This window comes from Citrobacter sp. Cy070 (assembly GCF_030332245.1).
Lineage (GTDB): Bacteria > Pseudomonadota > Gammaproteobacteria > Enterobacterales > Enterobacteriaceae > Citrobacter > Citrobacter youngae.
On sequence record NZ_JAOWIG010000090.1, the window covers coordinates 4,990 to 118,492 of the forward strand.

The 113,503-nt window shown below is 50.9% G+C and carries 119 protein-coding genes, 6 tRNA genes and 4 pseudogenes (1 of these 129 cut by a window edge); 72 read left to right on the forward strand and 57 right to left on the reverse strand.

Features of this window, described 5'->3' with window-relative positions; all coding sequences use genetic code 11:
* Positions 1-63 precede the first annotated feature (63 nt).
* Positions 64-219 (reverse strand): annotated as a pseudogene (locus tag OGY19_RS21190) (biofilm master transcriptional regulator CsgD); the annotation flags it as partial.
* Positions 220-979: 760 nt separating this feature from the next.
* Here OGY19_RS21190 and csgB point away from each other — a divergent pair.
* The 6 genes from csgB (at position 980) to OGY19_RS21220 (ending at position 4,796) form a co-directional block, all read left to right on the forward strand.
* Positions 980-1,435 (forward strand): curli minor subunit CsgB, encoded by a 456-nt coding sequence (gene csgB / locus OGY19_RS21195; RefSeq protein ID WP_048211206.1) that lies wholly within the window; start codon positions 980-982, stop codon positions 1,433-1,435.
* 40 nt (positions 1,436-1,475) lie between these two features.
* On the forward strand, positions 1,476-1,925 hold the full coding sequence (csgA, locus tag OGY19_RS21200) for a curli major subunit CsgA (protein WP_048211207.1): 450 nt from the start codon (positions 1,476-1,478) through the stop codon (positions 1,923-1,925).
* 60 nt (positions 1,926-1,985) lie between these two features.
* On the forward strand, positions 1,986-2,318 hold the full coding sequence (csgC, locus tag OGY19_RS21205; RefSeq protein ID WP_048211208.1) for a curli assembly chaperone CsgC: 333 nt from the start codon (positions 1,986-1,988) through the stop codon (positions 2,316-2,318).
* Positions 2,319-2,469: 151 nt separating this feature from the next.
* Positions 2,470-2,790: a YmdA family protein gene (locus OGY19_RS21210; RefSeq protein WP_048211209.1), complete on the forward strand. Its 321-nt coding sequence runs from the start codon at positions 2,470-2,472 to the stop codon at positions 2,788-2,790.
* Positions 2,791-2,890: 100 nt separating this feature from the next.
* Positions 2,891-3,433, forward strand: coding sequence for an O-acetyl-ADP-ribose deacetylase (gene ymdB, locus OGY19_RS21215; protein WP_101742051.1), 543 nt, complete (start codon positions 2,891-2,893; stop codon positions 3,431-3,433).
* On the forward strand, positions 3,369-4,796 hold the full coding sequence (locus tag OGY19_RS21220; RefSeq protein ID WP_147293147.1) for a phospholipase D family protein: 1,428 nt from the start codon (positions 3,369-3,371) through the stop codon (positions 4,794-4,796). The genes ymdB and OGY19_RS21220 overlap by 65 nt, the downstream gene beginning before the upstream one ends.
* A gap of 80 nt (positions 4,797-4,876) precedes the next feature.
* Here OGY19_RS21220 and mdoC read toward each other — a convergent pair whose 3' ends face one another.
* A complete protein-coding gene (mdoC, locus tag OGY19_RS21225) occupies positions 4,877-6,037 on the reverse strand; it encodes a glucans biosynthesis protein MdoC (RefSeq protein ID WP_115601799.1) in 1,161 nt (386 codons plus the stop codon).
* Positions 6,038-6,308: 271 nt separating this feature from the next.
* Between mdoC and mdoG the strand changes: the two genes are divergently transcribed.
* The 3 genes from mdoG (at position 6,309) to OGY19_RS21240 (ending at position 10,667) form a co-directional block, all read left to right on the forward strand.
* Positions 6,309-7,844, forward strand: coding sequence for a glucans biosynthesis protein MdoG (gene mdoG / locus OGY19_RS21230; protein ID WP_086523802.1), 1,536 nt, complete (start codon positions 6,309-6,311; stop codon positions 7,842-7,844).
* Positions 7,837-10,365: a glucans biosynthesis glucosyltransferase MdoH gene (mdoH, locus tag OGY19_RS21235; RefSeq protein WP_040230656.1), complete on the forward strand. Its 2,529-nt coding sequence runs from the start codon at positions 7,837-7,839 to the stop codon at positions 10,363-10,365. The genes mdoG and mdoH overlap by 8 nt, the downstream gene beginning before the upstream one ends.
* Positions 10,366-10,427: 62 nt before the next feature.
* On the forward strand, positions 10,428-10,667 hold the full coding sequence (locus OGY19_RS21240; protein WP_202927478.1) for a YceK/YidQ family lipoprotein: 240 nt from the start codon (positions 10,428-10,430) through the stop codon (positions 10,665-10,667).
* On the opposite strand, the gene OGY19_RS21245 is transcribed toward OGY19_RS21240, so the two are convergent.
* Entirely contained in the window at positions 10,668-11,048 is a 381-nt protein-coding gene (locus OGY19_RS21245; RefSeq protein ID WP_061068133.1) for a MysB family protein, read from the reverse strand.
* A gap of 662 nt (positions 11,049-11,710) precedes the next feature.
* Here OGY19_RS21245 and OGY19_RS21250 point away from each other — a divergent pair.
* Positions 11,711-13,042: a sensor domain-containing diguanylate cyclase gene (locus OGY19_RS21250; RefSeq protein WP_286597171.1), complete on the forward strand. Its 1,332-nt coding sequence runs from the start codon at positions 11,711-11,713 to the stop codon at positions 13,040-13,042.
* Between the two features lie 93 nt (positions 13,043-13,135).
* Here the strand turns inward: OGY19_RS21250 and mdtG are convergent.
* Both mdtG and OGY19_RS21260 read right to left on the reverse strand, forming a co-directional pair.
* Positions 13,136-14,355, reverse strand: a pseudogene (gene mdtG / locus OGY19_RS21255) (multidrug efflux MFS transporter MdtG).
* A gap of 154 nt (positions 14,356-14,509) precedes the next feature.
* On the reverse strand, positions 14,510-15,430 hold the full coding sequence (locus tag OGY19_RS21260; protein WP_286597172.1) for a Kdo(2)-lipid IV(A) acyltransferase: 921 nt from the start codon (positions 15,428-15,430) through the stop codon (positions 14,510-14,512).
* Positions 15,431-15,649: 219 nt separating this feature from the next.
* Between OGY19_RS21260 and trhO the strand changes: the two genes are divergently transcribed.
* The gene (gene trhO, locus OGY19_RS21265) at positions 15,650-16,702 is read left to right on the forward strand and encodes an oxygen-dependent tRNA uridine(34) hydroxylase TrhO (RefSeq protein ID WP_040230660.1); all 1,053 of its coding nucleotides are present in this window, start codon (positions 15,650-15,652) and stop codon (positions 16,700-16,702) included.
* A 47-nt stretch (positions 16,703-16,749) separates the two neighbouring features.
* Here the strand turns inward: trhO and OGY19_RS21270 are convergent, their stop codons facing one another.
* The 9 genes from OGY19_RS21270 to mdtH all read right to left on the reverse strand — a co-directional run bounded on the left by OGY19_RS21270 (position 16,750) and on the right by mdtH (position 23,655).
* A complete protein-coding gene (locus tag OGY19_RS21270) occupies positions 16,750-17,325 on the reverse strand; it encodes a YceI family protein (RefSeq protein ID WP_061068131.1) in 576 nt (191 codons plus the stop codon).
* Between the two features lies 1 nt (position 17,326).
* The gene (locus OGY19_RS21275; RefSeq protein ID WP_005129081.1) at positions 17,327-17,893 is read right to left on the reverse strand and encodes a cytochrome b; all 567 of its coding nucleotides are present in this window, start codon (positions 17,891-17,893) and stop codon (positions 17,327-17,329) included.
* A gap of 261 nt (positions 17,894-18,154) precedes the next feature.
* Positions 18,155-18,268, reverse strand: coding sequence for a YceO family protein (locus tag OGY19_RS21280; RefSeq protein ID WP_071887361.1), 114 nt, complete (start codon positions 18,266-18,268; stop codon positions 18,155-18,157).
* Positions 18,269-18,323: 55 nt separating this feature from the next.
* On the reverse strand, positions 18,324-19,439 hold the full coding sequence (gene solA / locus OGY19_RS21285) for an N-methyl-L-tryptophan oxidase (RefSeq protein WP_115601800.1): 1,116 nt from the start codon (positions 19,437-19,439) through the stop codon (positions 18,324-18,326).
* A 279-nt stretch (positions 19,440-19,718) separates the two neighbouring features.
* Positions 19,719-19,973: a biofilm formation regulator BssS gene (gene bssS, locus OGY19_RS21290; protein WP_003036154.1), complete on the reverse strand. Its 255-nt coding sequence runs from the start codon at positions 19,971-19,973 to the stop codon at positions 19,719-19,721.
* 339 nt (positions 19,974-20,312) lie between these two features.
* Positions 20,313-20,558 carry a DNA damage-inducible protein I gene (dinI, locus tag OGY19_RS21295; RefSeq protein WP_048211218.1) on the reverse strand — a complete coding sequence of 82 codons (246 nt, stop codon included), beginning with the start codon at positions 20,556-20,558 and terminating at the stop codon, positions 20,313-20,315.
* Positions 20,559-20,632: 74 nt separating this feature from the next.
* Complete coding sequence (pyrC, locus tag OGY19_RS21300) at positions 20,633-21,679, reverse strand: dihydroorotase (protein WP_101742055.1); 1,047 nt, start codon at positions 21,677-21,679, stop codon at positions 20,633-20,635.
* Between the two features lie 105 nt (positions 21,680-21,784).
* Positions 21,785-22,345 carry a lipoprotein gene (locus tag OGY19_RS21305; protein WP_061068127.1) on the reverse strand — a complete coding sequence of 187 codons (561 nt, stop codon included), beginning with the start codon at positions 22,343-22,345 and terminating at the stop codon, positions 21,785-21,787.
* A 116-nt stretch (positions 22,346-22,461) separates the two neighbouring features.
* Entirely contained in the window at positions 22,462-23,655 is a 1,194-nt protein-coding gene (mdtH, locus tag OGY19_RS21310; protein WP_115601801.1) for a multidrug efflux MFS transporter MdtH, read from the reverse strand.
* A 260-nt stretch (positions 23,656-23,915) separates the two neighbouring features.
* Between mdtH and rimJ the strand changes: the two genes are divergently transcribed.
* The 4 genes from rimJ (at position 23,916) to murJ (ending at position 27,867) form a co-directional block, all read left to right on the forward strand.
* Positions 23,916-24,500, forward strand: coding sequence for a ribosomal protein S5-alanine N-acetyltransferase (gene rimJ / locus OGY19_RS21315; protein WP_005129064.1), 585 nt, complete (start codon positions 23,916-23,918; stop codon positions 24,498-24,500).
* A gap of 35 nt (positions 24,501-24,535) precedes the next feature.
* On the forward strand, positions 24,536-25,183 hold the full coding sequence (locus tag OGY19_RS21320) for a YceH family protein (protein ID WP_048211222.1): 648 nt from the start codon (positions 24,536-24,538) through the stop codon (positions 25,181-25,183).
* Position 25,184: 1 nt separating this feature from the next.
* The gene (locus tag OGY19_RS21325) at positions 25,185-26,108 is read left to right on the forward strand and encodes a Gfo/Idh/MocA family protein (RefSeq protein ID WP_061068125.1); all 924 of its coding nucleotides are present in this window, start codon (positions 25,185-25,187) and stop codon (positions 26,106-26,108) included.
* Between the two features lie 223 nt (positions 26,109-26,331).
* Complete coding sequence (gene murJ / locus OGY19_RS21330; protein WP_048211224.1) at positions 26,332-27,867, forward strand: murein biosynthesis integral membrane protein MurJ; 1,536 nt, start codon at positions 26,332-26,334, stop codon at positions 27,865-27,867.
* 88 nt (positions 27,868-27,955) lie between these two features.
* On the opposite strand, the gene flgN is transcribed toward murJ, so the two are convergent.
* The 3 genes from flgN to flgA all read right to left on the reverse strand — a co-directional run bounded on the left by flgN (position 27,956) and on the right by flgA (position 29,428).
* On the reverse strand, positions 27,956-28,378 hold the full coding sequence (gene flgN, locus OGY19_RS21335; protein WP_048211225.1) for a flagella biosynthesis chaperone FlgN: 423 nt from the start codon (positions 28,376-28,378) through the stop codon (positions 27,956-27,958).
* 3 nt (positions 28,379-28,381) lie between these two features.
* Positions 28,382-28,675 (reverse strand): flagellar biosynthesis anti-sigma factor FlgM, encoded by a 294-nt coding sequence (gene flgM, locus OGY19_RS21340; RefSeq protein ID WP_286597173.1) that lies wholly within the window; start codon positions 28,673-28,675, stop codon positions 28,382-28,384.
* A 93-nt stretch (positions 28,676-28,768) separates the two neighbouring features.
* Positions 28,769-29,428: a flagellar basal body P-ring formation chaperone FlgA gene (gene flgA / locus OGY19_RS21345; protein WP_286597175.1), complete on the reverse strand. Its 660-nt coding sequence runs from the start codon at positions 29,426-29,428 to the stop codon at positions 28,769-28,771.
* 157 nt (positions 29,429-29,585) lie between these two features.
* Between flgA and flgB the strand changes: the two genes are divergently transcribed.
* The 11 genes from flgB to flgL all read left to right on the forward strand — a co-directional run bounded on the left by flgB (position 29,586) and on the right by flgL (position 39,437).
* A complete protein-coding gene (gene flgB / locus OGY19_RS21350; RefSeq protein ID WP_003036189.1) occupies positions 29,586-30,002 on the forward strand; it encodes a flagellar basal body rod protein FlgB in 417 nt (138 codons plus the stop codon).
* 3 nt (positions 30,003-30,005) lie between these two features.
* On the forward strand, positions 30,006-30,410 hold the full coding sequence (gene flgC, locus OGY19_RS21355) for a flagellar basal body rod protein FlgC (RefSeq protein WP_045441655.1): 405 nt from the start codon (positions 30,006-30,008) through the stop codon (positions 30,408-30,410).
* Positions 30,411-30,421: 11 nt separating this feature from the next.
* Positions 30,422-31,120, forward strand: a complete 699-nt coding sequence (gene flgD, locus OGY19_RS21360; RefSeq protein ID WP_040230672.1) for a flagellar hook assembly protein FlgD — start codon at positions 30,422-30,424, stop codon at positions 31,118-31,120.
* A 26-nt stretch (positions 31,121-31,146) separates the two neighbouring features.
* Positions 31,147-32,358, forward strand: coding sequence for a flagellar hook protein FlgE (gene flgE / locus OGY19_RS21365; RefSeq protein ID WP_048211226.1), 1,212 nt, complete (start codon positions 31,147-31,149; stop codon positions 32,356-32,358).
* Between the two features lie 20 nt (positions 32,359-32,378).
* On the forward strand, positions 32,379-33,134 hold the full coding sequence (locus OGY19_RS21370) for a flagellar basal body rod protein FlgF (RefSeq protein WP_048211227.1): 756 nt from the start codon (positions 32,379-32,381) through the stop codon (positions 33,132-33,134).
* A gap of 13 nt (positions 33,135-33,147) precedes the next feature.
* Positions 33,148-33,930, forward strand: coding sequence for a flagellar basal-body rod protein FlgG (gene flgG, locus OGY19_RS21375; protein WP_005129045.1), 783 nt, complete (start codon positions 33,148-33,150; stop codon positions 33,928-33,930).
* 57 nt (positions 33,931-33,987) lie between these two features.
* Positions 33,988-34,686 carry a flagellar basal body L-ring protein FlgH gene (gene flgH, locus OGY19_RS21380; RefSeq protein ID WP_003836756.1) on the forward strand — a complete coding sequence of 233 codons (699 nt, stop codon included), beginning with the start codon at positions 33,988-33,990 and terminating at the stop codon, positions 34,684-34,686.
* A gap of 33 nt (positions 34,687-34,719) precedes the next feature.
* Complete coding sequence (locus OGY19_RS21385; RefSeq protein ID WP_086523801.1) at positions 34,720-35,796, forward strand: flagellar basal body P-ring protein FlgI; 1,077 nt, start codon at positions 34,720-34,722, stop codon at positions 35,794-35,796.
* Positions 35,796-36,746 carry a flagellar assembly peptidoglycan hydrolase FlgJ gene (gene flgJ, locus OGY19_RS21390; protein WP_061068124.1) on the forward strand — a complete coding sequence of 317 codons (951 nt, stop codon included), beginning with the start codon at positions 35,796-35,798 and terminating at the stop codon, positions 36,744-36,746. The genes OGY19_RS21385 and flgJ overlap by 1 nt, the downstream gene beginning before the upstream one ends.
* A gap of 64 nt (positions 36,747-36,810) precedes the next feature.
* Positions 36,811-38,469 carry a flagellar hook-associated protein FlgK gene (flgK, locus tag OGY19_RS21395; protein WP_048211230.1) on the forward strand — a complete coding sequence of 553 codons (1,659 nt, stop codon included), beginning with the start codon at positions 36,811-36,813 and terminating at the stop codon, positions 38,467-38,469.
* 14 nt (positions 38,470-38,483) lie between these two features.
* Positions 38,484-39,437, forward strand: a complete 954-nt coding sequence (gene flgL / locus OGY19_RS21400) for a flagellar hook-associated protein FlgL (RefSeq protein ID WP_115601803.1) — start codon at positions 38,484-38,486, stop codon at positions 39,435-39,437.
* Between the two features lie 78 nt (positions 39,438-39,515).
* On the opposite strand, the gene OGY19_RS21405 is transcribed toward flgL, so the two are convergent.
* Positions 39,516-40,715 (reverse strand): MFS transporter, encoded by a 1,200-nt coding sequence (locus OGY19_RS21405; RefSeq protein WP_286597176.1) that lies wholly within the window; start codon positions 40,713-40,715, stop codon positions 39,516-39,518.
* A gap of 111 nt (positions 40,716-40,826) precedes the next feature.
* Here OGY19_RS21405 and OGY19_RS21410 point away from each other — a divergent pair, with 111 nt between their 5' ends.
* Entirely contained in the window at positions 40,827-41,762 is a 936-nt protein-coding gene (locus OGY19_RS21410) for a LysR family transcriptional regulator (protein WP_048211232.1), read from the forward strand.
* 41 nt (positions 41,763-41,803) lie between these two features.
* Here the strand turns inward: OGY19_RS21410 and rne are convergent, their stop codons facing one another.
* Entirely contained in the window at positions 41,804-45,052 is a 3,249-nt protein-coding gene (gene rne, locus OGY19_RS21415; RefSeq protein ID WP_115601804.1) for a ribonuclease E, read from the reverse strand.
* Between the two features lie 699 nt (positions 45,053-45,751).
* On the opposite strand from rne, the gene rluC reads away from it, so the two are divergent.
* Positions 45,752-46,705 (forward strand): 23S rRNA pseudouridine(955/2504/2580) synthase RluC, encoded by a 954-nt coding sequence (rluC, locus tag OGY19_RS21420; RefSeq protein ID WP_286597178.1) that lies wholly within the window; start codon positions 45,752-45,754, stop codon positions 46,703-46,705.
* A 116-nt stretch (positions 46,706-46,821) separates the two neighbouring features.
* Here rluC and OGY19_RS21425 read toward each other — a convergent pair whose 3' ends face one another.
* A complete protein-coding gene (locus OGY19_RS21425) occupies positions 46,822-47,406 on the reverse strand; it encodes a Maf family protein (protein WP_048211235.1) in 585 nt (194 codons plus the stop codon).
* Positions 47,407-47,603: 197 nt separating this feature from the next.
* On the opposite strand from OGY19_RS21425, the gene yceD reads away from it, so the two are divergent.
* The 14 genes from yceD to ptsG all read left to right on the forward strand — a co-directional run bounded on the left by yceD (position 47,604) and on the right by ptsG (position 60,093).
* On the forward strand, positions 47,604-48,125 hold the full coding sequence (gene yceD / locus OGY19_RS21430; RefSeq protein WP_003036239.1) for a 23S rRNA accumulation protein YceD: 522 nt from the start codon (positions 47,604-47,606) through the stop codon (positions 48,123-48,125).
* 16 nt (positions 48,126-48,141) lie between these two features.
* Complete coding sequence (gene rpmF / locus OGY19_RS21435) at positions 48,142-48,315, forward strand: 50S ribosomal protein L32 (RefSeq protein WP_003036242.1); 174 nt, start codon at positions 48,142-48,144, stop codon at positions 48,313-48,315.
* Between the two features lie 122 nt (positions 48,316-48,437).
* Complete coding sequence (plsX, locus tag OGY19_RS21440) at positions 48,438-49,517, forward strand: phosphate acyltransferase PlsX (protein WP_071887359.1); 1,080 nt, start codon at positions 48,438-48,440, stop codon at positions 49,515-49,517.
* Positions 49,518-49,595: 78 nt separating this feature from the next.
* Positions 49,596-50,549, forward strand: a complete 954-nt coding sequence (fabH, locus tag OGY19_RS21445) for a beta-ketoacyl-ACP synthase III (protein ID WP_005129019.1) — start codon at positions 49,596-49,598, stop codon at positions 50,547-50,549.
* Positions 50,550-50,564: 15 nt separating this feature from the next.
* On the forward strand, positions 50,565-51,494 hold the full coding sequence (fabD, locus tag OGY19_RS21450; protein WP_061068121.1) for an ACP S-malonyltransferase: 930 nt from the start codon (positions 50,565-50,567) through the stop codon (positions 51,492-51,494).
* 12 nt (positions 51,495-51,506) lie between these two features.
* Positions 51,507-52,241, forward strand: a complete 735-nt coding sequence (gene fabG / locus OGY19_RS21455) for a 3-oxoacyl-ACP reductase FabG (protein WP_003036255.1) — start codon at positions 51,507-51,509, stop codon at positions 52,239-52,241.
* 155 nt (positions 52,242-52,396) lie between these two features.
* Complete coding sequence (gene acpP / locus OGY19_RS21460) at positions 52,397-52,633, forward strand: acyl carrier protein (RefSeq protein WP_000103754.1); 237 nt, start codon at positions 52,397-52,399, stop codon at positions 52,631-52,633.
* 86 nt (positions 52,634-52,719) lie between these two features.
* On the forward strand, positions 52,720-53,961 hold the full coding sequence (fabF, locus tag OGY19_RS21465; RefSeq protein ID WP_005129014.1) for a beta-ketoacyl-ACP synthase II: 1,242 nt from the start codon (positions 52,720-52,722) through the stop codon (positions 53,959-53,961).
* 130 nt (positions 53,962-54,091) lie between these two features.
* A complete protein-coding gene (gene pabC, locus OGY19_RS21470) occupies positions 54,092-54,901 on the forward strand; it encodes an aminodeoxychorismate lyase (RefSeq protein ID WP_115601806.1) in 810 nt (269 codons plus the stop codon).
* 2 nt (positions 54,902-54,903) lie between these two features.
* Complete coding sequence (gene yceG, locus OGY19_RS21475; RefSeq protein ID WP_061068119.1) at positions 54,904-55,926, forward strand: cell division protein YceG; 1,023 nt, start codon at positions 54,904-54,906, stop codon at positions 55,924-55,926.
* On the forward strand, positions 55,916-56,557 hold the full coding sequence (gene tmk / locus OGY19_RS21480) for a dTMP kinase (protein ID WP_048211240.1): 642 nt from the start codon (positions 55,916-55,918) through the stop codon (positions 56,555-56,557). The genes yceG and tmk overlap by 11 nt, the downstream gene beginning before the upstream one ends.
* Positions 56,554-57,558, forward strand: coding sequence for a DNA polymerase III subunit delta' (holB, locus tag OGY19_RS21485; protein ID WP_048211241.1), 1,005 nt, complete (start codon positions 56,554-56,556; stop codon positions 57,556-57,558). The genes tmk and holB overlap by 4 nt, the downstream gene beginning before the upstream one ends.
* A 10-nt stretch (positions 57,559-57,568) precedes the next feature.
* Complete coding sequence (locus OGY19_RS21490) at positions 57,569-58,366, forward strand: metal-dependent hydrolase (RefSeq protein ID WP_101742067.1); 798 nt, start codon at positions 57,569-57,571, stop codon at positions 58,364-58,366.
* Between the two features lie 293 nt (positions 58,367-58,659).
* On the forward strand, positions 58,660-60,093 hold the full coding sequence (ptsG, locus tag OGY19_RS21495) for a PTS glucose transporter subunit IIBC (RefSeq protein WP_005128998.1): 1,434 nt from the start codon (positions 58,660-58,662) through the stop codon (positions 60,091-60,093).
* Between the two features lie 55 nt (positions 60,094-60,148).
* On the opposite strand, the gene OGY19_RS21500 is transcribed toward ptsG, so the two are convergent.
* The 4 genes from OGY19_RS21500 to OGY19_RS21515 form a co-directional block, all read right to left on the reverse strand.
* The gene (locus OGY19_RS21500) at positions 60,149-61,927 is read right to left on the reverse strand and encodes an aminopeptidase P family protein (RefSeq protein WP_061068118.1); all 1,779 of its coding nucleotides are present in this window, start codon (positions 61,925-61,927) and stop codon (positions 60,149-60,151) included.
* Positions 61,928-61,942: 15 nt separating this feature from the next.
* Complete coding sequence (locus OGY19_RS21505) at positions 61,943-63,397, reverse strand: AMP nucleosidase (protein WP_005128994.1); 1,455 nt, start codon at positions 63,395-63,397, stop codon at positions 61,943-61,945.
* 118 nt (positions 63,398-63,515) lie between these two features.
* Positions 63,516-64,832 carry a shikimate transporter gene (gene shiA / locus OGY19_RS21510; RefSeq protein WP_115601807.1) on the reverse strand — a complete coding sequence of 439 codons (1,317 nt, stop codon included), beginning with the start codon at positions 64,830-64,832 and terminating at the stop codon, positions 63,516-63,518.
* A gap of 216 nt (positions 64,833-65,048) precedes the next feature.
* Positions 65,049-65,124 (reverse strand) — tRNA-Asn (locus OGY19_RS21515).
* A gap of 326 nt (positions 65,125-65,450) precedes the next feature.
* Between OGY19_RS21515 and nac the strand changes: the two genes are divergently transcribed.
* Positions 65,451-66,368 (forward strand): nitrogen assimilation transcriptional regulator NAC, encoded by a 918-nt coding sequence (gene nac, locus OGY19_RS21520; RefSeq protein WP_101742071.1) that lies wholly within the window; start codon positions 65,451-65,453, stop codon positions 66,366-66,368.
* A 101-nt stretch (positions 66,369-66,469) separates the two neighbouring features.
* A complete protein-coding gene (gene cbl, locus OGY19_RS21525; protein ID WP_048211294.1) occupies positions 66,470-67,420 on the forward strand; it encodes an HTH-type transcriptional regulator Cbl in 951 nt (316 codons plus the stop codon).
* Positions 67,421-67,462: 42 nt separating this feature from the next.
* On the opposite strand, the gene OGY19_RS21530 is transcribed toward cbl, so the two are convergent.
* Positions 67,463-67,538 (reverse strand) — tRNA-Asn (locus tag OGY19_RS21530).
* Between the two features lie 99 nt (positions 67,539-67,637).
* A complete protein-coding gene (gene mtfA, locus OGY19_RS21535) occupies positions 67,638-68,435 on the reverse strand; it encodes a DgsA anti-repressor MtfA (RefSeq protein ID WP_286597183.1) in 798 nt (265 codons plus the stop codon).
* Between the two features lie 93 nt (positions 68,436-68,528).
* Here mtfA and OGY19_RS21540 point away from each other — a divergent pair.
* A tRNA-Ser gene (locus OGY19_RS21540) sits at positions 68,529-68,618 on the forward strand.
* Between the two features lie 170 nt (positions 68,619-68,788).
* On the opposite strand, the gene ompC is transcribed toward OGY19_RS21540, so the two are convergent.
* Positions 68,789-69,970 carry a porin OmpC gene (gene ompC / locus OGY19_RS21545; RefSeq protein ID WP_115601809.1) on the reverse strand — a complete coding sequence of 394 codons (1,182 nt, stop codon included), beginning with the start codon at positions 69,968-69,970 and terminating at the stop codon, positions 68,789-68,791.
* Between the two features lie 439 nt (positions 69,971-70,409).
* On the opposite strand from ompC, the gene OGY19_RS21550 reads away from it, so the two are divergent.
* From OGY19_RS21550 to OGY19_RS21560, 3 genes are all read left to right on the forward strand, one after another.
* Positions 70,410-71,105, forward strand: a complete 696-nt coding sequence (locus OGY19_RS21550) for a phosphohydrolase (protein WP_115601808.1) — start codon at positions 70,410-70,412, stop codon at positions 71,103-71,105.
* 73 nt (positions 71,106-71,178) lie between these two features.
* Positions 71,179-72,609, forward strand: a complete 1,431-nt coding sequence (locus tag OGY19_RS21555; RefSeq protein ID WP_420897089.1) for a DNA cytosine methyltransferase — start codon at positions 71,179-71,181, stop codon at positions 72,607-72,609.
* Positions 72,590-73,057: a very short patch repair endonuclease gene (locus tag OGY19_RS21560; protein WP_048211299.1), complete on the forward strand. Its 468-nt coding sequence runs from the start codon at positions 72,590-72,592 to the stop codon at positions 73,055-73,057. Before OGY19_RS21555 ends, OGY19_RS21560 begins: the two co-directional genes overlap by 20 nt.
* Here OGY19_RS21560 and yedA read toward each other — a convergent pair.
* A complete protein-coding gene (gene yedA / locus OGY19_RS21565) occupies positions 73,049-73,969 on the reverse strand; it encodes a drug/metabolite exporter YedA (protein ID WP_061068110.1) in 921 nt (306 codons plus the stop codon). The genes OGY19_RS21560 and yedA overlap by 9 nt on opposite strands.
* Positions 73,970-74,147: 178 nt before the next feature.
* On the opposite strand from yedA, the gene OGY19_RS21570 reads away from it, so the two are divergent.
* On the forward strand, positions 74,148-75,059 hold the full coding sequence (locus tag OGY19_RS21570) for a DUF808 domain-containing protein (RefSeq protein WP_115601810.1): 912 nt from the start codon (positions 74,148-74,150) through the stop codon (positions 75,057-75,059).
* A gap of 77 nt (positions 75,060-75,136) precedes the next feature.
* Positions 75,137-75,319 (forward strand): YodC family protein, encoded by a 183-nt coding sequence (locus OGY19_RS21575; protein ID WP_061068109.1) that lies wholly within the window; start codon positions 75,137-75,139, stop codon positions 75,317-75,319.
* Positions 75,320-75,525: 206 nt separating this feature from the next.
* Here OGY19_RS21575 and yodD read toward each other — a convergent pair whose 3' ends face one another.
* Positions 75,526-75,753 (reverse strand): YodD family peroxide/acid resistance protein, encoded by a 228-nt coding sequence (yodD, locus tag OGY19_RS21580; RefSeq protein ID WP_048211303.1) that lies wholly within the window; start codon positions 75,751-75,753, stop codon positions 75,526-75,528.
* Positions 75,754-75,915: 162 nt separating this feature from the next.
* Between yodD and dsrB the strand changes: the two genes are divergently transcribed.
* Entirely contained in the window at positions 75,916-76,104 is a 189-nt protein-coding gene (gene dsrB, locus OGY19_RS21585; protein WP_005127768.1) for a protein DsrB, read from the forward strand.
* 47 nt (positions 76,105-76,151) lie between these two features.
* On the opposite strand, the gene rcsA is transcribed toward dsrB, so the two are convergent.
* From rcsA to fliF, 14 genes and pseudogenes are all read right to left on the reverse strand, one after another.
* A complete protein-coding gene (rcsA, locus tag OGY19_RS21590; RefSeq protein WP_048211304.1) occupies positions 76,152-76,775 on the reverse strand; it encodes a transcriptional regulator RcsA in 624 nt (207 codons plus the stop codon).
* Between the two features lie 280 nt (positions 76,776-77,055).
* Positions 77,056-77,848: pseudogene (gene fliR / locus OGY19_RS21595) on the reverse strand (flagellar biosynthetic protein FliR); the annotation flags it as partial.
* Between the two features lie 8 nt (positions 77,849-77,856).
* Complete coding sequence (gene fliQ / locus OGY19_RS21600; RefSeq protein ID WP_003030425.1) at positions 77,857-78,126, reverse strand: flagellar biosynthesis protein FliQ; 270 nt, start codon at positions 78,124-78,126, stop codon at positions 77,857-77,859.
* A 9-nt stretch (positions 78,127-78,135) separates the two neighbouring features.
* Positions 78,136-78,873, reverse strand: coding sequence for a flagellar type III secretion system pore protein FliP (gene fliP, locus OGY19_RS21605; RefSeq protein WP_048211306.1), 738 nt, complete (start codon positions 78,871-78,873; stop codon positions 78,136-78,138).
* The gene (gene fliO, locus OGY19_RS21610) at positions 78,873-79,247 is read right to left on the reverse strand and encodes a flagellar biosynthetic protein FliO (RefSeq protein WP_115601811.1); all 375 of its coding nucleotides are present in this window, start codon (positions 79,245-79,247) and stop codon (positions 78,873-78,875) included. The genes fliP and fliO overlap by 1 nt, the downstream gene beginning before the upstream one ends.
* Positions 79,248-79,249: 2 nt before the next feature.
* Complete coding sequence (fliN, locus tag OGY19_RS21615) at positions 79,250-79,663, reverse strand: flagellar motor switch protein FliN (protein ID WP_005127761.1); 414 nt, start codon at positions 79,661-79,663, stop codon at positions 79,250-79,252.
* A complete protein-coding gene (fliM, locus tag OGY19_RS21620; protein ID WP_005127760.1) occupies positions 79,660-80,664 on the reverse strand; it encodes a flagellar motor switch protein FliM in 1,005 nt (334 codons plus the stop codon). The genes fliN and fliM overlap by 4 nt, the downstream gene beginning before the upstream one ends.
* 4 nt (positions 80,665-80,668) lie before the next feature.
* On the reverse strand, positions 80,669-81,136 hold the full coding sequence (gene fliL / locus OGY19_RS21625; protein ID WP_048211308.1) for a flagellar basal body-associated protein FliL: 468 nt from the start codon (positions 81,134-81,136) through the stop codon (positions 80,669-80,671).
* Between the two features lie 104 nt (positions 81,137-81,240).
* Positions 81,241-82,458: a flagellar hook length control protein FliK gene (gene fliK, locus OGY19_RS21630; RefSeq protein ID WP_115601812.1), complete on the reverse strand. Its 1,218-nt coding sequence runs from the start codon at positions 82,456-82,458 to the stop codon at positions 81,241-81,243.
* Positions 82,455-82,898, reverse strand: coding sequence for a flagellar export protein FliJ (fliJ, locus tag OGY19_RS21635; protein ID WP_005127756.1), 444 nt, complete (start codon positions 82,896-82,898; stop codon positions 82,455-82,457). The genes fliK and fliJ overlap by 4 nt, the downstream gene beginning before the upstream one ends.
* Before the next feature lie 21 nt (positions 82,899-82,919).
* The gene (fliI, locus tag OGY19_RS21640; protein ID WP_005127755.1) at positions 82,920-84,290 is read right to left on the reverse strand and encodes a flagellar protein export ATPase FliI; all 1,371 of its coding nucleotides are present in this window, start codon (positions 84,288-84,290) and stop codon (positions 82,920-82,922) included.
* Positions 84,290-84,997, reverse strand: coding sequence for a flagellar assembly protein FliH (gene fliH, locus OGY19_RS21645; RefSeq protein WP_048211310.1), 708 nt, complete (start codon positions 84,995-84,997; stop codon positions 84,290-84,292). The genes fliI and fliH overlap by 1 nt, the downstream gene beginning before the upstream one ends.
* Positions 84,990-85,985: a flagellar motor switch protein FliG gene (gene fliG / locus OGY19_RS21650; RefSeq protein WP_048211311.1), complete on the reverse strand. Its 996-nt coding sequence runs from the start codon at positions 85,983-85,985 to the stop codon at positions 84,990-84,992. The genes fliH and fliG overlap by 8 nt, the downstream gene beginning before the upstream one ends.
* A complete protein-coding gene (fliF, locus tag OGY19_RS21655; protein ID WP_048211312.1) occupies positions 85,978-87,657 on the reverse strand; it encodes a flagellar basal-body MS-ring/collar protein FliF in 1,680 nt (559 codons plus the stop codon). The genes fliG and fliF overlap by 8 nt, the downstream gene beginning before the upstream one ends.
* A 216-nt stretch (positions 87,658-87,873) precedes the next feature.
* Between fliF and fliE the strand changes: the two genes are divergently transcribed.
* A complete protein-coding gene (gene fliE / locus OGY19_RS21660; RefSeq protein WP_005127749.1) occupies positions 87,874-88,188 on the forward strand; it encodes a flagellar hook-basal body complex protein FliE in 315 nt (104 codons plus the stop codon).
* A gap of 54 nt (positions 88,189-88,242) precedes the next feature.
* On the opposite strand, the gene yedF is transcribed toward fliE, so the two are convergent.
* Both yedF and yedE read right to left on the reverse strand, forming a co-directional pair.
* A complete protein-coding gene (yedF, locus tag OGY19_RS21665) occupies positions 88,243-88,476 on the reverse strand; it encodes a sulfurtransferase-like selenium metabolism protein YedF (protein ID WP_000790504.1) in 234 nt (77 codons plus the stop codon).
* Complete coding sequence (yedE, locus tag OGY19_RS21670) at positions 88,473-89,726, reverse strand: selenium metabolism membrane protein YedE/FdhT (protein WP_338121848.1); 1,254 nt, start codon at positions 89,724-89,726, stop codon at positions 88,473-88,475. The genes yedF and yedE overlap by 4 nt, the downstream gene beginning before the upstream one ends.
* A 137-nt stretch (positions 89,727-89,863) precedes the next feature.
* On the opposite strand from yedE, the gene yedD reads away from it, so the two are divergent.
* Positions 89,864-90,277, forward strand: coding sequence for a lipoprotein YedD (gene yedD, locus OGY19_RS21675; RefSeq protein WP_115601813.1), 414 nt, complete (start codon positions 89,864-89,866; stop codon positions 90,275-90,277).
* Between the two features lie 40 nt (positions 90,278-90,317).
* Here yedD and amyA read toward each other — a convergent pair whose 3' ends face one another.
* The 4 genes from amyA to fliD form a co-directional block, all read right to left on the reverse strand.
* Positions 90,318-91,805 carry an alpha-amylase gene (gene amyA, locus OGY19_RS21680; protein ID WP_115601814.1) on the reverse strand — a complete coding sequence of 496 codons (1,488 nt, stop codon included), beginning with the start codon at positions 91,803-91,805 and terminating at the stop codon, positions 90,318-90,320.
* A 68-nt stretch (positions 91,806-91,873) separates the two neighbouring features.
* Positions 91,874-92,245, reverse strand: a complete 372-nt coding sequence (fliT, locus tag OGY19_RS21685; RefSeq protein ID WP_048211316.1) for a flagella biosynthesis regulatory protein FliT — start codon at positions 92,243-92,245, stop codon at positions 91,874-91,876.
* Positions 92,245-92,652: a flagellar export chaperone FliS gene (gene fliS, locus OGY19_RS21690; protein WP_005127744.1), complete on the reverse strand. Its 408-nt coding sequence runs from the start codon at positions 92,650-92,652 to the stop codon at positions 92,245-92,247. The genes fliT and fliS overlap by 1 nt, the downstream gene beginning before the upstream one ends.
* Before the next feature lie 15 nt (positions 92,653-92,667).
* Complete coding sequence (gene fliD / locus OGY19_RS21695; protein WP_115601815.1) at positions 92,668-94,071, reverse strand: flagellar filament capping protein FliD; 1,404 nt, start codon at positions 94,069-94,071, stop codon at positions 92,668-92,670.
* A 255-nt stretch (positions 94,072-94,326) separates the two neighbouring features.
* Here fliD and OGY19_RS21700 point away from each other — a divergent pair, with 255 nt between their 5' ends.
* The 8 genes from OGY19_RS21700 (at position 94,327) to sdiA (ending at position 101,759) form a co-directional block, all read left to right on the forward strand.
* On the forward strand, positions 94,327-95,832 hold the full coding sequence (locus OGY19_RS21700; protein ID WP_115601816.1) for a FliC/FljB family flagellin: 1,506 nt from the start codon (positions 94,327-94,329) through the stop codon (positions 95,830-95,832).
* Between the two features lie 162 nt (positions 95,833-95,994).
* Positions 95,995-96,714 (forward strand): RNA polymerase sigma factor FliA, encoded by a 720-nt coding sequence (gene fliA, locus OGY19_RS21705; protein WP_005127740.1) that lies wholly within the window; start codon positions 95,995-95,997, stop codon positions 96,712-96,714.
* A gap of 57 nt (positions 96,715-96,771) precedes the next feature.
* Positions 96,772-97,323: a flagella biosynthesis regulatory protein FliZ gene (fliZ, locus tag OGY19_RS21710; RefSeq protein WP_040232441.1), complete on the forward strand. Its 552-nt coding sequence runs from the start codon at positions 96,772-96,774 to the stop codon at positions 97,321-97,323.
* A gap of 100 nt (positions 97,324-97,423) precedes the next feature.
* The gene (gene tcyJ, locus OGY19_RS21715; RefSeq protein ID WP_005127738.1) at positions 97,424-98,224 is read left to right on the forward strand and encodes a cystine ABC transporter substrate-binding protein; all 801 of its coding nucleotides are present in this window, start codon (positions 97,424-97,426) and stop codon (positions 98,222-98,224) included.
* 155 nt (positions 98,225-98,379) lie between these two features.
* Positions 98,380-99,366 carry a D-cysteine desulfhydrase gene (gene dcyD, locus OGY19_RS21720; RefSeq protein ID WP_115643231.1) on the forward strand — a complete coding sequence of 329 codons (987 nt, stop codon included), beginning with the start codon at positions 98,380-98,382 and terminating at the stop codon, positions 99,364-99,366.
* A gap of 21 nt (positions 99,367-99,387) precedes the next feature.
* Positions 99,388-100,056 carry a cystine ABC transporter permease gene (gene tcyL, locus OGY19_RS21725; protein WP_115601818.1) on the forward strand — a complete coding sequence of 223 codons (669 nt, stop codon included), beginning with the start codon at positions 99,388-99,390 and terminating at the stop codon, positions 100,054-100,056.
* Positions 100,053-100,805, forward strand: a complete 753-nt coding sequence (gene tcyN / locus OGY19_RS21730) for an L-cystine ABC transporter ATP-binding protein TcyN (RefSeq protein WP_005127735.1) — start codon at positions 100,053-100,055, stop codon at positions 100,803-100,805. The genes tcyL and tcyN overlap by 4 nt, the downstream gene beginning before the upstream one ends.
* Positions 100,806-101,036: 231 nt before the next feature.
* Positions 101,037-101,759 carry a quorum-sensing transcriptional regulator SdiA gene (sdiA, locus tag OGY19_RS21735; RefSeq protein WP_048211322.1) on the forward strand — a complete coding sequence of 241 codons (723 nt, stop codon included), beginning with the start codon at positions 101,037-101,039 and terminating at the stop codon, positions 101,757-101,759.
* Between the two features lie 66 nt (positions 101,760-101,825).
* Here the strand turns inward: sdiA and OGY19_RS21740 are convergent, their stop codons facing one another.
* From OGY19_RS21740 to OGY19_RS24640, 3 genes and pseudogenes are all read right to left on the reverse strand, one after another.
* Entirely contained in the window at positions 101,826-102,050 is a 225-nt protein-coding gene (locus OGY19_RS21740; RefSeq protein WP_005127733.1) for a DUF2594 family protein, read from the reverse strand.
* Positions 102,047-102,160, reverse strand: coding sequence for a hypothetical protein (locus OGY19_RS21745; RefSeq protein WP_101743137.1), 114 nt, complete (start codon positions 102,158-102,160; stop codon positions 102,047-102,049). The genes OGY19_RS21740 and OGY19_RS21745 overlap by 4 nt, the downstream gene beginning before the upstream one ends.
* Positions 102,133-102,213 (reverse strand): annotated as a pseudogene (locus OGY19_RS24640) (hypothetical protein); the annotation flags it as partial. The gene OGY19_RS21745 and the pseudogene OGY19_RS24640, both read right to left, overlap by 28 nt.
* A gap of 297 nt (positions 102,214-102,510) precedes the next feature.
* Here OGY19_RS24640 and uvrY point away from each other — a divergent pair.
* From uvrY to OGY19_RS21775, 6 genes are all read left to right on the forward strand, one after another.
* Positions 102,511-103,167 (forward strand): UvrY/SirA/GacA family response regulator transcription factor, encoded by a 657-nt coding sequence (uvrY, locus tag OGY19_RS21750; RefSeq protein ID WP_048211324.1) that lies wholly within the window; start codon positions 102,511-102,513, stop codon positions 103,165-103,167.
* Positions 103,164-104,996, forward strand: a complete 1,833-nt coding sequence (gene uvrC / locus OGY19_RS21755) for an excinuclease ABC subunit UvrC (RefSeq protein WP_061068101.1) — start codon at positions 103,164-103,166, stop codon at positions 104,994-104,996. Before uvrY ends, uvrC begins: the two co-directional genes overlap by 4 nt.
* Positions 104,997-105,051: 55 nt before the next feature.
* Positions 105,052-105,600, forward strand: a complete 549-nt coding sequence (gene pgsA / locus OGY19_RS21760) for a CDP-diacylglycerol--glycerol-3-phosphate 3-phosphatidyltransferase (protein WP_003030490.1) — start codon at positions 105,052-105,054, stop codon at positions 105,598-105,600.
* 151 nt (positions 105,601-105,751) lie between these two features.
* Positions 105,752-105,827 (forward strand) — tRNA-Gly (locus OGY19_RS21765).
* A 52-nt stretch (positions 105,828-105,879) separates the two neighbouring features.
* Positions 105,880-105,953 (forward strand) — tRNA-Cys (locus OGY19_RS21770).
* Positions 105,954-105,965: 12 nt separating this feature from the next.
* Positions 105,966-106,052, forward strand: a tRNA-Leu gene (locus OGY19_RS21775).
* Positions 106,053-106,293: 241 nt separating this feature from the next.
* Here the strand turns inward: OGY19_RS21775 and OGY19_RS21780 are convergent.
* Positions 106,294-107,034: a hypothetical protein gene (locus OGY19_RS21780; RefSeq protein WP_286597191.1), complete on the reverse strand. Its 741-nt coding sequence runs from the start codon at positions 107,032-107,034 to the stop codon at positions 106,294-106,296.
* Positions 107,035-107,114: 80 nt separating this feature from the next.
* On the opposite strand from OGY19_RS21780, the gene OGY19_RS21785 reads away from it, so the two are divergent.
* The 5 genes from OGY19_RS21785 to OGY19_RS21805 all read left to right on the forward strand — a co-directional run bounded on the left by OGY19_RS21785 (position 107,115) and on the right by OGY19_RS21805 (position 111,221).
* A complete protein-coding gene (locus OGY19_RS21785) occupies positions 107,115-108,317 on the forward strand; it encodes a site-specific integrase (protein ID WP_047601065.1) in 1,203 nt (400 codons plus the stop codon).
* A 377-nt stretch (positions 108,318-108,694) separates the two neighbouring features.
* Positions 108,695-109,066 (forward strand): hypothetical protein, encoded by a 372-nt coding sequence (locus OGY19_RS21790; RefSeq protein ID WP_023314390.1) that lies wholly within the window; start codon positions 108,695-108,697, stop codon positions 109,064-109,066.
* Positions 109,067-109,091: 25 nt separating this feature from the next.
* Positions 109,092-109,601: a hypothetical protein gene (locus OGY19_RS21795; protein WP_286597195.1), complete on the forward strand. Its 510-nt coding sequence runs from the start codon at positions 109,092-109,094 to the stop codon at positions 109,599-109,601.
* A gap of 93 nt (positions 109,602-109,694) precedes the next feature.
* Complete coding sequence (locus tag OGY19_RS21800) at positions 109,695-110,129, forward strand: DUF2787 family protein (RefSeq protein WP_047741667.1); 435 nt, start codon at positions 109,695-109,697, stop codon at positions 110,127-110,129.
* A 699-nt stretch (positions 110,130-110,828) separates the two neighbouring features.
* Entirely contained in the window at positions 110,829-111,221 is a 393-nt protein-coding gene (locus tag OGY19_RS21805) for a hypothetical protein (protein WP_286597196.1), read from the forward strand.
* A gap of 62 nt (positions 111,222-111,283) precedes the next feature.
* Here the strand turns inward: OGY19_RS21805 and OGY19_RS21810 are convergent, their stop codons facing one another.
* From OGY19_RS21810 to OGY19_RS21825, 4 genes are all read right to left on the reverse strand, one after another.
* Positions 111,284-111,745, reverse strand: coding sequence for a hypothetical protein (locus OGY19_RS21810; RefSeq protein ID WP_021536924.1), 462 nt, complete (start codon positions 111,743-111,745; stop codon positions 111,284-111,286).
* Positions 111,746-111,915: 170 nt separating this feature from the next.
* Positions 111,916-112,803, reverse strand: a complete 888-nt coding sequence (locus OGY19_RS21815; protein WP_286597198.1) for a GTPase family protein — start codon at positions 112,801-112,803, stop codon at positions 111,916-111,918.
* Positions 112,796-113,203 carry a hypothetical protein gene (locus tag OGY19_RS21820; RefSeq protein ID WP_021536926.1) on the reverse strand — a complete coding sequence of 136 codons (408 nt, stop codon included), beginning with the start codon at positions 113,201-113,203 and terminating at the stop codon, positions 112,796-112,798. The genes OGY19_RS21815 and OGY19_RS21820 overlap by 8 nt, the downstream gene beginning before the upstream one ends.
* A protein-coding gene (locus OGY19_RS21825) for a helix-turn-helix transcriptional regulator (protein WP_286597199.1) crosses the window boundary here: on the reverse strand, positions 113,196-113,503 show its 3' portion. The gene runs 619 nt beyond the window's last position; the window shows 308 of its 927 coding nt (coding positions 620-927); its start codon lies beyond the right edge, outside the window; the stop codon is at positions 113,196-113,198. The genes OGY19_RS21820 and OGY19_RS21825 overlap by 8 nt, the downstream gene beginning before the upstream one ends.

The window sequence follows — 113,503 nt, forward strand, 5'->3', positions numbered from 1 at the left end:
CAGCTGATAGAAACAGAAGCCACTGGAGCACCTCAAAAACACCATCATACACTAAATCAGTAAGTTGGCAGCATCACCCAGAGAACGTTGAATATTATGTAGTTTTCCGGTTAGCGCCAGTGATTGTTTTAAATGTTGTAATAATGCAGTTGCCTGCAAAGAAGGTTTCGTGATCAACAATAATGTATGACCATGAATGCTATGGACTTCATTAAACATGATGAAACTCCACTTTTTAGTCGCACACCTGACAGCTGTCTCTACTAAAATAGAGGCACCAGAAGTACTGACAGATGTTGCACTGCTGTGTAGAAATAAAATATCGACCCAAAGGGGTGAAAATATTAAAACAAATGGACTTCAACTGATTTCAATCTAGCTATTACAAATCTTAAAGCAAGTGTTAAGCATGTAACAGGATGTAAAATTATATATTAAAATGTGATTTTTAGGTTTTATTGGAGTTTAGATTTGATAGGAAAGTTGTACATTTTACCGTTACTGCATAGATTTAAAAAATCATACAAATTATAATAATTTATTGATTTATAAGGTTTTAATTAATGATTGGCGAGTTTTAGATTTCTAATGAATTCTAAATTCTTTGTCCCACTTTACGTTGGACAATTTTAAGAGGAAAAAACTGACCTTTGTCACGACTTGCATCGATGACTATCGCGACACGGTGCTGCGAAGCCCTGAAATCGCGGAAAATGCACTTTTTCAGTGACTGCATAGAAATTCATTTCTGATTGAGAAATAAAAATAAAACCTATACCTGTAGCGGTGTTATTCACTGTTAATTAGTACTTTGGGGTGAATCTGGATATCAAAATACCACTCGCGGGTGAGTTATTTAAAATGTTTCAACGGACATACTCTTCATCGTAACGTGGCGTTAACAAATGTAAGTCATGTTAACAACAATTTGAGTGGTAATTAATTTAACTTCATGTACGACCAGGTCCAGGGTGACAGCATGAAAAACAAGTTGTTATTTATGATGTTTACAATACTGGGTGTGCCTGGGATTGCATCCGCAACCAGTTATGATTTAGCTAATTCAGAATATAACTTTGCGGTAAATGAATTAAGTAAGTCTTCATTTAATCAGGCAGCCATTATTGGTCAGGTTGGCACTGCTAACAGTGCAAATACTCGCCAGGAGGGCAGCAAGTTATTGTCGGTCATTTCGCAAGAAGGTTCAGGTAACCGGGCGAGAACAGATCAGACAGGATCATATAATTTTGCATATATTGATCAAACGGGCAGCTCCAATGATGCGAGTATTAAACAAAGTTCTTACGGTAATACAGCGATGATTATCCAGAAAGGTTCTGGTAATAAAGCAAATATTACCCAGTACGGTACACAAAAAACAGCAGTTGTGGTGCAGAGACAGTCGCAAATGGCAATTCGCGTTACTCAACGCTAATCCGTAAACGACGTTTAAATCAATCCGATGGGGGTTTACCATGAAACTTTTAAAAGTGGCAGCATTCGCAGCAATCGTAGTTTCTGGCAGTGCTCTGGCTGGTGTTGTTCCGCAATGGGGCGGCAATCATCATGGTGGCGGTAGTAATTATGGCCCGGACTCTTCATTGAGTATTTACCAATATGGGTCAAGTAACGTTGCGAATGCGCTGCAAAGTGATGCACGTAAATCAGACGTGACCATCACACAACACGGACATGGTAACGGTGCTACCGTCGGGCAAGGTGCTGATGACAGTACCATTAGCCTGAAACAGACTGGCTTCCAGAACAGCGCTGATATCAATCAGTGGAATGCAAAAAATGCTGACATCAGTGTAACTCAGTTCGGTGGTCGTAATGGTGCGGTGGTTAATCAGACTGCATCTGACTCGAATGTTCTGATTCAGCAGGTTGGTTATGGCAACAATGCGACAGCTAACCAGCACTAATTCAGTTTTATAACTGATAATAAACAGGGCGAAAGCCCTGTTTTTTTTCGGGAGCATATTATGCATACGCTATTACTCATTGCCGCGCTTTCAAATCAAATAACCTTTAATACAACCCAGCAAGGTGAGATGTATACCATTATTCCGCAGGTGACATTATCGCAACCCTGCGTGTGCGAGGTACAAGTTCTTGCCATACGTAAAGGGTCGGGGGGGCAAAGCCAAACGCAACAGAAAACAAGCCTGTCGATCCCTGCTAATCGGCCGATTGAATTAACAAAACTGAGCTTTAATATTTCACCTGAAGATACGGTCAACATTGTCGTTACCGTTTCGGATGGGCAGTCATTGCATCTGTCCCAGCAGTGGCCTGATTCAAGCAATCGCTCATGATTTTTTGCTGTATTTGCTTTAAAGGTGTGGCTGGGAAAGCGGTGCTGTTCTATGAATATAGAGACGTGAAAACGTTTTTATTTGGTCGTTAATCGCAGCGGTGAAGGATCACTTCGATCCCTCAAGGATGGTTTATCATTGAGGAACCCTTATGAGCACCTTATTAAAACGTATTTTAAGTACCAGTTTATGTGTTACTTCTTTTTTTATCTTCCCCGCAACGGCGCAGCAAATCACATCTGGCGGGATTATCCATTTTCGTGGCGCAATAGTTGAATCGCCTTGTGATGTGAGCTCGCAACAACAGCAGATTGAAGTGTCATGTATACGTGATGGCAAGTTACGGAGTAGTCGCTATAACACACAACAGATAACGATGGCCCCTGAAAGCCTCCAGCAAATTGCCAGTATGAGAATGCAGTACCTTAATGAACAGAAAAATCTGGCAATTCTTAATATTGAATATAAATGAATCGTTCTGGCGTAGATATGCACCTGTATAGTTAAAAAGTGAGATTTCATAGAAAACCCTGCTGTACACTTAACGGAGAGTGTTTTGTCAGGGGGAACTTATGCAATCGCGTGTTCATGTTTTACAGGGCGACATTACGACAATCGCCGTTGATGTGATTGTCAATGCGGCCAACTCCTCGTTGCTGGGCGGCGGTGGCGTTGATGGAGCGATTCATCGCGTCGCTGGACCTGCACTGTTGGAGGCCTGCAAACAGGTATTACAGCAACAGGGCGAATGCCCAACCGGCCATGCGGTTATCACCCTGGCGGGAAATCTTCCCGCTAAAGCGGTGATCCACACTGTTGGGCCCGTCTGGCAGGGCGGCGATCATCATGAAGCAGAACGCCTTGAAGAGGCCTATCGCAATTCATTACAACTGGCACTGGCCAATGGCTATCAATCTATTGCGTTCCCGGCTATCAGCACCGGAGCCTACGGATATCCACGTGCAGCGGCGGCGGAGATTGCGGTGAATACGGTGCAAAAATTTATCACCCGCCGTGCGCTACCTGATCAAATCTACTTCGTGTGTTTTGATGAGGAAAATGCCAGGTTATACAAGAGATTACTCACCCAACAAGGCGATGATAACACGGCCTGATATGACGCGACTTGAGCGTGCCATTACCCCATTGTGCGCAAGCCATCCGGACCAGTGCGGCATTCTGGCACTGGATGACAGTCTGGATGCTTTCGCAGCCCGTTATCGGCTGACAGAAATGGCGGAACGAACGCTGGATGTGCAGTATTACATCTGGGAGAACGACATGTCCGGGCTGCTGCTGTTTTCTGTTCTGCTGGCCGCGGCGAAACGCGGGGTACGGGTTCGTTTGCTGTTGGATGATAACAACACTCCGGGCCTTGATGACACGCTGCGTCTGTTGGATAACCATCCAAATATTGAAGTCCGCCTGTTTAATCCCTTTTCATTTCGCATCCTTCGCGCATTGGGGTATTTAACCGATTTCGCCCGGCTCAATCGCCGCATGCACAATAAAAGTTATACCGCGGACGGTGTAGTGACGCTGGTCGGCGGGCGTAATATCGGAGATGCCTATTTCGGTGCGGGTGAAGAACCGTTGTTTTCCGATCTTGACGTGATGGCCATCGGTCCAGTGGTGAAAGAGGTCGCGGATGATTTTGAGCGATACTGGCAATGTCAGTCAGTTTCAACGTTACAAAGAGTCCTGGAGTTGTCTGAACCAGAAACGACTCAACGCATTGAACTGCCTGAATCCTGGTATAACGACGATATTACCCGACGCTATTTGCACAAACTGGAGACCAGCCAGTTTATGACGCATCTTGACCAGGGTTCACTGTCGCTGATTTGGGCCAAAACGCGCCTGCTCAGTGACGATCCGGCAAAAGGAGAGGGGAAAGCGCCGCGTCACTCGCTATTACCGCAGCGTTTGTTTGACGTCATGGGCTCACCCACTGAGCGTATTGATATTATTTCCGCTTACTTTGTGCCGACACGTGCCGGAGTCGCACAACTCCTGCGCCTGGTCCGAAAAGGGGTAAAGATTGCTATTTTAACTAACTCGCTGGCCGCGAATGATGTGGCAATTGTGCATGCAGGATATGCGCGCTGGCGGAAAAAATTGCTGCGCTATGGTGTAGAACTGTATGAGCTAAAACCAACCCGCGATCGCGGTACGGTGGTACACGATCGCGGGTTGACCGGCAATTCAGGCTCTAGTCTGCATGCGAAAACCTTCAGCATTGATGGCCGCAAAGTCTTCATCGGCTCGCTTAATTTTGATCCGCGCTCAACGTTGCTCAATACGGAAATGGGATTTGTGATTGAGAGTGAAGTGCTGGCGTCATTGATTCATAAACGCTTTATGCAAAGCCAGCGTGATGTGGCCTGGCAATTGCGCCTGGACCGCTGGGGTCGGATAAACTGGGTAGATTGTCCTGGCGGCAGTGAGCGGGTAGTGAAAAAAGAACCCGCCACATGATTCTGGAAGCGGGTTCTGGTGAGGCTGGCCTCTGTATTACCGATTGAATGGTTGCTCTGAACCATGCAATGACAGGCCTGCTATCCGGCAATGGCCTTGCTTTTATCCTGCTTAACGATGGGTTTCCCTGAAAAGAGGAACTTCAGCACCGGTATCCGCAAGTGGATTTCGTACAATATTACCGCAATCCCGACAACAAACAGCAGCCCACAGAGAAAACCCAGCAGGTTTGATGTAATGTGCGGTGTGATATAGGCGCCGAAAAACAGCGTTAACGGATGATGCACCAGATAGATAAACAGTGATGCATTGACAAAATAGGTGACACGGGCTGACTGGAAATTCAATAAACGGTGGCCGAGCGAGAAAACGACGTTAACCATCCACAGTCCCATCACCATTGTTATCACGTATTCGGTTTCATACATCCAGGCATCGCCGTTTCCATAGCGTTGATTGAGCAGATAAGCCATAAAAGCGCATGCCGCGCCTAACGTGCAGCTGCGAGAGGGCGTTGTGAACAGTGCTTTCAACTGCGGATTGATAAACGCCAGCGCGCCGAGCATAAAGAACGGCACATAGAACAGCGTTTGCATGACGATAAAATTAAACATGCCATCGCTGAGAATAGACGGGTAGACGATAAAAATTGTTCTTCTGACGGCGGCGTATCCGACGCCAAGCAACAAAAAGATCAACGTCAGCTTTGTCATCGATATCGTGGACGTGCTGACGCCATCGGGGCTCGTCAACCGGTGTTTCATTTGGCTAAACACCCACATACTCACGGTTGTTAAAACGACAAGGACGAGTAAAAACCACAGATGAGAAATCAGCTCCCATGCCAGTGCGTTGTATTTATCGTACCCACTGAGAGTATGCCAACTGTCGGCTTTGCCTTTCACATATTGCAGCATGATAAATTGCGGCAGTGTGAGTAGCGGGATGGCGGTCAGCATAGGGATCCCCACGCGTTCAACACGCACTTTCCACCACCGCTTTAAGGGATAGCGCAAAAACAGCATGTATGAAAAGTAACCCGAAATAACAAAAAAGACCTGCATGCGAAATGCATGTATGAAATCGTTAAAGAGGGTCAATATCCATGACGGTTCTGCGCTGTTCACATGCCAGGTATGTGTGGAGTAGATCAGCGAGATATGGAAGGGAATCCCCAACAACATCAGCCAGGCACGGATGGAATCCAGAAAATATTCACGTGGTGGAGATACAGAGCTCATAGACAGTTACGTATTCTCAGACTTTTCGTCTTATCCCTAAGACGAATTATGGTTACATTCGAAGGCAACCCTACACGAAGTCCAACAACCTGTCTCCAGGATAAGCACTCAAAGTGAAAACAGGCAGGCGAACCTGCTTAAACCATGAGCCAGCACGCGAACAATACAGGGATTCAGTTGTCGGAATACCCGATTATCCATTAAAATGGATCGGATCAATATAAGCACACAAAGGGGGAAGTGCTTACTAATTATGAAACATAAACTACAAATGATGAAAATGCGTTGGTTGGGTGCAGCAGTAATGTTAACGCTGTATACATCATCGAGCTGGGCGTTCAGTATTGATGATGTTGCAAAGCAAGCTCAATCCTTAGCCGATAAAGGCTACGAGGCGCCAAAAAGTAACTTGCCCTCCGTTTTCCGCGACATGAAATATGCGGATTATCAGCAGATCCAGTTTAATCGCGACAAAGCATACTGGAGCAATCTTAAGACCCCATTTAAGCTCGAATTCTACCACCAGGGTATGTACTTCGACACGCCGGTCAAGATCAACGAAGTTACCGCAACTGCGGTGAAAAAAATCAAATACAGCCCGGATTATTTTAATTTTGGCGATGTGCAGCACGATAAAGACACGGTAAAAGATCTCGGTTTCGCCGGGTTTAAGGTACTGTATCCGCTCAACAGCAAAGACAAAAACGATGAAATCGTCAGCATGCTCGGCGCCAGCTATTTCCGCGTACTTGGTGCAGGCCAGGTCTATGGGCTGTCTGCGCGCGGTCTCGCGATAGATACCGCACTGCCTTCTGGTGAAGAGTTTCCCCGCTTCCGTGAGTTTTGGATCGAACGTCCAAAACCGACTGACAAACGTTTAACCATTTATGCCCTGCTGGACTCCCCGCGTGCAACCGGGGCGTATCGCTTTGTGATTATTCCAGGCCGTGACACGGTTGTGGATGTTCAGTCCAAAGTCTATCTGCGCGATAAAGTGGGCAAGCTGGGCGTAGCTCCGTTAACCAGTATGTTCCTGTTCGGACCGAACCAGCCATCTCCGACGACAAATTATCGTCCGGAACTGCACGACTCAAACGGATTGTCTATCCATGCTGGTAACGGCGAGTGGATTTGGCGTCCGCTGAATAACCCGAAACATCTCGCGGTGAGCAGCTTTGCGATGGAAAACCCGCAAGGATTCGGCCTGTTGCAACGTGGACGTCAGTTCTCCCGTTTCGAAGATATCGACGACCGTTATGACCTGCGCCCAAGTGCCTGGATCACGCCAAAAGGCGACTGGGGTAAAGGCAAAATTGAATTAGTTGAGATCCCCACTAACGACGAAACAAACGATAACATCGTTGCCTACTGGACTCCGGATCAACTGCCGGAAGCAGGTAAAGAGATGAACTTTAAGTACACCCTGACGTTTACGCGCGATGAAGATAAGCTTCATGCGCCAGAAAATGCCTGGGTGCAGCAGACTCGCCGTTCCACAGGGGATGTCAAACAATCTAATCTTATTCGTCAGCCTGACGGCACTATCGCGTTTGTGGTGGATTTCACCGGCACCGAAATGAAAAAGCTGCCGCAGGACACCCCGATTACCGCGCAAACCAGCATTGGCGACAACGGTGAAATCGTGGAAAGCACCGTGCGTTACAACCCGGTTACGAAAGGGTGGCGCTTGATGCTGCGCGTGAAAGTGAAAGATGCGAAGAAAACCACTGAAATGCGTGCTGCGTTGGCCAATGCCGATCAGCCGTTGAGTGAAACCTGGAGCTACCAGTTACCTGCCAATGAATAAGACAACTGAGTATATTGACGCAATGCCGCTTTCGGATATCGAAAAAGCGGCACTGCCGAAAACTGACATCCGCGCTGTTCATCAGGCGCTGGATGCCGAGCACCGTACTTACTCGCGCGAAGATGATTCACCGCAGGGTTCTGTAAAAGCTCGCCTTGAGCAAGCCTGGCCAGACTCTCTGGCCAAAGATCAGTTGATAAAGGATGATGAAGGGCGTGACCAGCTGCAGGCAATGCCGAAAGCGACACGTACTTCAATGTTTCCCGATCCCTGGCGTACTAACCCGGTTGGCCGTTTTTGGGATCGCCTGCGTGGGCGCGATGTCACACCGCGTTACCTTTCTCGTTTGACGAAAGAAGAACAAGAAAGTGAGCAGAAATGGCGTACCGTCGGCACGATCCGCCGTTATACGCTGTTGATCTTAACGCTGGCGCAAACGGTCGTAGCGACCTGGTATATGAAGACGATCCTTCCTTATCAGGGATGGGCGTTCATTAATCCAGCAGATATGATGGGGCAGAACCTGTGGGTTTCCTTTATGCAGTTGCTGCCTTATGTGCTACAGACCGGTATCCTCATTCTGTTTGCCGTGCTTTTTTGTTGGGTATCAGCCGGTTTCTGGACCGCGCTGATGGGCTTCCTGCAGTTGCTGATTGGGCGTGACAAGTACAGTATCTCTGCCTCAACGGTAGGGGATGAGCCGCTGAATCCTGAGCACCGCACTGCGCTAATCATGCCTATCTGTAACGAGGACGTTGACCGCGTATTCGCGGGCTTGCGCGCTACGTGGGAGTCGGTTAAAGCCACGGGGAATGCGGAGCATTTCGATGTTTACATTTTGAGTGACAGCTACAATCCTGATATCTGCGTTGCGGAACAAAAGGCGTGGATGGAGCTGATTGCCGAAGTGCAGGGCGAAGGACAGATTTTCTACCGTCGTCGTCGTCGTCGTGTGAAGCGTAAAAGCGGTAACATTGATGACTTCTGCCGTCGCTGGGGCAACCAGTACAGCTATATGGTGGTGCTGGACGCTGATTCCGTGATGAGCGGAGACTGTCTGACCGGTCTGGTACGCCTGATGGAAGCGAACCCGAATGCCGGGATTATCCAGTCTTCGCCGAAAGCGTCTGGTATGGACACCCTGTACGCGCGCTGCCAGCAGTTTGCTACCCGCGTTTATGGCCCGCTGTTTACCGCCGGACTTCACTTCTGGCAGTTGGGTGAGTCGCACTACTGGGGTCATAACGCGATTATTCGTGTGAAACCGTTCATTGAACACTGTGCGCTTGCACCGCTGCCGGGCGAAGGCTCATTTGCGGGATCGATCCTCTCCCATGACTTCGTGGAAGCGGCATTGATGCGTCGTGCGGGCTGGGGCGTGTGGATTGCCTACGATCTGCCGGGTTCATATGAAGAGCTGCCACCGAACCTGCTGGATGAGCTCAAGCGTGACCGTCGCTGGTGCCACGGTAACCTGATGAACTTCCGTCTGTTCCTGGTTAAAGGGATGCACCCGGTTCATCGCGCGGTGTTCCTGACCGGTGTGATGTCCTATCTGTCAGCACCGTTGTGGTTCATGTTCCTCGCGTTGTCGACCGCATTACAGGTGGTCCATGCGTTGACGGAACCGCAGTACTTCCTGCAACCACGTCAGCTGTTCCCGGTCTGGCCGCAGTGGCGCCCTGAGCTGGCTATCGCGTTGTTTGCCTCAACGATGGTGCTGTTGTTCCTGCCGAAGCTGCTGAGTATTTTGCTTATCTGGTGCAAAGGCACGAAAGAGTACGGTGGATTTATTCGCGTCACGTTGTCGCTGCTGCTGGAGGTTCTGTTCTCCGTGCTGCTGGCGCCGGTGCGTATGCTGTTCCATACCGTTTTCGTGGTGAGTGCCTTCCTCGGATGGGAAGTGGTGTGGAATTCGCCGCAACGCGATGACGACTCCACTCCGTGGGGCGAGGCGTTTATGCGCCACGGATCTCAGCTGTTGTTGGGCCTGGTGTGGGCAGTAGGGATGGCCTGGCTGGATCTGCGTTTCCTGTTCTGGCTGGCTCCGATTGTCTTTTCACTAATCCTGTCGCCGTTTGTTTCCGTCATTTCCAGTCGTTCAACGGTTGGGTTACGTACCAAACGCTGGAAACTGTTCCTGATCCCGGAAGAGTATTCTCCGCCGAAGGTGCTGGTGGACACGGATAACTATCTGGAGTTGAACCGTAATCGTTCGCTGGATGACGGTTTCATGCACGCTGTGTTTAACCCGTCGTTTAACGCGCTGGCAACGGCAATGGCTACCGCGCGCCATCGTGCGAGTAACGTGCTTGAAATCGCACGTGATCGCCATGTCGAGCAGGCGCTGAATGAGACGCCGGAGAAACTGAATCGCGATCGTCGCCTGGTTCTGTTGAGCGATCCGGTGACCATGGCGCGTTTACATTATCGCGTCTGGAATTCACCAGATAAGTATTCTTCATGGGTTAATTATTATCAGGGGATCTCCCTGAACCCACTGGCACTCAGGAAAAAATAAGCGTGTGAAACGTAAAAATACCGGCCTGGAGCCGGTATTTTTTTATACTGAATATAAAAGTCATGAGGTATCCAGTGCGAATACTGGCTGTGGGAATGATGGTCTTTCTTCTGAGCGGATGCGGCAGCATTATTAGCCGGACGATCCCCGGACAAGGACACGGAAATCAATACTATCCAGGCGTGCAATGGGATGTCCGGGACTCTGCGTGGCGTTACGTCACCATCCTGGATCTGCCGTTTTCGCTGGTGTTTGATACGTTGCTATTACCGCTCGATATACACCATGGGCCTTACGAGTAACTATCGTTCATCCCACTCATCGGCTGCGGTCTGGCCTTCCTCTGTGTCAAGGGGAGGCTCCAGTTGAAATTCACCCTCATCCCATTCGTGGAGCGTATTTTCCTCCTGCCACTCCTGGCGAATATCAATCTCATCATAGTCACCATCAAAAACGCTTTGTGCCGCTTCACCGCTCAGCATGGGTAAACATTCGCCTTCGCCATCATCTTCGTCGGCAAAAAACTCAGCTTGCCACATGATATCGCCATCCTGTAGCACGTACTTTTGTACGTTCAGCTGCTGGACGCTGGCTTCGTCAGATTCAAGACCTGGATTATCAGCCAGAAACTCTTCACGTGCTGCATCAATGGCTTCTTCAAGGGTGGGGTACAAGGCATTCATATTCGCATCCTGATCGCATGGGTGATTGGCTTAATAAAAAGATATAGGTGGTGTGGTGAGAACTGTCAAAGCATTCGTTTATCGCGAAGTTTCAGGTATGCAACGGCTTGAAGCATCGAGTGTTTCTTACCATAACCACACGGTTGTGGTGCTTCCTGGAACAACAAAAACACGGGGGAACCCTACCGCCAATACGTTTCATGAACAGCAAACCTTAAGTTTTTAAGAATCGGTTGGAGTGTATTAAACTCAAGCGGTTATGCAGGAGCACCATGAGTGAGAATGTCATAGTTTAAAGGGGGTGATTGAATAGACTGCAAGCCATACTTTATAGCGGATGAAACAATATAATTTATATAATTTTTTTATTATAACTAATTGAAATTAAAGAGTAAGGCAAAAAGTGATGCGCGTGAGTATTACGTCTTAAAGTATCGATATTTGTTTAAGTTAGATATCCATAAATGATATTGTTAATCATTATATATGTGATAAATATGTTAATGTATAACAAAGTATAAGAAAACATCCATAACATTCAATGAATAATAACATGCGTTATAAATAAGATTGTCATTATTGAAAGAATGATAAATTATTAATTTGCAAAAGGTAATGGCTTAATATATAAAATGCAAAATAGGATTCTTGCCAGGGCTGTTATGGATAATAGTAATTCAAACAATAGCAGGTTGATGAACTTTTACATTACTTGCTTAGTCAGCTATTTTATTGCTGGTGTGTGTCTTTCTCAGTATCAGTTAGAAGTGCAGAGTGTACCTCAAACAACATATTTAATAATCATCGTTGGGTTATTTTTTCTGTACGGCATTGTTTTTCTTTTTATGCTTTTTCAATACCTTTGCAGGAAAGATCTAACATACCTGATGATATTAGGAATGGCATTCCTTAGTAATAATATCTATCTTATAGAAACTATATATATCGTTCAGGATTTAATTAATGATAGCGTTTTGATAGAAAAACGCACAAATGATATCGCTATCTTCTATTATTTTAGGCAAGTTAGTTTTATCGCATTACTTTTTGTATCATTGAAAGCTTATAAAGCGGCTTCTACAGTTATTGAGACTAAAGAAAGAGAACCATGCTACATAATTATAGCATTGTTGATTATGCTGGCAATTGCATTCCTTTCGCATAACTTATCAAGTTATAACGCTGATGTTACGATTGAAATTACCAGTCACAAAACTGACAATAAAACGGTGCACTGGCATATTGGCTACATATATTCACTGATTATTGCATGGGGAATGGTTTTGTTGTATCTGTCAGTGAAAACAAAAATGCATGGTATCTTATGGAAAAACATCGCGTTACTGTGTTGCTCTGCAATCCTGACGAATGTTCTGCTGTTGAGTCTGGATGAATATAGTATGTATATTTGGTATGTCAGTAGGGGAATCGAAGTTATCAGCACCTTAAGTATCATATCTATATTAATGTACAACACGTTCATTATTCTTAAGAGAGAGGCGGATTCAGCAATAAAAGATGCGATGACTAAGATATATAACCGAAAATTATTCTATAAGGCATTAAAATCATCTTTAGTAAAAGGTGCTGTTTGTATAATGATACTGGATATAGATAAATTCAAACGCATCAATGATTCTTATGGCCATCAGGAAGGCGATCACGTTATAAAGAGCATTGTTGATATTGTCAATAAATCGATCAGGGACTCAGACATTTTTGCGAGAATTGGTGGGGAAGAGTTTGGGCTCCTGATTAAGTGTAAAGATAAAGCTGAAGCAATGTTTGTTGCGGAAAGAATAAGAAAAAATGTTGAGACTGAAACAGCGGAGCCCAATATATATGGCCTGAAAGAGAAAATGACAATCAGCATCGGTGTATATTGTAGTAAATCTGATGATTATTCTGCTGACAAAGTCGTATCATATGCCGATGCTGCGCTGTATGATGCGAAAAACTCAGGTAGAAATAAAGTGGTTTACTATAACAGCTAGAATAATATTAAGCGTTATTGAGTTCACTCTGCGTATCCCCCACATTACGCCAATTAATATGTTGGGGGGACCGTTGAGAATGAATACACAAAATCATCCCAGGACCTGAGATCCCCGGCGGCGGCGCAGACTGTTCCATGAGTAGATTGCGTTGAATAACACAACACCAGCGGTGACGCAGAAGACGGCACGGAAGCCATAATTTGCCGATATAGCAGCTCCCATTAACGGCCCAGTAACGTTGCCTATATCACGAAACGACTGGTTGTAGCTAAAGATACGCCCGGCGATTTGGTTGGTTGAGTTATACACCAGCAAGGTCTGTACGGCAGGCAGCAATGCGCCATCAGCGGCACCCAGTAAAAGCGCAGCACGCCTAGCTGCCAGGGCGTCTGGACGAATGACATTGGGATCAGCAGCAGTACGGAGATAACCAATGCAACGATCAGGATCTTCTCCGGACCAATCCTGTCACCCAATTTGCCGAGCTTTGGTGCACTGATTAAGGCCGCAACACCGGGTACAGAGGCAATCATCCCACTGATAAACGCGATATTGCTGACATTACCTGCAAGCTCCCGTACATACAGCGTCAGGATTGGCGCAATGGAGCCGGTTGCAACCTGAATTATCAGGGTAGTGACAAACAAGCTCAGCACCAGCTTTGGATTCTTTAAAGACGTCACGACTTCGCGAACGTGCAGCATCTCTTTCTTGCTCACTGGCTGGAAGCGTTCACGGATAAAAAAGAGAGTCAGAATAAAACAGATCAACAGCACCAGGGCTGTGATGAAAAATACAGGGCGCAGACCATACTGATCGGCGAGTAACCCGCCCGCCAGTGGCCCAAGTAAAGCACCGCTAACGCCGCCGGTGGAAAGTGTCCCCAACGCCCAGCCGCTTTTATTGCGTGGCACCTGGGTTGCGATCAGTGCGTTGGCATTAGGAATAAATCCACCGAGCAAACCCAGCAGGGCGCGCAGGATCAAGAATTGCCAGATATTTTGCGCCAGCCCCATCAGCAGCATGACGATGGCCATGCCCAGCGCCGAGCGTAAAAGCATGATTTTCCGGCCTTTACGATCGGCCAGTCCGCCCCAGAAAGGTGAGGCAATCGCTGAAAACAGGAAGGTGATACTGAATACCAGCCCTGACCACATATTCAGGGCACTGTGACCCGTTACGCCAAGACTCTCGACGTAAAGGGGTAAAAATGGCATGACCAGACTAAATGCTGCGCCGGTTAAAAAACAGCCCAGCCAGGCAACGGTAAGGTTGCGTTTCCAGTTTATGGGGACATCAGAGGGTGACATAGCGATCCGCAGTGTGATGCGCTGTTTGCGCTATCGAGTAAATATAAATAAGCAGGCTAATTATGCGCCTGGTTGATAGTTGCTGCAATGCGGATAGCAGTTAAACCTAAAAGGGGAGAGAAGGTGTTGCAGCCCACAGGACTGCAACAAAGACTCAGTACAGAGACGGGGAGCCTTCAGGGCGTGTCTTGAAGCGGCGATGTAACCACATGTATTGCTCGGGGGCCATCATAATGCATTTTTCAACGATTTTATTCATCCAGGCCGCCGTTGTTTCAGCATTGTCCAGCGGTGGTGAACACTCCGGTGGTAGCATGATCAATTGATACCCCTTGCCGTCAGGTTTGCGACGGGGAACAAATGGCACCAGGCAGGCATTCGACATTCGGGACAGCATCCAGGTTCCGGACGTCGTCGCAGCCTGTTCAACGGCGAACAAAGGCACAAATACACTGGCGCGAGGGCCATAGTCGTGATCCGGCGCGTACCAGACCACTTCACCTTTCTTCAACGCTTTAATCATCCCTTTCAGGTCTTTACGATCGAGCATTGATTTATTGGAGCGAATACGCCCCCAGGTTTGTAGCCAGTCGAGCAGAGGATTGTCGTTAGGACGATACACACCAATTCCCGGCTCTTGTAAGCCAAACTGGCGTGCACCCAACTCGAGGGTCAAAAAGTGCAGACCAACTAACAGGATCCCACGCTTTTGTGCCTGAACGTCCCGGATATGCTCCATTCCGATAACTTCAGTCCAGCGTGATATTCGCCTGTCGGACCAAAACCAGGCCATGCCGGTTTCCATTACGCCCATACCGACAGACTCAAAGTTTTTTACCATCATCTGCTGGCGTTCCTGCTCGCTCATTTGCGGGAAGCACAGTTCCAGATTGCGGGAAACAATCTTTGCCCGACGTTTCATCAAGCGTAATGCCAGACGGCCTAATGCGCATCCCAATTTATAGAGCACTGGGTAGGGTAACTGTACGATTAACCAAAGGATGCCAATACCCAGCCAGGTTAACCAATAACGCGGATGCAGTAGCGCAGCCGAAAACTTGGGTAAATTCGTCATGTCTATCCTGTCTTCTAACGACCAATTCCCTGTATTGTCGCATTTTTTTGCGCGTATCTAAAATTTACGACGGGAGAGTGGTGATTAAACCATCAATTGTTGTTGCGTTTTTATCGTGAAGTATGAAATGTAGCGTAAAATGTGTGGATGTAAATTGGCGAAGTTTGCTTTATCATGCCGGCCGATTTTCATTTTTACTGATTGCAGGATACGTACACCATGCCAGTGTTACACAACCGCATTTCGAATGACGCGCTCAAAGCTAAAATGCTGGCGGAATCTGAGCCGCGCACGACGATTTCATTCTATAAATATTTCACCATCGCTGATCCTCAGCAAACGCGTGATGCACTGTATCAACTGTTCACTACACTGAATGTGTTTGGCCGCGTATATCTTGCACGGGAAGGCATTAACGCACAAATCAGTGTACCGCAAAGTAACGTTGATGCGTTTCGCCAACAGTTATACGCATTTGATCCTGCATTATCCGGGTTGCGTCTCAATATTGCATTAGATGATGACGGCAAATCTTTCTGGGTTCTGCGCATGAAGGTCCGTGAGCGAATTGTTGCGGATGGCATTGATGATCCTGATTTTGACGCCAGCAACGTGGGTGATTATCTGAAGGCAGCTGAAGTGAATGCCATGCTGGACGATCCGGATGCGGTGTTTATTGATATGCGCAACCACTATGAATATGAAGTGGGTCACTTCGAAAACGCGCTGGAGATCCCGGCAGACACCTTCCGCGATCAGCTGCCGAAAGCGGTAGAAATGATGCAGGAGCATAAGGATAAAAAAATCGTTATGTATTGTACCGGAGGGATTCGTTGTGAGAAAGCCAGTGCCTGGATGAAACATAACGGGTTTAGCAAAGTCTGGCACATTGAGGGCGGCATTATTGAGTATGCCCGCAAAGCGCGTGAGCAGGGGCTGCCTGTGCGTTTTATCGGCAAAAATTTTGTTTTCGATGAACGCATGGGAGAGAGGATCTCTGACGATGTGATTTCGCATTGTCACCAGTGCGGTACCGCATGTGACAGCCATACCAATTGCAAAAACGATGGCTGCCATCTGCTGTTTATACAATGTCCAGCCTGTGCGCAAAAGTATAAAGGCTGCTGTAGTGAACTGTGTTGTGAAGAGAGCGAACTGCCGGAAGAAGAGCAGCGCCGCCGTCGCGCGGGACGTGAGAATGGCAATAAGATCTTTAATAAATCGCGTGGTCGTTTAAATACTAAGCTCGGTATTCCCGATCCTGCGCAATAACACGATGCCGGATGGCGGCAAAAGCCTCATCCGGCATCAATAGGATGTTATTTCTGCTGTACGCCTTCCACCGAGATAATTAATTCGACTTCCTGCGAAGCTGGACCGAGATCGGTGGTAATGTTGAAATCCTTCAGCTTTATTTTCCCTTGAGCTTCAAAACCGGCGCGTGTGCCACCCCATGGATCGCCCCCTTGACCCATCAACTTTGCATCCAGTGTTACCGGTTTGGTGACGCCGTTCAGGGTCAGGTTACCGGTGATATCTAAATCGTTGCCCTCTTTCTTCACGCTGGTGGACGTAAAGGTGGCCTGCGGGAACTTGCTCACATTGAGGAATTCTGCACTACGCAGGTGTTTGTCACGTTCGGCATGATTGGTATCAACACTGTTGGTGTTGATGGTGACATTGACTTTATCGGCAGCCGGATTTTTCTCGTCAAAGGTAAATGTACCGTCGAAGTCTTTAAATGTGCCGTACAGCCAGCTGTATCCCAGATGCTGAATGCGGAAATTAACAAAGGCATGCTGTCCCTCTTTGTCAATTTTGTAATCCGCCGCGATAGCAGAGCCGGTCGTGAATAATAAAGAGGCGAGTGTGAGTCCCAGCAGGTTTTTTTTCATTTTAAGCTCCATAGTCAGATGACGATTTTCCCAACATGCGATTAAGGGTATCGTCGTTATCGATAAAGTGATGTTTCAGGGCCATTAACCCATGCAGAAGTGATAAAACCACCACTGCCCACGCGAGCCACAGGTGCACGCTACCGGCGATGTCAGCTTGCACGCCTGCGTTGGCAAACGTGGCGGGAACATCGAACCAACCAAATACGCTTATTGCTTTACCGTCTGCGGTAGAGATCAGATAGCCGCTGATGCCAATAGAAAAAAGCAGGGTATACAGCGTGAGGTGGCCCAATGCCGCCGCAATACGGGTTAAACGGGAATAGCTTTTCAGTGCGGCAGGGGGAGGGGAAACAACCCGCCAGACAATGCGGACAACCAGTCCCATCATCAGCAACACACCGATACTTTTATGCAGTTCAGGCGCCTGGTGATACCAACCATCGTAATAACTGAGTGTTACCATCCATAAACCCAGAGCAAACATGCCATAGACGGCAATAGCGACCAGCCAGTGTAATGCGGCAGACACCACGCCATAGCGCTGTGGACTATTATTGAATTGCATAAATACACCGTTAGATATTTCAGAAGTGAATGAAAATGGCGCGTAAAAGACATTAATGCAACTAATAAATAACAATGGTGATGATATTTGTTTTTATTTCAATAAAATTGATTGATTGTAGGTGCAATCATCAAATCATTAGTGTGAGTGGCCATTGAGAAGGGCTTGAAAACAAGGAAGGATGAAAATTATGTTATTCAGTTTATTGCAATGAAATTAAGTAACTATCAGTTTTTGTCAATTAATGTCAGCGCATATAGATTAGAAGAACATAATATATATGACGTCCATAATCGCCAGCAGCGACCATAAAATAATGTAGAGCATGAAATGCTCGCGAATATTATTAACCAGATAGTTAAAGATGCGGCGCATCAATGTTATTCCTGTCATTTAAAATGGCCTCACCAACGAGGCCATTGATCAATTATCACTTAAAACGGGACAGCCTGAATGGCGTCAGGTCAAAGGCTGACGGTTTACCCTGGGCAAACTCAGCCGCAATTTCGCCCAGTACGGAAGCAAACTTAAAACCGTGTCCGCTGAGTCCGGTAATCACCAGCGTGTTGTCATGGTCTGGCAGCGTATCGATAATGAAGTCTTCATCTGGCGAGTTATCGTAAGTACAGGATGCGCCATGCAGACAACAGCCGATGCCAGGCAAAATAGCGCGCAGGAATGGGAAGGCTTCCGAACCATCGCTGGCGATAGCGGCAAACGGTTTACGTTCTTCAGGTGAATGAATGACCTGTCCGCCGTTATGCCTGCCAATTTTTAACTCGTCATTTTCAGCCGGAAAACCGTAGTATTGATCGCCATTAGGCAGTTCGCCGGTAAATGCCGGGAATTTGTTTTTGACACTGTAGCGCCCGTCAGCCTGATACCATGCGAATACCTTACGCACCGGCTGTATCGGCAGTTCAGGCAATAATGCCTTGACCCAGGTGCCGGCGCTGACGACAACTTTTTTCGCGTGGTAGTCACCATCGGCTGTTGCAACCGTTACGCCATCATCGTGGTGATGAATTGCCGTGACGGGGCATTTAAACAACTGCGCACAACCTGCCTCTTCAGCCAGGCGAATCCAGGTTTTAATGGCTAGCTCACTGCGCAAAAAACCGGATTCGGCTTCAAACAGCCCGATATAGTTTTCAGGCACGCGAATTTCTGGCCAGCGAGTCATGATGGCTGCTGCATCCAGCTGTTCGACATTGAGCTGCCACTGTTTGGCACTTTGCGCCACGGTCGCTAAAAAGGTCGAATCTGCAGGACCCAGGTTGATAACGCCAGAGCGAACAAAAACAGGCTCTTCATTTTGTGCGGAAAGTTCATCCCACAATGTTTGCGCACGTAGCACCAGCGGAACGTATTTTTCACCTTCGCCATACGCATGACGAATTAATCGTGTATCGCCGTGGTGGCTGCCCTGTTGATGCGGTGGCATATGCGCATCGATCATCAGAACGTTGAGACCGGCGCGAGTGGCGTAGTATCCGGCTGCGGCGCCCACGGAACCGCTGCCAATAATGATTAAGTCGTATTTCATCCGCTTCTCTCTGCAATCGCGATAGTATACCTTAAATAATTCGAGTTGCAGGACCAAACGCCCGGGCCGTTTTGAACAGCGCCCCCGAAGGGGTGAGGCCGTAAGGCCGAATCACGCGGCGACGCAGCGAATCCCAGGGATGGGCCGAGTAATAAAGCCAACGCATATGCAACTTGAAGTATGACCGGTATAGCAGAGTAAATAACTGACCCGGAATATTCAACCTGCAAATAAGAAAGGCACCATGAAGGTGCCTTTTGATGGTGTGATGTATCAGGTTTAATGTCGCTGATACTCATTTACCTGGTAATCGCCAGATTCAATTTTAGCGATTCCGGCTTCTAATATCGAAATAAATTGCCTGGCAACATCAGTGGTTAACCAGAGCGTTTGACCGACCTCAGTCCCATCCGGGTCCGGACGATTCGGGGTCTGGTAGTGCAAACGCAGCATCAGCGCATCGTAGCTATCAACAGTGCTGATGTCCCATCCTACAAGCGGATGAGTCTGAATGACTTCATTATTCTTTTCCATCATGCCCCCTAATTCGTGTTACTAGACAACGGTTTTCGAGGTTCAATGCGTTTTTTTCTGAAGCAACTTCAGTATATCAATAAATAAGGGTATTCATTGAAAATTTAAAGAGGGCGGCGCATAAATTTTTTGTTTTCAGTGTTATATGATTAATAAAACAACATGTCATTCATTTTTTTTTAGCATGTTGTGCAATTATTTTGGTGTTTTGATTAAAAGATAATCAATGTGTTTAATATAAATTATCTGCTAGCGTGGTGAATGCAAGATTGATTTAAAGGATGCACGCATAAAAAAGCCGGGGCGACCCGGCAAACAAACATCACTGCATATCATTTTTTATTCGTTGATGAACCAGTCATCCGCGCTTTCCCAGGTTTCCTGTAGGATTTCGCTGATGCGTTCTTTGTCCTCTTTTGTTGCGCCAATAACCGACAAGTTGTTGGTACCGGCATAACGAACGGTAACGTTACCTTCGTTATCCGGAAAATGATGATGAATACGGCGGGAGAGTTCATCTGCCAGCGCGTCGATAGCACCGGCTGGTAAAGGTGAAGTTTTGGCAATAGTGACTTCAATACGCATAATAGCCCCCTGTTGTTTATACTGGTTATTTATACAGTTAACTGAGTCAGTTGACAACAGGAGGCTACACTTTTTTAGCGTTTTACTGACCAGCGTACCGTTTCACCGCCAAGGAAAGGCACCAACGTATCGTTTTCCAGCGCAATGTTCTCCGGGACCAGGTGCTCCACGCGTTCCAGCTCAATAAAGGTCTCATTCACCGGCAAACCATAGAACTGTGGGCCATTGAGTGAGCAGAAGGCTTCGAAATGGTCCAGGGCGTTCATCTCTTCGAACACAGTGGCATAGCTGCCCAGCGCGGTTGGCGCATTAAAGCAGCCCGCACAGCCGCAACTGGACTCTTTACGATGACGCGCATGCGGTGCGGAGTCGGTACCCAGGAATGCACGATTGAATCCGCTGGCAACCAGTTCACGCAGCGCCTGCTGGTGAACGTTACGTTTAAGTATTGGCAGGCAGTACAGGTGCGGACGAATTCCACCGACCAGCATATGGTTGCGGTTAAACATTAAATGCTGCGGTGTGATGGTTGCTGCAAGAAGCTCGTTGCCATCGCGCACGTATTCGGCGGCATCTTTGGTCGTGATATGTTCAAACACCACTTTTAGCGCGGTTAAACGCTGACGTAAGGGATCCATCACCGTTTCGATGAAACGTGCTTCGCGATCGAAAATGTCGATATCAGCGTGCGTCACTTCACCGTGCACCAACAGTGGCATCCCCAATTTTTCCATGCGCTCCAGTACCGGCATAATGGCATCGACCGAGGTTACACCCTGTGTCGAGTTGGTTGTTGCATTAGCGGGATAGAGTTTCGCGGCGGTGAAGACGCCTTCATTGAATCCACGCTCAAGTTCATTAGGATCCAGCGTGTCCGTTAAGTAGCAGGTCATTAACGGAGTAAAGTTATGTCCGGCGGGTACAGCGTCCAGAATGCGCTGACGGTACGCAATGGCCGCATCAACTGTCGTGACCGGCGGAGCGAGGTTTGGCATAACGATCGCGCGACCATAAGTTTCACTGGTATAAGGCACGACAGTTTTCAACATGTCGCCATCGCGAAGGTGAAGGTGCCAGTCGTCTGGGCGGCGGATCTTTAAAACCTGGGATGGTGCAGTCATTAATATGCTCCGGCTGAGGATAGTCTTTTTTGCCGGAAACAAAGGATAAGCGGAAACGTTTTCGTTTGCACGAAAAAAAAGGGCGCATTAGCGCCCTGTTGTTTATTAATCGGTGAACGGGATAATGATTTCACCCGGTTTAACCTCAATCCCTTTCGCCAGTTTTTTCGCCAATGCTTCGCCTTTGCTGCTGTCTTCACGCAGAATGTAGGCCGGTTGCTGGTTAAAGTAATTCCGCAGCGACTGATTTAAGTAGGGCATCAGAGTTTGCAGTACAGATTGCATTTTCTCTGGTGTGACGGTCGCATCGACCACTTCCATTTCTTGCAGATAAATCGCGCCTTTTTCTTTATTGAAGACTGGCAATGCTTTTAACTTCAACTTCATGGTCGCTTTCTGGCTACCAAAAAGGGAATTCATATCCAGATTGGCGTCGCCTGTCAGAGTCACTTTATTCGGTTCTTCGCGACCAATCTGGCTGGCGAGATTGGTCAGTACGATGTGGGCTTCAGCAACGCCAGGCAGACCAATATCTTTCGAGAAGTCGTTATGCTTAGCCAGTGCCTGATTAATCTCTTGCTCGCTAACCGTGTATTGTGTGAGTTGATTACAACCAACCAACAGGCCGCTGACAATCAGTGCAGCAGCAAAAAAAATCTTTTTCATGGGGTTCCTCAACATGATACTTGTGGCGTAATCGTGACACAAAGCAGCATCCAGCACCAGCGGCCCGGGCACCAGCAGAAAAAACTGAAATTGAGTCCGGGACGTCTGGTCAGCTATCAGGCATCAGGTTCCAGCATGCCGCGTGACGGGCGTTTATGGCTAAACTGCCAACCCAGCGCGAGGAAGGTGATAAAGCCGATAATGCCGAGCATCATCCACGGGAGTTCTGGCTGTGACAGTGCTTTACCCATGTCAAACAGCCAGCCGCCACCGATATAACCGATGGCACCGCCGATGGCTAATCCGAGGCGGCTAAAGCCCATGTAACTGCCCCGTGCGCGCGCATTCGCCAGCGAGGCGCTCAGGGTTTCACGCGCCGGTTCGGCGATGATCGAGCCAATATAGAACGTGCAGATCAGGGTGAACAACTGCTGCAAATTCCCGACGAGGCCAATGGGCATCATGCTCAGAGACATAACCAGCAGACCCGCCATCAGACGATGTTCAAGGCGAAAGCGTTTTTCACTCCAGCGTGCAATCGGGTACAGCAGCGTTAAAGAGAGACATGCCTCGATGGCATACATCCATTTCACGGCGGCCGGTGAGCCAGCGATGTCGTTCACCATGATGGGCAGCATCAGCATCACCTGTACCGCCAGCATGTAATAGCCCGCCAGGACAAAGCGCTTGTCATGCATCACGTGGCTCATCCCTTCGCGCACCGGAATTTTCACCGTCGACAGTTTCCATGCCGGGAGCAGCCAGGCGTTAAACGCCGCGCACAGAACGAACAAAATTGCGCCGGTGGCACATACCAGACGGAAATCGTACTGTAACAGCCAACTGCCGAGCAATGCGCCGACCACGGCACCGGCACTGTCCTGCATCATCAGAATAGAAAAAAAACGCCCGCGCTTTTCCGGGCGGATCAGTTTGACCACCAGCGCCGAGCGGGGCGGGTCGAATAACGTACCACCTAAACCGGAGAGGAAACAGGAGAACCACAATAGCCAGGGTTCGTGTGCAATCCCCATCGTGGCGAACCCGGCGGCACGCATCAGCATACCGGTCACAATCATCGGTTTGGCACCAAAGCGGTCAGCAATTGCGCCGCCAAAAATCCCCAGACCTTGCTGGATAAATTGGCGCAATCCAAGTGCGATACCGACCATCACGGCGGCCCAGCCCATTTGGTCGACGAAACGGATAGAGATCAGTGGGAAAACGACAAAGAAACCCAGCACGACCAGCATATTATCGATGAGCAGGAAATATTTACCCAGGTTCCTTGCCTGCGAGACTTGCGACATTTCCCCTCCAGGGAAAAAACTCGTCACTCGGTGGAGAGTTTAAAAGATAAGCACCTTCTATTCTGCGGTGTCGTTTGTGCTTTTCCCACCCTTGGCGGGACAATATTTTTTTATCAAAAGTCAGTCTTGATAGAGAGTTTTCATCAAAATGTGTGAATAATTCAAAAAATGGCATTTTGCTCTTTTCACACGGTGTATTTGCACAGGTATAGTAATGCGAATTGCGTATTGAAGACGTTACGGGAAGGAGTAGGTATAGAATGTTTGGCTATCGCAGTAACGTGCCAAAAGTGCGCTTAACCACGGACCGCCTGGTCGTGCGTTTGGTGCATGAGCGTGATGCCTGGCGTCTGGCAGATTATTACGCAGAGAATCGTCATTTCTTAAAGCCCTGGGAACCTATCCGCGATGAAAGCCACTGCTACCCCTCTGGCTGGCAGGCGCGTCTGAGCATGATCTCTGAATTCCATAAACAAGGCACAGCCTGGTATTTCGCGTTGCTCGATCCTGACGAAAAAGAAATTATCGGCGTTGCGAACTTCTCGAACGTGGTGCGCGGATCTTTCCACGCCTGTTATCTTGGTTATTCCATTGCGCAGAAGTGGCAAGGGCAGGGGCTGATGTACGAAGCCCTGACCGCCGCTATTCGTTATGTGCAGCGGACGCAACATATTCACCGCATTATGGCGAACTACATGCCACACAATAAGCGTAGCGGCGATTTGCTGGCGCGACTCGGCTTTGAGAAAGAAGGGTATGCAAAAGACTATCTGCTGATTGATGGACAGTGGCGCGATCATGTGCTGACGGCGTTGACTACATCAGAATGGACCCCCGGTCGCTAAGTTTCAGGCGCACGGCCTGAATAATGGAGAAGACGATGAAATACGAATTAACCGCCACCGAAGCCCGTGTGATTGGCTGCTTATTAGAAAAGCAGGTTACTACACCGGAACAATATCCCCTTTCCGTGAATGGTGTGGTGACCGCGTGTAATCAAAAAACCAACCGTGAACCGGTGATGAATCTATCGGAAGCCGACGTGCAGGATCAGCTTGATAACCTGGTAAAAAGGCATTTTCTGCGTACGGTGAGCGGCTTTGGTAATCGCGTGACCAAATACGAACAACGGTTCTGTAATTCAGAGTTTGGCAATCTTAAGCTTAGCGCGGGTGAAGTGGCATTGATCACCACGCTGTTACTCCGTGGCGCTCAAACACCGGGTGAATTACGTAGCCGCGCATCCCGAATGTATGAGTTCAGCGATATGGCGGAAGTGGAGTCGACGCTGGAGAAACTGGCTACCCGGGAAGATGGCCCTTATGTGGTCCGCCTGGCGCGTGAACCTGGGAAACGAGAAAGTCGTTATATGCACCTGTTTTGTGGCGAGGTTGATGAGTCACTCGCTGCGGCAGATGAACCGCAGGCGGCGTCTGGAGATTTGCAGGCGCGTGTTGAAGCGCTGGAAACCGAAGTGGCAGAGTTGAAACAGCGGCTCGATTCGTTATTGGCACACCTGGGAGACTAACGTGGGAAAATTGCGTATTGGCGTGGTCGGGTTAGGGGGCATCGCGCAAAAGGCATGGTTGCCAGTGTTGGGCGCATCTGCGGACTGGACGCTGCAGGGCGCATGGTCTCCCTCGCGGGAAAAAGCGCAGCGTATTTGTGAGACCTGGCGAATGCCATACGTTGATTCCGTACAGAATTTAGCGGCAACCTGTGATGCCGTTTTCGTTCATTCCAGTACCGCCACTCACTACGCCGTAGTGAGTGAATTGCTGAATGCCGGCGTTCATGTTTGCGTGGACAAGCCGCTGGCAGAAAATCTGCGCGAAGCTGAACAACTGGTGGAGCTGGCGGCGCGGAAAAAACTGACGCTAATGGTTGGATTTAATCGTCGCTTTGCGCCGCTGTATCAGGATCTAAAGGTGCAGTTGGGCAATGCGGCGTCAGTCCGTATGGACAAGCACCGTACGAACAGCGTCGGGCCGCACGATCTGCGTTTTACGCTGCTGGATGATTATCTGCACGTGATAGACACCGCGCTGTGGCTGGCAGGAGGAAAGGTTCAACTTAATGGCGGCACGCTGTTAACAAATGACATCGGTGAAATGCTTTATGCTGAACATCATTTTTCTGCCGATCAGCTACAGATAACCACCAGTATGCACCGCCGTGCTGGTAGCCAACGCGAGAGCGTGCAGGCGGTGACGGACGGTGGCCTGATTGACGTTACGGATATGCGTGAATGGCGCGAGGAACGTGGGCAAGGCGTAGTGCACAAGCCGGTAGCAGGCTGGCAAACCACCCTGGAACAGCGTGGTTTTGCCGGATGCGCACGCCATTTTATTGAGTGCGTGCAAAATCAGACGGTTCCGCAGACGGCAGGCGAACAGGCGCTACTGGCCCAGCGCGTTGTCGAAATGCTGTGGCGGGAGGCGATGGCGGAATAACCCCCTGTAACATCTGGCGGTAGTAATTCAATGTAATCCAGGTACTATATGCCAACTCAAAAATAACACCTCTTTTCAACCCTTGGCTGGTTTGTTGGCTTGATAAGACGCAAAGGCGTTGCCAGCAGGCACTGCGAAATTATCGGATACCGGCGCTTATGTCTTATCCGGTAAATGGGCTGATTATGCGGGGTTCTGCCTCAGAGTCTGGAATACAACATAGATGAATTTATTAAAATCGCTGGCAGCCGTCAGCTCGATGACGATGTTCTCACGTGTGCTGGGTTTTGCGCGTGATGCGATTGTCGCCAGAATCTTTGGCGCAGGGATGGCGACAGATGCCTTTTTTGTGGCATTCAAACTTCCTAACCTGCTGCGCCGCATTTTTGCTGAGGGAGCGTTCTCTCAGGCGTTTGTACCGATTCTTGCCGAATACAAAAGTAAGCAGGGCGAAGACGCCACCCGCGTGTTTGTCGCTTACGTTTCCGGGCTGTTGACGCTGGCGCTGGCCGTCGTCACGGTGGCCGGGATGCTTGCTGCGCCGTGGGTGATAATGGTCACCGCGCCAGGGTTTGCCGATACTGCAGATAAGTTCACACTGACCACCCAACTGCTGCGAATTACCTTTCCTTATATTCTGCTGATCTCATTGGCTTCGCTGGTGGGGGCAATCCTGAACACCTGGAACCGCTTTTCCATTCCGGCGTTTGCGCCCACGTTTCTGAATATCAGTATGATCGGCTTCGCGCTGTTTGCCGCGCCTTATTTCCATCCGCCGGTGCTGGCGCTGGCGTGGGCTGTCACCGTGGGCGGTGTGCTGCAATTGGTTTATCAGCTTCCACATTTGAAGAAAATTGGCATGCTGGTGCTGCCGCGCGTGAACTTCCACGATGCCGGGGCGATGCGCGTCGTGAAGCAAATGGGCCCGGCGATCCTTGGGGTCTCTGTCAGCCAGATTTCTCTCATCATCAATACGATTTTCGCCTCGTTTCTGGCTTCCGGCTCGGTTTCATGGATGTACTATGCCGACCGCCTGATGGAGTTTCCGTCTGGCGTACTCGGCGTAGCATTGGGGACTATCCTGCTGCCATCACTGTCCAAAAGCTTTTCCAGCGGTAATCATGACGAGTATTGCCGTTTGATGGACTGGGGCCTGCGTTTGTGTTTTCTGCTGGCATTACCGAGCGCCGTAGCGTTGGGTATTCTGGCTAAACCGCTGACGGTTTCTCTGTTCCAGTACGGTAAATTTACCGCCTTTGATGCTGCCATGACCCAGCGTGCGCTGGTGGCGTACTCGGTTGGTTTGATTGGCTTGATCGTAGTGAAAGTGTTGGCTCCAGGTTTCTATTCGCGCCAGGATATTAAAACGCCGGTAAAGATTGCCATTGTAACGCTGATTATGACCCAGGTAATGAACCTGGCGTTTATCGGGCCGCTGAAGCATGCCGGGCTGTCGCTGTCGATTGGTCTGGCAGCGTGTCTGAACGCGTCATTGCTGTACTGGCAGTTGCGTAAGCAGAAAATCTTTACTCCCCAACCGGGTTGGGCCTGGTTCCTGATGCGACTGGTGATTTCTGTGCTGGTGATGTCGGCCGCGCTGGTAGGGATGCTTTACATGATGCCGGACTGGTCTCAAGGTACGATGTTATGGCGTTTGTTGCGTCTGATGGCCGTCGTGGTGGCAGGTATTGCCGCTTACTTTGCTGCGCTCGCCGTGCTGGGCTTTAAAGTGAAAGAGTTTGTACGCCGGACGGCGTAATGAACATCCGATGCCGGATGGCGGCGCAACGCCGCATCCGGCCAACAGAATAGCGTTGCCTGATAAGCACAAGGCCATCAGGCAATCATCAAATAGAGAATTTCTTCCCGCCGCGATGTGCCGCAGAGGTCTGGCCGTTCGCGCCATACAGCGTCGGCTCCTGGTGCGGTTTCAGCACTTGAATTGCCTGTTGATTGCGTTCGATTTGCCCTTCGAGCAGCCAACCATTGTGCTGGTTGAGATCGCGCAAATGCTGTGTCTTCCTGGTGATAGTCTGCCAGCGCTCGGCAATCTCATCATTGGCGCTGCGCGTGGCATCATTTTCCAGGCGGCGCTGCTGTTCCAGATAATCGAGGGTGGCCAGCAAAGAACTTTTTTCTTCTGTAATTCGCTGTAGCTGGCTACCGTTGATCTGCCCTGCAGAAAGCTGATGCTGCTCAGCATCCATCACCGTTTTCAGGTCATTGAGGACGGTCGTCATCTGATCAAGTATTTCTGACAAACGAGTCATACTTTATTTACTCTGTAGGTAGCTCTGTGCCTCGCGGATCAGCGAGTCGGCAATATTTCCGGTATCCATTTTCAGCTCGCCGTTACGGATCGCGGTTTTCAGCGCTTCGACACGTTCCATGTTGATGTCATTGGTGCCGGGCTGCATCAGTTTGGCCTGAGCGTCACTCAGCATTACGCTGGTGCTGTTTGTCGTCGCTGTTTTTTCCTTCCGCGCTTTTTGTACCGGCGAGTCGCTGGTTTCGCGTGGCTGGACAGTGCTTACTGGCTTCAATGGTGAGGTACGATCAATACTCATTTTTTCTATCCTCATCGAGGGGTTACGCTATAGCGACCCGCTTTAATCATTGGTTGATTATCTATCGGCACTCGCTAAAAAATCTTTAACCTATTATAGGTTAATAAGAATATTCCCATCAGAATCGACGATTCCACTCACCACCTGACCCGAAATCATCCGCACTCGTGCGTTTTGCGCGACGGCTGCATTGTTGAGCGCTTTACCTTCGGCATTGACCCGAAAGCCGTCTCCGTTGGCGATAACCATCACGCGCTGACCCGCTTTTATCCGCCATGCCTGGCGCAACATTGTGAGCTGGATTGGCTGACCCGGAACCAGGTCGCGCAGGCTCACGGCATCCTGAACCTGATTAATGTCCAGTACGGCGCGTGGCGGCAGTTGATCCAGACGACCTCGTTTTAGCGTTACGCTGGCCGCGTTCAGGGCGCTTCCTCGGGCAACAGGGGCCGCTGCGACAACATAGTTGCCGGTGGCTTGCACAGTGACCTGCAGATAGCGTTTTTCATTGGCGCAGCGGGCCAGTACGTTCAAGTTACCCCACAGTTTCGCACTGCCGGATACGCTCAGCGCAGGCTGGTCACAGCTGGGCTGCAAGTTTGGCGGCGTACGGACAGTGACGACCACCTCATCGCTAAACCCGGCCAGGCGCTGGGAAAACCACGCGGTTAACTGCGAATTCAGGTCTTGTGCCAGCGTCATAGGGCTGAACAGCAGTGCTGCCACAACTATTCCACGTTTAAACGTTTGCATCAAAACCTCGCGCTTTTTCAGGTAGTGGCAGGATTCTACCTGTGTGACGCAGTCATCAACGCAACAAATAGCGACGCATTTTGCGTTTATTCCGGCGATAACGCGCGCGTGATGGGATTTAAGCTGTCGGCTGAATTTTGTCATTTGCGGAGGAGATATGCTCGATAAGCTCGACGCCGCCTTACGTTTTCAACAGGAAGCGCTGAATTTGCGCGCCCAACGCCAGGAAATATTAGCGGCCAACATTGCCAATGCCGACACGCCAGGGTATCAGGCGCGCGACCTGGATTTCGCCAGTGAATTAAAAAAAGTCATGGTGCGCGGGCGGGAAGAAACCGGCGGTGTTTCGTTGACGCTGACCTCTGCACAACACATTCCTGCCCAGACTGTCTCGGCGCCATCTACGGAGTTGCTCTATCGCATTCCTGACCAGCCGTCTCTGGATGGCAACACGGTGGATATGGACCGGGAGCGTACGCAGTTTGCGGATAACAGCCTGAAGTACCAGATGGGGCTTACCGCGTTAGGTGGGCAAATCAAGGGCATGATGAACGTGCTGCAAGGAGGGAACTAACCCGTGGCGTTGCTCAATATTTTTGATATCGCAGGTTCTGCGCTGACGGCTCAGTCTCAGCGTCTGAACGTGGCTGCCAGCAACATGGCGAACGCCGATAGCGTGACCGGACCTGATGGTCAACCGTATCGCGCAAAACAGGTTGTTTTTCAGGTCGATGCAGCGCCAGGCGCAGCAACCGGTGGCGTAAAAGTCGCTGACGTCATTGAAAGTCAGGCGCCGGACAAGCTGGTTTATGAGCCGGGCAATCCGCTGGCGGATGCGAATGGCTACGTAAAAATGCCGAATGTCGACGTGGTCGGCGAGATGGTTAACACCATGTCTGCTTCACGCAGCTATCAGGCAAACGTTGAAGTGCTCAATACCGTAAAAAGCTTGATGCTTAAAACGCTGACGCTGGGCCAGTAAAGGAGGCGCACATGTCCGTTGCTGTAAAAATGAATGACCCGAGTACGTCGGGTGTTAATGCTGCCACTGGCAAAAGTTCGCTGACAGGGAGCAACGCGGCTGATCTGCAAAGCAGCTTTCTGACGCTTCTGGTCGCGCAGTTAAAAAACCAGGACCCGACCAACCCGCTGCAAAACAATGAGTTGACTACCCAGTTAGCGCAAATTAGTACCGTAAGCGGCATTGAAAAATTGAATACCACGCTGGGATCGATCTCCGGACAGATCGATAGCAGCCAGTCGTTACAGGCCAGTACGCTGATTGGTCATGGCGTCATGATCCCGGGGACCACCATTCTGACCGGTAAAGGTGCGGAAGAAGGGGCAACGACGACCACGACACCGTTTGGCGTTGAGCTGCAGCAACCGGCAGATAAGGTTACCGCAACCATTACCGATAAAGACGGCAAGGTGGTACGCACCATTGATATTGGCGGGTTGAAAGCGGGCGTTCACACCTTTACCTGGGATGGCACCATGACGGACGGCACGGATGCGCCGAGCGGTTCGTATAACGTTTCGATTGCGGCCAGCAACGCCGGAACGCAACTTGTGGCGCAGCCTCTACAGTTTGCGCTGGTGCAGGGTGTTATCCGCAGTAACGGCGGTAATACGCTGGACCTGGGCACCTATGGAACCACCACCCTCGACGAAGTACGGCAGATAATTTAAGCCTTCACACTTATCAGGAGTAAGTCATGGCCTTTTCACAAGCGGTCAGCGGTCTGAACGCTGCAGCGACCAACCTCGATGTCATTGGTAACAACATCGCCAACTCCGCCACTTACGGTTTTAAATCCGGTACGGCATCCTTTGCCGATATGTTCGCCGGTTCTAAAGTGGGTCTGGGCGTTAAAGTTGCGGGTATTACCCAGGACTTTACCGATGGTACCACCACCAACACTGGACGTGGGCTGGATGTGGCTATCAGCCAGAACGGTTTTTTCCGTATGGTTGACAGCAATGGTTCTGTTTTCTTCAGCCGTAACGGTCAGTTCAAGCTCGATGAAAACCGTAATATCGTTAACATGCAGGGACTGAAACTGACGGGCTATCCGGCGACCGGTACGCCGCCGACAGTTCAGCAGGGTGCGAACCCGGGGCCGATCACGATCCCCAATACATTGATGGCGGCACAGGCAACCAGCAAGGCCTCAATGCAGATCAACCTGAACTCGTCGGATAAAATCCCGACAACGACAAAGTTCGATCCGAAAGATGCTGACAGCTATAACAAAAAAGGCCCTGTCACCGTTTATGACAGCCTGGGCAATGCCCACGAAGTTAACGCCTATTTTGTAAAACAGCCTGATAACAAATGGGCTGTCTATACCATTGATAGCAGCGATCCTAAGGCTGCTGTACCAACCGCACCGACGTCCACGCTGGAATTTGATACCAATGGGGCGCTAATCGGCGGCGGTACATTCAATATCACCACAGCTGCGCTCAATGGCGCACCGGCCGTCACCTTCGCAATGAGTTTCCAGAACTCCATGCAGCAGAACACCGGTGCAAACAACATTGTTGCCACTAACCAGGACGGCTACAAACCAGGCGATCTGGTGAGCTACCAGATTAACAATGACGGTACCGTAGTCGGTAACTACTCCAACGAACAGAAACAGGTTCTGGGACAGATCGTGCTGGCAAACTTTGCCAACAACGAAGGTCTGGCGTCTCAGGGCGATAACGTCTGGGCAGCAACTCAGGCTTCCGGTGTGGCGCTGCTGGGTACCGCGGGTACGGGTAACTTCGGCAAGCTGACCAACGGTGCGTTGGAAGCTTCTAACGTGGATTTGAGTAAAGAACTGGTGAATATGATCGTCGCTCAGCGTAACTATCAGTCGAATGCGCAGACCATCAAAACCCAGGATCAGATCCTTAACACGCTGGTCAACCTGCGCTAAGCGCCTGACGGGATGGCTTAATGGATCACGCAATATATACCGCCATGGGCGCGGCCAGTCAGACGCTGAATCAACAGGCGGTGACGGCCAGCAACCTGGCAAATGCCTCCACACCGGGTTTTCGTGCTCAGCTCAACGCGCTGCGTGCGGTTCCCGTAGAAGGGCTTTCGCTGCCAACGCGTACGCTGGTGGTCGCCTCAACGCCTGGGGCCGATATGACGCCAGGCCAGATGGATTATACCTCCCGTCCGCTGGATGTGGCTTTGCAGCAGGATGGCTGGTTGGCTGTGCAGACCGCCGATGGTAGCGAAGGATACACCCGCAATGGCGCAATTCAGGTGAGTCCAACCGGTGAACTGACCATTCAGGGACATCCGGTGATCGGCGAAGCTGGGCCTATAGCGGTACCGGAAGGGTCGGAAGTGACTATCGCCGCTGACGGAACGATTTCGGCGCTCAACCCCGGCGATCCTGCGAACACGGTGGCGCCAGTAGGACGTCTGAAGCTGGTTAAAGCGACGGGAAGTGAAGTGCAACGTGGTGATGACGGTATGTTCCGTCTGAGTGCGGCAGCGCAGGCTACCCGGGGACCGACACTGCAAGCCGACCCCAGCATCCGCGTGATGTCGGGCGTACTGGAAGGCAGTAACGTCAAACCGGTTGCCGCGATGAGCGATATGATCGCCAGCGCTCGCCGCTTCGAAATGCAGATGAAGATTATCAGTAGCGTGGATGATAACGCAGGCCGTGCCAACCAACTGCTGTCGATGAGTTAATACAGGACATTTTATGATCAATTCATTATGGATCGCCAAAACCGGCCTGGACGCGCAGCAAACCAACATGGATGTGATTGCCAACAACCTGGCAAACGTCAGTACTAATGGTTTTAAACGCCAGCGTGCGGTGTTTGAAGATCTGCTGTACCAGACGATTCGCCAGCCTGGCGCTCAGTCTTCTGAACAGACAACGCTGCCGTCTGGTTTGCAGATTGGTACCGGTGTGCGTCCGGTTGCGACCGAACGTTTACACAGTCAGGGCAACCTGTCGCAGACCAACAACAGTAAAGATGTGGCGATTAAAGGCCAGGGGTTTTTCCAGGTCATGCTACCAGATGGCACGTCAGCTTATACCCGTGATGGCTCTTTCCAGGTGGATCAGAACGGTCAGTTGGTAACGGCGGGGGGGTTTCAGGTGCAGCCTGCAATCACTATTCCGGCTAACTCGCTGAGCATCACCATTGGACGCGACGGTATTGTCAGTGTGACTCAGCAGGGCCAGGCTGCGCCTGTTCAGGTGGGACAGCTCAACCTGACGACCTTCATGAATGATACCGGTCTGGAAAGTATTGGTGAGAATCTGTACACCGAAACGCAATCATCCGGCGCACCGAACGAAAGCACGCCGGGGCTGAACGGTGCGGGCCTGTTGTACCAGGGTTATGTGGAAACCTCTAACGTCAACGTGGCGGAAGAACTGGTCAACATGATCCAGGTTCAACGTGCTTATGAAATCAACAGTAAAGCGGTATCGACCACCGATCAGATGCTGCAGAAACTGACGCAACTCTAAAGTGACGTCCGGTGGGGTGAAAGCCTCACCGGCGCACTGATTTTGAAGATGAAGGCAATGCGAAAATACGCGCTTCACCCATACCCGATTTTGGCCCTGCTGGTGGTTTCACTGACAGGATGCGCCTGGATCCCGGCCACTCCGCTCGTGCAGGGCGCGACGACTGCCCAGCCAGTTCCAGGCCCGACGCCGGTGGCGAATGGATCAATATTTCAGTCTGCGCAGCCGATTAATTATGGCTACCAGCCGTTATTTGAAGACCGCCGTCCGCGCAATATTGGCGATACGTTGACTATCGTATTGCAGGAAAACGTCAGTGCGAGCAAAAGCTCCTCGGCGAATGCCAGTCGTGATGGCAAAACTAACTTTGGGTTTGACACGGTACCACGTTACCTGCAGGGATTATTTGGCAATGAGCGTGCCGACGTAGAGGCTTCTGGCGGCAACTCGTTTAACGGCAAAGGCGGCGCGAACGCCAGGAACACCTTCAGTGGTACGTTGACTGTGACGGTTGACCAGGTACTGGTGAATGGCAATTTACATGTCGTGGGTGAAAAACAGATCGCCATTAACCAGGGCACTGAATTCATTCGCTTCTCTGGGGTTGTTAACCCGCGCACCATTAGCGGCAGCAACTCTGTACCGTCAACGCAGGTTGCGGATGCGCGTATTGAATATGTCGGTAACGGCTATATCAATGAAGCGCAGAATATGGGCTGGTTGCAGCGTTTCTTCCTTAATTTATCGCCGATGTAAGCGAGGTATCCAGTGTTTAAAACTCTTGTTGGAATGGTACTGGTACTGGCTACCACCTTTGCGCATGCCGATCGCATTCGTGATCTGACCAGCGTGCAGGGCGTGCGGGAAAACTCGCTGATAGGCTACGGGCTGGTGGTCGGGCTGGACGGTACGGGTGACCAGACCACCCAGACACCGTTTACGACACAAACGCTGAATAACATGCTGTCGCAGTTGGGGATCACCGTGCCTACCGGCACCAATATGCAGCTGAAAAACGTGGCAGCGGTAATGGTCACCGCGCAGTTCCCGGCCTTTGGTCGTCAGGGGCAAACCATTGACGTAGTGGTCTCTTCAATGGGTAACGCCAAAAGCCTGCGCGGCGGAACGCTGCTGATGACGCCGCTGAAAGGGGTCGATAGCCAGGTGTATGCGTTGGCGCAGGGGAATATTCTGGTCGGTGGTGCAGGCGCCGCAGCGGGTGGTAGCAGCGTGCAGGTGAACCAGCTCAATGGCGGACGTATTACCAACGGCGCGACCATCGAACGCGAATTACCCAGCCAGTTCGGCGGCGGTAACACCATTAATTTGCAGCTGAATAATGAAGATTTCACCATGGCGCAGCAAATTACCGACACCATTAACCGCTCGCGCGGCTTTGGCAGCGCAACAGCGCTGGATGCACGCACGATCCAGGTACGCGTCCCGAATGGCAATAGCTCGCAGGTACGTTTCCTCGCGGATATCCAGAATATGGAAGTGAACGTCACGCCGCAGGATGCGAAGGTGATTATTAACTCCCGTACGGGATCGGTGGTCATGAACCGCGAGGTGACGCTGGATAGTTGCGCTGTTGCACAAGGCAATCTGTCGATTACGGTTAACCGCCAGGCGAATGTCAGCCAACCGGATACACCGTTTGGTGGTGGACAAACCGTGGTGACGCCACAAACGCAGATCGATCTGCGCCAGAGCGGTGGTTCGTTGCAGAGCGTTCGTTCCAGCGCCAACCTGAACAACGTCGTACGTGCATTGAATGCGCTGGGAGCAACACCGATGGACCTGATGTCTATCCTGCAATCCATGCAAAGTGCGGGTTGTCTGCGCGCCAAACTGGAAATTATCTGATGATTGGTGATAGCAAACTGCTGACCAGCGCAGCCTGGGATGCACAATCACTGAACGAACTGAAAGCGAAAGCGGGTCAGGACCCGGCGGCAAATATCCGCCCGGTCGCCCGCCAGGTTGAAGGGATGTTCGTGCAAATGATGCTGAAAAGCATGCGCGAGGCGTTGCCAAAAGACGGTGTGTTTAGCAGCGACTCCACGCGTTTATACACCAGCATGTATGACCAACAGATCGCCCAGCAGATGACGGCAGGAAAAGGTCTGGGGCTGGCTGAAATGATGGTCAAGCAGATGACCGAAGGGCAGGCGCAACCTGCGGATGATGCGCCGCAGGTGCCGATGAAGTTCTCGCTGGAAACGGTGACCAGCTATCAAAATCAGGCGCTGACGCAACTGGTGCGTAAAGCCATTCCCCGGGCGACGGAAAGCAATGATGAGCCGCTGTCGGGTGACAGTAAAGACTTCCTGGCTCAACTTTCGCTGCCGGCAAAACTGGCCAGTCAGCAGAGTGGGGTTCCTCATCATCTGATTCTGGCGCAGGCGGCGCTGGAGTCCGGGTGGGGGCAACGACAAATTCGACGGGAGAACGGCGAGCCGAGCTTTAACATTTTTGGTGTGAAAGCCTCGGGAAGCTGGAAAGGGCCGACCACTGAAATCACCACCACCGAATACGAAAACGGTGAGGCGAAAAAAGTGAAAGCGAAATTCCGTGTTTATAGCTCCTATCTTGAAGCACTGTCGGATTATGTCGGTCTGATATCCCGCAATCCGCGTTACGCAGCGGTGACCGGTGCCGCGACCGCAGAGCAGGGTGCCCAGGCATTGCAGAATGCGGGTTACGCCACTGACCCTAACTATGCGCGCAAATTAACCAGCATGATCCAGCAGCTAAAATCGATGAGCGAAAAGGTGAGTAAAACCTACAGCACGAATCTCGATAATCTCTTTTAAATAGCTCAAGTCTGCTGACCTGCTGCCGATAATACCGAGTATTGAAGGATTACAAGGAACCTCCATGTCCAGCTTGATTAATAACGCGATGAGTGGACTCAGCGCAGCGCAGGCCGCGTTGAACACTGCCAGTAATAACATCTCCAGCTATAACGTTGCCGGCTATACCCGACAAACGACAATTATGGCGCAAGCGAACAGCACGCTGGGTGCGGGGGGCTGGGTCGGCAATGGTGTCTATGTTTCTGGCGTACAGCGTGAGTATGACTCATTTATCACTAATCAGTTACGTGCGGCGCAGAACCAGAGCAGCGGTCTGACGACACGTTACGAGCAAATGTCAAAAATCGACAACCTGCTCGCCAGCAAAACCAGTTCGATCTCAACGTCGATGCAGGGCTTTTTTACCAGCCTGCAGACGTTGGTGAGTAACGCAGAAGATCCGGCGGCGCGTCAGGCACTTATCGGTAAAGCTGATGGCTTAGTCAATCAGTTCAGAACGACGGACCAATATCTGCGCGATCAGGATAAGCAAGTCAATATTGCGATTAAGGCCAGCGTCGATCAAATCAACAACTATTCGAAGCAAATTGCCAGCCTTAACGACCAAATCTCCCGTTTGACCGGCGTTGGTGCGGGTGCATCACCTAACGATCTGCTCGATCAGCGCGATCAACTGGTGAGTGATCTGAACAAGATTGTCGGTGTGGAAGTCAGCATTCAGGACGGCGGCACCTACAACGTGACCATGGCGAATGGCTATTCGCTGGTGCAAGGCAGCAATGCTCGCCAACTGGCCGCTGTACCTTCCAGCGATGATCCCTCTCGCACGACCGTCGCTTATGTTGACGGCGTGGCCGGAGAAGTTGCCATCCCGGAAAAACTGATCACGACCGGTTCGCTGGGCGGGCTGTTGACGTTCCGTTCGCAGGAACTCGACCAGACGCGTAATACCCTTGGTCAGTTGGCCCTCGCCTTTGCTGATGCGTTTAACACGCAGCACAAAGAAGGTTTTGATGCCAACGGCGACCCGGGCAAAAACTTTTTCGATATTGGTGGCCCGGCAGTCCTTAGCAATACGAAGAATAAAGGGACCGGTGCGCTTGATGTTAAAATGACGGATAGCTCGTCGGTGCAGGCAACCGACTATAAAATTACGTTTGATGGTACTGACTGGCAGGTAACCCGTCTGGCTGACAATACCAGCTTTAAGCCGACGGTTACTGGCGGAAAAATGTCCTTTGATGGGCTGGAAATCACCGTCAAAAATGGTGCGCTGGCAAATGACAGCTTTACGGTGAAACCCGTGGGTGACGCCATTATTAATATGAAAGTGGCGGTGACCGATGAGTCGAAAATCGCCATGGCTGAAGTGTCCAAAAATGACACTGATCCCAATGTTGATAAAGGTAAAAGCGATAACCGTAACGGCCAGAAACTGCTGGATCTGCAAACCAAGGCAACCATCGGGAATAAAACCTTTAACGATGCTTACGCTACGCTGGTGAGCGATGTCGGGAACAAAACGGCGACCTTAAAAACCAGCAGCACCACGCAAAACAACGTGGTCACGCAGCTTTCAAATCAGCAACAGTCTATTTCCGGGGTTAACCTCGACGAAGAGTACGGGAATTTGCAGCGTTATCAGCAGTATTACCTGGCCAACGCTCAGGTACTGCAAACGGCGAATTCGCTCTTTGATGCACTGCTGAATATTCGCTAAGGGAGAGGAATTCAATGCGTATCAGTACTCAGATGATGTACCAGCAGAATATGCGCGGCATCACCAACTCTCAGGCTGAATGGTTGAAATTTGGCGAGCAGATGTCAACGGGGAAACGCGTGAACAACCCGTCTGACGATCCGATTGCCGCATCACAGGCCGTGGTGCTTTCACAGGCTCAGGCACAGAACAGCCAATATACGCTGGCGCGTACTTTCGCGACGCAAAAAGTGTCACTGGAAGAGAACGTGTTAAGCCGGGCGACGACCGCTATTACCGCGGCACAGGAAAAAATTGTCAATGCTGGCAATGGGACATTGAGTGATGATAACCGGGCATCGTTGGCAACTGATTTGCAAGGGATCCGCGATCAGTTAATGAATCTGGCGAACAGTACCGACGGTAATGGTCGTTATATCTTTGGCGGCTACAAAACGGAAACCCCACCATTTGCCCAGACTGATGGTGCCTATAGTGGTGGAACGCAAAATATTACCCAACAGGTCGATGCCGCTCGGTCAATGGTGATTGGTCATACCGGGGATAAGATTTTTGACTCGGTGACCAGCAACGCGGTTCCGGAGCCAGATGGAAGCAAGTCAGAAACGAACTTATTCGCCATGCTGGATTCCGCTATTGCGGCCCTGAATACGCCGATTGAAGGCGATGATGCGGCAAGAGATGCAGCCAAAGCAGCCATCGATAAATCCAACCGTGGTCTGAAGAACTCACTGAATAACGTGCTGTCTGTTCGTGCTGAACTCGGTACGCAACTCAGTGAACTTAGCGCTCTGGACTCGCTGGGGGCCGATCGCGCGTTGGGTCAAACGCAGCAGATGAGCAATCTGGTTGATGTTGACTGGAATGCGGCGATTTCTTCGTATGTTATGCAGCAGGCTGCGCTACAGGCATCGTATAAAACGTTTACCGATATGCAGGGAATGTCACTGTTCCAGCTCAACCGGTAACGATCCTTTTTGAAACATATCATGAAACTGGATATGTTTGTCTGCCCGCTCCACATACACCCCGGAGCGGGCATTTTTTTAGGCTGCAGTTGTCTGGCTAACAGGTAATTTACCGGTCAGTCTAATTACCAGCGCAACAACGCCGCTGAAAGTGGCCAGTGTCACCACGCCTTCCCAGTTTGCCAGCGCATAGGCCTGACTTCCGAGTACAGAACCCAGCGCCATGCCGATAAACACCATGGTAAATAGCAACGCATTCAGACGACCTCTTGCCTGAGGCTCCAGGCTATAAACCAGGTTCTGGTGGGCGACCAGGCTGGATTGCAGTCCGAGATCAAAGCCTATCGCTGACAGGGCAATCAGCAGCCACTGCCCCTGTACTGGCAGGGCCGGAAGCAAGAACATCAGGGCAAATGAAAGCGTGACTAACAGCGCCCCCAACTGTGTTACCCGTCCGGTACCTACTTTATCTGCCAGATGACCTGCCATAGGGGCTGCCAGCGCCCCGGCTGCCCCTGCAATACCAAATGCTCCCGCCATCGCACTGCCCATGTGGTAATGCTCAGAGAGCATAACCGCCAGTGTTGACCAGAAGGCGCTAAAGGCAATGGACAGGAAGCCCTGTGCCAACGCTGCCCGGCGCAGTGCAGGATAACGCTGCCACAGTTGCGCCATGGAGAACATTAATGCCGGATAACTCAGCGTGGAATGGACCGTAAAGCGGGGCAGCATTTTCCACATCAGTACGGCAATCACGGCAATACTGACGGCGGCGAGTTGATACATTTCCCGCCAGCCATAGGCTTCACCTACCAGCCCGCTGATGGTCCGCGAGAGTAGGATCCCCAGCAGAAGACCGGTCATGACGGTACCTACTGTTTTTCCCTGCTTGCCTTCAGGCGCAAGGATGGCTGCGGCCGGCACGATATCCTGAGCCATGGTCGCTGCCATCCCCATCAGTAAGCTAACCAGCAGTAGCGAATGCAACTGACCGGTAAAGCTGCAGGCCAACAGCAGCGCGGCAAGAGAGACGCTTTTTAGCAGGATTAATGTCCGGCGGTCATAACGGTCGCCCAGCGGCAACAAAAACAAAATGCCCAGCGCGTATCCTGCCTGGGTGAGCGTTGGCACCAGCCCCATGCCGGTGACGCTTAAGGCCAGGTCCTGACCCATTAAAGGTAAAAGAGGCTGGGCATAATAGATTGCGGCAACGCTGAACCCAGCGCCCAGTGCCAGAACAAAAATAACCCAACGGGAAAGTGCGGTGTGTGTGTTCACAAATGATTCCTCAATCACGGGATGTGTGGCTATTTTTATCCTTCAACCGGTAGCACGGTAGCGAGCGCAGTGGTAAAACAGTTATACGTTACACGTATGAATAACGACTAAATGATAAAAACTGAACGTATAGATAGGGTGGAATTGATGCGCACGTTTGTGCGCATCGTCGAGGCCGGTTCGCTTTCAGCGGCAGCAAAGCAAATGGGCACCACCCAGGCAACTGTCAGTCGGCGGTTACAATCCCTTGAGACGCTGTTGGGCGTTAAGCTGATTATGCGTACCACCCATGCAATGAAGCTGACTGATGATGGTGAGCGAGGGTATCAGCATGCCAAACACATTATTGATGCCTGGCTGGCGCTGGAGGACGGACTGAACATCACGGAGGATGAACCGGTGGGGACGTTGCGGGTTCGGGCGCCACATGCGTTCGGCCAACAACAACTCCTTGAGCCGCTTCTGCAGTTCCTTTCCCGCTATCCACAGTTATCTGTTGAGTGGATGCTGAATGATAAGACCGTTGATTTTCTCAGCGACAATATCGACTGCGCTATCCGGGTTGGGGCTGAGGTTGATCCTGCTACGGTCTCGGTTTTACTGGCTGAAGTCCCGCGAAGTATGGTGGCAAGCCCTGAGCTTCTCGCGCAATTTGGGATTTTGACTCACCCTGAACAGCTATCGGCGCTGCCCTGGATCGCGGTAAATACATTTTATCAGCACAGCGTGTCGTTACTTCACCACCGGCGTAACGAAGCTATCACGTTAAATATTTCTCCCAGATTAAGTACCGACAGTATTTATGTCGCCAGAAATGCTGCACTTGCGGGGCTGGGGGTTACGCTTGTCTCAAGCTGGATGGTTGAAGACGATATCGCCAGCGGAAGATTGATTACGCTATTACCTGACTGGCATGCGTCGTCATTGCCCGTGCATTTGGTTTATCCCTGGGCTCGTTATTATCCAACCCGCTTACGCAAATTTCTGGCGTTGATGAAAGATGTTATGCCACAGGTAGCAGGGATGAGGGGCGTTCACGACGTATAAAAAAAGCCGACCCTGAGGTCGGCTTTTTCATGGCTTAGGACTTACTCAACAGACTGCGGTCGCGTTGCTGGCGCGGTTGCCTGATGGCTGGCACTGTGTCCGCCTGCAGCACCTTTGCCTTCAAAGGCGAATACCGGGCGCTGCCACTCGCTATGACGCGGCGCTTCAGGCACATATTCCGGAGCCGGAGCGCGGGTCATCGGTGCGGTCGCATGGCTGTGAAGATGTTCTGCGTCAACACGGGTTGCGACAGCGTCAGACTTAACGACTGCGGTTTCGACGACAGGTGCTGCAACAACTTCTTGCGGCGCTGCAACCTCTTCAACAACAGGCGCTGTTTCCACAACCTCGACAATCTCTTCAACCGCTTCAGGCTGGGAGACAACGACGTCCGCAGGTTCTTCGATAACCGGCGAAGCCACAACTTCAGCCACAGGTTCGGCTTTCGCAGCGATCTCCTCGGCAACCGGTGCGTCAGACTCAGCGATAATTTGCGGTTGCTGCTCGACCGGAGTAGCAATCACTTCCGGATGTGCCGTTTCAGCCACAACGGTCTGCGTTTCCACTACGCTAACATCGGATTGCGCGACGTCTGCCTGTGCAGGGACATCCACAATGTGCTCAACGACAGCTGCAGCGGCTTGAGGCTCTACTGCCACAGATGCGTTTTGTTCCAGCTCCAGTTTCTGTTCGCGCTGTTCTTCAACCTGCATGTCCTGAGTACGGGCAACAGGGTAGCTAATCCAGACTTTGCCGGACGCTAATTCCGGAGAAGCACAGGCAACCGTTAACGGCATCGGCGACTGAACCGGATAGCGTTCGTCACGATAGCGACGACGACGCTGCCCGCTTACGCGCAGATGGCGAGGAGAACGACGTGAGCGACGAGGCATACCGTTATTATCACGTGCTTCGTTGTTGTCTTCTTGCTCTGATGCAACGACTGCGGGTAAATCGACTTTAGCCAGTTCGGTACGTTGAGCCGGGGCAGACTGTTCAACAGATTGAGCAACGGCGGTTTCAGCAACAATGGCTGCGGTCGCCACTTCAGCTTCAACCGGCGCGCTGTCAGCGAATCGAACTTTCTGATTCAACTGACGCTGTTTACGACGAGTCTGCGGCTGACGCACGCGTTCTTCCTGCTCGGAATCCTGCGCAGGCTGTTCAGCCAGGTTCAGCTCTTTAACTTCCTGCTGCGCCTGACGTTTGTCATCGTTGCGACGGCGGTTGCGCTCGCGACGCGGAGCCTGCTGCTCGTCACCGGATTTCGCTTTGTCTGCCACATCGCTGGACTGCTGGCGGTTGTCACGAGTTTCAGCAGTCTGCTGCTGCGCCTGACGACGATTACGACGATTTTCATCGCGGTTTTCGCCGTTTTCTGAACGCTCATTACGGTTGTCACGGTCACCACGGTTGTCACGATTATCACGACGCTCGTTACGGTCACGACGATTGTTCTGACGCGGTTTGCGACGATCCTGCTGGCGTTCCGTTTTCTCTTCAGCTTTCGGTGCCGGTTGTTCAACCGGTTTCACTTCTTCACTGCTGCCAAAGATGGACTTCAGCGCGCCGAAGAAACGGCTAATCAAACCCGGCTGCGCAGCGACAGGTGCGGTCGCGGCAGCAGCTTTAGGCGCGGCAGCTTTCACGGCTGGCTCCTGCAGTGCAGGGGCAGGCGGAACATCAGGCATCGCGAAAGTGGCGAGTGCCGGTTGTTCAGGTTGCTTACGCTCAACGTATTCTTCTTCCGTCGGCAACGCCATCGCTTCTTCGTGCAGTTTCGGCAGCAGGTAGCTCAGGGTAGGCGTTTCTTCCCCTTTGCGTACACGCAGCACGGAGTAGTGCGGGGTTTCCATCTGATCGTTTGGCACGATCACACAGCGCACGCCGTTCTGACGCGTCTCGATGGCATTGACCGCGGTACGTTTTTCGTTAAGCAGGTAGGATGCGATCGGCACAGGAACAATAGCGTGAACTTCCTGTGTATTCTCTTTCAGCGCCTCTTCTTCGATCAGACGCAGAATAGACAGCGACAGTGATTCGTTATCACGTACGGTACCGGTGCCGGAGCAACGCGGGCAGACGTGGTGACTGGATTCACCCAGCGACGGGCTCAGACGCTGGCGGGACATTTCCAGCAGACCGAAGCGAGAAATATGGCTGATCTGAATACGCGCTCTGTCCTGGCGAACCGCTTCACGCAGACGGTTTTCTACCGCACGCTGGTGGCGAACCGGGGTCATATCGATAAAATCGATGACAATCAGGCCACCAAGGTCACGCAGACGCAACTGACGCGCAATTTCATCAGCAGCTTCAAGGTTAGTGTTAAACGCCGTTTCTTCAATATCGCCGCCGCGGGTTGCGCGAGCGGAGTTGATATCGATAGCAGTCAGCGCTTCAGTGCTGTCGATAACGATTGAGCCGCCGGAAGGCAGACGCACTTCACGTTGGAAGGCGGATTCAATCTGGGATTCAATCTGGTAGTGGCTGAACAGCGGGATTTCACCGGTGTACAGTTTGATTTTGCTGCTGAAATCCGGACGACCCAGCGCAGCGATGTGCTGACGCGCCATCTCCATGACTTTTGGGTTGTCGATGAGGATTTCGCCGATGTCCTGGCGCAGATAGTCGCGGAAGGCACGCACGATAACGTTGCTTTCCTGGTGGATCAGGAACGGGGCAGGACGGCTTTCAGCCGCTTTTTGAATGGCTTCCCAGTGTTTCAGACGGAAGCTCAGGTCCCACTGCAGTGCTTCGGCCGATTTACCGACACCCGCGGTACGTACGATAAGCCCCATGCCATCAGGCAGTTCGAGGCTTGCCAGCGCTTCTTTTAACTCGGTACGGTCATCGCCTTCAATGCGACGAGAGATACCGCCCGCACGCGGGTTGTTTGGCATCAAAACCAGATAGCTGCCTGCCAGACTGATAAAGGTTGTCAGTGCTGCGCCTTTATTTCCGCGCTCTTCTTTATCTATCTGAACGATAACTTCCTGACCTTCACGCAACACATCTTTAATGTTGGGGCGGCCATGGGAACTGTAGTTTGCAGGAAAATATTCGCGGGCAATTTCTTTTAACGGGAGGAAACCGTGACGTTCAGCGCCGTAATCAACAAAAGCAGCTTCCAGACTCGGTTCAATACGGGTAATTTTACCTTTATAGATGTTGGCTTTTTTCTGCTCGTGTCCAGGACTTTCGATATCCAGATCGTACAGACGCTGCCCATCTACAAGGGCGACACGCAACTCTTCCTGCTGAGTTGCGTTAATTAACATTCTTTTCATCGTAACTTACTCATTATTCTTACATTGACGACTAAGCTGCGGGCAGAGAAATGCCTTTCCGGGTGTGAACCGATGGCCTCGTGTCTATTCGCGTCGCCAACCTCACGGTTATCGTCAGCTCAAAGAGGCGCAGAGTGTCGGTTGCCTGTATTTCATACGGAAACACAGCGCAATTATCAGGGGAACAGTCTGGGTATTACTCTCCAGAGAAGCTTCCATTGTGCTTGTCGTCTTTCACGCTGTTGGTGCGTTGGCTTCATCTTCTCACCCCAGACACTTACAGGAGTAAGCTTCTGGGGGTTCCCAGACTTGCCGCCTTCCTACAACGCGAAATCCATAGAGCACTTACCGGTAAGGACTGCAACCCGCAGCCCGCTAACTGCCTGAAAGATCAATACGTCTTACGCCATTGCTGCGTTGATGATCGGTCGGGCAAAATTGGGTCATTCCGGAAAAGTTCTTGTTTTAACAAGATTCAACACGGAAACAAGCTCATTATTCCACTGCTAACCTTGTTATAGCAAGATGACTTTTGCCATTTATCACCCGGTTACTCACAGTTTTTACACTTCCGCCTGGTGATTGCTTTAATAACCACCAAATCGGTTCTGTCAAACTTAAGTAATCAGGTATAGCAGTTAATATAAGCATAGAAAAATGTGTGGCGCGAATCTTGATGGCTATTTAAAATCGGCCCCCATGAAAACAGAGACTCCAGCCGTAAAAATAGTTGCCATTACTGCCGATGAAGCAGGGCAACGCATCGACAACTTTTTGCGCACCCAGCTCAAAGGCGTGCCGAAAAGTATGATTTATCGCATTTTGCGTAAAGGCGAAGTGCGGGTGAATAAAAAACGCATCAAACCCGAGTACAAACTCGAAGACGGGGATATTGTGCGTATTCCGCCAGTGCGTGTCGCTGAGCGTGAAGAAGAAGCGATTTCTCCGAATTTGCAGAAGGTCGCTGCGCTGACGGATGTCATTTTGTATGAAGATGACCATATTTTGGTGCTTAACAAACCTTCTGGCACCGCCGTCCATGGCGGCAGCGGATTAAGCTTTGGTGTGATCGAAGGTTTACGTGCCTTACGTCCGGAAGCGCGTTTCCTTGAACTGGTGCATCGCCTGGACCGTGATACCTCCGGTGTTTTGCTGGTCGCCAAAAAGCGCTCGGCGCTGCGTTCACTGCATGAACAATTGCGTGAAAAAGGGATGCAAAAAGACTATCTGGCGCTGGTAAGGGGTCAGTGGCAATCGCATGTCAAAGCTGTGCAGGCACCTTTGTTAAAGAACATTCTGCAAAGCGGCGAGCGTATCGTGCGGGTAAATCAGGAAGGGAAACCGTCGGAAACCCGTTTTAAAGTGGAGGAGCGCTATGCGTTTGCCACGCTTGTGCGCTGCAGCCCCGTGACCGGACGCACGCACCAGATTCGTGTGCATACGCAATATGCCGGACATCCGATTGCTTTTGATGACCGCTATGGCGACCGTGAGTTCGATAAGCAACTGGCGGGTACGGGGTTGAACCGTCTGTTTCTGCACGCCGCTGCGTTGAAGTTTACTCATCCCGGTACGGGGGAGGTTATGCGTGTTGAAGCACCGATGGATAATCAACTGAAACGCTGCCTTGAGGTATTACGCAACAAAGCCTGATGCGCGTTGCGATTTTATCGCGTTAAACCCGTAGGCCGGATAAGATGTTTACGTCGCGCCTGATGGCGCTGTGCTTATCAGGCCTACTTGATTACGCCTGTACAGGAGTTCTTTAATCAGGCGTTCAGCGGGTTCATGTCTTCCCTGCGCAGCATCTGACACAACGCGATCAGCGGCAAGCCAATCAGTGTGTTAGGATCGCGGCCCTCCAGACGCTCAAAGAGTGCGATACCTAATCCTTCACTTTTAAAACTACCTGCGCAATGTAACGGGCGTTCTTTACGCACGTAATCTTCAATTTCCATTTCACTTAAATGGCGAAAATGGACATCGAACGGTTCAACTTCGGTTTGTAGATGACCATTAGCTGAATTATAAAGCGCCAGCCCGGTATAAAACGTGACAATATTTCCACTGGCTTTGGTTAATTGTTGTCTGGCGTTTTCTTCCGTTAACGGCTTGCCGGTTATTTCACCATCAAGAACACAAATTTGATCAGACCCAATTATCAAATGTGATGGAAACCGATGGGCAAGGGATTGCGCTTTTTCCTGTGCCAGGCGTAACACTAAATGTCGGGGTGTTTCGCCGGGTAAGGGGGTTTCATCAACCTCTGGGGCTGCGCATTCAAACGGGATGGCCAATTTTTCGAGCAAAGCGCGACGCCAGGGAGAGGTAGACGCAAGAATAAGTTGAGGCATATTTTTTCCCCCGCATATAGCGTAATGATGAGAGCCATTTTAAACTATGGACTGCGTCCTTCAAGCTGGCTGCGATGGCTTGTCGTGATCGATTTTAAGTCGATGACCCGCAATGTGTGCGAATTATTGGCAAAAGGCAACCACAGGCTGCCTTTTTCTTTGACTATATGACGTTACAAAGTTAATATGCGCGCCCTATGCAAAAGGTAAAATTACCCCTGACTCTTGATCCGGTTCGTACGGCTCAAAAACGCCTCGATTATGAAGGTATCTATACTTCTGATCTGGTAGAGCGCGTCGCCGATTCTGTAGTCAGTGTGGACAGTGATGTGGAATGCTCCATGTCGTTCGCTATCGATAACCAGCGCCTTGCCGTTATAACCGGTGATGCGAAGGTTTCGGTTACGCTCGAGTGTCAGCGTTGCGGGAAACCGTTCCCACTTCATGTTCACACAACATATTGTTTTAGTCCTGTCCGTTCTGACGAGCAGGCTGAAGCACTCCCGGAAGCGTATGAGCCGATTGAGGTTAACGAATTCGGTGAAATCGATCTGCTTGCAATGGTTGAAGATGAGATTATCCTCTCCTTGCCGGTAGTTCCGGTGCATGATTCTGAACACTGTGAAGTGTCCGAGGCGGACATGGTCTTTGGCGAATTGCCTGATGAAGCGCAAAAACCAAACCCATTTGCCGTATTAGCCAGCTTAAAGCGTAAGTAATTGAGGAGTAAGGTCCATGGCCGTACAACAGAATAAACCAACCCGTTCCAAACGTGGCATGCGTCGTTCTCATGACGCTCTGACCGCAGTCACCAGCCTGTCTGTAGACAAAACTTCTGGTGAACAACACCTGCGTCACCACATCACTGCCGACGGTTTCTACCGTGGCCGTAAGGTAATCGCTAAGTAATCACGCATGACTCAATGGATTTCCCACTTTGGTGAGAAAAACAAAGAGTACACGCGTGATGAAGCTTAGTGAGGCTTTCCCCGGGTAACTGGGGAAACACCTAACCGGGCAGCGACGATACCTTGACACGTCTAACCCTGGCGTTAGATGTCATGGGGGGAGATTTTGGCCCTACCGTGACAGTGCCTGCAGCATTGCAGGCACTGAATTCTAATTCGCAACTCACACTTCTTTTAGTCGGGGATCCCGATACAATCACGCCATTACTTGCCAAAGCTGACTTCGAACAACGTTCACGTCTGCAGATTATCCCTGCTCAGTCAGTTATTGCCAGTGATGCCCGGCCCTCGCAAGCAATCCGCGCCAGTCGTGGAAGCTCAATGCGTGTTGCCCTGGAGCTCGTGAAAGAAGGTCGAGCGCAAGCCTGTGTCAGCGCTGGTAATACGGGCGCACTAATGGGTCTTGCGAAACTCTTGCTCAAACCCCTTGAGGGTATTGAGCGTCCTGCGCTGGTCACGGTTTTACCGCATCAGCAAAAGGGCAAAACGGTGGTGCTGGATTTAGGCGCCAACGTGGATTGCGACAGTACGATGTTGGTGCAATTTGCCGTTATGGGTTCCGTGTTGGCAGAAGAGGTGGTTGGGATTGCCAGGCCTCGCGTTGCGTTACTCAATATAGGCGAAGAAGAAACTAAGGGTCTCGACAGTATTCGGGACGCTTCTGCTGTGCTAAAAACAATCCCTTCTATCAATTATATCGGCTATCTTGAAGCCAATGAGTTGCTGACTGGCAAAACGGATGTGTTGGTCTGTGACGGCTTTACAGGTAATGTCACATTAAAGACGATGGAAGGTGTTGTCAGAATGTTCCTTTCACTGCTGAAATCTCAGGGTGAGGGCAAAAAACGGTCGTGGTGGCTGCTGTTATTAAAACGTTGGTTACAAAAAAGCCTGACAAGGCGATTTAGTCACCTCAACCCCGACCAGTATAATGGCGCCTGTCTGTTAGGATTGCGCGGCACGGTGATTAAAAGTCATGGTGCTGCCAATCAGCGAGCATTTGAAGTCGCGATTGAACAGGCAGTGCAGGCGGTGCAGCGACAAGTTCCTCAGCGAATTGCCGCTCGCCTGGAATCTGTATACCCAGCTGGATTCGAACTGCTGGACGGTGGCGAAAGTATCAACTCACGAGTGCACAGGTAACAGTGCCGGCTGAGGGTGCTGTCAACGTACCAGCGATTTGCTCGTGGCGGTATATAACCAAAAAGTGACTGAGCGTACATGTATACGAAGATTATTGGTACTGGCAGCTATCTGCCTGAACAAGTGCGTACTAACGCCGATTTGGAAAAAATGGTCGAGACATCTGATGAGTGGATCGTCTCTCGTACAGGTATCCGCGAACGCCATATTGCTGGGCCAAATGAAACCGTTGCGACGATGGGCTTTGCCGCCGCTAACCGTGCACTTGAAATGGCCGGCATCGACAAAGAACAAATTGGTCTGATTGTGGTTGCTACCACGTCATCAACCCACGCATTTCCAAGCGCGGCGTGCCAGATCCAAAGTATGCTGGGGATTAAAGGCTGTCCGGCGTTTGATGTTGCAGCGGCCTGTGCTGGTTTTACCTATGCACTTAGTGTTGCCGATCAGTATGTAAAATCTGGCGCGGTCAAACATGCGCTGGTTGTCGGATCGGATGTGCTGGCGCGCACCTGTGATCCAACCGACCGTGGGACGATCATTATTTTTGGTGATGGCGCGGGTGCAGTTGTACTGAGCGCATCAGAAGAGCCAGGTATTATCTCCACCCATTTGCACGCTGACGGTAGCTATGGTGAACTGCTGACGCTGCCTAATGCCGATCGCGTGAACCCGGAAAACCCGATTCACCTGACGATGGCGGGTAACGAAGTTTTTAAAGTCGCGGTGACCGAGCTTGCGCACATCGTTGATGAAACGCTGGAAGCAAATAACCTCGACCGTTCTGCGCTGGACTGGCTGGTGCCGCATCAGGCAAACCTTCGCATTATCAGCGCAACAGCGAAAAAGCTGGGGATGTCGATGGATAATGTCGTCGTCACGCTGGACAGACATGGCAATACGTCCGCTGCTTCCGTACCGTGCGCGTTGGACGAAGCCGTCCGCGACGGGCGAATTAAAGCAGGGCAGTTGGTATTGCTTGAAGCCTTCGGAGGTGGATTCACCTGGGGCTCCGCGCTGGTTCGTTTCTAGTATAAGGATTTTAACATGACGCAATTTGCATTTGTGTTCCCCGGTCAGGGTTCCCAAACCGTTGGAATGTTGTCTGATATGGCAGCAAGCTACCCAATTGTTGAAGAAACTTTTGCTGAAGCTTCAGCGGCGCTGGGCTATGATCTTTGGGCGTTGACTCAGCAAGGTCCGGCAGAAGAACTGAACAAAACCTGGCAGACGCAGCCAGCGCTGTTGACCGCATCTGTCGCGCTGTATCGCGTATGGCAGCAGCAGGGTGGTAAAACGCCTGCGCTGATGGCAGGTCACAGCCTGGGTGAATACTCTGCGCTGGTATGTGCGGGTGTTATCGGCTTTGCCGATGCCGTACGTTTGGTTGAACTGCGTGGCAAATTTATGCAGGAAGCCGTACCGGAAGGCACAGGTGGCATGTCTGCTATCATCGGTCTGGATGATGCCGCTATCGCGAAAGCGTGCGAAGAGTCTGCTGAAGGTCAGGTGGTTTCACCGGTAAACTTTAACTCACCGGGTCAGGTGGTTATTGCCGGGCACAAAGAAGCTGTAGAGCGTGCAGGTGCAGCTTGTAAAGCTGCTGGCGCTAAGCGTGCGTTACCGTTACCGGTTAGCGTTCCATCTCACTGTGCGCTCATGAAACCTGCAGCCGAGAAACTGGCTGTTGAACTGCAAAAAATTACCTTTAACACGCCGACTGTTTCCGTTGTGAACAACGTTGACGTGAAGTGCGAAACCACTGCCGATGCTATCCGCGATGCGCTGGTTCGTCAGCTTTACAGCCCGGTTCAGTGGACTAAGACCGTTGAATTTATGGCATCTCAGGGCGTAGAGCACCTGTATGAAGTCGGTCCGGGTAAAGTCCTCACCGGTTTGACGAAACGTATTGTTGACACCCTGACTGCTTCGGCACTGAATGAGCCGGCGGCGATGTCTGCGGCGCTAGAGCAATAAAAGAGGAAAACCATGAGTTTTGAAGGAAAAATCGCGCTGGTTACCGGTGCAAGCCGTGGCATTGGCCGCGCAATTGCTGAGACACTCGTTGCCCGTGGCGCGAAAGTTATCGGTACTGCCACAAGCGAAAGCGGCGCGCAGGCCATTAGCGATTACTTAGGTGCAAATGGCAAAGGTCTGATGTTGAATGTGACCGACCCTGCATCTATCGAATCGGTTCTGGAAAATATTCGTGCAGAATTTGGTGAAGTCGATATCCTGGTCAATAATGCCGGGATTACTCGTGATAACCTGTTAATGCGCATGAAAGATGACGAGTGGAACGATATCATCGAAACCAACCTGTCATCTGTTTTCCGTCTGTCAAAAGCGGTAATGCGAGCTATGATGAAAAAGCGTCATGGTCGTATTATCACTATCGGTTCTGTGGTTGGTACCATGGGAAATGCGGGTCAGGCTAACTACGCTGCGGCGAAAGCGGGTCTGATCGGCTTCAGTAAATCACTGGCGCGTGAAGTCGCGTCCCGTGGTATTACTGTAAACGTTGTTGCTCCGGGCTTTATTGAAACGGACATGACGCGTGCGCTGTCAGATGATCAGCGTGCGGGTATTCTGGCGCAGGTTCCTGCGGGTCGCCTTGGTGGCGCTCAGGAAATCGCCAGCGCTGTTGCATTTTTAGCTTCCGACGAAGCAAGTTACATCACAGGTGAGACTTTGCACGTCAACGGCGGGATGTACATGGTTTAACCACGATTGAAAAATATTTGCGTTATTAGGGTGAATGGCCTCAAAATAGCGCAAAATCGTGGTAAGACCTGCCGGGATTTAGTTGCAAATTTTTCAACATTTTATACACTACGAAAACCATCGCGAAAGCGAGTTTTGATAGGAAATTTAAGAGTATGAGCACTATCGAAGAACGCGTTAAGAAAATTATCGGCGAACAGCTTGGCGTTAAGCAGGAAGAAGTTACTAACAATGCTTCCTTCGTTGAAGACCTGGGCGCGGATTCTCTTGACACCGTTGAGCTGGTAATGGCTCTGGAAGAAGAGTTTGATACTGAGATTCCGGACGAAGAAGCTGAGAAAATCACTACCGTTCAGGCTGCCATTGATTACATCAACGGCCACCAGGCGTAAGTGAACATCTCCAGGCGGTCATTCGACCGCCTGAGTTTTATCTTTTTTTCCCACTTGAATTATTTTTCCCTCCCTGGAGGACAACCGTGTCTAAGCGTCGTGTAGTTGTGACCGGACTGGGCATGTTGTCTCCTGTCGGCAATACCGTAGAGTCTACCTGGAAAGCTCTCCTTGCCGGTCAGAGTGGCATCAGCCTGATCGACCATTTCGATACTAGCGCCTATGCAACGAAATTTGCTGGCTTAGTAAAGGATTTTAACTGTGACGACATTATCTCGCGCAAAGAACAGCGCAAGATGGATGCCTTCATTCAATATGGAATTGTCGCTGGCGTTCAGGCCATGCAGGATTCTGGCCTCGAAATTACGGAAGAGAACGCTCACCGTGTTGGCGCCGCTATCGGCTCCGGTATTGGCGGTCTCGGTCTTATCGAAGAAAACCATACCTCTCTGGTAAATGGTGGACCGCGTAAGATCAGCCCGTTCTTCGTTCCGTCGACGATTGTTAACATGGTGGCGGGTCATCTGACCATCATGTACGGCCTGCAAGGGCCAAGCATCTCCATCGCCACGGCCTGTACTTCAGGCGTGCACAACATCGGTCATGCCGCGCGTATCATTGCATACGGCGATGCGGACGCGATGGTTGCGGGTGGTGCAGAAAAAGCCAGTACACCGCTGGGTGTGGGTGGTTTTGGCGCAGCACGTGCGCTGTCTACGCGTAACGATAACCCGCAAGCGGCAAGCCGTCCGTGGGATAAAGAGCGTGACGGTTTTGTGCTGGGCGACGGCGCAGGTATGGTGGTGCTGGAAGAGTACGAGCATGCGAAAGCACGTGGCGCAAAAATCTATGCTGAAGTGGTTGGCTTTGGTATGAGCAGCGATGCTTACCATATGACATCACCTCCGGAAAATGGTGCAGGTGCTGCACTGGCGATGGTCAATGCGCTGCGTGATGCGGCGATTGAACCTGGTCGTATTGGCTATGTCAATGCGCATGGTACGTCCACACCAGCAGGTGATAAAGCAGAAACCCAGGCCGTGAAATCGGTGTTTGGTGATGCTGCACGTAGCGTGATGGTTAGTTCAACCAAATCCATGACCGGACACCTGTTGGGTGCTGCGGGCGCGGTAGAGTCTATTTTCTCTATTCTGGCGCTGCGCGATCAGGCTGTTCCACCAACCATCAACCTGGATAACCCAGATGAAGGTTGTGACCTGGATTTCGTTCCGCACGAGGCGCGTCAGGTTAGCGGTATGGAATACGCACTGTGTAACTCCTTTGGCTTCGGTGGCACCAACGGTTCTGTGATCTTCAAAAAGATCTAAGCACCAGCAGGTAACTTACCTGGCTCTAAGAGAAAAGGCCCGCTTGTCGGGCCTTTTTTTATTCAGTTTTCAGTCCTTGTCCTGGTTGACTCATCCTGCCAAACTAGCGGACCACGAATAAGGAGCCACTATGTTCTTAATTAATGGCCGTGAGCAGGATATGCTGGCTGCAAGCGATCGGGCGACGCAGTTTGGCGATGGCTGCTTTACCACTGCGCGTATTACCGACGGCGAAATTTGCTTTTTTGCAGCGCATCTCCAGCGTTTACAGGACGCATGCCAAACATTGTTTATCCCCTTCGATAAGTGGTCAGAACTACAAGCTGAAATGGAAAAACTGGCTGCAGGGCACGCGCGTGGCGTACTGAAAGTGATTATCAGTCGTGGCAGTGGCGGTCGCGGTTACAGTGGGGCAAGCTGTCATGAGCCGACCCGTATCCTCTCCGTCTCTGTTTACCCTGCGCATTATGATAGCTGGCGAAAGCAAGGCATCGTGCTGGCGTTAAGTCCTGTTCGTCTGGGGCGCAATCCGATGCTTGCCGGGCTTAAACATTTGAATCGACTCGAGCAGGTGTTGATTCGCTCTCATCTTGAGCAGACGGACGCAGATGAAGCACTGGTTCTTGACAGTGAGGGATGGGTTACGGAATGCTGTGCGGCTAATTTGTTCTGGCGTAAGGGCGATGTGGTTTACACTCCCCGGCTGGATCAGGCCGGCGTGAACGGCATTATGCGACAATTCTGTATCCGGATGCTGGCACAATCGCCGTTCAGTATTGTCGAAAAGTATGCCGGGTTGGAAGAGGTTATGCAGGCCGATGAAATCGTCGTCTGTAATGCGTTAATGCCTGTTATTCCCGTGCGTGCCTGTGGCGACACATTGCTGTCTTCACGTTTGTTATTCGATTTTTTAGCCCCACTTTGTGAGCACCCGAATTAGTCATGAAAAAACTGTTACTCGTTGTCCTGTTATTGCTGGTTGTGCTGGGCATTGCCGCGGGAGTGGGAATGTGGAAAGTTCGCCATCTGGCGGACAGTAAGTTATTGATTAAAGAAGAGACGATTTTTACGCTGAAAGCGGGTACGGGCCGTCTGGCCCTTGGCGAACAGCTGTATGCGGACAAGGTTATCAATCGCCCGCGCGTGTTCCAGTGGCTGCTACGTGTGGAACCCGACCTGTCGCATTTTAAAGCCGGAACCTACCGTTTTACGCCCGACATGACGGTGCGGGACATGCTGCAACTGCTGGAAAGCGGTAAAGAGGCACAGTTCCCGTTGCGCCTGGTTGAAGGGATGCGCCTGAGCGATTACCTCAAACAACTGCGCGATGCGCCGTATATCAAGCATACGCTGAGTGATGATAACTACGAGACCGTTGCCCAGGCGCTGAAGCTGGAAAACCCGCAATGGGTGGAAGGCTGGTTCTGGCCAGATACCTGGATGTACACCGCGAATACTACCGACGTGGCGTTGCTAAAACGTGCGCATCAAAAAATGGTTAAAGCGGTGGACACCGTCTGGGAAAGTCGTGCTGACGGCTTGCCGTATAAAGACAAAAATCAACTGGTGACGATGGCCTCAATTATTGAGAAAGAGACGGCCGTTGCCAGTGAGCGTGATCAGGTGGCCTCGGTCTTTATTAACCGCTTACGTATCGGTATGCGGTTACAGACCGATCCGACCGTGATTTACGGTATGGGGGCACGGTATAATGGCAAATTATCGCGTGCGGATCTGGAAATGCCGACAGCCTATAACACTTATACCATCACAGGTTTGCCGCCGGGCCCGATTGCCATGCCGGGTGAGGCTTCGTTGCAGGCCGCAGCGCATCCTGCCAAAACGCCGTATCTCTATTTTGTGGCTGACGGTAAAGGCGGCCACACGTTTAACACTAATCTTGTCAGCCACAACCGCTCCGTGCAGGATTATCTGAAAGTGCTTAAGGAAAAAAATGGGCAGTAACTATATCGTTATCGAGGGCCTGGAAGGCGCCGGAAAAACTACTGCGCGTAATGTGGTGGTAGAGACTCTTGAGCAACTCGGGATTCGCGACATGGTATTTACCCGCGAGCCCGGTGGAACGCAGCTTGCGGAGAAATTAAGAAGTCTGGTGTTGGACATTAAATCGGTCGGCGATGAGGTGATTACCGATAAAGCCGAAGTCCTGATGTTTTATGCCGCGCGCGTACAACTGGTTGAAACGGTGATTAAGCCGGCGCTGGCAAAAGGCGCATGGGTTATTGGCGATCGTCACGATCTGTCGACCCAGGCGTATCAGGGCGGCGGTCGTGGCATCGATCAACACATGCTGGCAACACTGCGTGATGCCGTGCTTGGTGATTTTCGCCCTGACCTGACTCTGTATCTGGATGTGACTCCTGAGGTAGGACTAAAACGCGCTCGAGCACGTGGCGAACTGGATCGTATTGAACAGGAGTCTTTCGATTTCTTTAATCGCACCCGCGCACGCTACCTTGAACTGGCTGCCCAAGACGCCAGCATTCGTACAATTGATGCAACACAGCCGCTTGATGTCGTGATGGAGGATATCCGCACTACCATCACCGAGTGGGTGAAGGAGCAGGGCGCATGAAATGGTATCCATGGTTACGACCGGATTTTGAAAAACTGGTAGCCAGCTACCAGGCGGGTCGTGGTCACCATGCGCTACTGATTCAGGCGTTACCCGGCATGGGTGACGACGCGCTGATTTACGCTCTTAGCCGCTATTTAATGTGCCAGCAGCCAGAAGGACATAAAAGCTGCGGACAGTGCCGTGGCTGTCAATTGATGCAGGCAGGTACACACCCGGACTACTATTCGTTGCTGCCGGAAAAAGGCAAAAGCACGCTGGGTATTGATGCGGTACGTGAAGTCAGCGAGAAGCTGTACGAGCATTCACGCCTTGGCGGTGCGAAAGTGGTGTGGATCCCGGATGCCGCTCAGTTAACCGATGCCGCCGCCAATGCGTTGCTGAAAACGCTGGAAGAACCGCCCGCGCAAACCTGGTTTTTCCTTGCCAGCACAGAGCCAGCTCGCCTGCTGGCGACACTACGTAGCCGCTGCCGGTTACATCATCTTGCGCCGCCGCCTGAGTCGTATGCAATTTCCTGGCTTGCCCGTGAAGTAACAGCGTCGTCAGAAGCGTTGTTGAGCGCGTTACGCCTTAGTGCAGGTTCGCCCGGTGCGGCACTCTCGCTGTTACAGGCCGAAAGCTGGGCGCACCGGACCGACTTCTGTGCGGCACTGGCGAACACATTGCAGTCCGACGACTGGTATATCCTGTTGGCAGCACTCAACCATGAGCAAGCTGCGACCCGTTTACACTGGCTGGCAACGTTGTTTACAGATGCCCTCAAACGTCCGTATGGTGTTGCCCATTTAACCAATCCTGATGCTCTGACGTTGATATCGTCCATCGCTGAGCGGTTATCCGTCGCGCAGATACAGGCGATACTCGGTGACGTTTGTCACTGTCGTCAGCAATTGCTGAACGTGACAGGCGTAAACCGTGAACTGGTATTAACCGATCTTATTCTCCGTACTGAGCATTATCTGCAACCAGGCACCATACTGCCTGTTCCCCATCTTTGAGAGAGACATTATGTTTTTAGTCGACTCGCACTGCCATCTTGATGGCCTGGATTATCAATCTCTGCATAAGGACGTGGATGACGTGCTGGCGAAAGCGGCCGCACGCGATGTGAAATTCTGCCTTGCCGTTGCCACCACGCTACCGGGGTATCGCAGTATGCGCGAACTGGTTGGTGAGCGTGACAATGTGGTTTTCTCATGTGGTGTTCATCCGCTAAACCAGGATGAAACCTATGATGTCGAGGATTTGCGTCGTTTTGCCGCCGAAGAGGGCGTAGTTGCGATGGGTGAAACGGGGTTGGACTATTTTTACACCCCGGAAACTAAAGTTCGCCAACAGGAATCATTCATCCACCACATCCAGATTGGCCGTGAGTTACACAAGCCGGTTATTGTTCATACCCGCGATGCGCGTGCTGATACGCTGTCAATTCTGCGCGAAGAAAAAGTGACGGATTGTGGCGGCGTACTACACTGTTTTACAGAGGACAGGGAAACTGCGGGTAAATTGCTGGATCTCGGATTTTATATCTCGTTTTCTGGCATCGTCACGTTCCGTAATGCTGAACAGCTTCGTGATGCTGCGCGTTATGTTCCGCTGGATCGTTTGTTAGTTGAGACTGATTCCCCATACCTTGCGCCCGTGCCGCATCGCGGAAAAGAGAATCAGCCAGCCATGGTTCGTGATGTCGCCGAGTACATGGCCGTATTGAAAGGTGTTGCCGTTGAAGAACTGGCGCAAATCACCACAGATAACTTTGCCCGCCTGTTTCACATCGACGCCTCTCGCCTGCAATCAGTACGCTAACTGAGTTTTTTTAAAGCTCGTAATTAATAAACAAAGCGAGTAAAGTTCACCGCCATTAAATGGGCGGTGAATAACCAGTTGGAAACATTCAGATACTCATTTTATCGGAATGTGCGAGTTTTTCGGCCATCCACAGCTGAATTGTGATAGCCGTCAAACAAAAACGAACTGAATTATTTTACTCTGTGTAATAAATAAAGGGTACTTAGATACCCTGTCCACGGCGAGGTTCTCCCCCCTCGCCAATGCGTGAGAACGTAGAAAAGCACAAATACTCAGGAGCACTCCTAATTATGTTTAAGAATGCATTTGCTAACCTGCAAAAGGTCGGTAAATCGCTGATGCTGCCGGTATCCGTACTCCCTATCGCAGGTATCCTGCTGGGCGTCGGTTCCGCTAACTTCAGCTGGCTGCCAGCCGTTGTATCGCACGTAATGGCAGAAGCGGGCGGTTCTGTTTTTGCGAACATGCCGCTGATTTTCGCTATCGGTGTTGCGTTAGGCTTCACCAACAACGACGGCGTATCCGCTCTGGCATCCGTTGTTGCTTACGGCATCATGGTCAAGACCATGGCTGTTGTTGCGCCGTTGGTTCTGCATTTACCTGCTGAAGAGATCGCCGCTAAACACCTTGCTGATACGGGTGTTCTCGGGGGGATTATCTCCGGTGCGATTGCAGCGTATATGTTCAACCGCTTCTACCGTATCAAATTGCCTGAGTATCTGGGCTTCTTTGCCGGTAAGCGCTTCGTTCCTATTATTTCTGGTCTGGCTGCCATCTTCACAGGTGTGGTTCTGTCCTTCATTTGGCCGCCGATCGGTACTGCTATTCAGACGTTCTCCCAGTGGGCTGCATACCAGAACCCGGTCGTGGCGTTCGGTATCTATGGCTTCATTGAACGCTGCCTGGTGCCGTTTGGTCTGCACCATATCTGGAACGTTCCATTCCAGATGCAGATCGGTGAATACACCAACGCTGCAGGCCAGGTATTCCACGGCGACATCCCTCGCTATATGGCGGGTGACCCGACTGCGGGCAAACTGTCCGGTGGCTTCCTGTTCAAAATGTACGGTCTGCCGGCTGCTGCTATCGCTATCTGGCATTCTGCTAAACCAGAAAACCGCGCGAAAGTGGGCGGTATCATGATCTCCGCTGCGTTGACCTCGTTCCTGACCGGTATTACCGAGCCGATCGAGTTCTCCTTCATGTTCGTGGCGCCGATCCTGTACATCATCCACGCTATCCTGGCTGGTCTGGCATTCCCGATTTGTATTCTGCTGGGTATGCGCGACGGTACATCATTCTCCCACGGTCTGATCGACTTTATCGTTCTGTCCGGTAACAGCAGCAAACTGTGGCTGTTCCCGATTGTCGGTATCGGTTATGCGATCGTGTACTACACCATTTTCCGTGTGTTGATCAAAGCGCTGGACCTGAAAACGCCGGGTCGTGAAGATGCGACTGAAGACAACAAAGCGGGCGCGACTGGCGAAATGGCGCCGGCCCTGGTTGCCGCGTTCGGCGGTAAAGAAAACATCACTAACCTCGACGCGTGCATCACGCGTCTGCGCGTCAGCGTTGCTGATGTTGCCAAAGTGGATCAGGCTGGCCTGAAGAAACTGGGTGCGGCGGGCGTTGTTGTCGCGGGTTCTGGTGTTCAGGCTATTTTCGGTACCAAGTCCGATAACCTGAAAACTGAAATGGATGAGTACATCCGTAACAGCTAAGCAGTAATACGTTGGGGAGAACTAAGGCAGCCTGCGGGCTGCCTTTTTTATTGCCTTAATTGGCCTGAACGCGAATCGGCGCGGTGGCGGCGAAAAGCCACGGACGAGCCTCTGCGTTCACGCGGGGGGATAACGTCTCTCTGACCTGCTGGTGGTAATCATCAATCCACTGTTTTTCTGCATCGCTGAGCAAATGCAGTTCAACCAGATTCAAATCAATCGGCACCAGCGTCAGCGTTGAGAAACGACAGAAGCCAGGGCGACTGTTGATAATCTCCACCTGATTCTCAATACGGATCCCATATTGTCCGGCCAGATAATAACCCGGCTCGATGGTAATGATATTGCCCGCAACCAGAGGCCAGGGGTTTACTTTTTTGGCGATGCGATGGGGTTGCTCATGGATGAGTAACTGATGACCCACACCGTGGCCGGTACCGTGATCAAAATCCAGACCTAAATCCCACAACGCCCGACGACTAAAGGCATCCAGTTGATGTCCCTGAGTACCGGTGGGAAACTGCAGTGAGATCAGCGATAAAAAGCCTTTCAACACGGCGGTGTAATGCAGACGACGCTGCGGATCCTGTGGACCAAAGGCGAGCGTTCTTGTTGTATCCGTAGTGCCATTTTGATACTGGCCGCCGGAGTCATTCAGGTACATTGCCTGTGTGGTGATGGGGGTGTTTGTTTTCTCGCTGGAATGGTAATGACACATCGCCGCATTGCTGGCAGAGGCGGAAATAGTACTGAAACTTTGCTCTATAAATCCTGGCTGCTGCTGGCGAAACGCCAGCTGCTTGGCTTGTGCTTCCAGTTCAGTGACAGGATTACCTGCTGCCTCGCGCAGCGGAACCTCATGCGCCAGCCAGGCCAGAAAGTTTACCCATGCGGCGCCATCCTGTTCATGGCATTCCCGATACCCTGCCAGTTCAACATCATTTTTATGAGCTTTAATCAATGTGATGGGGTCGGGGGTCCAGAGAACCTCTCCTCCGTTTTGTTCAATGGCGAACCGCAGCGCGACTGGCGCATAGTCTTTATCAACCAGGAAACGCTTTCCTTGGGCAAGTTGCTGGCAGCGCGGAAGAAAGTTTTCTTGCGGGGCCAGCGTGATCGTCTCCAGCAACGATGCAGGCAGCTGCTGCGTCTTATTATTATCAACAAACCACTCCAGTTCGCCGCTGCGATGGAGCAGGGCAAACGAAAACGGCACTGGTACCATAGCCAGATCCGAACCGCGCACATTCAGCAGCCAGGCGATGTTATCCGGCAGCGTGATCGCAAGCACGTCGGCCTGATGCTGGGCCAGTTGTTCCACTATTCGTTCGCGCTTATGTGCGCTGCTTTCGCCGCTTATCTCAACGGGCATTTCACGAATTACACCACAGGGGGCGGCTGGACGGTCGAGCCAGATCTGGTCGAAGGGATCGCGTTCCATCGGAACCAGTTTGCAGTGAGTGGCCGACAGTGCTTCAAATTGGCTGTTGACCATCAGCAGAGGTTCAAAGCCGATACGCGCACCAGAGGTGACGTAAGCCTGCAAGTAGTCGGCCAGAGGTTCCTCGTGCAAATGATGGATTTCAAAATCATCGAGAGAGACTTCGTTACGCACCTGGACCTGATAGCGCCCATCGACAAACATCAGCGCGCGATCGCGAAGTACCAATGCAAGACCAGCGGAACCGCTAAAGCCGGTGAGCCAGGCCAGTTTATTGTCATGTGGCGTACAATCTTCACTTTGGTGAGCGTCGGCGCGCGGAACAATCATGCCATCCAGTCCCTGCGCTAACAGCAGACTGCGCAGGGCGGAAAGAGGAGTTGAGTTGTGCATAGTTACCTTCAGGCCTTAACGGAACGGCGGTTCGTTGAACGTACGTAATTTACGGGAGTGCAGTCGGTCGCCTTCAGCACGCAGACGGTCGATAGCCCGGATACCTATTTGCAGGTGTTCAGAAATGGCACCTTCATAAAAACGGTTGGCCTGACCAGGCAGTTTGATCTCGCCATGCAGTGGTTTGTCGGAAACACATAGCAGCGTGCCGTAAGGGACGCGGAAGCGGTAGCCCTGAGCGGCGATGGTGGCGCTCTCCATATCGATAGCTACCGCGCGGCTGAGGTTAAAACGTAGCGCAGAAGCGGAATAGCGTAGCTCCCAGTTACGGTCGTCGGTGGTGACGACGGTTCCGGTACGTAAACGCTGCTTAACCTCTTCGCCGGGCATGCCGCTGACTTCTTTGGTAGCGTCATACAGGGCGCGTTGCACTTCCGCAATGCTCGGAATCGGAATATCCGGCGGCAATACGGCATCCAGTACATGGTCGTCACGCAGATAAGCGTGGGCCAGAACATAGTCGCCAATTGCCTGACTTTCACGCAGACCGCCGCAGTGACCAATCATCAGCCAGACGTCAGGACGCAGTACGGCCAGATGATCGCAAATGGTTTTGGCGTTAGAAGGGCCGACGCCGATATTAACCAGCGTGATCCCCTGACCGTCGGCGGTAATTAAATGCCAGGCGGGCATCTGGTGTTTTTTCCACGCCAGATCGGAGATGGCCTCTTCCGGCGCTTCAGTTTCCGCGGTGATCCAGATCCCGCCCGCGCATGACAGCGCGATATACGGGCTGTCCGGATCGAGGATCTGGCTGCAGCCCCAGCGCACGAACTCATCGACGTAGCGGGTGTAGTTGGTGAACAGTACAAAGGGCTGAAAGTGCTCAACCGGCGTTCCCGTGTAGTGACGCAGTCGCGCCAGCGAGAAATCGACTCGTCGCGCGTCGAAGTGCGACAACGGGGAGAACTCCGCCGGATGATAGGTACCATCCGCAGTTTCATCGCCAATCTGTGACAGCTCGGTGGTCGGAAAATGGCGCGTCAATCCGGCGCTCATCGAGCGGTCGAGCGTCAGTTCAGAGCCGTCAATGACATACGGATAGGGAATTTCATGTTGCGACGGCTCGACGGAAATATGCGCATCATAATCCTGATACAGCAGTGTCAGTTGTTCTTCAAGATAAGGGCGAAAAAGCGACGGGCGGGTGATGGTTGTGGTATAGCAGCCTGCATGGGTAAAACGGCCATAGGCGCGGGTTTTGGGGGGATTGGTGGCGCTGCCATCCCAGGTGACACAAAGCGATGGGTAAACAAAAAGACCGTTTTGGCGGGCGATGTCGTCAGGGAGCGTCCCTGTTTCAATATACTTACCAATGGCGCTACGCAGTGCTTTAACCGACTGCTCGTACAGCGCGTCCAGTTTATCCAATGCCTGAGCCGGGGTCAGGCTGGAGCCCTTATTGTTCATGTCTGTCTCCTTGTTCCACAGATGTACTGCTCTCCCGATAGTATGTCACAGGAATGTGAAACAAAAGTCAGACGTTGAGGAAGATTATGCGAAGACCCGATGGCCTTCGCACAAAGGTTTACGCGTGTTGCTTATCTCTCATCAGCATTGCGGTCACGGCCGAAATAAGGCATCCGGTCATCAGGTAAATGGCAACGCTGTGCCAGTCGCCACCGGAGAAAGTCACTAATGCAGCGGCAATAAAAGGCGTAAAACCACCGCCGACAACGCTGGCAACCTGATAACCCACGCCTGCGCCACTGTAGCGATAGCTTGCGCCAAACAGGCCGGTAAACATAGGCTGCTGTACGCAGACCACCATATCGTGCGCAATGTTGGCCAGCATAATCGCGAAGAACACTATCCAGAAAATGGACTGCGCTTCCAGCGCCATGAAGAATGGGAAGGCGCTCAGCGTACCGACCAGCGCACCGGTAATATAGACGCGCCGACGGCCAAAGCGATCGGCAAGCCAGGCAAAGCAGGGGATGGTCAGACAACTCAGACCACCAACCAGTAACCCGATATTCAGAAACAATTCGCGCGGCAGCCCCAGGTTCTGCGTGGAGTAGTTGAGAGCAAATGCGGTAACAATGTACATCGTCAGGAGCTCACACAGACGCAGGGCGATAATTTTCAGAAATGCTCCTGGGTGACGGGTGAGCGCCTCGATAACCGGCAGCCGCTTTTTCACCGGTTGAGGGGCCTGTTTTTGCTGTTCGAATTCAGCCGATTCATCCATTCTGTTGCGCATCCACAACGCGCCCAGAACCAGCACAATGCTGAACAGGAACGGAATGCGCCAGCCCCAGCTCAGGAACTGTTCATCGGTTGTTTGCGAGCTAATCAACGAGACCAGCCCCGTAGAGAGCAGTAGCCCGACGCCGTAACCGACCTGAACGCCGCTACTGTAGAAGGCTTTTTTATTTTTCGGCGCGCTTTCGACCGAGAGCAACGCCGCGCCACCCCATTCACCGCCAACGGCGAATCCCTGAACGGCGCGCAGCGTCACCAGTAGCACAGGAGCCCACCAGCCAATGGTGTCAAAAGAGGGAATAATCCCGATCAGCGCAGTGGCAATACCCATCATCCAGACGGTAAGCATCAACATACGTTTGCGGCCCAGACGATCGCCGAAGTGGCCGAAGATTATCCCGCCTAACGGACGGAACAAAAATCCGACGCCAAAGGTGGCGAATGCGGCAAGTGTTCCCATCGCCGGACTAACCTGCGGGAAAAACTCGCGATTAAAGACCAGCGCGGCGGTGATGCCATAAAGCAGAAAATCATACCAGTCGACTACGGCACCCGCGAAGCTGCCGAGTGCGGCACGTCGGGCACGGTTAAGCGATGAGGTGTCCTGCTGGGGACCCGTGGAGGTGAGGGTGGAATCCATAGTTATCCTGTCTGTACTGTTTTTTAATTATTAGTATTGGAGTTAGGTTACGCACATTGCAGTCGAGGTTAAACGACTGTAATGAGACTACCGCGACAGACGAGAAGATAAAACGATTTTATCCCTTACAAGAGGACAAGATGAAAAATAAGACGATTGAAGAAATTAATAAGCAAAAAGCCCGCTTAAGTTTCCTTAAGCGGGCTTCTCTAAATATGGCTCCTCTGACTGGACTCGAACCAGTGACATACGGATTAACAGTCCGCCGTTCTACCGACTGAACTACAGAGGAATCGTGTGAACGAGGCGCATATTAGCGGGGGCGATGGGGGTTGTCAAAGGGGTAAATGAAATTGTGTGTTCGTTTGCTGACAAATTCAACAAAGCGGCGATCTTTCATGCTTTTTAGACATTTGCCCCATTCTGGTGCGGGTCTACCTCTTGTGGGGCAGCCCGGAAAAACGCGGAATCAGTAGAAGCGATCACTTTCCTGCGCCATCCCTTACTTAACGGGAGCTTAACATTAAATAATCGTCTACAGATGAAACTGGCAAGCATCTTGCAATCCTGAGTTTCATGATTGCCAGCATGGGTTCTGGTATTCCGACAGGAGGCAAAATGAACTTCAGACGACTGAAATACTTCGTAAAAATCGTCGATATTGGTAGCCTGACCCAGGCAGCGGAAGTATTGCATATCGCTCAACCCGCGCTGAGCCAGCAGGTTGCTACGCTGGAGGGGGAGCTGGATCAACAGTTGTTGATCCGCACCAAACGCGGGGTGACGCCGACGGAGGCGGGGAAAGTGCTGTATACGCACGCCCGGACGATATTACGGCAGTGTGAACAGGCACAGCTTGCGGTCAATAATGTAGGGCAGACCCTGAGTGGACACGTCTCTATTGGCCTGGCGCCAGGCACTGCGGCATCATCAATTACCATGCCGTTATTACAGACCGTTCGCGCCGAGCTGCCCGATGTACTGGTCTATTTGCATGAAAACAGCGGGGCGGTGCTGAACGATAAACTGCTCAGTGGTCAATTAGATATAGCGGTGCTTTACGAGCGATCGCCGATCGCGGGTATTTCCAGTCAACCGTTACTCAAAGAGGATCTTTACCTGGTGGGGACGTGCGAATGTCCAGGGCCTGGTGTCGATTTAACGGCAGTCGCGCAGATGAATTTGCTTCTGCCACGGGATTACAGTGCGGTCCGCCTCCGTGTTGACGAAGCCTTCTCACTGCGCCGCTTAACGGCCAAAGTAATAGGTGAAATTGATTCTATCTCCACCCTAACGGCCGCGATTGCCAGCGGTATGGGGGTGACAGTCTTACCTGAATCGGCAGCCCGGGCATTATGCCATGCAGCGAATGGCTGGATGGCGCGGATTACAACGCCATCCATGAATCTGCCCCTCTCGCTTAACATGTCAGCCAGAGGCAGTTTGACACCACAGGCTCAGGCGGTGAAAGAGATCCTGTTGTCGCTGGTTAGCCGTCCGGCACTGGAAAATCGGGAGCTACAGCTGGTGAGTTAGACCTTATTCCAGCCAGGAATAAGATGCAGGTTTTTATTATTTGTTATGCCGGGCATCAGACTTTAACAATAGTGTAATGTCTGATGTACCCGGAGCGAAAAGTGAATTTCCAGCAACTTAAAATAATCCGCGAGGCGGCCCGTCAGGATTACAACCTGACGGAAGTCGCGAATATTCTTTATACCTCGCAGTCGGGGGTAAGTCGGCATATTCGTGAACTTGAAGATGAACTTGGCATCGAAATTTTTATTCGTCGTGGTAAACGTTTACTTGGCATGACCGAACCGGGGAAGGCGTTGCTGGTGATCGCTGAGCGCATTCTTAATGAAGCCAGTAATGTTCGCCGACTGGCGGACCTGTTTACCAATGACACGTCTGGTGTGCTGACCATTGCGACCACGCACACGCAGGCACGCTATAGTCTGCCAGCGGTGATCAAAGCATTTCGTGAGCTCTTCCCGGAGGTTCGCCTGGAGCTTATCCAGGGGACGCCGCAAGAAATTGACGTTCTCCTGCAAAATGGTGGCGCAGACATTGGTATTGCCAGTGAACGACTCAGCAGCGATCCGCTGTTGGTGGCGTTTCCCTGGTTTCGTTGGCAGCACAGCCTGCTTGTTCCACTCGATCATCCATTAGTTAAGGCTTCCCCGCTTACGCTTGAGTCTATTGCTCACTGGCCGCTCATTACCTATCGGCAGGGTATTACGGGGCGTTCACGTATTGATGAGGCATTTGCGCGTAAAGGGTTGGTGCCGGATATTATCCTCAGTGCACAGGACTCGGATGTGATTAAAACGTATGTAGCGCTGGGGCTGGGAATCGGGCTGGTGGCGGAGCAATCCAGCGGAGAGCAGGAGGAGGGGACGTTAACCCGCCTTGATACCCGGCATTTATTTGATGCGAACACCGTTTGGCTGGGGCTCAAACGTGGTCAGTTGCAGCGCAATTACGTCTGGCGATTCATCGAGCTATGCAACGCAGGTTTATCTGTGGAAGAGATTAAACGCCAGGCGATGGAGCCTGATGAAGTGATGATTGATTATCAGATATAAAGCAAAAAGCCTGCTTAGTTTCCTAAGCAGGCTTCTTAAATATGGCTCCTCTGACTGGACTCGAACCAGTGACATACGGATTAACAGTCCGCCGTTCTACCGACTGAACTACAGAGGAATCGTGTGAACGAGGCGCATATTACTGACCTCACCATGACGTGTCAACAGTAAAATTAATACGTCATATCAATTGGTTAATTAATCTTCAAATTCAGTATTAATGTACATTTGATGAGCGAAAATGGTCTTCTTCCTGGCTATCGCGCAACCGAAGCATTGGGTTCTGGCGATAGAACTGGAAAAAACGTTGCCACAATGCCGGAAAACGTGGTGCAAACAACTCGGGGGCGCTGAAGAAATACTCGGATAATACCGCAAAGCATTCTGCAGGATCGGTTGCTGCGTAGGCATCTATACTGCAGGCCGTTTCACCCACCAGATCGATTTCATCCTGGATGTTGTTCATCGCGGCATGGAGATCGTGCTCCCAGTTCGCAATTTCCCTCAGCGGAATAGCCGGAACTCCGCTGGCGCGATCGCCATTACGCATATCAAGTTTATGTGCCACTTCGTGAATAATCAGATTAAAGCCGGAAGCATCGAAGGAATCCTGGATATCAAGCCAGTTCAGGATCACCGGACCCTGTTGCCAGCTTTGGCCTGACTGAATAATCCGTTGATTGTGCACCAGCCCAATATCATCTTCCCATTCGTCATCCACGACAAACGGGGCAGGGTAAATAAGGACTTCATGAAAACCATCGAGCCACTCGATGCCTAATTCCAGAACTGGCAAACAGAAAAGCAGAGCAATTCGTGCACTTTTCAGTACGTCCAGTTCAAATCCTTGTAGCGCAACCAATCTTTTTTGCTGTAAAAAACGCTCAGCCTGGGCAATAAGCCTGGCTTGTTCTTGTTCAGTAAGATTCACCAGAAGAGGAATTGCCAGGGCATCATCCCAGGGCCAGTCATCATTCCGGGCTGTTTCTTGCTCTTTCCAGGGCCACTTAATCATCGTTTTGCTCGCAAACTCGTCACTTGAACGAAATTGACGGAACTGGGTCTGTTAAAATGCCAAATTACCTGGCATCATGGCAACCACCAGAACGGAGAGATGCCAGAGCGGCTGAATGGACCGGTCTCGAAAACCGGAGTAGGGGCAACTCTACCGGGGGTTCAAATCCCCCTCTCTCCGCCACTATTCAAACACTTGCACGCCTTGCTTTCAACGACAGCAGTCACGGATGTTTTTTTCTTTGAGTATCCTCACAAGTTTGTCGTTCTATTGCCTTCGTGACATAAAAATCCGCTTCAAATAAACAAAAAGCCCGCTTCATATGAAGCAGGCCTGATACGTATTGTGCAAAATTAGAACTGGTAGACTAAACCAACGGCAACAATATCGTCAGTTGCGATGCCATTGCTTTCATAGAAGCTGTCATCTTCATCCAGCAGGTTGATTTTGTAGTCAACGTAGGTGGACATGTTTTTGTTGAAGTAGTAAGTCATACCCACATCAACATATTTGACCAGGTCTTTGTCGACGTAACGCCAGTTACCATGGCTCACTTCCTGACCACCTAAATCACTGCCCTTGGACTGCAGGTAAGCGATGGACGGACGCAGACCATAATCAAACTGGTATTGAGCCACAACTTCAAAGTTTTGCGTTTTGTTTGCGATACCGCCATTGCTTTCGCCATTACCGCCGCCGTAATAGGTCATATTGCGGGTTTCTGCATACATGGCTGCCAGGTAAACGTTGTTAGCGTCGTACTTCGCACCAACAGTCCAGGCTTCAGCTGTTTCGCCGCCAGCGTAGTTGTTGCGTTTGTTTATACCATCCTGGTAACCGCGAGCAACCTGGTCATCAGTACGATCAGAACTGGAGTACGCTGCACCGAGGCTTAAACCGAAGTCAAAGTCATAAGAGGTGGACATACCGAAACCGTCGCCGTTTTCTTTCGCCAGTTTGCGGTTTTCACTATTACCAGAACCTTCCTGACCTACGCTGCTACCTTCATTATTACCCTGATACTGCAGGGCGAAGTTCAGGCCATCAGCCAGACCAAAGAAGCCGTGGTTACGATAAGTAGCAACGCCGTTGGTACGACCCAGCATATACACGTCGGTCTGAGTGTAAGTATCACCACCGAATTCTGGCAGCATATCGGTCCAGGCTTCAACGTCGTACACGACGCCGTAGTTACGACCGTAATCGAAGGTGCCGTTTTCAGCAAAGCCCAGGCCTGCGAAAGCCAAACGAGTCCAGGAATCGCCTTTGTCACCTTCGGTGCCGTTGGCCTGAACGTTATATTCCCACTGACCGTAGCCAGTCAGCATATCGTTGATCTGCGTTTCGCCCTTAAAGCCCAGACGCGCATAGGTTTGATCGCCGTCGTTATCTGTATCGTCAGAGAAATAACGCAGACCATCGACTTTTCCGTACAGATCCAGTTTATTGCCGTTTTTATTATAAATTTCAGCCGCATTTGCTGCGCCTGCAGCTAATAAAGCTGGGAGAAGCAGTGCCAGTACTTTTCTTTTCATTATGTATTCCCTTTATTTAATAATTAAAATGAATATGTAGTGATGTCCTGAAAACTACATTTTGATACTATCTATGAAGTTCATTTAATTTAAAATATAACATGTAACAATTATATTTTAGATATTTCAAAATGTTTCAATTTGAGTTTTTTAAATTATTTTTATATGTATTTATTGTTTTTATTCAACACATAAATACATGATTATCAATTGATTTATATCTTGTGGCTTGATATTTATTGTGTGTATTTTATATGTTTTTATTATTGTTTTTATGCTTGTCAGGATAATTTATTATCAATGCTGTATGTGGAGATTATAAATTGATATTTGTTATGAATATTATTTAATAATTGAATTTTGATATAAAAGAAGGCAGACAGTGGTTCAGGGTAAAAATTATTGCTAAGGTGGTTTTCTTTATGTAAAGGGAGAGAGCATGGAACTCCACGACTGGCAGTCGAGATTTGAAGCCTGGTTACGTGAAAATCATTCAGGGCACGACGCTGCCCATGACATCTTTCACTTTCGCCGCGTGTGGCAGACGGCTCAAAAGCTGAGCACGGATGCGAACGTAGACTGGTTGGTCGTACTGACCGCGTGCTATTTCCACGATCTTGTCAGCTTACCGAAAAATCATCCGGAACGTCATCGCTCATCGGTACTGGCAGCCCAGGAAACCCGTCGTGTACTGTCACAGGACTTTCCTGAATATCCTCAGGATCGGCTGCATGCGGTGAGTCACGCTATCGCAGCGCACAGTTTTAGCGCAAAAATTACGCCCACGACACTTGAAGCCAAAATCGTGCAGGATGCCGATCGACTTGAGGCGCTGGGGGCTATCGGTCTGGCGCGCGTGTTCGCCGTTTCTGGCTCGCTGGGTGTGGCATTGTTTGATGCGGAGGATCCGTTTGCCCGGCAGCGTAGCCTCGATGATAAACAGTACGCGCTTGATCATTTCCAGACCAAACTGCTGACGTTGCCACTGACAATGCAAACTGAACAAGGGCGGCATTTGGCACAGCATAATGCTGACTTTTTATTGACGTATATGGCAAAACTCAGCGCAGAATTAAAAGGAGAATATGAAATGTTGGATCTTGCGGCGATTCAACCTCTTAAAGCATATCTGTAGTCGTCATTGCTGAAACGTCAATTGCACCAATTTATGTTAACCTGTCGACTATCCATTTCGGCCGGTTAAACGTATGCAGGATAATTTTTCAGTAGCAGGCTCCATGAAACCGATGACAGATGATACCGGAGTTACCGTTCAGGTGATTTTGGCTAAGTTGCTTGAAATATACGATGTGAAAACGCTGGTTGCTCATCTGAATGGTGTTGGTGAGAATCGCTGGAGTCCGGCCATCTTTAAGCGTGTGGTCGCCAATGAAACATGGCATCGGCTCAGCGACGCTGAGCTGGCTCATCTGAACGCCATGCTACCGACGCCGCCTGCGCATCATCCACATTATGCTTTTCGCTTTATCGATCTTTTTGCTGGTATTGGCGGAATTCGTCGCGGTTTTGAAGCGATTGGCGGGCAGTGCGTGTTTACCAGCGAGTGGAACAAGCATGCGGTGCGCACCTACAAGGCGAATCACTACTGCGATCCTCTGCAGCACCACTTTAATGAAGATATTCGTGATATTACGCTCAGCCATCATGAGGGGGTGAGTGACGAGCAGGCTGCAGAGCATATTCGTCAACATGTTCCCGAGCATGATGTCCTGCTGGCCGGCTTCCCTTGCCAGCCATTTTCTCTGGCGGGTGTATCAAAGAAAAACGCGTTAGGGCGTGCCCACGGTTTTGCCTGTGATACGCAAGGCACGCTTTTTTTTGACGTGGTGCGAATTATCGACGCGCGGCGACCGGCTATATTTGTGCTCGAAAACGTTAAAAATCTGAAGAGTCATGACCAGGGAAAAACCTTTCGCATCATCATGCAAACGCTGGATGAACTGGGCTATGACGTGGCGGATGCAGCAGATAATGGCCCTGATGATCCGAAGATTATCGATGGGCAACATTTTTTACCCCAGCATCGCGAACGTATCGTGCTCGTCGGCTTTCGACGTGATCTGAGCTTGAAGTCAGACTTTACGTTGCGCGATATTGTCAGCCGCTACCCTCAGCGTCGAACGAAGCTCGCAGAGCTGCTTGAACCGACTGTTGATGCGAAATATGTGCTGACACCGGTCCTGTGGAAATACCTGTATCGCTATGCGAAAAAACATCAGGCACGGGGCAATGGGTTTGGCTACGGTATGGTCTATCCCGGCAATCCCGATAGCGTAACGCGTACATTATCCGCACGTTACTATAAGGATGGGGCTGAAATTTTGATAGACCGTGGCTGGGATATGGCGCTGGGTGAACAGGATTTCGATGATCCCGCCAATCAGCGACATCGTCCTCGTCGATTAACGCCAAGAGAGTGTGCTCGCCTGATGGGGTTTGAGTCTCCTCAGGGTTACCAGTTTCGCATTCCGGTATCAGATACCCAGGCTTACCGCCAGTTCGGTAATTCGGTGGTCGTCCCGGCATTTGCGGCGGTAGCCAAACTGCTGGAGCCGAAGATCAAGCAGGCTGTTGCGCTCCGTGAGAAAGAACAGCAGCATGGCAGACGTTCACGATAAGGCGACACGCAGTAAAAATATGCGAGCGATAGGGACCCGCGATACGGCGATCGAAAAACGTCTGGCCGACATCCTGACGGAGCAGGGGGTAACGTTTCGCGCGCAGGATGCAACGTTGCCCGGTCGCCCCGATTTTGTGGTGGATGACTACCGTTGTGTTCTCTTTACCCACGGCTGTTTCTGGCATCAGCATAACTGCTATCTCTTTAAAGTCCCGGCAACCCGCACGGCGTTCTGGCTGGAGAAGATAGGAAAAAATGTGGTACGTGATAAGCGGGACTGCGAAAAATTGCAGTCGTTGGGATGGCGGGTCTTGATTGTCTGGGAATGCGCCCTGCGTGGGCGTGAGAAACTGGATAACGAGGCACTGTCTGAACGGGTTATCGAGTGGATCTGCGGCGGCGGTGCCACCGCGCAGATCGACACTCAGGGCATTCATTTACTGTAACGACTTTTCCGATGGGGCTGCGACCGCGTCAGCTTTGACCGGGAATAAGTATTTCCCCAGCGTCACCAATACCACGGCAAAAACAATGACTCCGAGCGCCAGCCACTCTATCAACGCCAGGCTTTCACCTCCCAGCCCCGTACCTAACAGAACCGCCACTACCGGGTTGACGTAGGCATAGCTGGTGGCTAACGCCGGGCTTACATTACGAATAAGGAACATATAAGCGTTAATCGCAATAATTGAGCCGAACAGGGCGAGATATGCCACCGCCATAAAACCGGAGAAGGTTGGCATCGTGGTCAGCTTTTCTCCACTGAGCAGCGATGCGCACATCAGTACAATACCCGCGGCTAACATTTCAATAGCACCGGCCATCATGCCAACGGGCAAGGTTATACGTGAGCCGTACACAGAGCCAAATGCCCAGCTCATTGAACCAATCAGGATTAATACTGCCCCCCAGGGATTACCACTCAAGTTACCACCGCTGTTAAGCATGATGATCCCGGCGAGTCCAATTGCGATCCCCATCCATTCCAGTTTGCGTGTTTTGATGCCAAAAAAGTGGCTAAAGCACAGCGTAAACAGCGGGACGGTGGCAACCACTACGGCGGCAATACCGGAAGGAACATTTTGATGTTCTGCAACAGTAACCAGCCCATTACCCACGGCCAGCAGCAGGATACCAATTAACGCGGCGTTCAGGAGCTGGCGCAGAGGCGGTAGCTTGTGTCCGCGAAGAAGTAAAAAAAGTGTTAATAACACTCCAGCAGAGAGAAAACGTACGCCAGCCATCATCAACGGCGGCCAACTTTCAACGCCAATGCGAATAACGAAGTACGTGGAACCCCAAATGATGTACAGCGCAAATAGCGCACTGAAAAGCGGTAACAATTGCCTGAAACGCATAATCCCTCACGGTGGAAATAAAAAGGTGCAACATAGTAAACGTCAAAACTATCATGCTGGCGAGACTTATAATTGCCTGCTGTTGTTAAATAATTGTTGACCAGAAAGGTCTGTTTCAGCATGGCGTGTTTTACTTCATACTTATGTCTGCAAAACAATAATATTGAGGATTAAAATTTTGGCAGGAAGTAGCTTACTCACCTTGCTTGATGACATCGCCACGCTTCTGGACGATATCTCAGTGATGGGAAAACTGGCCGCGAAAAAAACGGCGGGTGTGCTGGGAGACGATTTGTCGCTTAACGCGCAACAGGTATCGGGCGTGCGGGCAAACCGCGAGCTTCCGGTGGTCTGGAGTGTGGCTAAAGGATCTTTCGTCAACAAAGTTATCCTGGTGCCGTTGGCGCTATTGATCAGCGCCTTCATTCCATGGGCGATCACCCCCTTATTGATGATTGGTGGGGCGTTCCTCTGTTTTGAGGGCGTGGAAAAAGTGCTTCACACCCTGGAAGCGCGAAAACAAAAAGAGACCCCAGAGGAGCGTCAGCAGCGTCTGACATCGTTGGCGGCGCAGGATCCTCTCACCTTTGAGAAAGATAAAATCAAAGGGGCGATACGTACCGACTTTATTTTATCTGCAGAGATTGTGGCCATTACGTTGGGTATTGTGGCGGATGCGCCGTTGTTGAATCAGGTACTGGTTTTGTCGGGTATTGCTTTGGTGGTGACCGTTGGCGTATATGGTCTGGTCGGTATTATTGTGAAGCTCGATGATATTGGCTACTGGCTGGCAGAAAAGCGCAGCGCACTGGCTCAGGCCATGGGTATGGGATTGCTGGTGGTTGCTCCCTGGCTCATGAAATCACTTTCCGTGGTCGGCACGCTGGCGATGTTTTTAGTTGGTGGCGGCATTGTGGTACACGGCATTGCGCCGCTGCATCATGCGATTGAGCAATTTGCCCAACAGCAGAGTTCATTCATTGCTCTGATGCTTCCGACTCTGCTTAATCTGGTGCTCGGCTTTATTATCGGTGGGATCGTGGTGGTGCTGGTAAAAATGGTTGCCAGGTTACGCGGAGTTTCGCACTAATTGTCGCCTGCCAGACTACGCAAAACGTCTCTTTGTCGTCTAAGGTGAAAAGGTTTCTCTTGATACAGGAGGCGGGTATGGTCTTTTCTGTCAGTGAGGAAGTCACCGCGAAAGAGGGTGGCCCACGCATGATCGTTACCGGGTATGCCAGCGGAATGGTGGAGTGCCGCTGGTATGACGGTTTTGGCGTCAAACGGGAGGCATTTCGTGAAGATGAACTGGTTCCTGGCGAACGCAGTCCGCTGCGCCAGGATGCCTGAATACCGCAGGCTGGCGTAACCTGGTGATCTCTCAACCATTAGTTATATTTATCATTTTGGTGAGAATTATTTACTTGTCAGGCAAAAAAATTGCAGATAAGGTTGGTTTCGCATCAGATTTCCTGGTGTAACGAATTTTCAAGTGCTTCTTGCATAAGCAAGCTTGATCCCGACCCGATACGGGCCGGGATTTTTTTCGCCCAAAGTCAGCGATTGATCTCCGTCACGCTAAAATCATGGATATCAAGCTCGAACGCGTCGGCCAGTTCATGCCATGTATGATAATCCCGGCCATCAACGCTGACGCGATCGGGGTCATCATGGCTGCGATGAATTTCGCTCTCGCAGATTTCGTTGATAGCTTTCAATAGCGCGTCCACATCGACGCTGACGTCACGTTTGGCCGTATCGCTGTACTCTTTCGCGGTTTTCATCCTCATACCTCTCAACCGTTAAGGATACCGGGGCACGTATCAGAATCTCTGATGCGTACAAGTTAAGTATAGACCGTCGAGAAAACCCGCAATCACGCGAGCAGGGCGCTGCCAGGAAAAGGAATTTGTTCTACACTGGCACAAAGCCACAGGAGGAAAACGATGAAGGTGAATGATCGGGTTACAGTCAAAACGGACGGTGGGCCGCGTCGGCCAGGCCGGGTACTGGCGATTGAAGAGTTTAGTGAAGGCACCATGTACCTGGTTTCTCTGGAAGACTACCCGCTCGGTATCTGGTTCTTTAATGAGTCAGGCCATCAGGATGGGATCTTTGTGGAAAAAGTGGAGTAATCCAGACGCTGATTCTGACTGGTGGTAAACCCACCAGTCAGAATGTCCTAACGCATATTCACAAAGATACCATTGGTGACGTTATCTGTGAGTCGTACAACGTGATAGATAACTTGTTTATTATGTGTCTTGATCTTTCGTTTTATATTCCCCTTATGGGATGAGACTGTCTTCGCCTTGATATTCATTTGATCGGATATCTGTATTGTTCCCTGGCCGGCCATCCACATACGTAGCATGCTGGATTCGGTACGGCTTAATGATAGTGTTGGCAGGTTCACATCAATGACAATATCCACTTCCTTTTTCAGAATATCGCCAAGAAGTTCATCCAGTGAATCTGGTTTAATCGACTTAGAACTGATTAATAAATTTTTTCTTACTAAGAGATACTCATCAAAATGGACATTGGCAATCGCCATAAATACAATAAATAAAGTGCTGGGATGTTGATTAATGATTTGCTTAATTCTCTGGCTGTTATCCGGATCGTGAATAAAGCAGTCTTCATTAATAAACACCACAGACGGCTGCAGTGAGACACAGGCGACGCTGAGTTCATCAACGCTTGAAATATCGTTGATTTCCCTTTTCTTCACCCCCCGACTTACCAGATATCCGGTCAACCCTAGCCGGGTGTAACTGCATAAATCCATAATAATCGTTGACATGGCATACCCTCACTCAATGCGTAACGATAATTCCCCTTACCTGATTATTTCATCACAACTAAACGGAATAATAACGACCCAATATGACGCTTTCGCTGTTTTCAGGCGAATTTACTATCCCGTAAAGTTGCGTATAATTTGCCAGGAAACATCTTAAAGTAAAGTAAATGTTGCGTTATGTGAGTGAGGCAAAAACAAATAAACCGCGACAGCGTTATCCTGGTGGATGTTGCCTGTATTTGAATTTAGGACAATCCTTAGTAAAACAGGATAAAAAATAAGGGTTATTATTTTGAAGGCATTTCACTGATGATGTCAGCCAGCAAATTAAAAATCTCACTGAATAAGCGCTCACAGAAGGGGGCAATTAATGGCATTAGCGCGGCCATTAATGAAATACCCACGGTCAGGGTGAGTGGGAAACCAATGACAAATATCGATAGCTGCGGCGCCATACGGTTTAACAAACCGAGTGCGAGGTTGAGTGTGAGTAGCAGCGTCATCACCGGCAGAGCCAGCATCAGACCATTGAGGAAGATGAGTCCCCCCGCCCGCGCCAGCGCGAGAAAGGCATTGCTATTAACCGGATTGCCACCGATAGGCAGAGTATGGAAGGTATCCACCAATAGCGAGATAAGCCACAAGTGACCATTAAAGGTGAGAAACAGCAGCATCGCCAGCAAATCTATCAGACGTGCCAGAACGGGCATATTCAGGCGGCTGCCCGGGTCGAAGAAGGTTGCGAAGGAGAGACCCATTTGCAGACCGATGATTTCCCCGGCGGTACGCACCGCGGCAAACGCAAATTGCATGGTGAACCCTAATGCGATGCCGATCAGGATTTGCTGCATCGCCTGCCATATCGCGCCGACAGAAAAGATGGGCACGTTTACGGGGGGAAGCAGCGGAGCGATAACCATGGTAATCATTAACCCCAGCCCCAGTTTTACCCGTTTGGGGATGGCGCGTTCGCTGAGTATCGGAGCCGTTGAAATGAGCGCCAGTATGCGCAGCAGGGGCCAGAAGTAAAGATTCAGCCAGTGGAGCCACTCAACGCTGGTCACCTGCAACATAGCGTCGTTTACCCGATGATGTAGGGAATATTGCTGAACAGCGTACGCACGTAGTCGAGCAGCAAATTAAGCATCCACGGACCGGCAACGATGATGGCAATAAAGACCGCGACAATTTTCGGAATGAAGGACAGCGTCATTTCGTTAATCTGGGTTGCCGCCTGCAAGATACTGATGATAAGACCCGTAACGAGGGCAACCAGCAACAAAGGTGCGGCAAGGGCAAGGGCAACTTTCATCGCCTCAGTGCCCATCATCATGACCGATTCAGGAGTCATTTCGCGCCTCTAACTGTAAAAGCTTTGTGCAAGCGAGCCGACAAGCAGCTGCCAGCCGTCAACCAGCACAAACAGCATGAGCTTGAATGGGAGTGCAATGGTGGCAGGTGGCACCATCATCATCCCGAGCGCCATCAGGACGCTGGCGATAACCAGATCGATTATCAGAAATGGAATGAAAATGGTAAAACCTATCTGGAATGCCGTTTTCAACTCACTGGTGACATAAGCCGGCAGCAAAATGCGCATCGGTACGGCTTCAGGCCCCTGTAACGGGCCGCTGTTTGCCAGGCGGGCGAACAGAGCCAGATCGGCCTCACGGGTCTGACGCAGCATAAACTCACGCAACGGCTGTGCGCCTTTCTCCATGGCTTCCTGCATGGAGATCTTCTCTTCGCTGAAGGGTTGATACGCATCAACGTAGATTTTGTCGATCACCGGCGACATGATGAAAAAGGTCAAAAACAGCGCCAGTCCAAGTAAAACCTGGTTCGGCGGTGCTGACGGTGTTCCCAGCGCATTACGTAACAGGCCAAAAACGATGATGATGCGGGTGAAGCTGGTCATCATCAGCAAAATAGCGGGCAGGAACGTCAGCGAGGTGATAAACACCAGCGTTTGGACGGGCAATGACCAGCTTTGTCCGCCGCCGGGCAGCGGCTGGCTAACCAGACCCGGTAGTTGGGCCAGGGCTGCTGGGCTGAACAGCCACACACCCGTCAGCGTGAGGGATAACAAACGGCGCATCAGGATCTCCCAGGACGCTTCAGCAAACTCTTCATCATGGCCTGGAAATCCGCAGGGGAGGCCGCTTTTTCTTCTGCACTGGCAGGTGCCGGGGGGAGGGTATGCAGAACGTTGATCTGCGACGCTGTGACCCCCAGTACCAGACGGGCATCTTCGACCTCAACAATTACCACCCGCTCACGTGGGCCTAATGAGGTACTGGCTGAAACTTTCAGTCCACGCGTACCGACGCTTTTGGGGGCAAATCCCAGGCGCTTAATCAGCCAGGCGGCTCCCAGGATCAACGCAATGATCCCCAGCAGCGCGCCGCTGACCTGCACTAACGGTGAGCCGGGTACAGCAGCGGGCTGAGCGACGGTGGCCTGGGTATTCATCGTTAACGGCTCAGACGACGCATACGTTCAGATGGGGTAATAATGTCAGTAATACGTACACCGTATTTATCTGCGACTACCACAACTTCACCCTGAGCAATCAAATAACCGTTGATCAGAATATCCAGCGGCTCGCCCGCCAGACCGTCCAGCGCGACGACCGAACCCTGCGTCAGGCGCAGTAGCTCTTTGATGGTCATGCGGGTGCGGCCCAATTCAACGGTCAGCTTGACCGGAATATCCATGATCAGGTCGATATCCTGCAGTGCACCGCTGACATCGCCGCCACCTAACTGCTGGAATACCGCATCGGCCGCACTTTTGGTGGTCGTTGTTTTTTGCTCGTTTAACGCGTCAGCCCACAGATCGTCCAATGCACCAGTGTTCTCATCGGACGGATTATTCATGTCACTCATTTGGGCTGTTCCTCATTCAGCGAATTCAAAATCGGGTTTATCAAATGTTCTACGCGTAACGCATACTGACCATTTACGGTGCCATATTGGCTGGTCAGTACAGGTACGCCGTCCACATGAGCAATAATGCGGTCGGGTTTTTCAATCGGCAGTACATCGCCGGGTTTCAGCTTCAAAATCTGGGACAGCCGCAGCGGAATGTCAGCAAAGTTTGCTACCAGTTCCAGCTCAGAATGCTGAACCTGACGCACCAGATTATTGCGCCAGTTCTGATCTTCATTACGCGAGTTTTCCAGCGGTGGGTTTACCAGCAGTTCGCGCAACGGTTCAATCATGCTGAATGGCAGACAGATGTTAAATTCACCGGTCAGGTTGCCGATTTCAACGTGGAACGGGGTGTTCACCACGATGTCGTTCGGGGAGGTGGTGATATTGGTAAACTTCACCTGCATCTCGGAACGGACATATTCCACTTCCAGTGGGTTGATAGCCTTCCACGCGTCGCTGTAGCTTTCCAGCGCCAGTTTCAGCATGCGGTTGATGACGCGTTGTTCAGTGTGCGTAAATTCACGGCCTTCGACTTTCGTCGGGAAACGACCATCACCACCGAACAGGTTATCTACGGCGATAAACACCAGACTCGGTGAGAACACCACCAGACCTGTCCCGCGTAACGGTTTCAGGTGGATTAAGTTCAGGTTGGTCGGAACCGGCAAGTTACGTGCAAACTCGTGGTATGGCTGGATACGGATCGCGCCCACGGTAATATCCGGGCTGCGGCGTAGCAGGTTAAATAACCCCATACGGAACTGGCGCGCAAAGCGTTCGTTAATGATCTCCAGCGCCTGCAAACGCTCACGAACGACGCGGCGCTGAGTGTTGGGATCATAAGGACGAATATCGCTTTCATTTGCGATACCGGAAATGGGTTCGTCTTTAGTTTCGCTATCGCCGTTAAGCAATGCGTCGATTTCAGCCTGAGAAAGAATACTGTCGCCCATGTCTTTACCGCAGAATAAAAGCTGTATAAAGAACGTCGGTGACAACCTGTTTCGGCTGCCCGACAACGAGCGGAGTCGCGAGCGTCTCTTTGATAGCGGCAATCAGCTGCTGTTTGCCTTCTTCTGTTGCGAGCGTGGCGGCGTTCTGGCGAGAGAACAATAGCAGCAGACGGCTGCGCACTTCTGGCAGATATTCGTTCAGACGCGAGCGTGTCGCCTCGTCTTTCATGCGCAGTGTGATACCGATATACAGCACGCGATCCGCATCACCTAAATTGACGGTAAACGTATCCAGTGCAAAGAACACTGGGGCAGGCGGTGGAGCCGGTTCCGCTTTTACGCTGGCGGACGGTTGCTGCTGCATGCGCCAGTAGCTATAGCCCGCAGTAGCGAGGGCGGCGAGCGTAATTAACACCAGCAGAGGGATCCAAATAGCGCGTTTACTCTTTTTGTTAATCGCGGAGTCAGTCATCAGATACGGGCTTCCTGTTTCGGTACAGCTTATAGGCTGATTATCCCGTGTCCTGACCACGACAAAGCGTGGAAAAGACGCGGATAATCATGCTACCTCTGGCGTTAGGCGAAGATGTCTACTGCACCATCACCGCGAGCCGCGGCTTGCAGTGCGGCAGGTGTGGCCAGAACAGCATCATCTTCGGGAGCAAAAATATCTTGTCCATGCGCACGCCCAGCCTGTTGTTGCTGTGAAGACGACTGTTGCTGACCGGCGAAACTTTCGCTGCTGATACTGCTTTGCCCCAGTTGGATCCCGCTTTCAGCCAACTGCGTGCGCAGCATGGGTAATGCCGCTTCCAGCGCCGCGCGAACGTGGCTATGAGGCGAGACCATTTGCAGTTGCGCCATGTTGTCATCAAGCTTGAGGGAAATCTGCACTTGCCCCAGATCCTGCGGATGCAAACGCAGTTCCGCACTTTGCTGGCCCTGGCGGGTGAACAGCGTGACGTGTTGACTCAGTGATTGCTGCCATTCATGGCTTCCCAGCGGGGCGCTCAATACCGGAGCCGCGGCAGTCGGTAACGGCTGCGCATGTGTCTGTGTGCCAGCCAGCGGAGCTATTGTTGCGCCAACGTTGGTTGGTGACGGTGAACTTTCAATCTCTGCGCGCGTTGCTGCCGCTGCCGTTAATGGGGTGAAACCAGCATTGTTGGTCTGATCCGCGCCACTGGCATGCATCGCTGTATCTGCTTTACCTTTTTTCCCTTCGCCGGTCAGTAATTCACTGGCGCTATCGGCAGTCGTGCTGGGGGCATTACCACGTAACAGCACCGACAGCGTAGCATCCGCCGGGGCTGGGGTGGCATCAACAGCCGGAGTGGTTACCTGTTGCCCTGGCAGCATAGCGAACAGCGCACTCAGGTTGGCGAGATCGTCATCGCTCAGACGGGCGGTTTTTTCATCCTGCTGTGCGGTTTTGCCCAGTGTTGTCAGGGCATTAACCTTCAGTGACGGCGTGAGCGCAGACAGCAACTGTTGTGCATCAGTCAGGTCGGCCAGCGACGCCTCGGTCTGGACCTCTTTTTGTGTCAGCAGATCGGCTAATTTTAGCGTCTGTGCGGTATCACCATTCTTTTGCAATAACCCTTTTTGCAGTTTGCTGCCTGCGGCCTGTAAATCGGCCAGTGACAGCGGGGCGTCTTTACCCTGTGCATCGCCTGCACCTAATGCACCTGCCAGCAACGCTAAAAAATCCTCGGGGGAATCTACCGCTTTGCCTGACTGAAGACCTGCGGCTACGTCGGTGTCGGTGGTAATCAGTTGGGGTAAAGTAATCATTCGGGTTTCCTCATAGCTGCACGCTGAGCAAATTCATCCATTTTTTTCTGATCCAGGCGGTTTTCAGCCAGTAACGCGGCTGTGGTTTGCCTGTCCTGCAGAGTCTGCCATGCCTGCAGTCGCTGCTTTTTATCGCGCCAACTGCTCAACGCCTGGTCCACTTTCTGCGTCCATTGGTTGAGCTGTTGGCGATGTTGCTCAATCGCTTTTTCCAGCGTCTGAATAAATTGTTGATAGTTAATCCAGCGATTACTGGTAATACCCTGACCCATATCGCTATTAAGATTGTTGCGATATTCATGCTGATAATCGATCAGCATCTTCAACTGCTCTTCCGCCTGCTGACATCCGCGGCGCATCTCGCCTAATAAGATAGCTGCGTCATCGACTTCTTTTTCAGCCAGGTCTTTAAGTGTTGCCAGCGCACCATGTTGTGCCATGACCTATGCTCTCCTGCTTAATCACACACCAGGGAAAATCAGATCCAAAGCCTGCAGGGAGTCTTCCCAGTCGGCTCGTTCAAAGATGCCTTGCTGTAAAAATGCTTCCAGCTGTGGCCATAAGGCAATGGCTTTATCCAACATGGGATCGCTGCCTTTGGCGTAGGCGCCTACGCTGACCAGATCGCGGTTACGCTGGAAACTGGACAGTAGCTGCTTAAAGTTGCGTACCCGCGCATAATGTTTCTCGCTGATCAATGCGGTCATTGCGCGGCTGATTGAGGCTTCAATATCAATGGCCGGATAGTGACCGGCCTCGGCCAGATGACGGGACAGGACAATGTGGCCGTCGAGAATGGCACGGGCGGAGTCAGCAATAGGGTCCTGTTGGTCGTCGCCTTCGGTCAGTACGGTATAAAATGCGGTCACGGAACCGCCGCCATGAATACCGTTACCAGCCCGTTCAACCAGTGCGGGTAATTTAGCAAACACCGACGGCGGATAGCCTTTCGTTGCCGGAGGTTCGCCGATCGCCAGTGCAATTTCACGCTGTGCCATTGCATAACGGGTGAGGGAATCCATAATCAGCAGCACGTGCTGGCCGCGATCGCGAAAATCTTCGGCGATGCGCGTGGCGTAGGCTGCACCCTGCATACGCAACAGCGGGGAAACGTCCGCCGGAGCGGCAATCACCACCGAGCGTGCACGTCCCTCGGCGCCAAGAATATTTTCAATAAAATCTTTAACTTCGCGTCCACGCTCGCCAATCAGACCGACAACAATGACGTCAGCCTGGGTATAGCGTGCCATCATGCCGAGCAGGACGCTTTTACCCACACCGGAACCAGCGAAAAGCCCCATTCGCTGACCGCGCCCGACGGTTAACAGCGCATTGATAGGCCGTACGCCAGTATCCAGCACGTGTTCAATCGGGGTACGTTGCAGGGGGTTAAATGGCGGGGTGATTAGCGCCCCTGTTTCCGTGGTGTCGGGTGCAGGCAACCCATCAAGCGGCTTCCCGCTGCCATCGAGAACACGCCCCAGCAGGGCAGGGCCCAGCGGTAATTGTTTCCCGCTTTGCAGCCCTTCGCCGGCGATGTTTTTCGCGTAAACGCGCGCGCCCGGCAGAACGCCTTCGACCTCTTCGAGCGGCATCAGAAACAGGCGTTGACCATTAAAGCCAACCACTTCGCTTTCGACTTCCTGGGTTTCGTTGCCATCCTGACGCTCAATGACGCAGGTGGCACCCAGCGGCAACTGCAGACCTGTGGCTTCCAGTACCAGCCCGGTGGCGCGGGTCAGACGCCCGTAACGACGCACCGCAGGCAGCAGCGACATTTTTTCTTCGAAGTTGTCCAGCGTGTTGAGCCAGCGAGTCAGGCGAGTGGTCATTACACGACTCCCGGCGCTGCCAGACGGCAGAGTTCTTGCCAGCGGGTGGCAACACTGGCGTCCAGATCGCCTTCATCAGCAGAGACTTTACAGCCACCGTGATGCAACGTTGGATCGCCACGCAGTCGCCAGCCGTGCAGACTGAGGGTCGCCCCCAGCATCTCTTCCACCCGCTGCAGATCGTCCGGATGGACGCGCAACTGCGGTTTACCGCTAAACAGCGGCTCCTGTTGCAACAGCTGTTGGATTTGCTTAATCAGTGCGGCGTTATCCACGATGGGGGTCTGGCCGATAACCTGGCGCGCCGCTTCCAGTGCCATTTGCATCAGGCGCGATGCAATGACGCTGTCCAGAGCATCCAGTGTATTCTGAAACTCACTGACCAGTTGCTGCATGCGGGCATGAATCGGCGCATGTTGGGCGCGAGCCTGGTTCTGACCCTGCTCCAGACCCTGGGCCAGTCCGTCCTGATAACCTTGTGCGTGCCCTTTTTGCCGACCTTCAGCCAGACCGGCATTATATCCTTGCTCATGGGCCTGGAGCTGCATTTGCGCCAACTGCTGCTCAAGCTGTTGTTCCGCAGATAGCTGTGGCTCTTCTGTCTCGTCGGACGGCTGATCGTCGGTATGATCGGCCAGTATGAACTCCGCCATTGGCGGGGCGAGATCGTCAGGCGTCCAGACTTTCCATGGCAGATCGTTAGACATAGGTATCCTCGCCGCTGCCGATCACCATCTCGCCGGTCTCGGCCAGACGACGTACGATAAGCAGAATTGCTTTCTGTTCGTTTTCCACCTGCGACAAACGTACCGGACCGCGGTTGGCAAGATCGTCGCGCAGGATATCGGCGGCACGCTGCGACATGTTGCGCAGGAACTTCTCGCGTAATGGTTGCTCGGCACCTTTCAGGGCTATCAGCAGCGATTCGGAATCCACTTCCTGCAACAGACGCTGGATGCTGCGATCGTCGACATCCACCAGATTTTCGAACAGGAACATCTCGTCGATAATTTTCTGCGCCAGCTCGCCGTCGAATTCGCGTACCGCGGTAATAACCGCTTCTTCCTGCTGCGTCTTCATCAGGTTGATAATTTCTGCTGCTGTCCTCACGCCGCCCATTTTGCTGCGCTTGAGGTTCTGGCCGTCGAGCAACCCGTTCAGCACTTCGGTCAGTTCTGCCAGTGCGGCAGGCTGTACGCCGCCGAAAGTCGCGATACGCAGCATGACATCGTGGCGTAAGCGCTCGTCGAACAGCGCCAGAATATCGGCGGCCTGGCCCCGTTTGAGGTGAACCAGAATGGTGGCGATAATCTGCGGGTGCTCGTCGCGAATAAGATCGGCGGCGCTTTGTGGCTCCATAAAGTTGAGCGTTTCAATGCCGCTGGTGGTATCGCGAGTTTCCAGAATGTCTTCCAGCAGGCTGGAGGCACGTTCTTCGCCCAACGCTTTTACCAGCACGGAGCGCAGGTATTCGTTGGCGTTGATGTTCAGTGCGGCAAACTGCTCGGCTTCTTGTTCAAATTCGGCCAGAACCTCCGTCAACTGCTTGTTGGAGATCTGACGCACGTTGGCCATTGCCGTACTGAGGGCCTGTACTTCGCGCGTGGAAAGGTGCTTAAAGACCTCCGCCGCGCGATCTTCGCCAATGGTCATCAATAAGATGACGCTTTTATCGGTGCCGCTAAGATTACTCATGTTCGTTATTTATCCACTGGCGAATGACCAGCGCCACGACGCGCGGATCGTTATCTGACATTTCACGAATACGCTGGCTCATGACTTCAGCACCCAGCCGCTGGTTGTTACGGCGCTGCTGGGTCTGCTCGTCTTTGCTGAGGCGAACTTCAACCGCTTCTTCCGTTTCCTGGCGAATACGTGTTTGTTCTTGTGCGGCTTTGACCTCTTCGCTGCGACGCATCAACTGCGGACGAACCGCTTTACGCCACAGGATCCAGGCCACCAACAGAACCAGCAACCAACGGCCAGCGGACATTAGCTGATCAATAAAGGACTGCTGCTGCCAGAATGGAAGCTCTCCGCCCGCGTCATCACTTGCGGTGAAGGGGGAGTTCACGACATTCAGGGTATCGCCGCGTTTTTCAGAGAAGCCCATGGCCTCGCGGGTCAGGTCCTCAATTTGTTTCATTTGGTCGGCGGTTAACGGCAGCGGTTTGCCATCCGGTAACGTTTTATAGTTGACCACTACCGCCACCGACAGGCGCTGTACATCACCCACATTCATCTTGGTGTGACGAATGGTACGGTCAACTTCATAGTTGCTGGTTTCGTTACGCTGCGTGCTGCGCGGTCCGGCATTGGCGTTATTCGCCGTTTGCGTGGTTTGCGCATTCTGCGGGTTTTGCTGATTTGCCGGTGGTGTATTAATCGGGGCCGTATTCGCCGGCGCGGGCTGGTTAGACAGTGCGCCCGGTACGCCGCCAGGCGCTCCGCTTCCTATCTGCTCGCTGACGTTAAGCTGGCGTGAACGCAGAACAGCCTGTGAGTCGTCGCCATTTGGGCTGTACTTCTCTTCGGTTTGCTCTTTGTTGGCGAAATCCAGCTGGGCAGTAACCTGTGCATGTACGTTGCCGTTACCGACAATGGGCGACAGGATTGATTCAATACGACGCTGTACGCGACCTTCAACATCGCTGGCATATTTCAGCTGCGCATCGTTCAGGTCGCGGCTGCTGGTGTTCGACTGGGTTAACAGATGTCCTGCCTGATCGACCAGCGTCACGTTGCCCGGCGGCAAGCCCGCGACAGCGCTGGAGACCAGATGCGTTACCGCGCTAATCTGACCTTCGTCCAGTGCTCGACCCGGCTCCAGGTTTACCGTGACGGAGGCAGAAGGGGCTTTTTGTTCACGTACGAACAGTGACGGTTTGGGCATCGCAAGATGGACACGGGCGCGTTTTACCGGCCCCAGTGTTTCAATGGTACGGGCTAATTCGCCTTCCAGAGCTCGCTGGTAGTTGACCTGCTCGCTAAACTGGCTGATACCAAACTTTTCCTGGTCCAGTAACTCAAAGCCCACCGCGCCGCCTTTCGGCAGGCCTTGCTGTGCCAGGCGTAAACGCAGTTCATGAACTTTATCAGCAGGGACTTCAATGGCGCCGCTTCCCTCAGTGAAACGATAAGGAACGTTCATCTGCGTCAGCTGCGTGACAATCGCGCCACCGTCCTGATCGGATAGGTTGCTGAACAGTGTGCGGTAGTCAGGTGCTTTGGCCCACAGGACCATCGCAACGATGATAGCGACGGCAGCGGCACCCGCCACAATCAGAGGGATTTTGGGATTCGCGCGCAGGCGATTTAACCACTCGAGAGGTTTCAGTTGGGTTGCAGTCGATGCTGTCGCACTCATCTCGCACCTCGTGGCTTATCGTGGACGGCGTTTTTTGCAAAGTGGAACAAGACTCACTCCCGGGTCAGCAAACTCGAAAAATTGACGGTCTCATTATTTGCGGTTTCGAATTTTTCTATGCGTTAAAAACCGAGGTTTTTTATCGTTATTTAGCGCCTTTATCTTATTGACGAGCTGGTAATCTCTGCTACGTAAAAAATCATCCAGGGGATCAGAATGTCGGCAATACAGGGGATTGAAGGGGTTATCAGTCAGCTACAGGCCACGGCAATGTCAGCGAAAATGCAGGATGTGCAGCCACAATCGACCGTGAGTTTTGCCGGTCAACTGCACGCGGCATTGGACAGAATCAGCGATGTGCAAACCGCCTCTCGCGTTCAGGCTGAAAAATTTACCCTGGGTGAACCAGGCATTGCGCTGAATGATGTGATGACCGATATGCAGAAAGCGTCGGTTTCGATGCAGATGGGTATTCAGGTGCGCAACAAACTGGTATCAGCCTACCAGGAAGTGATGTCCATGCAGGTGTAGGTGCAACAAGCAGAGAATGTAGGCCGGATAAGCGCAGCGCTATCCGGCCTACACTTATTTTTGAATCAGATAGCGAATCGTTGGCCCATCCTGCTGAATATCCAGCACCGTATACCCATGGTTACGCGCATCCAGCGGAATATTGTTGATTGACTGCGGGCAATCGCTGACCACTTCCAGAATTTCACCTTTCTTCAACTGCGGCATGGCTTCCAGCGTGGCAACCGCCGGGTAAGGGCACGGTTCACCGACCATGTCGAGGCGATAATCAGGGACGATATTTTTCATGCGGATTCCTTAGCAGGCGTCAGCCCGGCGCGGCGGAAGAAACGTTTTTCCCAACCGATGATGAGCATCAATGCAATAAACAACAGCAGATAAGTCACCAGTAGCCCGCCGAGCGGCCCAAAGGTGTCGAGCAGATTCACTTTATCCCAGCGAGTGGCAAGGGCAGGGGCAAAGTCATCCCAGTAGTAAGCCAGAATGGTCGAGCCGATAACGTTTCCCAGCCCCACCCACCAGTAATGCACCTGGCCTTCAACCGCGCGGTACATCCAGCCGGTCTCACACCCGCCCGCCAGCACGATACCGAAACCAAACAGTAAGCCGCCGATCACCGCATTTGGACCAGCCCACATAATCTTCGGCTCAACGCCCAGTTGCACATAGCTAAAGATACCAATGGCGCTCACCGCCATGCCGAAGATAATGGCTTTTGCCATATGGGTGCGCCCGGAAATCCACAGATCGCGGAAGGCCGAGGTAAAGCAGATTTGCGCCCGTTCAATCAGCAGGCCGAACCCAACGCCAAACAACATGGCCAGACCCAGCTTCGGCTTGTCCATTGCGGTCAATAGCGCCCAGCCGATCATACCGATAAATACCAGCATACCGAGGCGGAAACGACGACGCGCCTGGTCCGGTTTTTGCGTCAGCGGCGAGGCGGCGGAAACTTTCTGCATTTTGACCGGAATACGAAACATCGGTAGCAGGGTAAAGCGGGCGCCAAACCATGAGCCCATAGCCGTTGCCAGCGCGAAGAACCAGGCATGCAGCGAGAACTGTGGAATGCCGGTAAAAAACGCGGCCAGGTTACAGCCCATTGCCAGACGGGCGCCGAAACCGGCGATCATCCCGCCGACCACCGCCTGCAGAATGCGGATACGACTGCGCGGCATGCGTAATTTGACGTTGTTGGCCCACAGTGCGGCAGCGAAACAGCCGCCGAACATACCGAGGATCATCATCCCGTCGATACGCGTCAGGGGCGAACCTTCGAGGTGGATCAGTTTATAGTATCCCCACTCTTCGGCGTGCACGCCAAACAGTTGCAGGATTTGCCCACCCCAGCGGGTAAATTCGCCGGTAACGGCCCAGAAGGTTCCCGTAATGCCGAAATAGTAAGTGGAGAGAATACCCGCTGCGATAACCGCAGGGGCAGGGGCCCAAAATTTAATTAACCAGGCCTGTTTGAAGTGTTGCCATGACATGCGTTTTGCCTCTGAACTCAGAAGGTATGTAACAAGAAGCGTGGATATTACACCGATCAGAATTTTTGACTATGAGTAATAAGAGGTAACACCGTCTGGATCAATCTTTCTCCGGGCTGCCGAAAGGCTGGCGACATCAGGGCTTTAATGCCACAATCCCCTTTTCTTCGCATGCAGGATGAATGATGAAAAAATTAGCAATCGTTGGTGCATTGTTGGTGCTTGCTGGCTGCGCCGAGGTACAAAATTATAATGACGTGGTGAAAACACCAGCTCCTGCCGGTCTGGCAGGATACTGGCAGTCAAAAGGTCCGCAGCGCGCGCTGGTGAGCCCGGAAGCGATCGCCAGTCTGATTGTCACAAAAGAGGGGGATACGTTGGATTGCCGTCAGTGGCAGCGAGTGATCGCGCTGCCGGGCAAGCTAACGATGCTCTCTGGCGATCTCACCAACGTGACGGTGAAACGCGAGCTGTATGAGATTGAGCGTGACGGCAATACGCTGGAATATGACGGTATGACGCTGCAGCGGGTTGATCGCCCGACGCAGGAGTGCGCCGATGTGTTAAAGAAAACGCCGTTGCCTACGCCATTGCCATAAGCCATACGCCCCGGTAGCCAATGGCCACCGGGGTTGAGTTTTAAATCACTTCTTCAATGACCCACACGCTGACGCTCCCGGCGTTACAATAAAACGTTGCTTCGCCATTTTCATCGGTGACCACGCTTTCCTCGCGATTTCCCAGATAATCACGCCAGGTTTTATTGCCGTAATTCGCGCCGAGATTGATGGTCTTTTCTCCGTCATCGCCGTTAGACAGAACAACCACGCAGCCGGGATCGTCGTCCGTTCCGCTGCGGCTAAAGGCGATACAGTTAGGATGATCGAAAAAGAGCGTCTGTACGCCGTGAGCGAAGCGCTGACGTGCGAGGATCAGTTCATCAAGCTGTTCGATGATGGGCATGTCGATAGGATAAGTTTCGCCATCGTCGCCAGTGTCTTCGTAATGTGCCCCGTAAAGATCGGGGTAGAACACCGACGGCACACCGTTTTCGCGCAGCAGGATCAGCGCGTAGGCCAGCGGCTTAAACCACGCCTCGACGGGGGCTTCCAGCGCCTGTAACGGCTGGGTGTCATGGTTCGCAACCAGCGTCACCGCATGAAAGGGATCGACCTCCACCAGCGTATCGGTGAAAATCTGGCTCATGTCATAATCGCGACCCTGGCGGGACGCTTCGTGAAACTTCATTTGCAAAGGGGCATCAAACAGCATGGTTTTCCCCTCGACCTGGTTAATATAGGTTTGCAGTTTATCGACATCATGGGACCAGTATTCCGCGACGATAAACAGCGGCCTGGGTGCCACCTCCTGGACGTGCTCGATCCACTCTTTATAGAACCATGCCGGGATATGTTTGACGGCATCCAGGCGAAAACCATCGCAATGGGTTTGATCCATCACCCAGCGTGCCCAGTATTTGAGCTCTTCGGTTACGGCATGATTGCGAAAATCGATATTTTCGCCCATCAGATAGTCAAAGTTGCCCAGTTCGTCATCGACCTGATCGTTCCAGCCTTCGCCGGTATAATCATTCACGATTTTAAAAATGCCGTCCTCGGTGGGATTTTCAATATGATCGATGCCGCTAAAGCATTTGTAGTCCCAAATGAATTGAGAGTACTGACCCGCACGGGCAGGGAAGGTGTACCGCGTCCAGGCCTCGCATTCGACAATCTCATCGTCAATCTGCGTGCGGTCATCGGCGTTTACGCGCTGAACCTGAATGTGTTCTTTCTCGTCGGCCCCCATTTTGTGGTTGACCACCACATCCAGCAGTACCGCGATATCGTTGTGCTTTAACGCGTCGATTGCCGCCAGTAACTGATTTTTATCGCCGTATTTGGTGGCAATAGTGCCTTTCTGGTCGAATTCGCCTAAATCAAACAGATCGTAGGTGTCATAGCCAACGGAGTATCCGCCGGACGCACCTTTGTAGGCAGGAGGCAGCCATACCATATTGATGCCGATATCATTAAGTCCGTCCGCGCGTGCGGCGAGTTCCGACCAGAGCTGGCCGCCATCAGGGTAATACCAGTGGAAGTACTGCAATAAGGTGGGGTTTTTCATCTTCCGTGCTCCAGAAGCCGTTTGGCCGACCTCTGGAGTATGGAAGATTATTCAGACGAAGCGGGAAATTATTGTGGGGCAGTTGGCGCATCCGGAACCAGTAACATACCGGAAAGTCGACCGTAGGCGTTATTTAGCGTCTTCTGGCGGGTTGACTGACCGATCAGCGTGCTGAGTTCATCCAGACGCTGCTGTAGTAATGCTTTGAGCAACTGTTCGTTATCCAGCGTCTGTTTAATATACCCGGCAATCAAATCCTGAACGCTTCGCGTGATGCCAGATGGAGTTTGTTCTTCCATGACCACTTCAATACTTTGCAGATAGCTAACTTCCTGTTCCAGTAAAAGGTCCCATTCACCTCGCTGCGCCAGTTCCAGCAGCGAGTGACTGAGCAGCGCAATGCGCTGCCAACGGTTGATAAACTCCACGGCTGAGGTCATTAACGGGACTCCTGGGACGACGCGTTTGGTGAGATCTGTTTCCAGGCATCCGCGATGTTTCCGAGCAACCCTTCGACTTCTTCAATCGCCTGACAATCATTATTCAGATTTGCGTGCAATAAACGGCGAACCATATAGTCGTACAACGAAGAAAGATGGGTGGCGATCTCTCCTCCTTTTTCGTGGTCCAGGCCCGCCTTCAGACCATTATCGATGATATTGATTGCCTTGCTTAATGCCTCACCTTTGGCAACGATATCGCCTTGCTGCATAAACAGACGAGCGCGCACCAGGGCGCTATGTGCGCCATCAAACAACATTTCGATCAACTGATGCGGGTTGGCGCTCATCACGGCGCTTTCCACGCTGACCTGTGCATAGGCTTTGGTACCGCTCGCGGTATACATGCTTACCTCGTGTTATCAGGAATTATTCATCGCTGAAAATTGTTGGCCCAGATAGGTACTGGTGCTGTTCAGCTTACTCATCATGGAATCGAGTTGGGTAAACTGTGCTTTATAGCGAGCCACGACTTCATCAATGCTGTTACTCACGGTCAGATACTGCTTAGTCAGCAGTTTCAGGTTGGCGTTAATATTGTCTTGCGCATTGTCGATAATACCGTCATCGGCCAGATAGCTTTTTACTTCGGTGGCAATCTTGGTGGTAATACCGGTTTCTTTGCCGTCACCCACCAACAGTTCACGGGTCGCTGCTGTGTTATCTTTCAGTGCCTTAGCCAGTTTTTCTTCATCAATTTTTAACTTGCCAGTGCCGCCATCCTGAGTAATGCCAATCTCAGACATGGTTTTAAACGGGGACTCGCTGCCGCTGTTAGCAAATGGCGCACGAATACCGTTTTGAATGGTACGGAGAACACTGTCGCCCAGTAACGCGCCGTTATCTGCACTGGCCGCTTCACCCGGTTCAACTTCTTTATATTTAGTCAGCGTACCAAAGGTATCGACCAGTGAGTTATAGGCTTCCACCCAGGCTTTAATTGCCGTTGTGGCCTTTTCATCACTTTTTGTTACCGTGATAGAGGCATCTTTGACTTCTTTGGTCAGTTGCAGCGTGATGCCCTGCGGTGCGTCAGTTACGGTATTGCTTTGACGTTCAATATCAATGCCGTTGACGGTCAGTTGCGCATTTTGCGCACCGACCAGTTGCTTCATTTTGCCGCTGCCCGCTTTGCTGTCATAGGACAGTAAATCGCTCAGTTTCGAATCATTCGAGACTGAGATGGTCATTTCGCTTTCAGTGCCGCTTTCAGCGGTTAACACTAACTGATAATCGTCTTCCTTAACCTTTACCAGACTTGCCGAAATACCGCTGTCCGCATCGTTAATGGCGTCACGAATATCCTCCAGAGAGGTTTCGCCTTTGCCTAACTTGATTTCCAGGGGGTCTTTACGACCCGGTTGTGAAATCGTTATGGTGCGTTCATCAACACTGGTATCGCCCAACTGTTCTTTGGTAGAGGTAATTTTGGACGTGGTTGATAGCGACTGTGCTTGTGCCAGTTTGGACACGCTGACGGTATATTTACCAGGAGCAGCACCGGCGGTCGTACTGACCTTTAAGTCTTCTGTGCTGCTGGTTGCCGTGGTGCTTTTAAACAGGTCGGCATTGTTCAGTGCGGTATTCGCCGTTTGAAATTTTTCTAATGCACTTTTCAGCGTACCGTACGCGGTCAGACGCGAGGTGTTAGCGCTCTGCTGCTGGGTAATGGGCGTTAAGCGCTTTTTCTCAGCAGTGGTTAAGTTTGTCAGCAATGTGTCCAGTGGTAAGTTCGAGCCAACGCCCAGTGATGTAAATGAAGGCATGCCTAATTCCTTGTGATTGCAAACAGTAGTTAACCGCTATATCGGCAATCTGCGCGCAAAGTTTAATAATAGTTTTGCAAAAATAATGCGCGGAATAGTGGTAATTAAAGCGGGTATTTCCGGGGCTAAGAAAAAAATGGGCGGAAAGTAAAAATTTTCTAAAGTTCGAATTTAAGGTGCCGATACATGGGTTACGGTCAGAAACCGTGGGCAACAGCCCAATAACATCGAGTTGTAATTGATAAGGAAAAGATCATGGCACAAGTCATCAATACAAACAGCCTGTCGCTGTTGACCCAGAATAACCTGAACAAATCTCAGTCTTCTCTGAGCTCCGCTATCGAGCGTCTGTCTTCCGGTCTGCGTATCAACAGCGCGAAAGACGATGCTGCAGGTCAGGCGATTGCAAACCGTTTCACCTCTAACATCAAAGGTCTGACTCAGGCGTCCCGTAACGCCAACGATGGTATCTCCATCGCGCAGACCACTGAAGGTTCTCTGTCTGAAATCAACAACAACCTGCAGCGTGTTCGTGAGCTGGCGGTTCAGTCCTCTACTGGTACCAACTCCCAGTCTGACCTCGACTCCATCCAGGCTGAAATCACTCAGCGTCTGAACGAAATCGACCGCGTATCCGGTCAGACCCAGTTCAACGGCGTGAAAGTACTGGCGAAAGACAACACCCTGACCATCCAGGTTGGTGCTAACGATGGCGAAACCATCGATATCAACCTGAAAGAAATCAACTCCAAAACCCTGGGTCTGGACTCACTGAACGTCCAGAAAGCCTATGACGTTAAAGCTACTGCAGTAACTGAAGGTACAACGAAAGGCTATACTCCAAGCACGACTGATATTGGTACTCTGGACTCTGCTGCGTTTAAAGCCGCTATTGGAAACTCTACTGGTGATACATTAACCGCTACATTTACCTTCAAAGATGGTCAATATTATGCGGATGTTACAGGCAACACGGCTACTGAGTCATCTAAGAATGGTAAATATGCTGTCGATGTAGATAGCACTGGTAAAGTCACGTTTGGAGCAACGCCTACTCTAGTTACTCCTTCCGGTGATGCCGCAGCAACCAAAGTTATGACTGAGACGGTTGGTACACCAGTAACTGTAACTCCTGCAGCAATTCAGGCATTGAAAGATGCCGGTGTTGATGCAACAGCAGCTGATGGCGCAAAACTAGTCAAAATGTCTTATACCGACAAAAATAATAAGACAATTGATGGTGGTTACGCTCTGGATGTGGGCGGCAAAAAATATGCCGCAACCTATACAGATGGCAAAGTAGAACTTAAGACAACTTCTTACACTGATGCTTCTGGTAAATCGGCAACCGCACTTAACCAACTGGGTGGCGTTGACGGTAAAACTGAACTGGTAGAAATTGCCGGTAAAACCTACACGGCTGCTAAAGCAAAAGGTCACAACTTCCAGGCAGAACCTAAACTGTCTGAAGCCGCTACTGCAACTACCGACAGCCCGCTGGCGAAAATCGACGCGGCGTTGGCTCAGGTTGCTGACCTGCGTTCCGACCTGGGTGCGGTACAGAACCGTTTCAACTCTACCATCACTAACCTGGGTAACACCGTCAACAACCTGTCTGAAGCCCGTAGCCGTATCGAAGATGCTGACTACGCGACCGAAGTGTCCAACATGTCTCGTGCAAACATTCTGCAACAGGCGGGTACTTCTGTTCTGGCGCAGGCCAACCAGACCACGCAGAACGTCCTGTCTCTGCTGCGTTAATTTACACTTATCGCGCAAACCCCGCTCCGGCGGGGTTTTTTACATTCCGCTTTACCCGTAACCCCCAAATAACCCCCCATTTCACCCACTATTCACCCGATTAAAACCCCTGCAGAAACGGATAATCATGCCGATAACTCATTTAACGCAGGGCTGTTTATCGTGAATTCACTGTATACCGCTGAAGGTGTAATGGATAAACACTCGCTGTGGCAGCGTTATGTACCGTTGGTGCGTCACGAAGCATTGCGCCTTCAGGTGCGCTTGCCGGCGAGCGTGGAACTGGATGACCTGCTACAAGCGGGCGGCATCGGGTTATTGAATGCAGTTGACCGATATGACGCTTTGCAAGGAACGGCATTTACCACTTACGCAGTGCAGCGTATTCGTGGGGCTATGCTGGATGAACTACGCAGCCGGGACTGGGTGCCGCGTAGCGTTCGGCGCAATGCCCGCGAAGTGGCACAGGCGATGGGGCAACTGGAGCAGGAATTAGGGCGTAACGCGACGGAAACTGAAGTGGCGGAGCGTCTGGGGATCCCTGTACAAGAGTATCGTCAGATGTTGCTTGATACCAATAATAGCCAACTCTTCTCCTACGACGAGTGGCGGGAAGAGCATGGCGATAGTATTGAGCTGGTGACAGAAGAACATCAGCAAGAAAACCCGTTACAACAGCTTCTTGAGGGGAACCTCCGTCAGCGCGTGATGGATGCGATTGATGCATTGCCGGAGCGCGAGAAGCTGGTATTGACGCTGTACTATCAGGAAGAGCTGAATCTGAAAGAGATTGGTGCTGTTCTGGAAGTGGGCGAATCACGGGTCAGTCAGTTGCACAGCCAGGCTATCAAACGTCTACGCACCAAGCTGGGTAAGCTATAAGGGGTAATCTTTGCCCCTGAACAATGCCGCATAACGTATTGACTACCAGGAGTTCTCATGACGGTGCAGCAATCAAAAAGACGGCCACTAAGCCGCTACCTCAAAGATTTCAAACACAGCCAGACGCATTGCGCCCATTGCTTTAAGTTGCTTGACAGGATCACGCTGGTTCGTCGCGGGCAGATTGTGAATAAGATAGCCATCTCCCGCCTGGACACGCTGCTTGATGATGCTGAATGGGCGCAGGAGAAAAAAGAGTGGGTGGCGTTATGCCGTTTCTGCGGTGATTTGCATTGCAAAGAGCAAAGCGACTTCTTTGACATCATCGGCTTTAAACAATTTTTGTTTGAGCAAACCGAAATGAGCCACGGCACGGTGCGCGAATATGTTGTTCGCCTGCGTCGTCTCGGCAATCATCTGACCGAACAAAAAATTTCTCATGACCTGCTGCAGGAAGGGTTCCTCGACGAAAACCTCGCCCCGTGGCTGCCAGAAACCAGCACCAATAATTACCGCATTGCGCTACGTAAGTATGAGCAGTTTAAAGCCCATACACATATGGGGCATATGCAGAAATCCGCCTGGACAGCCAGTTCTGATATATATTAAAAACGAATAAGGTGTAACAGAGTCGTGTTTGTGAATTACGGCGAACGTTCTACACTTCGGTCATAAATGATGGTCACTAATGACAATATTCGGGGTAACTATGAAATTAGCACTTCTGGGACGTCAGGCGCTGATGGGTGTAATGGCTGTTGCACTTGTCGCGGGTATGAGCGCAAAAACATTTGCGGACGAAGGTCTGTTAAATAAAGTGAAAGAGCGCGGCACGCTGCTGGTGGGGCTTGAAGGGACTTATCCCCCGTTTAGTTTCCAGGGTGACGATGGCAAACTGACCGGTTTTGAAGTGGAATTTGCCGAGGAGCTGGCTAAACATCTGGGTGTGAAAGCCTCGCTCAAGCCGACCAAATGGGACGGCATGCTGGCGTCGTTAGATTCCAAACGTATCGATGTGGTGATAAACCAGGTAACCATCTCTGACGAACGGAAGAAAAAATACGATTTCTCTACCCCGTATACGGTTTCTGGTATCCAGGCGCTGGTGAAGAAAGGTAATGAAGGCGTTATTAAGACTGCTGCCGATCTGAAAGGTAAAAAAGTCGGCGTTGGTCTGGGAACCAACTATGAAGAGTGGCTGCGTCAGAACGTGCAGGGCGTAGATATTCGTACCTATGATGATGATCCGACCAAATATCAGGATCTGCGCGTAGGCCGTATCGATGCCATTCTGGTTGACCGTCTGGCAGCGTTGGATCTGGTGAAGAAAACCAAAGACACACTGGCCGTGACTGGTGAAGCTTTCTCCCGCCAGGAATCTGGTGTGGCGCTGCGTAAAGGCAATGAAGATCTGCTGAAAGCCGTGGATGCAGCCATTGCCGATATGCAAAAAGACGGCACGCTGAAAGCCCTGTCCGAAAAATGGTTTGGAGCGGATGTGACGAAATAATCATCATCCGGATAAAAAAGGCGCCTTTAACAGCGCCTTTTTTTATTCCATTGCGCCTGAACGTGCATAATAAAAAGAACATCACAACAACTTCTACTCTCAGGCTTTTGGGCTGCTTGTTGCCCACAAGATGATGAGTAAACACCGGAGGCTCTATGCCACTGCATAACTTAACGCGCTTTCCCCGTCTGGAATTTATTGGCGCGCCCACGCCGCTCGAATATCTCCCGCGTTTCTCTGATTATCTCGGCCGCGATATTTTTATTAAACGCGATGACGTCACGCCGATGGCGATGGGCGGCAATAAACTGCGCAAACTGGAGTTTCTGGCGGCGGACGCGCTGCGTGAAGGCGCAGACACATTGATCACCGCAGGGGCTATCCAGTCGAACCACGTGCGTCAGACGGCGGCGGTCGCGGCGAAGCTGGGGCTTCACTGTGTGGCGCTGTTAGAAAACCCAATAGGCACGACTGCGGAAAATTATCTCAGTAACGGTAACCGCCTGCTGCTGGATCTGTTCAATACCCAGATTGAAATGTGTGATGCGCTGACCGACCCGAATGCGCAGCTTCAGGAACTGGCGACGCGGATTGAAGCGCAGGGGTTCCGCCCGTATGTGATCCCGGTTGGCGGTTCTAACGCGTTGGGTGCATTGGGTTATGTCGAAAGCGCACTGGAAATTGCTCAGCAGTGTGAAGGTGCCGTAGAACTGTCATCCGTCGTGGTGGCGTCGGGCAGTGCAGGAACGCACGCCGGGTTGGCGGTAGGGCTGGAACAATTGATGCCGAACGTTGAGCTTATCGGTGTCACCGTTTCGCGCAGTGTTGCTGACCAAAAACCAAAAGTCGTTGCGCTGCAGCAGGCCATTGCCAGTGAGCTGGAGCTGACTGCGGCGGCAGATATTTTACTGTGGGATGATTACTTTGCGCCGGGTTACGGTACGCCAAATGAAGAAGGCATGGAGGCGGTAAAACTGTTGGCGCGTCTGGAAGGCATTTTGTTGGATCCGGTGTATACCGGTAAAGCGATGGCAGGCCTGATTGACGGTATCAGCCAGAAACGCTTTAAAGATGAAGGGCCAATCCTCTTTATTCATACCGGTGGGGCACCTGCGTTGTTTGCCTACCATCCACATGTATGACAACCAGGTAGAAAAACACTAATGCAAGAAAGTATCCAACTGGTCATTGATTCGCTGCCGTATCTGCTGAAAGGGGCGGTATTTACGCTCCAACTGAGTATCGGCGGGATGTTTTTTGGCCTGGTGCTGGGGTTCATCCTGGCGCTAATGCGTTTATCGTCACTGTTGCCTGTGCGCTGGCTGGCGCGCTTTTATATCTCTATCTTTCGCGGTACGCCGTTAATTGCCCAACTGTTTATGATCTACTACGGTCTGCCGCAGTTTGGTATTGAGCTGGACCCGATCCCGGCAGCTATGATCGGTCTGTCGCTGAATACTGCGGCTTACGCGGCAGAAACGCTGCGTGCGGCCATCTCCTCCATTGATAAAGGTCAGTGGGAAGCCGGGGCGAGTATCGGTATGACACCGTGGCAGACGATGCGCAGGGCGATCCTGCCGCAGGCTGCGCGGGTTGCGCTTCCACCGCTGAGCAACAGCTTTATCAGTCTGGTGAAAGACACATCACTGGCCGCGACCATCCAGGTACCGGAACTGTTCCGCCAGGCGCAGCTGATTACTTCACGCACGCTGGAAGTGTTTACCATGTATCTGGCGGCCTCGCTGATTTACTGGGTCATGGCGACGGTGCTTTCTGCGCTGCAGAACTATTTTGAAGAACAGCTCAACCGCCAGGAGAGAGAGCCGAAATGAGTACTATTGAAGTCAGAAACCTGGTGAAAAAATTTCACGGGCAAACGGTACTGCACGGCATTGATCTGGACGTTAAGCCTGGTGAAGTCGTGGCGATTATCGGGCCGAGCGGTTCAGGTAAAACCACGCTGCTGCGCAGTATAAATTTGCTGGAACAACCGGAGGCGGGCACCATCAAGGTTGGAGATATTACCATTGATACCGCGCGTTCCTTAAGCCAGCAGAAAGGACAGATTCGCCAGTTGCGCCAGCATGTGGGGTTTGTGTTCCAGAACTTTAATTTATTTCCACATCGCACAGTACTGGAAAACATTATTGAAGGTCCGGTAATTGTGAAGGGCGAACCGAAGGCGGAAGCGACAGCGCGCGCGCGTGAACTTCTGGCAAAGGTTGGGCTTGCGGGTAAAGAGAGCAGCTATCCACGGCGGTTATCCGGCGGTCAGCAGCAGCGTGTCGCTATTGCCCGGGCGCTGGCTATGCGTCCGGAAGTTATTCTTTTTGATGAACCGACCTCCGCGCTTGACCCGGAACTGGTTGGCGAAGTGCTTAATACTATTCGTCAACTGGCGCAGGAAAAGCGCACCATGGTCATTGTGACGCACGAAATGAGTTTTGCGCGTGACGTTGCTGACCGGGCGATATTTATGGATCAGGGCAAGATAGTGGAGCAGGGGCCTGCAAAATCATTATTCACGCATCCGCAGCAACCGCGAACCCGTCAGTTTCTTGAAAAATTCCTGATGCAATAAAAGGTCAGAGAGCACTCATCGAAATAGTTTTTTTGGTGAGTGCTTGTTGCATAACTATTTATAATTACTGCTTTATTATTATTGCTTCATCCTGTCAGCATTGTGGGCTGTTACATTACACTCAAGTAATTTCTTATTTGTCCGATAATTTGCATATATAAAATACATTTATGTGTTAGCTTGTTTCGTACATTTGGATGATTATCAATCTCAGGGGCATTACCACTTAGTATGCAGGATCATGATTTCTTCACCTGGCGACGGAGCATGCTGTTACGCTTTCAGGAAATGGCGGCGGCAGAGGATGTCTATAACGAATTACAACTTCAGACGCAGCACTTAGAGTTCGATTTTTATGCGCTCTGTGTCCGGCATCCCGTACCCTTTACCCGACCTAAAACGGTACTTCATACGACGTATCCCAAAGCATGGGTCGCACATTACCAATCAGAAAATTATTTCGCTATCGATCCGGTACTGAAACCCGAAAACTTCAGTCAGGGCCACTTACCGTGGGATGACGCCTTGTTCCGTGACGCACAACCGCTGTGGGACGCCGCGCGTAATCACGGTCTGCGCAAGGGGATGACGCAATGCTTAATGTTGCCAAATCGGGCGCTAGGCTTTTTGTCCGTTTCACGCGCAAGTGTGCGTAATGGCCGCTATGCCCAGGATGAAGTCGAACTTAGGATGCAACTGCTGGTACGAGAAAGTCTGTCAGTACTTATGCGGCTGGAAGATGACATGGTCATGGCGCCGGAGATGCGTTTTAGCAAGCGCGAAAAAGAGATTCTGAAATGGACCGCTGAGGGGAAAACCTCTTCCGAGATAGCAATGATTCTGTCGATCTCTGAAAATACCGTTAACTTTCATCAGAAGAATATGCAGAAGAAGTTTAACGCGCCAAACAAAACACAGATTGCTTGTTATGCCGCTGCAACAGGGCTTATCTGAATAAAATGTCGTTCTGAGTGTCAGACGCAAAACCGGCTGAGAGCATCGCTGTCAGCCGGTTTCTTATCACTGACGATAGGCCTGTTTAATTTGTTTAACAGTGCTGGTAAATACCGCGGCCTGTGTTTCGTCCTCAATCAACGCGATCTGTTTTTCCATTTTAAGAATCACGCGTCCTGCATCGGCTTGTCCCATAGCCTGCAGCATCAGCGTTAACATGGCCTTCAGGCAGGTGACTTCATTAGCCAGTTCTTGATTATTCTCAGCAGTGGAAAAATCAGGCGTACTCATTTATTTTCCTCGTTATGTTTCAATGAAAAAGTGCGATGGCAAACGTCAAGGCGGCGGAGTATACCATAAGCTCGGCTAAAAATATCTGAGGTTGTTTTTTGCACAAACAAAACCCAATGAGATTAAAATAAACAAGATGTTGCAGTGCATATATTTTCTCCATTCATTGTTTATTCCGAGTATTTTACTCGTTAATTATTGTTACAAGCTTACCTTCCTATTTAGCATTCAGCGTAAGAATATGAATTTTTTGTCACTATTCTGAAACAGCTATGCAGATATAAGCGCGGGCAAACAGCCTTCAACCGTGAAAGTTTCCACGGTTCGTACAATCTAATTTCCAAAAACGAGAGCAAAATCGAAAGTCGGGTGTTTTTTAGATTTCAAAGTTGAGATAAAACCCGTTAACATAGGACCGATTAACTATCGGTAGCGTTATCCCTATTCTGGAGATATTCCTTTGATCAACGTTTTTCTTGTTGATGACCACGAACTGGTGCGCGCAGGGATACGACGCATTCTGGAAGATATAAAAGGCATTAAAGTTGTCGGCGAGGCGTGCTGCGGCGAAGATGCGGTCAAATGGTGCCGCACTAACGCCGTCGACGTTGTGCTGATGGACATGAATATGCCCGGTATTGGCGGTCTGGAGGCAACCCGCAAAATTGCGCGTTCCTCGGCTGACATTAAAGTGATCATGTTGACTGTTCATACCGAAAACCCATTGCCGGCAAAAGTTATGCAGGCGGGAGCCGCGGGCTATCTCAGCAAGGGGGCCGCCCCTCAGGAAGTCGTGAGCGCGATTCGTTCGGTTTTTTCCGGGCAGCGCTACATTGCTTCCGATATTGCGCAACAAATGGCGCTTAGCCAGATTGAGCCAGAGAAAACGGAAACCCCGTTTGCCAGTTTGTCTGAACGCGAGTTGCAGATTATGCTGATGATCACCAAAGGCCAGAAGGTCAATGAGATCTCAGAACAACTGAATCTTAGTCCCAAAACAGTGAACAGCTACCGCTATCGAATGTTCAGTAAATTAAACATTCATGGCGATGTGGAGCTGACTCACCTGGCAATTCGCCATGGCCTGTGTAATGCGGAGACATTAACAAGCCTGTGACCGAACAGTTCGATGCTAAAGCGTTTCTGAAAACCGTGACCAGCCAGCCTGGCGTCTATCGTATGTACGATACCGCCGGGACGGTTATCTATGTTGGTAAAGCGAAAGACCTGAAAAAACGGCTCTCCAGCTATTTCCGCAGCAATCTCGCGTCGCGTAAAACCGAAGCGCTGGTGGCACAAATTCAGCAGATTGATGTCACGGTGACGCACACCGAAACTGAAGCATTATTGCTTGAGCACAATTACATCAAGCTGTACCAGCCGCGCTATAACGTATTGCTGCGCGATGATAAATCCTATCCCTTTATTTTCCTCAGTGGCGATACCCATCCGCGTCTGGCGACGCATCGCGGCGCCAAGCATGCTAAAGGTGAATACTTTGGACCGTTTCCTAACGGTTATGCCGTCCGCGAGACGCTGGCGCTATTGCAGAAAATTTTCCCAATACGTCAGTGTGAAAATAGCGTTTATCGCAACCGTTCACGCCCGTGTTTGCAATATCAGATTGGCCGCTGCCTTGGGCCATGCGTCGCCGGTCTGGTGAGTGAAGAAGAGTACGCACAGCAGGTCGACTATGTACGGCTGTTTTTATCCGGCAAAGACGATCAGGTGTTAACGCAACTGATAACCCGGATGGAGAAGGCCAGCCAGAACCTTGAGTTTGAAGAGGCCGCACGCATCCGCGACCAAATTCAGGCGGTTCGCCGTGTAACTGAAAAACAGTTTGTTTCCAATACTGGCGACGATCTGGATGTTATCGGCGTGGCATTTGATGCCGGAATGGCCTGTGTACACGTCTTGTTCATTCGTCAGGGTAAAGTGTTAGGCAGTCGCAGCTATTTTCCTAAAGTACCAGGGGGAACGGAGCTGGGCGAGGTAGTTGAAACCTTCGTTGGGCAGTTCTATTTACAGGGTAGCCAGGTGCGTACCTTGCCCGGGGAGATCCTGCTTGATTTTAATCTTAGCGATAAGACGCTGTTGGCTGACTCTTTGTCTGAACTGGCCGGGCGGAAGATTAACGTCCAGACGAAACCGCGAGGCGATCGCGCCCGATATTTGAAGCTGGCGCGTACCAATGCGGCTACGGCGTTAACCACCAAACTTTCCCAGCAGTCCACTATTACCCAACGTCTGACGGCGCTGGCATCCGTGCTGAAACTGCCTGCGGTGAAACGCATGGAATGTTTTGACATTAGCCACACGATGGGCGAGCAGACCGTTGCCTCCTGCGTGGTTTTTGACGCTAACGGGCCGCTGCGCGCAGAGTATCGTCGCTATAACATTACGGGTATTACGCCGGGTGATGATTACGCGGCGATGAACCAGGTACTGCGTCGGCGTTACGGTAAGGCAATAGAAGAAAGTAAGATCCCGGATGTTATTTTGATCGACGGCGGTAAAGGCCAGCTAGGGCAGGCGAAAGCTGTTTTTGCTGAACTGGACGTGCCCTGGGATAAACAGCATCCTCTGTTACTGGGTGTGGCAAAAGGGGCAGATCGCAAAGCTGGCCTGGAAACCCTGTTCTTCGAACCGGAAGGTGAGGGGTTTAGCCTGCCGCCGGACTCCCCTGCGTTGCACGTTATTCAGCATATCCGCGATGAGTCTCACGATCACGCCATCAGCGGACACCGTAAAAAACGTGCGAAGGTAAAAAGCACCAGCACGCTGGAAACCATCGAAGGCGTTGGCCCTAAGCGCCGACAAATGTTGTTGAAATATATGGGGGGTTTGCAAGGGCTTCGTAACGCCAGTGTCGAAGAAATTGCAAAAGTGCCGGGTATTTCGCAAGCTCTGGCAGAAAAGATCTTCTACTCGTTGAAACATTAAGCCCTCTGTAGCAACATAGGGGTAATTTCACTGACAACAGATAGTTATCCGTCATATGCAATTTAATATCCCTACATTGCTCACGCTGTTTCGCGTCATTCTGATCCCATTCTTTGTATTGGCGTTTTATCTGCCATTCACCTGGGCTCCCTTCGTTTGTGCGCTGATTTTCTGTATCGCAGCCGTTACCGACTGGTTTGACGGTTTTCTGGCGCGCCGCTGGAACCAAAGCACCCGTTTCGGGGCGTTCCTCGATCCGGTGGCAGATAAAGTCCTGGTGGCTATTGCGATGGTGCTGGTGACGGAGCACTACCACAGCTGGTGGGTGACATTGCCTGCCGCCACGATGATCGCGCGTGAAATTATCATTTCAGCGCTGCGTGAATGGATGGCAGAACTTGGCAAGCGTAGCAGCGTGGCGGTGTCGTGGATCGGTAAAGTCAAAACGACATCGCAAATGGCGGCGCTGGCATGGCTGCTGTGGCGCCCAAATATCTGGGTAGAGTATGCCGGGATTGCACTTTTCTTTGTCGCCGCGATTCTGACTTTATGGTCAATGTTCCAGTATTTGAGCGCTGCGCGGGGAGATTTGCTTGATCAGTGATCGTTTCGCCGCAAATTTCAGCAAACGATCGTAAGTGGTGAAAAATATCGTTGACTCATTGCGTCAGGTAAGTAGAATGCAACGCATCGAACGGCGGCACTGATTGCCAGACGATAACAAAATCAAGTGATTAACAAAGTTACTTGGTGATGCGGGAATAGCTCAGTTGGTAGAGCACGACCTTGCCAAGGTCGGGGTCGCGAGTTCGAGTCTCGTTTCCCGCTCCAAATTTAAAACATCGGCATTTGCGGATGTTTGGCTGTAAAGCCAGAAGATTTTGGCGCGTTAGCAAAGCGGTTATGTAGCGGATTGCAAATCCGTCTAGTCCGGTTCGACTCCGGAACGCGCCTCCAATTTCTTCCCGAGCCCGGATGGTGGAATCGGTAGACACAAGGGATTTAAAATCCCTCGGCGTTCGCGCTGTGTGGGTTCAAGTCCCACTCCGGGTACCATGGGAAACATCAGAATAATCAAAGCAATAAGCAGTGTCTTGAAACCACCTCCGGGTGGTTTTTTTGTGCCTGAAATTCATGTCCTGTGCATATCCTGTGCTCACGGGGTGCAATGAGCTGCAATCTCCAGCCTGGCAATGCCGAATCGAACGTGTCGCCTCCAGCATAGAGAACCAGGTTGCTTTGCCTGTTTTCCGGTACGCTTCCGGGAAGGGGGGCCCGCTGAGCAAGCTGTAATGCTCTAGCCACCCTGAGTACAAAGTTGCTTAATTCGTGCAATCACCTCATCTCTGTACTTCTGGTGTCCGCGCATAGCCCGTGGATGGGCAATTCTGAAACAGATTGCATTACCTGTTTTGAACTCCCATAGCTTCCCCGGAATGACTGAAGAAGTCTCATAGCCGCCCAGCTCAGTAAGCACCTGTTTTATGATGTAGTCTGTTCTCCGGGCTCCAGATGCAAAGATGATGAAATCAGGCTCAAGGTGTTTAATTTGTACCGCCAGTAGCTTCAGCGAGGCTAATATGACTTCCTGCACTTCATTTTGAGGGCGATTGAGAGGGGTCAGTCCGTCGTAATCCCACGCCAGTAGATTGGCATACACGATAGCCTGAGGAGGGATATTAAGCTCCCGGGCCAGCCTTAAATGATATTGCGTGAAGCGGCTACGTGATTTGAGGTTTGTGGTGCCATCATTTTGTACCGGAAGTTGATTCCTGTAACGATCTACAGCTTCTTCAACCACCTGCCCGATGGTGACGTCAGGTATAAGTCCCAACACCCGTGATATCGTATTCTTACCATTCAGCGTATTCCAGCCTGCGGTTTCACGTCCAACCAGCATGATTTTTACCGGTGAATGCCAGTATTCTTCAAACGGCACGGGTAAAAAGACGCCTGAGTATTTATCTTCATTCAGGTTAAATGACTGGGCGTCAACTTCCTGTAATATCCGTTTGTACGCGTCTAATAGCCTTTCCATTCTTCAATCCTGCCCCGTAATAAAAACACTTACAGATATATATTATTTTCATGATATCAATCAGATACATGAGGATAAATATGCAAAAATCCTTCCGATTCACCAATTCGTCCATCAAAGCCCTTCCGGCAAACACAGATACCCGATCTACAGAGCTTGAGGTATCCGATACTGAGGTCATTGGCCTCAAATGCCTCTCAGGTCGAACGGGTAACAAACGTTTCCTCCTGCGCTACACATTCCACGGTACCAAAAAAAGTATCAGTATTGGCAGATTCCCTGAAATTGATGTGGGGACAGCCCGTCAGATAGCCCGTCGTCACAAGGAGGCGATTGCTCTGGGAAATGACCCTAAGGCAGAGCGCGATAATTATCGTGCGATGCCAACGCTTAGTGAGTTTTTTCACCTGACCTATGTTCCGTTCATCAAGCGCCATAAAAAGTCCTGGGATAAGGATGTTCAGCGTTTCACGCAATACATTGAACCTCGTCTGGGGAAGATACGTTACTGCGACCTTCGGGCCCGGGAAATCCAGCAGGTGCTTTTCGACATGCTTGAGGGTCGTATTCACGGCCAGCAGTATGCACCGTCTACCTGTAACAGGGCACTGGCTATTCTGAAAACTATGGGGCGTTATGCGCTACGACAGGATGTCCTGGAGAAGAATGAAGCCGATAAGATCCCTTTGCTGAAGGAGAATAATCAGCGGACGCGCTTTTTTGACGCCGATGAGATCAGAAGGATCCTCGACGCTGCGGCACGATACCCCAATAAGGCAGCCGGGGGACTGATAGCCATGCTGCTGTTAACCGGTACACGCAAATCAGAAATGCTGAATGTCATGCACAAACATATTGATCGGGATAACAGGTCGTTATTCATTCCTTATACTAAGAATGGTCGCAGCAGAACTGTGTATCTCAGTGATGTTGCATTATCTATTATTGATTCGATCCCACGGGCTGGCAGCAACCCCTATCTGTTTGCCGTAAAAGATAATGGAAAACCAATATCAGAACCCCGGTGGGCCTATGAAAAAATACTGGCAGAGTGCGGGATAGATAAAAGTGAAGTCTGTTTCCACACTACGCGCCATTCCGTCGCATCATTACTTGTCTCCAGCGGACAGTACAGTCTGTATGACGTTAAAGCCCAGCTTGCGCATGCCAGTATTCAGAGTACGGAGCGCTACGCAAAACTGACACCAGAGCGAATGCGTCAGACCGGGCAGGGTGTTACCGACCTTCTTTTACCCCCCGTAGCTACCAGTAAAGAACAGTGATTTTTGCATCTCTTAAACGTGGAGAATGATTATGCCGTTAAAGTGCCCTAAGTGCGGTAGTCGGAATACAGTCACAGAAACTGCCGGAAATATAGCAAAGGTGACTCGCGATGACCGGTATCTGACATCGACATCCGGTTATATTAGCCCGGAGCAATTACCAGAATTGCTTAAAGCAATCATCAGGGCGATACAGCGTCTATTTGGATTCCTTAAACAGCGTGAAAGGAATAATGCTCCAGTGCTTATCTGCAAGGATTGTGGATATTATGAAAGAATTTAGATGACGCCTGAAGGCAATTCCAGATTCTTTACCCTGTCTGTGTAACCCCGATACTTAAAACGTATCGGGTTTTATTGTTTATGAGGATTATTCAATGAAATTTATCTCGAGCTGGCAAGACCTGCCGTCGCTCCTTCTTCCCGATTCAGTTATGTCTGTCTTGAGAAAAGAACTGATACTTCCATTTGATGATGAACTTTCCGCAATGAATTTTTGGGGCGAGGTGGGTGTAACATTAATGTACATTGAACCCGGTGATGTTCCCGAAGATATTAAACGACACGTACTGGATGTAATTCATCATTTAATTGCAAACCCTGAGTTCGTGGTCCATCTGACAGATGAATATTACTTGATGCTATCAATTACAGAAGATAATGGAAATGGTATTTATCTGTTGTTTCATCCCAATTGTCCTCTGGGCGGGATTGATAAATTAATGTCTATGGCGGAATCCCGTCTGTAAATCAGATTAAAATCAGGAGATGAAAATGAGAAAATCAAAGTCAGGAAAAAATAATAATGAACACGAGAAGCTGGAGTTAAATAATGATTTAAGTGATATTGAAAAAGGTATCACTGAAGATGGCCAAATATTACCTGAAGAGAGTTATAAGCTGCTCATTGAATCAGGTCAGGCGGAAAAAATCAGCCCTAAAGCCAGCGGTATTCTGACATGGCAACTGGCTATGTCTGAAACGGATAATGAACTTTACCTGCGTCTCATGGCAAATGGCAGCGGTGGATTGTTCTCTAAAGACTGGGTCCCACTTTCTAAGATTGAAAGTGTACTCGAAGTTCAACCGACAACGGGCTTCACATCAGGCGTATTCAGATCATTATTTAAAGGAGCAAGTGCCAATAATGCCGGTTTTCTGGCTGCTGTTTTACGCTCCCCGGATATATGTCTGCTTGAGGCGCACCCTGAGAAGTTGTTTACGCATGTTTTATATGCTGACTGGCGGGCGCGTCTTAAAACACTCGGTAAGGTTGGCGATTGAGAAAGGATTGCGAAGAATTAATTCTTTACCAGAACTGTTATACAACCAGAAACTACTACACATCTCTACTCACCTTTTACAGGAAAATCTATTATGCAAACCCAGTATGTCTTAAAACAGGCAGGATTAACGCTGCCTGTCACTAAATTATTTCAGCAGCACATCGTTACGCTTCTGGCAGAACAATCTCAGCAAACATCGGTCAGGGCAGTAGTCATTAATTTTCGTGACCCGGACTACAGTGCAGAATCCGGCGGATTTCATCCGGTTGAAATGCGGTTCATCCGCCAGGATAACGAATGGTATTTCGATTATGTCACAGACTTTAGTTACATGGGACGAGTCTATCCGGAGCTGGAAAAGGAAATGGACTTTTGTTGGTCAGGTCAATACGTCTTCCATTATCTGGCTGGGGATATTTCACTGGCGGCAGAGAGGAATGAACTCTGGTCCTTATGGGAGGGTAATTTTATGGATTACCTGTCTATGGGGATTTACCGGGTAACGGTAACTGTGGAAAGTTGTTGACCTGTTATGAACAGGAAGAAAACTGGCATCTTTGTAATCCTCTTCATGCGCAGTACATCGCAGCATGATGATGATACTGGTTGTACCGGACCGTTCGCATAAACATGTGCAGACGCGGGGGATCTCAGATCCCTCGTGGTTTTACCAACATTCCCCCTAAATGACCAATCAGGGGGATGTCTGTTAATCATTACCCCAACGGACGTTTTACACCCTTAAAATTATGTCGATATTACAGTTGGTTAGACGCAATTGTGAGTGAGGGTTCTTAATTTCAAATCCATAAAGGTACGGACTATGGACCGAACACGAGGCGAGAAAATAGCCGAGAGACTGGGATGGATCTTACTTCAGCTTTATACGGGCAATACCCTGTCAGTCGATGACATTTGCCAGCAGTTTTCCGTGTGCCATCGCACAGGGCAGCGTGACTTATTGAGAGTGGAAACCGTAACAGAGGTGATTGCACCCGGCAAAGTGCGACTGGCCCCTCTGATAAGAGAGCGCGTCAGACAGGGTATCTGAGGGTTTTTTATTAATACCAGATAATACAGACCGGCTGAAAGCAGATATTTTTGGAACCCCCTAAAAACGAGGTATCGAAATATTTTTATCAACCAGGACATAACCTGTCCCTCCCTCATATTACCCTTCGTCTGAAATATATATCACACGCATAATTTACCGAGGCTTCATATCATGAAAAAGATTGTTATTACATTTTTTGTTATAGGATTTTCTACCACCTCGTTTGCAGCCAAAATATCGCTTGAAACGGCAGGGCTCTGCTATGAAGCGACCCGACAATCAACAAAAATGGCCATGCTATTAGACCCGGACGCTGCTGAATATAAACATCTCAATAACAATACGAAAGAGTTATTCGGAACGCTGTCGGGGGGCGTGGGAGAAAAGGATACAAAGAAAATACGGGATGCCTGGAAAACCGTCCTGGATAATGCCGGAATGGAAGGTCGCATGGCTAAATCTGATGGATATCGGGAAATGAACCGATATCCACAGGAGGTGATTATGCAGGAAGCCAATAAATGTGTCCGTCTGGCTCTTAAAGCAGGACTTGTTAAACTCTGAGTCCTTAAGAATAATATCGGGAGCATAAGCTCCCGTATTCTTCAGGCACAATATAATGCCAGTCAGATTTTTCGTTTTTCCAGATGACACTGATAAGATGTTCCACCTTGGTCGGCGATAAACCAGTCTACCGCTTCTCCCGTAAGTCTGTTAATCGAGACATGTGATACACCCCCCCAATTTTTTTTATCTCTTGAACCCTCGATCACATACTCTATTTTTTCATCAGTGATTATGGGATGTACAACCCGGAACCAGGTATCATCCCGTCCTTGTGGTTCGCCATCAATATCAACAATTACGGCTTCAGTAAACCAGGAAGTACTTTTCCCGTTAGCAACACACGTACTACCTGAATTGGCACTTATGTTGAAACAGAGTTTGTTTTGTGACAAATAGGGGCTCGGCCAAATACTTGCAGAGTCATCCCCACTTTTGTCTTTAGGGCTGCACGCAATAAGGGATGATTCAGCCAGGGCAGGCAAGCTTACGAGTAGGGATAACGCAAGATATTTAAATTTCATGGGGGGAGATGTCCTTATAGGTGGTTCTGCTTCCAGGTGCAAAGCTAAACCACCATTCTTAGCTTTACAGATATAATTTGAAAACCTTGTGGGATCTTCGGGTTAGGTTGTGTCTCTTAACCTGAGATAACTTACACGGGAGCCATCGCCCCCGCTATGTTTTTATATATTCAGCCGAAAATCCAGTTCCAGGCCTTTTTTAATCCACTGACTACGGCCTTTTTGGCGGCTTTTACGACCACGCGCAAAGGCACTGGCAGGGTATTATCAATAATATCATCAAGAACGCGATCGACGGTATCACCAAATCCTTCCGTTGCCTCTTCTGTAACTGTACGGGTTTTGTGCTCGTCTCTCACCTGAGAAGCGACGCCGCTTTGAGCGTGCTTTGGGAGCGCACGAACCATTGCCTCCACCAAATGGGTCACATTGTATCCCTCACTGGCGGCGACAGCGATCACCGGATGGTCAGTAAACCCAAATCGCTGTGTGATATATGCTTCTTTATCGAGGATATTTTGCATCTGGGATGGAGAAGGCCGGGCGTTGACAACATCCCACTCACGGAATGGCTCAATTTTGTCGACCTGATTAAGCACAAACAGTGTTTTAGCCTCACCGCCAGCAGGGGCCAGCACATTTTTGTAGAAATGTTCATCCGCAGAAAAGGCGCGATCATCGCCTTTAATCACCCAGAGAACCAGATCCAGCTGTGGTAACAGATTACGATAAAGTTGTTCATATTCAGCGTCACGCTCAGCATTTTCGCCCACACCCGGAATATCAATCAACCGCACTGAGCGTTTGCCAAACTGGATGCGCATTTCCTGCGTTTCACGGGTACAGGCGGCGACATCGCTGACTGCACAAATATCACCCTTAAAAATCGCATTACATAAACTGGACTTCCCGGCTCCGGTCTTTCCCATAATGCCAATGACCGGCTCATAACTGATAACGTCATTGATGCGTCGGGCAATACTGTCCCTGATATTTTCAGGTAATATTTCAAGAGCATCCTTCACAGGATTTCGATTTTTAGTTTCTGTATTATTCATCTTGAGCACCATTCTCCATTCTCGCTTTAATTAACGCACACTCGTAATAAGAAATAATTACTTTTAGCAAGGCATTCACTTTTTCCAGATCACGGGGTGCCGCGTAACCGACGATCCCTTTTTTCATAGGGCTGAAGCGTTCCTTGCGGGAAAGGTTCATTGCGGCCAGTTGATCATCAATACCGTGCATTAACAAATGACCGTTTTCACCAGCACTGAAGTGATTGCAAATCATCTCGGCATGCCTGAGTAGGTTTTCGGGAACTACATTGAATGGCGCGTCAAGCCAGGCTTTAAGATGCGCATTCTGTTCATTATCATTGGCGTCAAGAAGACCGCTGAGTAAGTCCGTTGCTATGTTTTCGAAAAAATTCTCGAGCGCTTTTTCATCTTTATTCATTAGAGGTATCTCCGGTTGATTCCGTACTTTCATTCTGCTCGTATCGTTTCAGGGCAAGGCGTATGTCTTGCGTAACCTGATTACGAATCGATGCTGGTTTTAGAACTTCAACCTCGGGCATCCAGTATTTGATGAGAGGGATAATTTGGCCGAAGTGAGCCACCCGTGAAATCACGAGCAAATCACCGCTTGCGGAAGTGTGAATAATTTCCTGACCCGGCAACAGCGCGCGGCGCAAGAACCACGGGGCTACACGTGCAGAAACTGACATCAGTACTTCAGTAAGCTCTGCGCCATACC

Bases quoted from the DNA above. Each gene is read 5' to 3' on its own strand.
- csgB (WP_048211206.1), top strand. From the start codon at position 980: ATGAAAAACAAGTTGTTATTTATGATGTTTACAATACTGGGTGTGCCT.
- csgA (WP_048211207.1), top strand. From the start codon at position 1,476: ATGAAACTTTTAAAAGTGGCAGCATTCGCAGCAATCGTAGTTTCTGGC.
- csgC (WP_048211208.1), top strand. From the start codon at position 1,986: ATGCATACGCTATTACTCATTGCCGCGCTTTCAAATCAAATAACCTTT.
- OGY19_RS21210 (WP_048211209.1), top strand. From the start codon at position 2,470: ATGAGCACCTTATTAAAACGTATTTTAAGTACCAGTTTATGTGTTACT.
- ymdB (WP_101742051.1), top strand. From the start codon at position 2,891: ATGCAATCGCGTGTTCATGTTTTACAGGGCGACATTACGACAATCGCC.
- OGY19_RS21220 (WP_147293147.1), top strand. From the start codon at position 3,369: ATGAGGAAAATGCCAGGTTATACAAGAGATTACTCACCCAACAAGGCG.
- mdoC (WP_115601799.1), bottom strand. From the start codon at position 6,037: ATGAGCTCTGTATCTCCACCACGTGAATATTTTCTGGATTCCATCCGT.
- mdoG (WP_086523802.1), top strand. From the start codon at position 6,309: ATGATGAAAATGCGTTGGTTGGGTGCAGCAGTAATGTTAACGCTGTAT.
- mdoH (WP_040230656.1), top strand. From the start codon at position 7,837: ATGAATAAGACAACTGAGTATATTGACGCAATGCCGCTTTCGGATATC.
- OGY19_RS21240 (WP_202927478.1), top strand. From the start codon at position 10,428: ATGAGGTATCCAGTGCGAATACTGGCTGTGGGAATGATGGTCTTTCTT.
- OGY19_RS21245 (WP_061068133.1), bottom strand. From the start codon at position 11,048: ATGAATGCCTTGTACCCCACCCTTGAAGAAGCCATTGATGCAGCACGT.
- OGY19_RS21250 (WP_286597171.1), top strand. From the start codon at position 11,711: ATGGATAATAGTAATTCAAACAATAGCAGGTTGATGAACTTTTACATT.
- OGY19_RS21260 (WP_286597172.1), bottom strand. From the start codon at position 15,430: ATGACGAATTTACCCAAGTTTTCGGCTGCGCTACTGCATCCGCGTTAT.
- trhO (WP_040230660.1), top strand. From the start codon at position 15,650: ATGCCAGTGTTACACAACCGCATTTCGAATGACGCGCTCAAAGCTAAA.
- OGY19_RS21270 (WP_061068131.1), bottom strand. From the start codon at position 17,325: ATGAAAAAAAACCTGCTGGGACTCACACTCGCCTCTTTATTATTCACG.
- OGY19_RS21275 (WP_005129081.1), bottom strand. From the start codon at position 17,893: ATGCAATTCAATAATAGTCCACAGCGCTATGGCGTGGTGTCTGCCGCA.
- OGY19_RS21280 (WP_071887361.1), bottom strand. From the start codon at position 18,268: ATGCGCCGCATCTTTAACTATCTGGTTAATAATATTCGCGAGCATTTC.
- solA (WP_115601800.1), bottom strand. From the start codon at position 19,439: ATGAAATACGACTTAATCATTATTGGCAGCGGTTCCGTGGGCGCCGCA.
- bssS (WP_003036154.1), bottom strand. From the start codon at position 19,973: ATGGAAAAGAATAATGAAGTCATTCAGACTCATCCGCTTGTAGGATGG.
- dinI (WP_048211218.1), bottom strand. From the start codon at position 20,558: ATGCGTATTGAAGTCACTATTGCCAAAACTTCACCTTTACCAGCCGGT.
- pyrC (WP_101742055.1), bottom strand. From the start codon at position 21,679: ATGACTGCACCATCCCAGGTTTTAAAGATCCGCCGCCCAGACGACTGG.
- OGY19_RS21305 (WP_061068127.1), bottom strand. From the start codon at position 22,345: ATGAAAAAGATTTTTTTTGCTGCTGCACTGATTGTCAGCGGCCTGTTG.
- mdtH (WP_115601801.1), bottom strand. From the start codon at position 23,655: ATGTCGCAAGTCTCGCAGGCAAGGAACCTGGGTAAATATTTCCTGCTC.
- rimJ (WP_005129064.1), top strand. From the start codon at position 23,916: ATGTTTGGCTATCGCAGTAACGTGCCAAAAGTGCGCTTAACCACGGAC.
- OGY19_RS21320 (WP_048211222.1), top strand. From the start codon at position 24,536: ATGAAATACGAATTAACCGCCACCGAAGCCCGTGTGATTGGCTGCTTA.
- murJ (WP_048211224.1), top strand. From the start codon at position 26,332: ATGAATTTATTAAAATCGCTGGCAGCCGTCAGCTCGATGACGATGTTC.
- flgN (WP_048211225.1), bottom strand. From the start codon at position 28,378: ATGACTCGTTTGTCAGAAATACTTGATCAGATGACGACCGTCCTCAAT.
- flgM (WP_286597173.1), bottom strand. From the start codon at position 28,675: ATGAGTATTGATCGTACCTCACCATTGAAGCCAGTAAGCACTGTCCAG.
- flgA (WP_286597175.1), bottom strand. From the start codon at position 29,428: ATGCAAACGTTTAAACGTGGAATAGTTGTGGCAGCACTGCTGTTCAGC.
- flgB (WP_003036189.1), top strand. From the start codon at position 29,586: ATGCTCGATAAGCTCGACGCCGCCTTACGTTTTCAACAGGAAGCGCTG.
- flgD (WP_040230672.1), top strand. From the start codon at position 30,422: ATGTCCGTTGCTGTAAAAATGAATGACCCGAGTACGTCGGGTGTTAAT.
- flgE (WP_048211226.1), top strand. From the start codon at position 31,147: ATGGCCTTTTCACAAGCGGTCAGCGGTCTGAACGCTGCAGCGACCAAC.
- OGY19_RS21370 (WP_048211227.1), top strand. From the start codon at position 32,379: ATGGATCACGCAATATATACCGCCATGGGCGCGGCCAGTCAGACGCTG.
- flgG (WP_005129045.1), top strand. From the start codon at position 33,148: ATGATCAATTCATTATGGATCGCCAAAACCGGCCTGGACGCGCAGCAA.
- flgH (WP_003836756.1), top strand. From the start codon at position 33,988: ATGCGAAAATACGCGCTTCACCCATACCCGATTTTGGCCCTGCTGGTG.
- OGY19_RS21385 (WP_086523801.1), top strand. From the start codon at position 34,720: ATGGTACTGGTACTGGCTACCACCTTTGCGCATGCCGATCGCATTCGT.
- flgJ (WP_061068124.1), top strand. From the start codon at position 35,796: ATGATTGGTGATAGCAAACTGCTGACCAGCGCAGCCTGGGATGCACAA.
- flgK (WP_048211230.1), top strand. From the start codon at position 36,811: ATGTCCAGCTTGATTAATAACGCGATGAGTGGACTCAGCGCAGCGCAG.
- flgL (WP_115601803.1), top strand. From the start codon at position 38,484: ATGCGTATCAGTACTCAGATGATGTACCAGCAGAATATGCGCGGCATC.
- OGY19_RS21410 (WP_048211232.1), top strand. From the start codon at position 40,827: ATGATAAAAACTGAACGTATAGATAGGGTGGAATTGATGCGCACGTTT.
- rne (WP_115601804.1), bottom strand. From the start codon at position 45,052: ATGAAAAGAATGTTAATTAACGCAACTCAGCAGGAAGAGTTGCGTGTC.
- rluC (WP_286597178.1), top strand. From the start codon at position 45,752: ATGAAAACAGAGACTCCAGCCGTAAAAATAGTTGCCATTACTGCCGAT.
- OGY19_RS21425 (WP_048211235.1), bottom strand. From the start codon at position 47,406: ATGCCTCAACTTATTCTTGCGTCTACCTCTCCCTGGCGTCGCGCTTTG.
- yceD (WP_003036239.1), top strand. From the start codon at position 47,604: ATGCAAAAGGTAAAATTACCCCTGACTCTTGATCCGGTTCGTACGGCT.
- rpmF (WP_003036242.1), top strand. From the start codon at position 48,142: ATGGCCGTACAACAGAATAAACCAACCCGTTCCAAACGTGGCATGCGT.
- fabH (WP_005129019.1), top strand. From the start codon at position 49,596: ATGTATACGAAGATTATTGGTACTGGCAGCTATCTGCCTGAACAAGTG.
- fabD (WP_061068121.1), top strand. From the start codon at position 50,565: ATGACGCAATTTGCATTTGTGTTCCCCGGTCAGGGTTCCCAAACCGTT.
- fabG (WP_003036255.1), top strand. From the start codon at position 51,507: ATGAGTTTTGAAGGAAAAATCGCGCTGGTTACCGGTGCAAGCCGTGGC.
- acpP (WP_000103754.1), top strand. From the start codon at position 52,397: ATGAGCACTATCGAAGAACGCGTTAAGAAAATTATCGGCGAACAGCTT.
- pabC (WP_115601806.1), top strand. From the start codon at position 54,092: ATGTTCTTAATTAATGGCCGTGAGCAGGATATGCTGGCTGCAAGCGAT.
- yceG (WP_061068119.1), top strand. From the start codon at position 54,904: ATGAAAAAACTGTTACTCGTTGTCCTGTTATTGCTGGTTGTGCTGGGC.
- tmk (WP_048211240.1), top strand. From the start codon at position 55,916: ATGGGCAGTAACTATATCGTTATCGAGGGCCTGGAAGGCGCCGGAAAA.
- holB (WP_048211241.1), top strand. From the start codon at position 56,554: ATGAAATGGTATCCATGGTTACGACCGGATTTTGAAAAACTGGTAGCC.
- OGY19_RS21490 (WP_101742067.1), top strand. From the start codon at position 57,569: ATGTTTTTAGTCGACTCGCACTGCCATCTTGATGGCCTGGATTATCAA.
- ptsG (WP_005128998.1), top strand. From the start codon at position 58,660: ATGTTTAAGAATGCATTTGCTAACCTGCAAAAGGTCGGTAAATCGCTG.
- OGY19_RS21500 (WP_061068118.1), bottom strand. From the start codon at position 61,927: ATGCACAACTCAACTCCTCTTTCCGCCCTGCGCAGTCTGCTGTTAGCG.
- OGY19_RS21505 (WP_005128994.1), bottom strand. From the start codon at position 63,397: ATGAACAATAAGGGCTCCAGCCTGACCCCGGCTCAGGCATTGGATAAA.
- shiA (WP_115601807.1), bottom strand. From the start codon at position 64,832: ATGGATTCCACCCTCACCTCCACGGGTCCCCAGCAGGACACCTCATCG.
- nac (WP_101742071.1), top strand. From the start codon at position 65,451: ATGAACTTCAGACGACTGAAATACTTCGTAAAAATCGTCGATATTGGT.
- mtfA (WP_286597183.1), bottom strand. From the start codon at position 68,435: ATGATTAAGTGGCCCTGGAAAGAGCAAGAAACAGCCCGGAATGATGAC.
- ompC (WP_115601809.1), bottom strand. From the start codon at position 69,970: ATGAAAAGAAAAGTACTGGCACTGCTTCTCCCAGCTTTATTAGCTGCA.
- OGY19_RS21550 (WP_115601808.1), top strand. From the start codon at position 70,410: ATGGAACTCCACGACTGGCAGTCGAGATTTGAAGCCTGGTTACGTGAA.
- OGY19_RS21555 (WP_420897089.1), top strand. From the start codon at position 71,179: ATGCAGGATAATTTTTCAGTAGCAGGCTCCATGAAACCGATGACAGAT.
- OGY19_RS21560 (WP_048211299.1), top strand. From the start codon at position 72,590: ATGGCAGACGTTCACGATAAGGCGACACGCAGTAAAAATATGCGAGCG.
- yedA (WP_061068110.1), bottom strand. From the start codon at position 73,969: ATGCGTTTCAGGCAATTGTTACCGCTTTTCAGTGCGCTATTTGCGCTG.
- OGY19_RS21575 (WP_061068109.1), top strand. From the start codon at position 75,137: ATGGTCTTTTCTGTCAGTGAGGAAGTCACCGCGAAAGAGGGTGGCCCA.
- yodD (WP_048211303.1), bottom strand. From the start codon at position 75,753: ATGAAAACCGCGAAAGAGTACAGCGATACGGCCAAACGTGACGTCAGC.
- dsrB (WP_005127768.1), top strand. From the start codon at position 75,916: ATGAAGGTGAATGATCGGGTTACAGTCAAAACGGACGGTGGGCCGCGT.
- rcsA (WP_048211304.1), bottom strand. From the start codon at position 76,775: ATGTCAACGATTATTATGGATTTATGCAGTTACACCCGGCTAGGGTTG.
- fliQ (WP_003030425.1), bottom strand. From the start codon at position 78,126: ATGACTCCTGAATCGGTCATGATGATGGGCACTGAGGCGATGAAAGTT.
- fliP (WP_048211306.1), bottom strand. From the start codon at position 78,873: ATGCGCCGTTTGTTATCCCTCACGCTGACGGGTGTGTGGCTGTTCAGC.
- fliO (WP_115601811.1), bottom strand. From the start codon at position 79,247: ATGAATACCCAGGCCACCGTCGCTCAGCCCGCTGCTGTACCCGGCTCA.
- fliN (WP_005127761.1), bottom strand. From the start codon at position 79,663: ATGAGTGACATGAATAATCCGTCCGATGAGAACACTGGTGCATTGGAC.
- fliM (WP_005127760.1), bottom strand. From the start codon at position 80,664: ATGGGCGACAGTATTCTTTCTCAGGCTGAAATCGACGCATTGCTTAAC.
- fliL (WP_048211308.1), bottom strand. From the start codon at position 81,136: ATGACTGACTCCGCGATTAACAAAAAGAGTAAACGCGCTATTTGGATC.
- fliK (WP_115601812.1), bottom strand. From the start codon at position 82,458: ATGATTACTTTACCCCAACTGATTACCACCGACACCGACGTAGCCGCA.
- fliJ (WP_005127756.1), bottom strand. From the start codon at position 82,898: ATGGCACAACATGGTGCGCTGGCAACACTTAAAGACCTGGCTGAAAAA.
- fliI (WP_005127755.1), bottom strand. From the start codon at position 84,290: ATGACCACTCGCCTGACTCGCTGGCTCAACACGCTGGACAACTTCGAA.
- fliH (WP_048211310.1), bottom strand. From the start codon at position 84,997: ATGTCTAACGATCTGCCATGGAAAGTCTGGACGCCTGACGATCTCGCC.
- fliG (WP_048211311.1), bottom strand. From the start codon at position 85,985: ATGAGTAATCTTAGCGGCACCGATAAAAGCGTCATCTTATTGATGACC.
- fliF (WP_048211312.1), bottom strand. From the start codon at position 87,657: ATGAGTGCGACAGCATCGACTGCAACCCAACTGAAACCTCTCGAGTGG.
- fliE (WP_005127749.1), top strand. From the start codon at position 87,874: ATGTCGGCAATACAGGGGATTGAAGGGGTTATCAGTCAGCTACAGGCC.
- yedF (WP_000790504.1), bottom strand. From the start codon at position 88,476: ATGAAAAATATCGTCCCTGATTATCGCCTCGACATGGTCGGTGAACCG.
- yedD (WP_115601813.1), top strand. From the start codon at position 89,864: ATGAAAAAATTAGCAATCGTTGGTGCATTGTTGGTGCTTGCTGGCTGC.
- amyA (WP_115601814.1), bottom strand. From the start codon at position 91,805: ATGAAAAACCCCACCTTATTGCAGTACTTCCACTGGTATTACCCTGAT.
- fliT (WP_048211316.1), bottom strand. From the start codon at position 92,245: ATGACCTCAGCCGTGGAGTTTATCAACCGTTGGCAGCGCATTGCGCTG.
- fliS (WP_005127744.1), bottom strand. From the start codon at position 92,652: ATGTATACCGCGAGCGGTACCAAAGCCTATGCACAGGTCAGCGTGGAA.
- fliD (WP_115601815.1), bottom strand. From the start codon at position 94,071: ATGCCTTCATTTACATCACTGGGCGTTGGCTCGAACTTACCACTGGAC.
- OGY19_RS21700 (WP_115601816.1), top strand. From the start codon at position 94,327: ATGGCACAAGTCATCAATACAAACAGCCTGTCGCTGTTGACCCAGAAT.
- fliZ (WP_040232441.1), top strand. From the start codon at position 96,772: ATGACGGTGCAGCAATCAAAAAGACGGCCACTAAGCCGCTACCTCAAA.
- tcyJ (WP_005127738.1), top strand. From the start codon at position 97,424: ATGAAATTAGCACTTCTGGGACGTCAGGCGCTGATGGGTGTAATGGCT.
- dcyD (WP_115643231.1), top strand. From the start codon at position 98,380: ATGCCACTGCATAACTTAACGCGCTTTCCCCGTCTGGAATTTATTGGC.
- tcyL (WP_115601818.1), top strand. From the start codon at position 99,388: ATGCAAGAAAGTATCCAACTGGTCATTGATTCGCTGCCGTATCTGCTG.
- tcyN (WP_005127735.1), top strand. From the start codon at position 100,053: ATGAGTACTATTGAAGTCAGAAACCTGGTGAAAAAATTTCACGGGCAA.
- sdiA (WP_048211322.1), top strand. From the start codon at position 101,037: ATGCAGGATCATGATTTCTTCACCTGGCGACGGAGCATGCTGTTACGC.
- OGY19_RS21740 (WP_005127733.1), bottom strand. From the start codon at position 102,050: ATGAGTACGCCTGATTTTTCCACTGCTGAGAATAATCAAGAACTGGCT.
- pgsA (WP_003030490.1), top strand. From the start codon at position 105,052: ATGCAATTTAATATCCCTACATTGCTCACGCTGTTTCGCGTCATTCTG.
- OGY19_RS21780 (WP_286597191.1), bottom strand. From the start codon at position 107,034: ATGGAAAGGCTATTAGACGCGTACAAACGGATATTACAGGAAGTTGAC.
- OGY19_RS21785 (WP_047601065.1), top strand. From the start codon at position 107,115: ATGCAAAAATCCTTCCGATTCACCAATTCGTCCATCAAAGCCCTTCCG.
- OGY19_RS21790 (WP_023314390.1), top strand. From the start codon at position 108,695: ATGAAATTTATCTCGAGCTGGCAAGACCTGCCGTCGCTCCTTCTTCCC.
- OGY19_RS21795 (WP_286597195.1), top strand. From the start codon at position 109,092: ATGAGAAAATCAAAGTCAGGAAAAAATAATAATGAACACGAGAAGCTG.
- OGY19_RS21800 (WP_047741667.1), top strand. From the start codon at position 109,695: ATGCAAACCCAGTATGTCTTAAAACAGGCAGGATTAACGCTGCCTGTC.
- OGY19_RS21805 (WP_286597196.1), top strand. From the start codon at position 110,829: ATGAAAAAGATTGTTATTACATTTTTTGTTATAGGATTTTCTACCACC.
- OGY19_RS21810 (WP_021536924.1), bottom strand. From the start codon at position 111,745: ATGAAATTTAAATATCTTGCGTTATCCCTACTCGTAAGCTTGCCTGCC.
- OGY19_RS21815 (WP_286597198.1), bottom strand. From the start codon at position 112,803: ATGAATAATACAGAAACTAAAAATCGAAATCCTGTGAAGGATGCTCTT.
- OGY19_RS21820 (WP_021536926.1), bottom strand. From the start codon at position 113,203: ATGAATAAAGATGAAAAAGCGCTCGAGAATTTTTTCGAAAACATAGCA.